This is a genomic window from Aestuariirhabdus litorea (assembly GCF_003864255.1).
GTDB lineage: Bacteria > Pseudomonadota > Gammaproteobacteria > Pseudomonadales > Aestuariirhabdaceae > Aestuariirhabdus > Aestuariirhabdus litorea.
In genome coordinates, this window is sequence record NZ_QWEZ01000001.1 from 168411 (window position 1) to 280803 (window position 112393).

A 112393-nucleotide genomic window follows, 5' to 3' on the forward strand; every position below is an offset into this window, starting at 1 on the left:
CTGCTACCGTTGCCTCTATCGCGAGGAGGGGACGGAAGAGCAGAGTTGCGCCCGTAACGGCGTGCTCGCTCCGGTGGTTGGGATGATCGGCACCATGCAGGCGCTGGAGGCAATCAAGGTGCTGGCGGGTATAGGTACCCCCCTGCAGGGGCGTTTGCTGATGCTGGATGCCGCAGCGGGGAGCTGGCGCGAACTCAAGCTGCGTCGTGACCCCGCCTGCCCCTGCTGTGGTTCTCGCTGAGGGCGTCTCCAGCGCCGGCGGAATAATCGATTAGATTTGACACTTATCCTATATTGACAGGATGATGTGTTAATTCTGTCAGAATCATAACGGTTGGCGAGGAATGCCGACCCGTGTTGGGCTGGGGCGACTCTAGGTTTGATCACATTAAGACTCTCGGCAATCCGAACCTTGCTGCTCGGCGGCATTTTGTTGCTGGCTGGCTGTGCGCAGTTGGCGGCGCTGGAGGGTAAGAATGCTGCTCCGCCGGAGGTGATTGACCGCAGTAAGGTGACCCCGCCCCCGGCAAGCCGCCCGGTTACTTCCGGTCGCACCGCCACCCGAGCGACCCGGCCCGCCCCCCAAAAGCCTCAGCCGGCCACACCGGTACACCGCCCACCGCCCGCAGTGGCGATTCTGGTGAGCGCCGATATCGACGCCATGAACGAAGTCGCTACCCGCGTGCAAAAACGGCTCGGAAGTCGTGCCAGCATCCACCCGCTGAAGGGCAATGCCCTGTTGGCGGCGGAGCTGGTTGACCGTCTTAGGGAGGGCCCCCCGATACAGGTTGTGGCCCTCGGACTGCTGGCGGCCCAGGCGAGCAAGTCGCTTCCCTATCCACAGGTGTTTGCTCAGGTGTTCAACTTTGCCGAGTATGGACTGCTGCGAGAGGGACGCCAGGGGGTAAGTATGTTGCCTCCCGCTGACCAGGTATTCCGTTTCTGGCGGGAGCTGAGCCCCGGTCTGCGCCAGGTCGCAGTGGCCACGGGGCCTAATCAGCAGCAGCTGGTAAAGGGGCTGGAGCAGGGGGCCAAAAAGGCCGGTGTCAGCCTGCAGCACATTGAGGTGCATTCCGATAAAGAGCTGATCTACGCGCTCAAGCAGGCCGAGGTGGTACAGGGGATCTGGCTGTTGCCCGACAACCGCGTACTGAGCCGGCGGGTGATTCGCGAGCTGATGGTGTTTGCGGTCAAAAACGGCAAGCAGCTGGCGGTTTTTTCCGAGCCCTTGCTTGAGGGTGGGGCGCTGCTCAGCTTTTCCGCTACGTCTGAGGATATCACCGAACGCATCCTGGATCGGCTCGAACTGCTGCGTCACGAAACCGGTCTGCCCAGCGAGTTGATTCCTCTCAAAGGCGCCGAGATCCGAATCAACCCCGTAGTGGCGTCGCGCCTGGGTGTTCGCATACCGGCATCGCTCAAGTCCCATACCCTGGTCCAGCCAGCCCATGAACCCTAAACACAAAAGCCGCAGGCCGGGGGGCTGGCGACGGGCGCTGCTCAGGCCCAGCCTGGTGGGGCGCATTCTGACGGTGCTGTTGGTGTGGGGCGGCCTGTTGTTCCTGCTCTCCATTGGTGTGGGGTGGTACACCGCACAGGAGGCGCTGCAGCACAATGCGCGCCAGCAAGCGCTGGGGGTGGTGAGCAAACTCGATGAGCTGGGCACTCCGCTATACGCGACGGCCGGGGCCTCGGGGCTGCTTTCGACGGAGTTCAGCGCCATGCCCAACCTGGTTTATGTTCGCTACTACAGCGCCTCGGGTAAGGAGCTGATGGCACAGTATCTGCGCCAGGGGACCGATGAACACCGTCTGCCCCCGCTGACCTATCAGCAGCAACTGCAGTTGGGGGATACCTCAGGCGATAAGCCCTACCTGTTTGCCCCCTACGAGGCCTCTTCGGCGGTGGTGCGCATGGTGGTACCGATCTGGATTCGCTCGCTCAGTGGGGATGGCCTGCTCGCCTTTGACATGGAGGAGGCCCGGGAGCGGGTGCAGTTGATCGGCTATATGGATTTTGCACTGGATTTTTCGCCCTACCAGCAGCAACTCTGGGAAAAGATCGGCAAGGGAGGGTTGCTACTGGGGTTGGGGTTCCTGTTGACGGTGCTGGCCGGGCGCTGGGTGATACAGTACACCCTGAGACCCTTGGCGCAGCTCAAGGAGCCTTTGCAGCGACTGGCTGATGGTGAGATCAACCAGCCCCTGCGCAGTGAGGAGTTGTTGGAGCTGCAACCGATTACCCGCGCCATGAACCATGCGATCGAAAGTTTGCAGGAGCGTGATATCGAGCTGAAACGTATCGCCTCCATCGACCCCCTGACCGGCCTCCTGAGTCGCAGTACCTTTGCGACGGAGATGGAGTCGCAGGTGGAACGGGTGGGGAACTGCGTACTGCTGTTTGTGGATCTCGACAAGTTCAAGGCGGTCAACGACCGCCTCGGCCATTCGGCCGGTGACCGCCTGTTGGTGGAGGTCGCCGCCCTGCTGACCCGCTGCGTACCGGTTGAGGCTCTGGTAGGTCGTTTTGGTGGTGATGAGTTCTGCGTTTTGTTGCCCAACACCGACCAGCCGGAGGGGGTGGATGTGGCGGAAGCCATTATCCGTGGGTTCAGGGAGTATGAGTTTTACTACGGCACCCAGAGCTTCAGTATTTATTGCAGTATCGGGGTCGCCGCCTGCCGTGGGCGGGGCGCCGAGCAGTTGTGGAACCTGGCGGATAAGGCCTGCTTCAAGGCCAAGTCCCTGGGGCGCAACCGCTACCATGTCAGCGATACCCTGGACGCCACCTCCCAGGAGCAGCTGCGTTGGGCGGAGATGTTGCGGACGGCGCTGGCCAACGACCAGTTCGAGATGTTGTTCCAGCCGGTGATGGATATCCGTAGCCAGGAGCTGGTGCAGTATGAACTGTTGCTACGCATGCGCCATGGCGACCAGCTCTACCCCCCCAACCTGTTCTTTCCGGTGGCCGAGCGCCTCGGAATGATGCTGGATATTGACCGTTGGGTGCTTGAGCGGGGGTTGCCCGGTGCAGCGGCCATGGCGAAGGAGCGCCCCGGGGTCAGCCTGAGGGTGAATCTTTCAGCCCACATCATTGAGGATGAGCTGATGGTGCCTCGCCTGCGGGAGACCCTGGAACACGTAGGCCTGGCGCCGGAACAGCTGGTGTTTGAGGTGGCCGAAACGGTGCTGATGCATAACCTCAGTGAAGTGGTCCCTGTTCTGGAAAAGCTGCGGGCGCTCGGGTGCCGGTTGTCGGTAGACAACTTCGCCATGGGGTTGCGCTCATTCCAGACCCTCAAGCAGCTGCCGGTCAGCTATCTCAAGCTGGCGGGGGATTTTGTCGATGGCTGGGCCCGGCTCGATGAAGTGGGCCGCACCATGGTGGGGGCTATCCTGCAGCTTGCCAACACCAGCGGGCAGCAGCTGATCGCCGACAACCTGACGAGCGAAGGGGACCTCAAACTGCTAAAGGAGCTGGGAGTGCCCTTCGCCCAAGGGCGCTTCGTGGGGGCGCCCGTCGGCTTGAGTACGGCCTGCCAGGCGCTAGGAGCCGGCCAGGAAGTCAAGCAGTGAGCGGTCACTGAACAGGCGATTGAGGGCAGTATTCACCACCTCGTTGATCAAGGCGCTGTTCTTCTCTTCATCGGGGGCAGAGACCACCCGGTTCTGGGATTGCGCCTCGTAGCGCCCCTGAAAGCGTTGGTTACCGCGCAGCAGCTCTGCCCGCACGGCGGCACTGAGATCGACCTGGGAGACATAGGTGCCCTCTGGGACCTGGTAGCTGAGGCGATCCAGGTAGAGGTTGAAGCGGATGAGGGGATTCTGGTCGTCGACCTCAAACCCCATCGACTGCAGGGTGCGCTCCACCTCCCGAGCCAGGGTGCGGGGAAAATCGTCTTTCAGGGTCAGGGTGCTTGATTTGGCGTAGGCGCCGCCCCGGGTACCGATCACCTTGTTGCTGCGCTCGTCAAACAGGGTCACTGAAACCGAACCGCGGGCGTAGGGGGCGCCGCTGGGGAGGTCAATTTTGGGGCTCAGGGCCACCTGCTGTGGGCTCAGGGCGCAGCCGGCCATCAACAGGCTCATCAGTAACAGTAGTAGGGGCATTCGCATGGGGGTTCTCCGGAAGCGTTACTGGGTTTTCTGCAGGGATTTCAGTTTTTGGGTAAAGCGTTCAGCGCGTTGAATATCCGCTTGCAGGGTGAGGTTGTCGGGGCTGAGGGGTTGCAGGGGTTTCCAGATCTTCAGGGACTGCTCAATCTGGCCGGCAGTGTAGGCGTTTGCCCCCAGCTGCATCTGCTGCGCGACGTACTGCTCGATCTCGGCCTCCAGCTCCAGGCGGGTGCTGAGCAGGTGGCTGCTATCGGGGTTGAGCTGTTCCTGCTGGTCGAGCAGTTCGCGTGCCTTAAGGTAGTCCTGTTGTGCCAGCGCCGCCTTGTAACGTTGCTCGAGGGCCGATAGCTGCTGCAGGTTACGCCGTTCACGGGCGCTTGCCGAGCGCTTGTCCAGCTGCTGGTAGCGTTGGCTGAGCTGGATCAGGGGTTTCTTGGGTAGCTGCTCTGGACGGATGCCCTGGGCCAGGTTGAGGCAGTGCTGGCCGTGGGTGAAGTTGGTGAACTCGAGGCCATCTTCGGCGCAGCGCACAAGGAATTGATAGAGCGACTGCTGTTGCTCGCGCAGGGTCTCGAGGGTTCTTTGATAGTCCCTGCGGTCCGGGTCGCTGCGTGCCAGCTCGCTGTAGAGCTGAAGCCTGCGCCGCAAGGTGGAGGCCTCCTCCAGGTTCAGTTGGTGCTGCAGTTTAGTGTTATAGATCTGGCGCTGGGCGACCAGGTTATCCAGCCCCTTCTGCAGCCTTGGCTGGCCGGGATTACCGTCGAGCGCCTGCTGATAAAGTTCAATGGCCGCTTGCCACTGGCGCTTGCGTGCCAGCGCGTTGGCCTGCTCATCGGTGTTGTTGATAAAGCGGCTCTGCTGGCGTTCCAATGCCTGGCGACGGCTTGTGTAGGCACCCAGGTTGGGATGGGAAGGGGGTAGCTGGTCAAGGGCGTCGATCGCTTTCTGGTACTGGTGGGCTTGCTCCCAGTTGTCGAGCTGGTTGTCCAGCTGACCAGTCTTGATGTAGTACTGGGCGCAGCCCGACAGCAGCAGCAGCAGGCTTCCAATCAGCAGGGGACGGTTAGTCATCGCGGCGGCCTCCGCCGGTCATCAGGTCGTCGATCAGGGCGCTGATCGCCTGGCGTTGTGAGCCGAGGATGCCGGTGACCAGGTAGGTGTCCACAGGGTCGGTTTTGCCGCGAATGCGGATCGATTTGTGGATTTGCGCCTGCACCCGATCGCGGGTGCTTTGGTGTTGGTAGATATCGGCGGGGATGACGATCTGGTCGGCACCGGCTTCACCGCAGAGGCGGGACGCCAGGTTAACCGAGTCCCCCACCACGGTGTATTCCATGCGCTCGCTGGTGCCCAGAAGCCCGGCCTGCATGGTTCCACAGTTGATGCCGATGCGGATATGGATGCTGGGTTTGTTACGGGCCTTGCGTTCGATATTGAGCTCCTCAATCAGCCGTTGCAGGCCGACGGCATAGGCGATGGCGTGAACACGGTGGTCGGGATCCTCATCGGGCACGCCGAAGATCACCATCGCGGCGTCGCCGATGAACTTATCGACGGTACCGTAATAGTACTTGCCGAGCTTATAGAAGTAGCCGTAGTACTCGTTGAGGAGTTCGGCCACCTGGGCAGGGTCCATCTGCTCCGACATACTGGTAAAACCGACGATGTCGGCGAACAGTACCGTGGCCTCCACCCGTTTGTTGGTCAGGGCTACAGCGTCCAGGCTTTCGATCATCTGAGCTGCAATGGTCGGGGAAACAAAGCGCGAGAATACCTGCTCTATCTGGGATTTTTCGACCATGGCCTGCCCCATCTCGTTCACATCCTCGATCAGGTAGGCGATCTCGTCCCCTTTCGGGCGCTCTTTGGAGCGTCGCCCCATGGCCTGGGCGGTGGCATCGATCAGGGTGTTGATGGGGCTGGTCAGGCGTTTTCCCATCACTACCGCCAGCAGGGTAGAGAGGGCTGACAGGATCAGGGCTACGACCAGGGTACTGGTCAGGGAGTTACGGATGATGCCGAACAGCTCGATGCGGTTAAAGGCGACCTCAACGTAGCCCCCGGTCACCCCCTTGAAGCGAATGGGAGCGATAAAGGCGGAGAGTTCGCTGTTCTGTTCGTTGAGCCAGTGAAAGCGGTAGAGTTGATCTTCCGGACCGGGTTGCGCCAGCGCCTGGCGCAGTTGTTCGGTCAGGCGGCCTCCGCTGGTTTGCCCCTCCTGCATCAGCAGGGAGCCTTTCTCGTCGTAGAGGGCAACTCCTTTAATGTCGTTCTGTTCGGTGAGGTTGGTGACGGTCAGGCGCAGGCTAAGGTGGTCGTCGGTAAACAGGGGCTCCTGGGCGGCGGCGGCCAGCTGGCGAACAATGGTACCGGCAAAGCTTTCGACCTGGCGGTTCAGGAGCTGGTACTGCTGGTTGGCGTTGATCGATACCAGCAGCGCCAGGGAGAGGAAGGTACACAGGGTGATGGCCGCTGCCATCCGGTAGGCAATCGGTAGTTGTATGCTGGAAGCAGTTGTCTGCGGCGTATCCAAAGCGGCGGTTCCGTCTGGGCTGGCCCCGTCACGGGTCAAAAATAGACTCCTAGAGTAGCGCCGAAGCGCTCATCAATAAAGGGGGGACCCCCTGCGGCCAGTCGTATTTGTGGCTAAATGAGAGGTGTTGAGTCTTTCCGGCAGCCTGTCAGGGCGCGCTGGCTGTGCGCACAGGTTGCCGGGAGTGACTCAGGCGTCGGCTCTGGCACCGGCATTAAGCAGGATTTCACGGTAGGGGACGGCCTGGTCGTGGCTGTCGAGCACGCTAAGGAAGCTCTGGCCGCGAGCGTCACGGGCGTTGATGTCGTGCCCTTCGGCACAATAAAACTGGATGAAACGCTCGAAATCCCCGGCCCGCAATGCACGGTAGGCACGGGTCAACAGATGAAAGTCATCGACAGCACCCTGTTCGTTGCGCAGTTCCAGCAGCCCCTTGATGCGCTCATCGGTCAGCTCCTCGCCGATCACTTTCTGTTTGTCTTTGTGCTGCATAGGCAGGCTCCTCTGGTGTAGGGGTCAGTGGCCCTTGAGGGCGAAGATACCGGGGGCGTTACGCCAGTAGCCCTTGTAATCGAGCCCGTAGCCGAAAATGAAACGGTCCTCGATCTCCAGGGCGGCGAAGTCGGGTTTCATGCCGGGGATCGCCTTGCGCTCGTGCAGCTTGTCGATCAACACCGCGGTCAAGACTTCGCTAGCGCCCAGGCTGCGGCAATGCTCAACCACTTCAACCAGGGTGTGCCCCTCGTCGAGGATGTCGTCCACCACCAGTACCGTCCGCCCCTCCATCGAATGGGTGGGACGAACCAGCCAGTCGAGTTTGCCGCCGGAGGTTTCATTACGGTAACGGGTGGCGTGCATATAACCGGCCTGGAGGGGGAATTCGAGGTGGGTCAGGAGCTTTCCGCCGGTCACCAGGCCGCCATTCATGATGGTGTAGATCAGCGGGTTGGCATCCCTGAGGCGATCGCTGATTTCCGTGGCCATCCGCTCGAGGGCGGTCTCCACCTGCGCATTGGTAAAGATGCAGTCCGCTTCGGCGTATACCTGCTTGATTTCGTCCAGATCAATCGACATAGGGACCCCGGCTGGTGACATAAAAAGGGTGGGGGAAATAAACGCGCAACCTTACCCCTCTTGCGGTTGAAGGGCAAGCTTGGCGGGATTTTTGATTGCCCCCGTCATGGCCGCCCCGATAGAATAGTGACCCGGGACGATCCCTCGGATACCCCTACCCGGTACCCCTTCCCATTTCGCGCTCCTGAATTGGCCAGATTGTTTGGCGGCCGCCCCCCTGGGGTGGGCCTGATCAGGGAGCCTTTGTTACCGATAGCTGCAGGAGTTAAACAGGTCAGATGAGCGTTCATGAGATCAATCACCCGCTGGTTAAGCACAAACTGGGCATCATGCGTAAAGAGGGGATCAGCACCAAGGCGTTCCGTAGCCTGGCAGGTGAGGTTGGGGCGCTGCTGACCTATGAGGCGACCAAGGACCTGCAGCTGGAAGAGGTGGAGATCGATGGCTGGTGTGGTCGCATGACCGTGCAGCAGGTGAAGGGCAAGAAGATCACCATTGTACCGATACTGCGCGCCGGGCTGGGGATGCTCGATGGGGTTTTTGAGCTGGTACCCAGCGCCAAGGTCAGTGTGGTAGGGCTCTATCGCGACGAAGAGACCCTGGAGCCGGTCGCCTATTTCGAAAAGCTGGTGGGCAAGATCGACCAGCGGATCGCCCTGGTGGTGGATCCGATGCTGGCCACCGGCGGCTCAATGATTGCCGCCATCGATATGCTGAAGAAGGCTGGCTGTCGTGACATTCGCTCACTGGTGCTGGTGGCGGCCCCGGAGGGGATCGCCAAGCTGCAGGCGGCGCACCCCGATGTTGAGCTGTTTACCGCTTCGGTTGACCAGGGGCTCAACGAGCACGGCTATATCATCCCGGGTCTGGGGGATGCGGGTGACAAGATCTTTGGTACCAAATAAGCAAGCAGGCACCCGCGAGGGAGTCGCGAACAGCAAATACAACAACAGGAGATATGGGGTATGACAAGCTCGACAGGGGGAGAACAGGGGGGAGCGCAGCTGGTGCTGTCCGGGGCACAGATGCTATTTGTGGCCTTCGGTGCCCTGGTACTGATGCCGCTGCTGACCGGTATGGATCCCAACGTGGCGCTCTTCACCGCCGGGGTGGGGACACTGATTTTTCAACTGGTCACCGGGCGTCAGGTGCCGGTTTTCCTGGCCTCCTCCTTTGCCTTTATCGCGCCGATTATCGTCTCCACCCAGAACTGGGGGCTACCCGCCACCCTGGGCGGCCTGGCGGCGGCGGGGGTGCTGTACATTGCCCTCAGCGCGGTGGTGAAGCTGCGCGGCAGCGGTTTCCTGCATCGTATCCTGCCGCCGGTGGTGGTGGGGCCGGTAATTATGGTGATCGGTCTCGGCCTGGCACCGGTGGCGGTCAATATGGCGCTGGGTAAAACCGGCGACGGGGCGATCCAGCTGGTGGCCAAGGATGTGGCTCTCACCATCTCCCTGGCCTCGCTGCTGGTAACCCTGCTGGTGGCTACCCTGGGACGCGGCATCTTCAGGCTGATCCCCATTATGGTCGGGGTTATATTCGGTTACCTGCTGTCGGTCTTCTTCGGCATCGTCGACTTTACCAAGGTGGGGGAAGCGGCCTGGTTTGCGCTGCCCAACTTTGTGGCGCCGGAGTGGAACTGGAGTGCGGTGCTGTTCATGATCCCGGTGGCCATCGCTCCGGCCATTGAGCATGTGGGGGACGTGCTGGCCATCAGCAATGTCACCGGCAAGGATTACCTTAAAAAACCGGGCCTGCACCGCACCCTGTTGGGGGATGGCCTGGCGACCACGGCCGCCTCCATGGTCGGCGGTCCGCCCAACACCACCTACTCCGAAGTGACCGGTGCGGTCATGCTGACCAAGGCATTTAACCCCAAGATCATGACCTGGGCGGCGGTGTTTGCGGTGGGGCTGGCCTTTATCGGCAAGGTGGGCGTGCTGCTGCAGACCATCCCGGTACCGGTGATGGGCGGTATCCTGATGCTGCTGTTCGGTTCCATAGCGGTGGTGGGGCTGAATACCCTCATCAAGGCGCAGGTGGACCTCTCCAAGGCGCGTAACCTGGCGATCGTCTCACTGGTGCTGGTCACCGGTATCGGGGGCATGAGCCTGGGAACCGAGGATTTCAGTATGCAGGGGGTGGGCCTCTGCGCACTGGTCGCCGTGGTGCTTAACCTGCTGCTTCCCCATGAGAAGGGGGAGGATCGCTACGAAGGGGTTGAGGTCACCCGGGGGGAGAAGTAATCCACTCCTCTCGCCCATAAAAAAACCCGCCTTGGCGGGTTTTTTTATGGGCAGTGTTAGCCGTTCAGCTTGCTGAGCAGCAGTTTGTTCACCTGTCCCGGGTTGGCGCTGCCCCGCGAGGCCTTCATGATCTGCCCCACAAAGAAACCGATCATCTTGCCGCGCTTGGCCTCGTCGCTGGCACGGTACTGCTCTACCTGCGCCGGGTTGGCCGCCATTACTTCGTCGATCATCGCCTCCAGGGCACCGCTGTCGGAGACCTGGCGCAGCCCCTTGCTTTCGATGATGGCATCGGCATGGCCCTCGCCGTTCCACATCGCCTCGAACACTGTTTTGGCGCCTTTGCCAGAGATGGTGTCATCCTTGATCCGCAGCAGCATCTCACCCAGGTGTTGGGCGTCGACCGGGCTATGGCTGATCTCCAGCCCTTCGCGGTTGAGGCGACTGGCCAGCTCCCCCATCACCCAGTTGGCGGCCAGCTTGGCATCGCTGCAGGTGTTGGCCACGGTCTCGAAGTAGGTGGCGGTGGCACGCTCGGGGGCCAGTACCGAGGCGTCGTATTCGGAGAGCTGGTAGCGGTTGATAAAACGCTCTACGCGGGCATCGGGAAGCTCGGGCAGCGCGTCGCGCGCCGACTCGATAAAGGCGTCGTCGATCTCCACCGGCAGCAGGTCCGGGCAGGGGAAGTAGCGGTAGTCGTTGGCCTCCTCCTTGGAACGCATGGAGCGGGCGGTGCGGGTGTCGCCGTTGTAGAGACGGGTCTCCTGTACCACCTTGCCGCCATCCTCGATCAGGTCGATCTGGCGCTCCACCTCGAGCTTGATCGCCTCCTCCATAAAGCGAAAGGAGTTGAGGTTCTTGGTTTCGGTGCGGGTGCCCAGGGTATCGCTGCCACGGGGGCGAACGGAGACGTTGACGTCAAAGCGCATGGAACCCTGGGACATCTCGCCGTCGCAGATCTCCAGCGAAGTGACGATGGAGTGCAGCTTTTTGGCGAAGGCCACCGCCTCGGCCGCTGAGCGCATATCGGGCTCGGTGACCACCTCGATCAAAGGGGTACCGGCACGGTTGAGGTCGATACCGCTCATGCCGTGGAAGTCCTCATGCAGGGACTTGCCCGCATCCTCCTCCAGGTGAGCGTGGTGGATGCGGACTCGCTTGTGGCTGCCATCCTCGAGCCGAATGTCCACAAAGCCAGCGCCCACAATAGGCTGCTCCAGCTGGGTGGTCTGGTAGCCCTTGGGCAGGTCGGGGTAGAAATAGTTCTTGCGCTCGAAGTAGGAGCGCTTGTTGATCTCGGCATTGATCGCCAGCCCAAACATCACCGCGTAACGGTAAGCCTGCTCGTTGACCACCGGCAGGATGCCGGGCATACCCAGGTCCACCAGGCAGGCCTGGGTGTTGGGCTCGGCGCCGTAGGCGGTGCTGGCGCCGGAGAAAATCTTGCTTTGGGTCGCCAGCTGGACATGAATCTCCAGCCCGATAACAACTTCCCAATCCATCGTATCAACCTCTCGTCGGGTTCGCCCGGGGCGAACGTCTCTGTTATGCGTCGGCGCTGGCCGGTGCCTGCTGGTGCCAGTCGGTCGCCTGCTGGAAGCGGTGGGCGATATTGAGCAGGCGTGCTTCGCTGAAATAGTTGCCGATCAGTTGCAGGCCGACGGGGCGTCCTGCGGATTGGCCGGCGGGGATGCTCATTCCGGGCAGTCCGGCCAGGTTGGTCGACAGGGTATAGATGTCGGACAGATACATGGCGACCGGATCGTCCGACTTCTCGCCCAGGTTAAAGGCGGGGGTAGGGGCGGTGGGGCCGACGATGACGTCCACCTGCCCAAAAGCAGAGACAAAATCATTTTTGATCAGGCGCCGGATCTTTTGCGCCTGGATGTAGTAGGCGTCGTAGTAACCGGCGGAGAGCGCGTAGCTACCCACCAGGATTCGACGCTTTACCTCGGCCCCGAAGCCTTCGCCGCGGGAGCGGGTGTAAAGGTCCTCGAGATCGGTGGGGTTGTCGCAGCGGTAGCCGTAGCGGACCCCGTCGAAGCGCGACAGGTTGGAGGAGGCTTCGGCCGGGGCGATCACGTAGTAGGCGGGCACCGACAGCTGCGAGTTGGGCAGGCTAATCTCGGTCACCCTGGCCCCCAGTTTTTCCAACTCGGCGATGGCGTCGCGGATGCACTGCTCTACGCCACTGTCGAGGCCGTCGGCGAAGAACTCGCGGGGAATACCGATGCGCAGCCCATCGAGAGAGTCGTTGAGGCGGGCGCTGTAATCCTCAACCGGCTGGTCGACGCTGGTGGAGTCCTTGGGGTCGAGGCCCGCCATCGCCTGCAGCAGCAGAGCAGCGTCCTCGGAGGTGCGGGCCATGGGGCCGGCCTGGTCGAGGCTGGAGGCGTAGGCGATCATGCCCCAGCGGGAGACCCTTCCGTAGGTGGGTTTGATACCGGTGATACCGCAGTGGGAGGCGGGCTGGCGGATGGAACCGCCGGTGTCGGTGCCGGTGGCCGCGGGCGTCAGGCGCGCCGCCACGGCAGCAGCGGAGCCACCGGAGGAGCCGCCGGCAATGGCCGCGGTATCCCAGGGGTTTTTCACCGCACCGTAGTAGCTGTTTTCATTGGAGGAGCCCATGGCGAACTCATCCATATTGGTCTTGCCCAGCAGCACGGTGCCGGCCGCTGCCAGGTTGGCAGTCACCGTTGACTCGTAGGGGGCGATGAAGTTGTCGAGCATGCGTGAGCCGGCACTGGTGCGGATCCCCTGGGTGCAGAAGATATCCTTGTGGGCGATCGGGATCCCGGTTAGGGGCGCCGCGTTTCCGCTCTGGATACGCTGGTCGGCAGCGGCCGCATCCGCCATGGCGCGCTCTTCGGTGACGCTGATGAAACTGTTGAACTGGTTGTCCAGCCGCTGGATACGATCCAGGTAGTGGCGGGTCAGCTCCTGGCTGCTGAACTCGCCGGCGGCCAGGGCGCGGGAGAGCTCTGCGATGGTCTTGTTGTGCATTGCGTTAAGGGTCCTGAAATCGGAGGGCTTCAAAGGGGTCAGTCGATCACCTTGGGAACCAGGTAGAGGCCGGCTTCGGTAGCCGGGGCGATCTGCTGGTAGGCGTCGCGTTGATCGGTTTCGGTGACCTGGTCGACACGCAGTCGTTGTACGGCGTCCAGCGGGTGCGCCAGGGGGGCTACCTGGGCGGTGTCGACCGCCTGCATCTGGTCGACCAGTTGCAGGATATCGCTCAGGGTGGTGGAGGTCTTTTCGATATCGCTCTCGTCGATCGAGAGTCGTGCAAGGTGTGCGATGCGCTTTACATCTTCACGGTCGAGGGCCATGGCGGTTCTCCGTCGTCGCAGCAACAGGCTGGGATCTGATAGGGGAAGGTAAAGGGCAGCATTGTACCCCGATTTTTCGTTGCTTGTCCCCTGTGTAGGGTGTTGGCGTATAAAAGCCGGGATCTACCATCGGCTTGCGTATAAGGCGGGAGAAAACAGGCGCTAATACACAAGATTATCGAGCAGTTGTTGCTCTATTACGCAGGCGTTGATAGAGTTTGCTGCACTCCGGAAATCTTTGTTCTTATTAGGATTATCAGCTGATGTTTAAAAAATTGCGGGGCCTGTTCTCCAGCGATCTTTCCATTGATCTGGGAACTGCCAATACCCTGATCTACGTTCGCGATAAAGGGATCGTGTTGAATGAGCCCTCGGTCGTCGCCATCCGACACCATGGTAACCAGAAAAGTGTGGCGGCGGTGGGTGCAGACGCCAAGCGCATGCTGGGTCGTACCCCTGGAAATATCTCTGCGATCCGTCCGATGAAGGACGGTGTCATCGCCGATTTCAATGTTACCGAGAAGATGTTGCAGCACTTTATTAACCGGGTTCACGAAGGCAGCTTTATGCAGCCCAGTCCGCGGGTGCTGGTGTGCGTGCCCTGCAAGTCGACCCAGGTAGAGCGTCGAGCGATTCGAGAGTCCGCCCTGGGGGCGGGTGCCCGTGAGGTCTATTTGATTGAGGAGCCCATGGCGGCGGCCATCGGTGCCGGACTGCCGGTTGAGGAGGCGCAAGGCTCCATGGTGGTGGATATCGGTGGTGGCACCACCGAGATCGCCATTATCTCCCTCAACGGGGTGGTTTACTCCGAGTCGGTTCGAGTGGGCGGAGACCGCTTCGATGAGGCGATTGTTACCTATGTGCGTCGTAACTACGGTAGCCTGATCGGTGACTCCACCGCGGAGCGGATCAAGCAGGAAGTGGGCTGTGCCTATCCGGGTGAAGAGGTTCGCGAGATCGATGTTCGGGGTCGTAACCTGGCCGAGGGAGTTCCGCGCAGCTTCACCCTCAACAGCAACGAAATTCTCGACGCCCTGCAGGAGTCCCTGGCGGCCATCGTTCAGGCGGTCAAGAGTGCCCTCGAGCAGTCCCCCCCTGAGCTGGCATCGGATATCGCCACCCGCGGTCTGGTACTGACCGGCGGCGGTGCCCTGCTGCGTGACCTCGATCGCCTGCTCAGCGAAGAGACCGGCCTGCCGGTGATCGTCGCGGAAGATCCGCTGACCTGTGTGGCCCGAGGAGGAGGTCGCGCCCTCGAGATCATGGATCAGCACGCTGCAGATCTGCTCTCCACGGAGTGATTCGGCCTGGGTGCTGTCCGGCGTCCAGCCCTTGGTTGGGCGCCGTTTCTGTTTTTCGAGGTAATATCATCTTCGCGTAATTTGTCGGGAGCTGGACATTAAACCCATCTTTACCAAGGGCCCCTCGGTCGCAACTCGTGTTGTGCTTCTGGCGATATTGTCGCTGGGGTTGATGGTAGTGGATCACCGTTACTCTTACCTGGAAACGACCCGTGCCTGGCTCAGCCTGCTGGTGACGCCGGTGCAGTGGATGGCCAATGTGCCTGCCAGCCTGTGGCAGGGCGTTAGCGATGCCATCAAAACCCGCGGCGACCTGGAGCAGGAGAACAGCAGCCTGCGCACCGAGAACATGGTGCTGGAGCGCCGCCTGCAGAAGCTGGCAGCGCTGACCGCCGAGAACGTTCGTTTGCGAGAGCTGCTCAACTCTTCAGCGCTGCTCGATGATCGTGTACTGGTTGCGGAGCTGATCGGGGTCGATCCGGATCCCTACCGCCATCAGGTGGTGGTCAACAAAGGCTCCCGTGACGGGGTCTTTGTGGGACAGCCGGTGCTTGATGCGGAGGGGTTGTTTGGCCAGGTGATTGAAGTGAGCCCCCTGATGAGCCGTGTGCTGCTGATCTCCGACAATAGCCACAGCCTGCCGGTCAAGGTGAACCGTAATGGCGTTCGCGCGATTGCCAGCGGCACCGGACAGCTGGATGAGTTGATCCTGCGCCATGTCCCCAACACCGCCGAGATTGTGGAAGGTGACCTCCTGATCAGCTCGGGACTGGGGCAGCGCTTTCCCAGCGGATACCCGGTGGGAACCGTGGTGTCGGTGGTCCATGATCCCGGTCGGCCTTTCGCCTTTGTCAAGGTTCGCCCCAGTGCCCGACTCAACCGCAGCAGTCACCTGCTGTTGGTGTTTACCGAGCGCCCTCATCCGGTAGTCAGTGGCACGCCACCCAAGGAGCCGGTTGATGAGTGAGCAGAGGCCCCGCGGCGGGATGGTTATCCTGTTGAGCTTTGTGGCCGCCCTGTTGCTGGCGGTCATCCCCCTCCCGGGATGGGGGGTGCTGGTGCGCCCGGAGTGGGTGGCGCTGGTGGCGATCTACTGGGTGCTGGCGCTCCCCGAGCGGATTGGCGTGGGCTGGGCCTGGAGTGCCGGCCTCATGCTGGATGTCATTCAGGGTACCCTGCTGGGCCAGAATGCGTTGGGCATGGTGGTGGTGGCCTACATCATGATGCGCCTGCACCGGCGCATGCGGATGTTCCCGTTGCCACAGCAGTCGCTGATCGTGTTTGTTGCCATAGGGCTCTACCAGATGGTGGCCCTATGGGTTCGCAGTGTCACGGGGGCGGTGGCCCCGGACCTCAGCTTCCTGTTGCCAGCGATCTCCAGTGCGGTTATCTGGCCCTGGTTATTCCTGATCCTGCGTGACCTGCGGCGTCGCTTTCGAATTAACTGAACCGCCTGTTCCTAACGGAGGGAAGCCATGACCTCAGCCTCGCTTTACCTGGCCTCCAATTCGCCACGTCGCCGCGAGCTGCTGCGCCAGATCGGCGTCAGCTTCGAGTCCCTGTCGGTTGAGATCGATGAGACCCCGCTGGCCGGCGAGGTGCCCGAAGATTACGTTGTGCGCATGGCGCAGGAGAAGGTAAGGGCAGCGCTATCTGAGCGTCCCCACGCCTCCCCGCTACCGGTCCTGTGCGCCGATACCACGGTCGTACTGGGCGACAGGATCCTGGGCAAGCCCGCTTGCCGGGAGGAGGCGGTCAGCATGCTGCTGGCCCTGTCGGGTCGGGAACACCGGGTGCTGACGGCGGTCGCGATCAGCGATGGGGGATCTGTGCAGACTCGCCTCATTGCCACCCGGGTCTGGTTCGGAGCGGTAACCGAATCCCTGGCGCAGCGCTATTGGGACAGTGGTGAGGCGGCCGATAAAGCCGGCAGCTACGGCATCCAGGGCAAAGGTGCCCTCTTTGTTCAGCGCATCGAGGGTAGCTACAGCGCTGTGGTGGGGTTGCCGTTGGCGGAAACCGCAGAGCTATTGGCGCAGTTTGGAGTGCCCTATTGGGTATACTAAAGGGATTAACAGTAATCGGGTGCTTCCATGAGTGAAGAGATACTGATGAACATCACGCCGATGGAATCGCGCGTGGCGGTGGTGGAAAATGGGGTGCTGCAGGAGGTCTACATAGAGCGACCCCAGAAGCGTGGCCTGGTGGGTAATATCTATAAGGGCAAGGTGGTCCGGGTGCTGCCGGGCATGCAGGCCGCCTTTGTGGATATTGGCCTGGAGCGGGCGGCCTTTATCCACGCCAGTGAGATTGGTCGCAAGGGCGAGGCAACGGAAGAACTCCCCATCAACCAGCTGGTCCACGATGGCCAATCCCTGGTTGTGCAGGTCACCAAGGACCCGCTGGGCACCAAGGGGGCCAGGCTCACCACCCATATTTCCATTCCGGCTCGCTATCTGGTGTTGATGCCCGATTCGAACCATGTCGGCATCTCCCTGCGCATTGAGCAGCCCGAGGAGCGGGACCGGCTTAAGGCCCTGGTGGAAAATGCCCTGGCAGGCCTCGGGGAGGGAACCGAGGCGGGTTTTATCCTGCGCACGGCGGCTGAGGGTGTGGGGGAGCCGGAGGTGGTGGCCGATATCCGCTACCTGCAGCGGTTGTGGAAGACGATCTCCGAGACCATCAAGTCGGGCAAGGCCCCCGCCAATGTCTATGAGGACCTGCCGCTGCATCTGCGTACCCTGCGGGACCTGGCGGAGCCCGATATCGAGAAGATCCGTATCGACTCCCGCGAAACCTTCCAGAAGGTGGAAAAGTTTGTCGACAAGCTGCTCCCCGAGGTGAAGGGGCGGGTGGAGTATTACCCGGGTGAGCGCCCCATTTTTGACCTCTACAGTGTGGAAGATGAGATCCAGAAGGCGTTGGGTCGTAAAGTACAGCTCAAGTCAGGGGGTTACCTGATCATCGACCAGACCGAGGCGATGACCACCATCGACGTCAACACGGGTGGCTTCGTGGGGCACCGTAACCTGGAGGAGACGATCTTCAAGACCAACCTCGAGGCCGCCACGGCCATTGCCCGCCAGCTGCGCTTGAGGAACCTCGGGGGCATTATCATCCTCGACTTTATCGATATGGATGACCCCGAGCACCAGCGCCAGGTGCTGCGCACCCTGGAAAAGGCGATGGAGAGGGATCACGCCAAAACCAACATCACCGGCGTTTCCGAGCTGGGGCTGGTGGAGATGACCCGCAAGCGGACCCGCGAAAGCCTGGAGAACGTGCTCTGCGAAAGCTGCCCCACCTGTGAAGGGCGGGGCACCCTGAAGACCGCCGATACCGTCTGCTACGAGGTGTTTCGCGAGATTCTGCGGGAGGCTCGGGCCTACGACAGTGAGTCCTACCTGGTGCGGGCGTCGCAGTCGGTAGTGGACCGGCTGCTGGATGAGGAGTCGGGCAATGTGGCGGACCTGGAGGAGTTCATCAACCGCCCCATCAAATTTCAGGTTGAGCCCATGTACTCCCAGGAGCAGTTTGATGTGGTGTTGCTATAGAATAATCGGCGGTGCCCCTGCCGCGCCGGGCATGCAATGATGAAACGATTTGCCCTCCATCTCTCACGCAGTACCTGGTTTGTCGCCCTGGCGCTGGCCCTGTTACTGGGTGCCTACCTTGTGGCTGGACGCCTGCTGTTACCCTTTCTGGAAAACTATCGGGGGGAGCTCGAAGCGGAGCTTTCCCGACAGCTGGGTGCCCAGGTGTCCATCGAGTCTCTGGAGGGGCAGTTCAGGGGGTTTAACCCGGCCCTGGTGGCCGGTCAGGTCACGATCGCTCCCAGAGCCTCAAAGGAGGGGGTGAGCGCGAACATTTTGCTGGCATCCTTGTCGGTGGAGCTGGACTTTTTTGGCTCGCTGCGGGCCCGCAGCCCTTCGGTGCGGGAGTTACTGATTGAGGGACTTGAGCTCTACCTGGCAGAGAACGAGGAGGGGCAGTGGTCCCTCGCGGGCTGGGAGCCGAGCGCGGAATCCGGTTCCGAACAGCCCCCCCTGACCGAATGGCTATCGGTCTTTGTCCAACAGGTGGAGCGGCAGGATCATATCCAGCTCATCGACAGTCGGGTTCAGTTGCAACCCTGGCAGGCAGCGGCTCGCACCATCGACCGGCTGCAACTGGACCTGGTGGACCTGCCGCAGGGGAAAATCCAGCTCGAGCTGCGTGGCCGGGTCGGTTTCCAGCAGCGGCTGCACCTGACGGCCACCCTTGAGGGCGATTACAGTGACCTCTCCCAGCTGCGGCTCAATGCCTATCTGGGGGGGGACATGCTGGCGCTGGGGCCCTTGGCCCGGGAGGTGCTGGATCCGCGGGTGCGCGCCCTCAGCCTCAAACCCTCATTGTGGTTGAGCTGGGATGGCCAGCGCTGGGTGGCTCGGGGGAATATGGATGTCGGGCGGCTGCAGTTTGAACTCGATGGTCGTGAACAGGTGCTGACTGACCTGGGGGTTGAGTTAGCCGCTGATTACCGACCCGGTGATCAGTGGCGCCTGTGGCTGCAAGAGATCCACTTTGCCATGGGAGGCTACCAGTGGCCGCGCACCGACCTGTACCTGGAGGGGGATACGGACGGAGCAGTCACCCTGGGTGTTCCCGAGCTCGATCTGGATCAAATAAAAGCGCTGCTGCTGGGTAATGCCCTGCTCAGCAAGCTCCCCCTCGATCTGCTCTCGACCCTCAACCCCTCGGGGACGCTCGAGCGGGTGCGCTTGCACTACCTGCCGCAGCAGGAGGATTTTGAGGTCAGCGCTCATCTGGTGGATGTGGCGGTGGATGCCTGGCGCAGCGCACCCTCTGGCAAGGGTATCAATGCCTTTGTTCGCGCCTCCCGCGAGTCAGGCTACATCAAACTGGATTCCAGCCAGTTTACCCTGGGCCTGACCAAGCTGTTTCGGGAGCCCTGGCACTACCGCAAAGCCCAAGGGTTCCTGTACTGGGAGATCGCCGATAACCAGTACTCACTGATGACCGAAAATATCCACCTTGAGGGTGATGAGGGGGAGGTGCACGGTCAGTTCCGTCTCGATATTCCTTTCGACGAGCGTCCGATCGCCATGGGCTTGCAGGCGGGGATTCGCAATGGCGACGCACGCTTTGCGGGCAAGTATCTACCGGTGGGGGACAGTGGGCTCAGCGAAGCTCTGGTGGCCTGGCTCGACCGCGGGCTGGTGGCGGGTTCGATTCGTGAGGGTGCTTTCATGATGAATGGCGTCCTCGAGGATGTGGATAACGATAATGACTTCAGTGTTGGCCTGTTTTTCGATGTGGAACAGGCGACCGTTGATTACGCCCCCGACTGGCCCGCCGCCGAGGAAGTTGATGCGCTGGTGGTGATTAACGACAGTGCCGTTCGAGTAGACAGCACCAGCGCCCGGATTTGGGGAGCACCGGTTGAGTCGTTGCAGGTGCGGGTTCCCCGCACCGTCCGGGGAGGCGTGCCTCTGCTGAGTGTTGAGGGCAAGGCCTCGAGCAGCAGTGCCACCGCATTGCGGTTGCTGCGTGAGACGCCGATCGCGACCCTGCTGGGCGGCGCTGCCGACGACTGGCGGCTTGAGGGGGATCTGGCGGTGGATCTCGACCTGAAGATCCCCCTGGGTGAGGGCGAGGACCGCTATCGGGTGGAGGTAGGGTTCGATAACAACCGCTTCGAGCTGGTGCCGCTGAAACTGGCGCTGGAGTCGCTGAAGGGCCGCTTGCGTTACGACACGGCTAGCGGCTTAACCAGTGACAACTTGAAACTGAAACTGCTGGGAGAGCCGGCAACCCTTAAGGCGGTGCCGACACAGCAGGACAACCAGTTCGCCCGCTTCAGCTTCTCGGGCACCCTGGTGCTCGAGCGACTGTACCAGTGGCTGGAGCAACTTCAGGGTCAGTCCTCGCTGATCCAGCTGGCCCGCGAGCAGATCACCGGGGTGACCCCTTATCGGGGGGGAGTGGTGATTGAGCGCAAGGGGGAGCGTGTCGTTTCGCGGACCGATATCCTGACCCAGCTGCAGGGGGTGGAGGTCCACCTTCCGGCACCACTGGGCAAACCCCCCTCGACCTCACAGCGACTGCAGGTGAGCGTCGAGGAGGCTGGCGAGATGCGAATCGGTTGGCGCTATGGATCCCTGTTGGCGGGCCGGGTGCTCAGTCGCGATGGGCGCGTGCCGGGTGGGGCCATCACTTTCGGAGAGGGTAACCCGGTACTGCCCCCCAACCCTGAAGCCTGGGTAGTGGGTGGTCGCATTGAGCAACTGGCACTGGAGGAGTGGCTGGAGTGGTCGGCCCCCCTGCAGCAGAGCGCTCCCGCCTCACCGGAGGTAGGGGTACCCCTGCGCATCGAAAAACTGCAGTTGGGTGTGTTGCAGGCCTTTGACCAGCAGTTTGAAGCGCTCGAGGTGGAGGGAGAGTTGTCGGCGGCTACCAAGTCGCTGAGCATTGAGTCGCCCAAACTCAGCGGGGAGCTGTCGATGACGACCCCGCAAGCCCCCCTCAGTGTCAGCCTGCAGCGTCTCTATCTTGGGGCGCAGGAGGTTGCGCCGGAGCCCCTCCCGGGTGAGGCTACGCCTGCGGCCGAGCCGGAAGTGGCGCCGGACCCCCTGCAAACACTCAACCCGGCTGAGTTACCGTCGCTCAACCTCTCCATTGCTGACCTGCGTTTCGGTGATGTGCCCTGGGGCAATATCGCCACCCAGGTTCGCCCCTTCGAACAGGGCGTTCGCTTCAACCAGGTCGCCGGCACCGTGCGGGGGATCAACCTGAAGGGGAGTCTGGAGTGGCAGTATGCGGATGGGGTCCACCGCACGCTGACAGAGGGCTCCCTGTTCTCCACCGATGTGGGTGGCGTGCTGGAAAGCTGGGGCGTGACCCGTTACGCAGAGGCGAGTAAGGGCGCTTATGACTTTGATATGCAGTGGCCCGGTAGTCCGGCGGCCTTCAAGGTGGCGCGCCTTGATGGCTGGGTTAAGGGGGGCATGGAGAAGGGCCGTTACCTGGGGGGTGGCCAGGCCGGTGCCCTGCGGGTATTTGGAGTGTTGAACGTCAACACCATTACCCGGCGCCTGCAGCTGGACTTTTCTGACCTGTTTTCATCAGGGGTTGCCTTTGACAAAACCCGTATCGACCTGGGCTTCGATGGGGGTCTGATTAGCACTCGCTCCCCTGCGCGGGTGGAGGGACCTGGCTCCAACTTCCGCTTAAACGGCAGCGTCGATTTGAACCAGGATCTGGTGGATGCCGAGCTGGTGGTCACCTTGCCCTTGACGGCCAACCTGCCCCTGCTGGGGCTACTGTTGGCCAATCCCGTGGTGGGAGGGGGGCTGTTTGTGTTCGATAAGCTGCTGGGGGACCAGGTACAACAATTTGCCAGCGTGAAGTACAGTATTGAAGGTAATGCCAATAACCCGAGCGTTAAAGTGGAACGACTTTTCGGTCGCCAGTAGAGACCGTTGAACCACTGGCCGAGAGGAGCCGTAGATGAAAGCGTGCCGAGTAGCCCTGCTGCAGATGAGCTCCGGGGTGGACCTGGAAACCAATATGGGGACGGTGGAGCAGGCCCTTAAGGAGGCGGCCGCCCAGGGCGCTGAGCTGGTGGTGTTGCCGGAGTGCGTGGCCAGCTTCGGTGGGGGCAAGGTGAGCCGGGCCGTAGAGCAGGTTCGCCAGGGGGCGGTTCGGCAACGCCTGGGGGCGCTTTGTGCGACCCACGCACTCTGGCTGGTGGCCGGCACCTTGCCCGTGGTTGATGCCGCCAGCGGGGATCCGCGCGCCTTCTCTCGCTGTTTCGTATTTGACAGCCGGGGGCAGGAGGTGAGTTACTATGACAAGATCCATCTGTTTGATGTGGATGTGGCCGATACCACAGGCCGCTACCGGGAGTCTTCGGACTACCAGCCCGGCCGGCACCTGACGCTGATCGATACCCCCTGGGGGCGTTTGGCGCCCCTGGTTTGTTACGATCTCCGCTTCCCCGAACTCTTCAGGGCGCTGGCGCTTCAGGGTGCCGAGATATTCAGCTTGCCCTCGGCCTTTACCGCAGTGACCGGGCAGGCGCACTGGGAACCCCTGATCCGTGCCAGGGCGATCGAAAATGGTGCCTATCTACTGGCGGCCAACCAGTGTGGCCAGCAGGGGGCAAGGGCTACCTGGGGCCACTCGATGGTGGTGGACCCCTGGGGCAAACTGTGTGGCAGTGCAGGGAGCACTCCCCAGCTGCTGGTGGTTGACCTGGAACCCGCCATCCTGCAGCAGGCTCGCCAGTCGATACCCAGCCTGCAACACCATCAACTGCCACCGGGGTGGTACCCATTGCCGACCCGACTCTGGACCCCCAACGGGTCCATCAACGACTAAGAGCTGTACTATGACCGATATTCTGGATACCGCTAAGGAGCGTTTGCTACTGCCGACCGGGCTGTCGGAGCACCACCTTCAAGGGGTGCTCGATAGCATGCTGGGCCGTAATCTGGATGCCGCCGATCTCTATTTCCAAAACTCGCGCCACGAGTCCTGGGTGCTGGATGACGGTATCGTACGCGAGGGTAGTTTTAACGTGGACGGCGGTGTCGGGGTGCGGGCGATTAGCGGGGAGAAGACCGGTTTCGCCTACTCCAACGAGATTGTGCTGCCTGCCCTGCAGCAGGCCGCCGGGGCGGCGCGCAGCATCGCGGCCCAGGGTCAGCAGCGGCAGGTATCGGTATGGCGTCGAAGCCAACCCCTGGACCTGTACGCGCCCGCCAACCCCCTTGATTCCATTGCCCAGCAGGACAAGGTGGATCTGCTGAAGCGTCTGGATGCGGAGGCCCGGGCGCTGGATCCGCGCATTAAAAAGGTGACCGTGGGGCTCTCCGGTTTGTTTGAAACCATCCTGGTGATGGCCAGTGACGGTACCCTGGCCGCCGATGTCCGCCCCCTGGTACGCCTCAACGTCAGTGTCATCGCCGAGCAGGAGGGGCGTCGGGAGCGAGGTTCGAGTGGTGGCGGTGGACGCTGCAGCTATGAGTATTTCCTGCAGGAAGGCAGAGCTTCGCAGTATGCCAGGGAGGCGGTACGCCAGGCGCTGGTGAACCTGGAAGCGGTCCCAGCACCGGCCGGTGCCATGCCGGTGGTGCTGGGGCCTGGTTGGTCCGGGGTGTTGCTTCATGAAGCGGTAGGACACGGCCTGGAGGGAGACTTCAATCGCAAGGGCAGCTCGGCCTACGCCGGGCGCATCGGCGAGCAGGTGGCCTCGTCGCTCTGTACCATCGTCGATGACGGTACCCTGGCCGGTCGCCGGGGCTCCCTGAATATGGACGATGAGGGGACCCCGACCGAGTGCACCATGCTGATCGAGAAGGGGATCCTCAAGGGCTATATGCAGGACAAGCTCAATGCCCGCCTCAGCGGTGGTGCCTCCACCGGCAATGGTCGGCGCGAGTCCTATTCACACCTGCCGATGCCGCGCATGACCAATACCTATATGCTGGCCGGGCAGAGCGATCCCGCAGAGATCATCGCCTCGGTCGAGCGCGGGATCTATACCGCCCACCTCGGGGGCGGCCAGGTCGACATCACCTCGGGCAAGTTTGTCTTCTCCACCAGTGAGGCCTACCTGATCGAAAAGGGACGCATCACGACGCCCATCAAGGGGGCCACCCTGATTGGCAATGGCCCTGAAGCGATGAATCGGGTCAGTATGGTCGGCAATGACCTGGAGCTGGATACCGGTATCGGCGTGTGCGGTAAGGAGGGTCAGTCGGTACCGGTGGGGGTCGGCCAGCCCACCCTGAAGATCGACGAGCTGACCGTCGGCGGGACCGGCTGATACGGGTTGCGGGGTTTTCTGGCCCGGGGGCTTCCCGGGCCGGTGCGCTCTACTCTGCCAACTCCGACTGCTCCCGCAGGTAGCGGAACAGCTTACGGCTGCTGGCGGGAGGCTTTTGTAACTCCAGCTCTTTACGGCTGTTACGGATCAGCTGTCGCAGATACTGAATATCGGCACTGGGGTAGGCCTGCAGATAGGCCTGCAACGCCTCATCACCCTCGCCGATCAGGCGTTCACGCCAGCGCTCGAGCTGGTGAAAAATACGGTTGTATTCGGCGCTGCTGCTGTCCTGGCGATCGACCGCCTTTTGCAGGGGCTCAATATCCTCATCCCGCATCAGTTTGCCAATGAACTGGCGGTGGCGCTTGAGGGCGTTGTTGCTCTTGATGCGGCGCGTCTCCTCCAGCGCCTTACGCAGGCGCTCGCTGATCGGGAGCGCGGCCATCACGTCCGCTTTCAGGTCGAGCAGGCGCATCCCCAGATCCTGCAGTGCATGCATCTCATTCTTGACCTGGGTTTTGCTTTTGTACTCTTCGTCGTCAAACTCAACGGCGTCGTTGTCGTGATCTGGGCGCATGGGAGAGGCTATCGGGGTTCCTGGTGGGTGGGTATCCATTGTAAACCGATCCTCGGAGAATGTCTGTTTTGGTCTAAGCACTTGTTCATGGATACCCGGCAGGTAGAATGGTTCGTTAACCCTTCCCATTTTCAATAGCGTAGCCATTATGACCTCAACCGCCGATACCGCCTCACTCGATCTCTGTCAGGAGCAGCAGCGCCTGCAGCAGCTGGTGGAGGATATTCTCCGTGAAGCGAGAAAAAAAGGGGCGTCCGGAGCCGAGGTGGGTGTCAGCCTGGACAGTGGGCTGACCGCCAGCGTGCGTCGGGGGGAGGTGGATACGGTCGAATTTAATCGCGACCAGGGGTTCGGCATTACCCTCTACTACGGGCAGCGCAAAGGGTCCGCCAGTACCTCGGACAGTAGCCCCCAGGCGATCATCGACACGGTCGAGGCGGCGAGCAATATTGCGCGCTACACCTCTGAAGACCCCTTTGCGGGGCTGGCGGATGCCGAGCTGATGGCCGCCGACCTGCCCGACCTTGACCTCTATCACCCCTGGGAGCTGGAGGTGGAGCAGGCGCTGGAGATCGCTACCCGCTGCGAACAGGCCGGCTTTGAGCGCTCCGACCGGATTACCAATTCGGAGGGTGCCAGCCTCTCTAATCACCAGAGTTGCCGCGTATACGGTAACAGTCATGGCTTTATCGGCAGCTATCTGGCCTCCCGCCAGAGCCTCAGCTGTGTGTTGATCGCCGGAGCCCAGGAGCGGATGCAGCGGGATTACTGGTACTCGGTAGCTCGCCGGGGAGCCGACCTGGAGTCCGCCGAACAGGTTGGTGTTCGTGCCGCCAACCGTACCCTGCAGCGCCTCGATCCCCGCAAGCTAAAAACCTGTCAGGTACCGGTACTTTTTTCATCGGATGTGGCCGGGGGGCTGCTTTCGCACCTGCTGGGCGCGATCAGCGGCTCCAGCCTCTACCGGGAAGCCAGCTTTCTGCTGGGGCAGCTGGATAAGCCCCTGTTTCCGGACTTCGTCACCATCTACGAACAGCCACGCCTGAAGGGAGGGTTGGCCAGTGCCTCTTTTGACAACGATGGCCTGGCCACCTACGACAAGGCGTTTGTGCGTGACGGGGTGCTCTGCAGCTACCTGCTGGGGGTCTACTCAGCGCGTAAACTGGGGATGACCAGCACGGCGAATGCCGGTGGAGTACATAACCTGCGTATCAGCGACAGTGGCCTCGACGAGTCGGCGTTGCTGGCTGAGATGGGTAGCGGTTTGCTGGTGACTGAGCTGCTGGGGCAGGGGGTTAACCTGGTGACCGGGGACTACTCTCGCGGCGCCAGCGGGTTCTGGGTTGAGCAGGGGGTGATCCAGTATCCGGTGTCGGAGATCACCATTGCCGGTAATCTGCGGGACATGTTTGCGAATCTGGTGGCCGTGGGTAACGATGTGGACCGCCGCGGCAATGTGCAAACCGGATCGATCCTGATTGACGGGATGATGGTGGGGGGTAATTAACGGGGCGCTACTCGCCCTCTCCAAAAAAGTCGTTGACCAGGTCGCTGATGGCCTGCAGGGCGCGCTCCTCATCGTCGCCACTGATGCGCAGGGTCAGTTCGGTGCCCTGACTGGCCGCCAGTAGCATGACCGACATGATGCTTTTGCCATCGACCAGACTGTCCCCCTTGCCAACCTCTACTTTGCTGCCAAAGGCGGCCGCAGTGGTGACAAACTTGGAGGCGGCGCGGGCGTGAAGCCCCAGTTTGTTGATGATGGTGATCTTGGTTTCAATCATGGTCGCTGTGTTTATTGTTCTTGTGCCGGGTGCAGTTCACGATGGCGAACCTGGACATTGCTAATTCGCTTGCTGAAACGCTGGGTTAGCTGCTCGCTGATGTACACCGAGCGGTGGTGTCCACCGGTGCAGCCAATCGCAACGGTCATATAGCTGCGGTTTCCCGCCTCGAAGGCCGGTAGCCAGCGCTCCACAAAATCCCCGATATCCACCATCATCTGCTGCACTTCGGGCTGTTCCGCGAGGAACTCCTGCACGGGACTGTCGAGTCCGCTGAAGCCCCTGAGATGAGGGACCCAATAGGGGTTAGGCAAACAGCGTACATCAAATACGTAATCGGCATCAATCGGGATACCGCGCTTGAAACCAAAGGACTGGAACAGCAGGGCCAGGCTGCCATCCTTGCGCCCGGCGACTCGGGTGCGGACCAGATCCCGTAGCTCATGCAACGACAGCGAGCTGGTGTCCAGCGTGAGCTTGGCCCGGTTTTTAAGCGGTGACAGCAACTCGCTTTCGGCGCGGATCGCCTCTTCAAGTGAGCATTTTTCGTTGGACAGGGGGTGACGTCGGCGCGTTTCGCTGAAGCGCTTGAGGAGGGTTGCGGGGTCCGCATCCAGGTAGATCACTTCGCACTGTACGCCGCTCTCTGTGAGCTGGGTAAGGATTTGGGGGAAGCGCTTGAGGTCGGCGTGCATATTGCGCGCGTCGATACTGACGGCGGCGTTCCTGAGCGCCTGCTCCCGGGAGATCTCTTCGGCCAGCGAGCCCAGCAGCCCGGCGGGCATGTTGTCGACACAATAAAAGCCCTGATCCTCCAGCACATGGAGGGCACTACTCTTACCGGATCCGGATCGTCCACTGATAATGACTAGTCGCATGTTGGCTACTTCGCTCGCTGCTCCCTGCATGATACCCCTGGAGTGGGGTAGGAATGTCAGGGGAGATTCTTCCTTAAGGGCTCTGCGCAGTCAGTATATCAGTTGTGTTGGGTACGGTCTGTGGTTTGAGGGTCAGTCGAGGGGGGCAATGGCCATCTGGTAGAGTTCGCTGCTGGTTTTCGCCGTGCGCAGGCGGTTCCGGTAGCTGGCGTTGTCGAGACGGCCAGCCAGTTCCTGCAAAATCGCCAGGTGCTCACTGGTGGCCTCATTGGGTACGACCAGCGCAAAGATGATATCCACCGGTTGGTCGTCCATGGCATCGAAGTCGACCCCGTCGGAAAGCTTGAGCAGTGCGGCAATCGCTTCGGTGCAGGACTCGAGACGACAATGGGGGATAGCGATCCCCTTACCGAACCCGGTACTGCCGAGGCGTTCCCGCTCAATCAGCCCGTTAAACAGCTCTCCCGCTGAAATCTCCTGTCCCGAGTGGGAAAGGGCTTCGGCGAGGGTTTCTAATACGCGTTTTTTGCTGCCGCCTTCCGCAGCACAGAGGCTGCGGTCGGGGCTAAGGAGGGATATGAGGTTCATGGCCAAGGGTTAGCGGGCTAGACTCTTTTCCTTATGTTTCATTAGCTGGCGGTCGAGCTTGTCGGCCAGCATATCAATGGCGGCATACATGTCTTGATGAACGGAAGTGGCATGAATGTCAGCGCCACGTACATGGAGGTTGGCTTCCGCCTTTTGGCCCTCTTTCTCGATGCTGAGGGTAACGTTGACGCTGGTGATGGTGTCAAAATGGCGCTCCAGGCGGTCAACTTTGGTTGCTACATATTCACGCAATGCCTCGGTTACATCAACATGATGTCCACTGATATTGATTTGCATGCGTCTTTCTCCTGATCTGTTTTACGTGATACTGAACCCATCGTGCGATGGACTCATGCGTTTGCCTCTGTTACCGATCATATCCGAGGCTCGATATCTCTATGTTGCCGTCAATCAATATAACCTATACCAGACGTTTTCTTTCGTTAGAAGGTGCGATTGAAAGGGATTCACGGTACTTGGCGATGGTGCGCCGTGCGACCTTGATCCCCTGCTCGGCGAGCAGGCCGGCTATTTTACTGTCACTCAATGGTTTTTTCGGGTTCTCTGCCGCCACCAGCTTTTTGATGATGGCCCGAATGGCGGTCGATGAGCACTCCCCACCACTGGCGGTGCTGACGTGGCTGGAGAAGAAATACTTAAGCTCAAAAATACCCCGCGGGGTGTGCATGTATTTTTGCGTCGTCACCCGTGAAATGGTCGATTCGTGCATGCTGACCGCTTCGGCGATGTCATGCAAGACCAGGGGCTTCATCGCCTCGTCGCCATATTCCAGGAACCCCCGTTGGTGCTCCACGATCTGGGTGGCCACCTTCATCAGGGTTTCGTTCCGGCTCTGCAGGCTTTTGAGAAACCAGCGCGCCTCCTGCAGGTGGTTTTTGAGGTAGGTGTTGTCTGCGCTGTTGTCGGCACGTTTCACCAGTGAGGCGTACCCGGAGTTGATTCGCACCCGAGGTACGGCGTCAGGGTTGAGCTCAACGGTCCAGCGGCCATTGACCTTCTTGACCGTGACATCGGGAATAACGTACTCCGGTTCACTACTCTGGATGCTGTCCCCGGGCTTGGGGTTCAGGGTCTGGATCAACTCAATGGCGGCCTTAAGGTCGGCCTCCTTGAGTCGGGATTTGCGCATCAGCTGGGCATAATCGTGGGTGCCCAGAAGATTGATGTACTTTTCCACCACCAGTCGCGCCGAACCCAGGTGGGGTGTGCTCTCGGGGAGTTGCGCAAGCTGGATCAGCAAACATTCGGTAAGGGAGCGTGCGGCCACCCCCACCGGGTCAAATTGCTGGATGCGGCGCAGTACGGCTTCCACCTCATCGAGCTCAATCTCCAGCTCCTCCTCGATCCCCTCCAGCAGCTCTTCGCAGCTGCAGCTGAGGTAACCATCTTCGGTGAGCGCGTCAATAATGGTGACGGCGATCGCCCGGTCCGTATCGGACATCGGGGTGAGGTTGAGTTGCCACTCCAGGTGCGATTGCAGTGACTCGGTGGTACTGGCACGTGCGGCCGGGTTGTAGTCGTCATTGTCCCCTCCACCGGAGCCGGAAGAGGGGGGCAGGCTGGACTGGTAAACGTCATCCCAGGCGGTGTCCACCGGGAGGTCCTCTGGGATGTTGTCCTGCCAGTCGTCGGACATCACCTCATTTTCGTTGTTGGCGCTGTCGACGCTCTGCTGCTCCTGCTTGCGCTGTTCACCCTCGCTCAGGGTGTTGTAATCGGTAGCGCTGTCAAACTCGTTATTGTCGCCACTTTGGTCGTGATCGGATGAGGATTCGCTGTCTGAGCCCTCTTCGGCTTCCAGCATGGGGTTGGACTCAAGGGCTTGCTGAACCTCCTGTTGCAGGTCCAGGGTAGACAGTTGAAGGAGCTTGATGGCTTGCTGCAGCTGAGGGGTCATGGTCAGCTGCTGGCCCATTTTCAGGACTAAGGATGGTTTCATAGATAAAAGAGTGTCCGGTCCATAATCTGCCTGTCTTCTTGAGGAGGGCCGCTCTGTTGGTCACGGCAAAATTCTTGCATGGCCCATTATAGGGCTGAACGGGGCCCAATGCCTATATGCGGAACTGATGTCCTAGGTAGACATCCTTGACCTTCTGGTTGTTCATCACGGTTTCGGGATCGCCCTCGGCAATGATCTTGCCCTCGCTGACGATATAAGCCAACTCACAGATGTCCAGGGTTTCGCGTACGTTGTGGTCAGTAATCAGGACCCCTATACCTATGTTGCGCAGGTGGCGAACCACCTCCTTGATGTCGTTGACCGAGATAGGGTCAACGCCGGCGAAGGGCTCATCCAGCAGGATAAAGGCGGGTTCCATGGCCAGTGCGCGGGCGATCTCGACCCGGCGCCGCTCACCACCGGAGAGGCTGATACCTGTGCTGTTGCGAATATGGGTGATATGGAACTCCTGCAGCAGCTCCTCCAGTTTCTCCAGTCGCTGTTTACGGTTGAGATCCTTGCGGGTCTCCAGGATGGCGAGGATGTTCTGGGTGACGCTGAGCTTGCGAAAGATGGAGGCTTCCTGGGTGAGATAGCCGATCCCCTTGCGGGCGCGCCCGTGCATGGGCAGGCGGGTGATGTCCTCGCCGTCGATCAGGATCTGGCCGTCATCCGCGTTAACCAGGCCGACGATCATGTAGAAGCTGGTGGTTTTGCCAGCCCCGTTGGGGCCCAGCAGCCCGACAATCTGGTTGCTGCTGATGCTGACCGAGATGTCCTCGACCACCTTTCTTCCGCGGTAGCTTTTCGCCAGATGGAGTGCTTTTAGGGTCGCCATGGGTCGCGTTACTGCTTGCTCTTGGGCTGGATAATCATCTCGACACGACCGCCGGTGTCAGCGCGGTCGCTGCTCTGGGCGCTCACCGTCTGGGTGACCGTATTGTAATGGATGGTGTCTCCGCTGAAGGAGTTGCCCTCCTGCAGCAGCTGTGCATTGTGTTGCAGGGTCACCTGCTCTCGAGCGATGGCGTAGTCGATGGTGTGGCCATAGGCCTTGATGATCTCTTTGTCGGCAGCGGGCTTTTCCCGGTAGTGGGCCGGACTCCCCTCGGCAACCATACGGGTAACGGTTCCATCCGTGGTGAATACGGTGATTTTGTCGCCGCTGATGTGAATGGAGCCCTGGTCCATGGTCACATTACCGCTGTATACCGCACGTCCCATGCCCTCGTTGATATCCGCAGAGTCGGCCTTGATGCGGATCGGCTGCCCGCGATCCTCTGGCAATGCCCAGGCGGATGCACTGAACAGCACGCTGGTGGCCAGGGTAAGGAGCAGGGAGCTATTGAACTTCATAGGTGCCTCTGACATTGGATAACAGCTGAACGCGATTCTGGTCAAGGTGGGCGTTTAACCCGACCGCTCGGGTGACGCTCTGGGGGGTGGTGATTATAACCGGACGGCTGGTTGATGCCAGTTCCTGACCAGAGTATAGAGTGATGAAATCAGTATCAAGGCGTCCCTGTTCACTGCCGTCCCTGGCTCGCGCCACTATCAGCACCTCGTCCCACAGCTCCAGGTCCTTACTGCCGGGCAGGAGCTTTCCATTACTGGCGCTGATGTGGCGCTCGCCCTGTTCCCGGTAGAGCACCATGCGGGGTTGCCGGATGATAGTGGTGTCATCAAGCGGGTAGTGGTTGACCTCTTGCGCGTGCATCCGGTGATCCAGCTCACCCTGCTGGTTGAAGCGAACCAGGCGGGCGTTGGTCAGGTAGAAGTCCGCCTCCTGGCGTTCGCTGGGGTCAGTATCCGGTGGGGTAAGTGCCTGTCGGAGAGGCGTGTTCTGGTAGAGGTAAAAGCCGCCGTAGGCCAGCAGGGCGCTAACCAGCAGGGAGATCAGGGCGGCTCTCACAAGGGGGTACTCACAGGTAGCTGTCCAGCGCTTCCTGCAGCTTCCCCTGGGCGTCCAGCAGGGCATCGCAGAACTCGCGGGCGGCGCCCTGGCCGCCGGGCTTCAGGGTAACAGCGCAGGCGTGCTGTTTGACGAAATCGTGGGCGTTGGCCACCGCCGCCCCTAACCCCACGCGGCGTATTGCAGCGAGGTCGGGGAGGTCGTCACCGAGGTAGGCAACCTCCTCAAGGGCCAGCCCCAGCTGGGGCAGCAGCTCCTGCAGGGCGACGAGTTTGTCCTCACGGCCCTGATAGAGGTGGGCGATCCCCAGGTTTTGAGCCCGCCGGGCCACCAGTTGCGATTCGCGCCCGGTGATGATGGCGGTCTCGATGCCGGCACGCTGCAGCATCTTGATGCCCTGGCCGTCGAGGGTGGAGAAGGCCTTCAGCTCCTCGCCGTTTTCGCTGAACAGTAGCTGGCCGTTGGTGAGCACGCCATCCACATCGAACACTGCCAGGCGAATGCGTTGTGCGCGCTCTTTCAGGTGGCTGAACATCAGACGACCCCCGCGCGCAGCAGGTCGTGCATATTGAGTGCGCCAACCGGTTTCTGCTCGGCATTGATGACGATCAGGCCATTGATTTTGGTCTCCTCCATGATATGCACCGCCTCGGCGGCCAGAACCCCCTGGGTGACGGTTTTGCAGCGGCGGGTCATCACCTCGTCGATGGCGGTGGTGGCCATGTTGAGCTCATGGTCCAGGGAGCGGCGCAGGTCGCCATCGGTGAAGACGCCGCTGAGGGTGCCGTCACTGGCAACGATGGCGGTCATCCCCAGCCCCTTGTGGGTCATCTCCAGCAGCGCATCGCGCAGCAGGGTGCCTTCGCTGACTATGGGGAGCCGTTCGCCGCTGTGCATCACATCATCCACCTTCAGTAGAAGGCGTCGGCCAAGGGCGCCGCCGGGGTGGGAGAAAGCAAAGTCTTCTGCACTGAAACCGCGTCGCTCCAGCAGGGCGATCGCCAGTGCATCGCCCATCACCAGGGAGACGGTGGTACTGGAGGTGGGGGCCAGGTTGAGGGGGCAGGCCTCCTGCTTGACGCCGGTATTGAGGTTGACATTGGCGGCTTGCGCGAGCGCGGAATCGGGGTTCCCTGTCATACTGATCATCGGCACGCCCAGGCGCTTGAGGAGGGGGATCAGGGTGATCATCTCGCCGGTGTTACCCGAGTTGGAGAGGGTGATGACCACATCGTCCACGGTGATCATGCCTAAGTCGCCGTGGCAGGCCTCACCCGGGTGGACAAAGAAGGCGGGGCTGCCGGTGCTGGCCAGGGTGGCGGCCATCTTGGTGCCAATGTGTCCGGACTTGCCCATGCCGACAACCACAATCCGGCCGCGGCAGTTCATCAGCAGCTCGCAGGCACGCTCGAAATCCTCGTCGATCCGCTGCAGAAGCTCACCGATCGCCTCCTGTTCCATGCGTACGGTACGCAGGCCCGATTCCTTGAAACTGATGGGGTGGCTCATATCGCTGTTACCAAAGCCCTATATAGTGAAGTACAAGGCGACATAATACGCGCTATAGCACGCAAATAGAATGCTGCCACTCAGGCGCCCGATTCCGCCTCGGCGCAGCGCCAGCCAAGCCATCGCGGCCAGCAGCAGGGTGAAACCGAGCATGCTGAGGTAGTCGCGCATCAAGATCTCGGGCCCGAAACTGGAGGGGGAGATCAATCCGGGCACCGCCAGTACCGTCAACAGGTTGAACAGGTTGGATCCGACCACGTTGCCCAGCGCAATCTCGTGATGCTTCTTGAGGGCGCTGGCAATGGAGGCCGCCAGTTCAGGCAGGCTGGTACCGACCGCGACAACGGTCAATCCGATGACCAGGTCGCTGACCCCAAACATCAGAGCCATCTCCGTAGCGCCCCACACCAGCGCACGGGAGCTGATTATCAGTACGACCAGGCCGATCAGCAGGATGCCCAGTGCGCGGGGCAGTGGCATTTCCGGAATCTCATCGGCCTCCGCCTGCGCCAGCTGCTGGTCGGCATTGGCCAGGGGGGGCTTTTGCCAGCGAAACAGCAGGTAGAGGGTGACCAGCATGGCCGACAGCAACAGCAGGCCGTCGCTGACGCCGAGGTGGAGGTCGAACAGGCAGGCACCGGCCAGCAGGGTGACAACCACCAGTAAGGGGATCTCCCGCAGGATCAGCGAGTTTTTGACCGGCAAGGGGGCGATCAGGGCGGTGATGGCCAGCACCAGGCCGATGTTGGCAATGTTGGAACCAATGGCGTTGCCAGCGGCCAGCCCTGTGTGATCATCGAGTGCTGCCATGACCGATACCAGGATTTCAGGGGCCGATGTACCGAGGGCAACCACCGTCAAGCCGATCAGCAACGGAGACATGCCGAGCTGCCGTGCGGTGGCGGCGGCCCCTTCGACAAAGCGGTCGGCGCTCCAGATCAGGGCGGCGAATCCCGCTGCGATGGAAAGCAGTGCCAGTAACATAAGGGTGTCCGTCAAAAAAGGGGGGGTAATTAAAGAGATTATGCCATGGGAATGCAAGCGTGGCCGGGGCAATGCACAGACAGCTATACATACAGCTATAAGGTATGGTGGCGACAGCGTCCATAAGTGATTAGAATGCGCTGAAGTCCCTGTATTGAGTCTGCTGTCCATCCCGGTCTGGATATAGCTTGAGTGTGTTGGATGCCAAGGAGTCGGCTGGCGCTATGAAGGTTTTTGATAACCCCTATGTGGAGATGTGCGGACTCAGCTTCCGGCGGGGAGAGCGTGTCATTTTTGACTCGATCGATATCAAGATCCCCCGGGGTAAAATCACCGGTATCATGGGGCCGAGCGGGACCGGCAAAACCACCCTGCTGAAACTGATCGGTGCCCAGCTCAGGCCCGACAAGGGCATTGTCAAGGTGGACGGACAGGACGTGACCACCATGGCCCGCGGTGACCTGTTCCGGGTGCGCAAAAAGATGGGAATGCTGTTCCAGAGCGGAGCGCTGTTCACAGACCTGAGCGTATTCGAAAACGTGGCCTTTCCCCTGCGGGTGCACACCCAGCTGAGCGAGTCCCTGATTCGGGACCTGGTGTTGATGAAACTGCAGGCCGTGGGTTTGCGCGGTGCAAGGGATCTGATGCCAAGTGAGTTGTCCGGGGGGATGGCGCGGCGGGTTGCCCTGGCCCGCGCGATTGTGCTGGATCCGCAGATGATGATGTACGATGAGCCCTTTGTGGGGCAGGACCCCATGGCAATGGGGGTGCTGGTGCAACTGATTCGAATGCTCAATGATGCCCTGCAGCTGACCAGCGTGATTGTCTCCCACGATGTACATGAAACCGCCAGCATCGCGGACTATATCTATGTGGTGGGGGATACCCATGTGCTGGGGTTCGGTACCCCCAAGGAGATGCTCAACTCCACCGACCCGCGCATTCGCCAGTTTATGCAGGGGCTGCCCGATGGCCCGGTGCCGTTCCACTACCCTGCCCAGGAGTACCTGAGGGATCTGATCGGTGAGCCCAATGCATAGCCTTCTTGCCAAGCTTCGCCTGTTGGGGCGCGCCGGTCTCGAGCGCCTGGAGGCGCTGGGACGCGCCTTTATCATGCTGCTTCGCGCGATCTTCGGTCGCTCGCTGTTTGGCTCCCGCTTTCAGCTGCTACTGGCGCAGATCTACTCTGTGGGGGTGCTGTCGCTGATTATTATCACGGTGTCGGGGCTCTTTATCGGCATGGTACTGGGGCTGCAGGGGTACAATATCCTGGTCAAGTATGGCTCTGAGCAGGCGGTTGGGCAGATGGTGGCCTTGACACTGGTTCGCGAGCTGGGTCCGGTGGTAACGGCTCTGCTGTTTGCCGGCCGGGCGGGCTCTGCCCTCACCGCCGAGATCGGTTTGATGAAAGCCACCGAACAGCTCTCCAGTATGGAGATGATCGGTGTGGACCCCCTTAAGCGGATCGTGGCCCCCCGCTTCTGGGCCGGCTTTATCTCCATGCCCCTGCTGGCGTTGATCTTCAGCTGCGTGGGGGTGATTGGCGGTGCCATGGTGGGGGTGAACTGGCTGGGCATCTACGAAGGCTCTTTCTGGGGAGTGATGCAAAACTCGGTGACCTTTGAGGGGGATGTGCTCAACGGTATTATCAAGAGCATTGTGTTTGGTTTTGTGGTGACCTGGATTGCGGTGTTTCAGGGATACGATTGTGTGCCCACCTCCGAGGGAATCAGCCGGGCGACAACCCGGACCGTGGTTTACTCCTCTCTGGCGGTGCTGGGGCTGGACTTTATTTTGACCGCAGTGATGTTTGGAGAACTGTAAGCATGCGCATGAGAACGGTGGAGATCAGTGTTGGCGCCTTTATTGTGGCAGGGATATTGGCACTGGTGATGGTGGCTCTGCGGGTGAGCGGTCTGACCATCTCGGCCGCCGATAACGACTATCGCCTGATCGCCCATTTCAGCAATGTGGGAGGGTTGGGCCTGAGGGCCAAGGTCTCCATGAGTGGCGTGGCCATTGGTAAGGTAGTGGCCATCGAGTACGACCGTGATGCCTACGATGCCAAGGTGACCATGGAGATCAGTGGCTACTACGACAACATTCCCTACGACAGTACGGCCTCCATTCTGACCTCTGGCCTGCTGGGCGAGCAGTATGTAGGGATCAGTGTGGGTGGTGATAGCGAATACCTGGCCGATGGCGACGAGTTTGAGGATACCCAGTCGGCAATGGTGCTGGAGGAGTTGATTGGAAAGTTCCTCTTGAATTCGGTTGAGTAGGATTAAGGGGTTGCGAGATAATGGGGGCTCTGCATAGGCGCAAAGAGGGTCGAAGTATGAAATGGCTATTATCAACCAGCCTGGTGTTGTGGCTGCTCTCCCCCCTTGCCATGGCGACCGAGTCGGGTCCCGAGCAGGTGGTGCGCGATATCACCGATCGTATGCTGGTGTTGCTCAAGGAGCAGCGCGCCCTTTATCACAGTGACCCGGAGACCCTCTACCGGGCGCTGGATGAGCTGCTTACGCCGGTGGTGGCCTTTGATGCCATCGCCAGCAGTGTGGTCAGCGCCAAATACAATCGTGATGCTACGCCGGAGCAGATGCAGCGCTTCGAAGGCGTTTTCAAGCGCAGCCTGGTGGAGTTCTACGGCAAAGCGATCAGCCAGTTTGACGACAGCCAGTTCAATATCACGATCGTGGTCAAGCCGGTGGATCCCGGTAAGTTGGACAAGCGCCGGGTGCCCGTCGATATGGATGTGACCACCGCTAATGGCACCCTGATCCCACTGACCTACACCATGTTTCAGGACGACAACGGAAACTGGAAGATGCGCAATGTGATCGTTAACGGAATCAATATCGGTAAGTTGTTCCGCACCCAGTTTGACCAGGCGATGCAGGATAACAACAAGAACCTGCAATACGTCATTGATAACTGGGGTGCCATCCTGTCCCAGAGCAACGAGCTCCAGTCCAGCTGATGCGTGCCCAGGCCTGGCTGTCGGGGCGGCAGGAGATCTCCCTTTCGGGTGAGATTGACTTCGACAGTGCCCCGGCTCTCGATGGGCTGGTCAAATCCCTTCTGGCGCAAGCGCCCGGCATCACCTGGACCCTCAATATGGACGGGGTGTTGCGGGTAAACAGCGTGGGGCTGGCTCTGCTGGTGGAGTGGAAGCGTTTTCTGGAGGGGCAGCAGGGCTCCATCCAGGTGCTGGAGATACCGGCCGAGCTGGTGGACCTGGCACGGGTCTGTGGCCTCGATGAGATCCTGCGCGTCCTGTGACCCCGGCCACTGTCCGCCCTTTCGCACTAGTGCGTATTCTTATATCATGAGCGCCCTTTTTTATACCGCACAGGATGAGGTGATCAATGGCGCCCGATGAGATCAAGCAGCTACTGGAATCCCGGCTCGATGGCGTAGAAGTCCAGGTGGAGGGCGAGGGGTGCGATTTTCGCCTCAACCTGATCGGTGATGAACTGGCCAGCCTGAGCCCCGTTAAGCGTCAGCAGCTGGTCTATCAGCACCTCAATGAACTGATCGCCAGTGGCGTGATCCACGCCGTCAATATGAAATTCTACAAGCGCGAGCAGTGGCAAGCTGGCCAGTAGTCGCTCTATCCGCCCTTAACAGGGGGGACCAGCTCCAGGAGTAATAATGGACAAATTGATTATCAGTGGCGGATTCCGTCTTGATGGCGAAATCCGTATTTCGGGCGCCAAGAACGCAGCGCTACCCATTCTCGCGGCTACCCTGCTGGCGGATGAGCCGGTTACCGTCTGCAACCTGCCACACCTGCACGATATCACCACCATGATCGAGCTCTTCGGTCGTATGGGGGTGGAGCTGGTGATTGATGAGCGCCTCAATGTGGAGGTTCATGCCAACAGCATCAAGAGCCTGAGTGCCCCCTACGAGCTGGTGAAAACCATGCGCGCCTCGATTCTGGTGCTGGGCCCCATGCTGGCTCACTTTGGCGAGGCGGAAGTGGCGCTACCGGGTGGTTGCGCCATCGGTAGCCGCCCGGTTGACTTGCACATTCGCGGCCTGCAGCAGATGGGGGCTGACATTGTAGTGGAGGATGGCTACATTCGCGCCAAGGTCAAGGATCGCCTCAAGGGCGCGCGTATTTTCTTCGACACCGTCACCGTTACCGGCACCGAGAACCTGCTGATGGCGGCCTGCCTGGCCGATGGGGTATCGGTTCTGGAAAACGCGGCCCGCGAGCCCGAAGTGGTGGATCTGGCCAACTGCCTGATTGCCATGGGGGCCAAAATCGAGGGGCACGGTACCGACATGATCACGGTTACCGGAGTTGAGCGCCTGCACGGCTGTACCTACCCGGTGCTGCCCGATCGCATTGAAACCGGTACCTACCTGGTGGCAGCGGCGGCAACCGGTGGTCGGGTCAAGCTCAAGGATACCCGGGCCGATATTCTCGACGCCGTTCTGGTCAAGCTTGAGGAAGCGGGGGCCAAGATCACCATCGGTGAGGACTGGATCGAACTGGACATGGAGGGGCGTCGCCCCAAGGCGATCAACCTCAGGACAGCGCCTTACCCCGCGTTTCCGACCGATATGCAGGCCCAGTTCACGGCTATGAACACCATTGCCGAAGGGGCCGGGCAGATCGTTGAAACCGTGTTTGAAAACCGCTTTATGCACGTCAATGAGATGATGCGTATGGGGGCCGATATCACCGTTGAGGGTAACTCCGCGGTAGTAAGAGGGGTCGAGCGCCTGAAGTCGGCACCGGTTATGGCGACCGACCTGCGGGCTTCCGCCAGCCTGGTGATTGCCGGCCTGGTCGCCTCCGGCGACACCGTTGTGGACCGCATCTACCACATTGATCGTGGTTATGAGTGCATCGAAGAGAAATTGCAGTTACTGGGCGCCAAAATACGCCGAGTGCCGGGCTAGGGGGAAGGGAGCCGGATGAGTCAATCACAGCACCTTACTATCGCGCTCTCCAAGGGGCGGATACTCGACGATACCCTGCCGCTTCTGAAAGAGGCGGGTATCGAGCCGCTGGAGGACCTGAACCGCAGTCGAAAACTGATCTTCGACACCACCCGTGAAGACGTCAAACTGGTGATTATCCGGGCCACCGATGTGCCGACCTATGTCCAGCACGGCGCGGCCGACCTCGGGGTGGCGGGCAAGGATGTGCTGATGGAACATGGCGGTAAGGGGCTCTATGAGCCGCTGGACCTGAACATTGCCCGCTGCAAGCTGATGACCGCAGGCCCCGTGAGCGGTGAGCCGGTCAATGGGCGGCTGCGGGTCGCCACCAAGTTCGTCAACGTGGCCCGGCGTTACTACGCCGAGCAGGGGCAGCAAGTGGATATCATCAAGCTGTACGGGTCCATGGAGCTGGCTCCCCTGGTAGGGCTGGCCGATCGCATCATCGATGTGGTGGATACCGGCAATACCCTGCGTGCCAACGGTCTCGAGCCGCAGGAGCTGATCGCCATGATCAGCTCACGACTGGTGGTCAACAAGGCGTCGATGAAGCTGAAGCATGCCAAGGTGCAGGCGTTGATTGAGCGTCTCGGTGAAGCGGTCAGCAGGGCCCGGGAGTCCTTGTCATAGTGGCTCCAAGGGGGCATCAATCGTCGTTTATGCGGATATGGGTCAATCGTTTTTGAATCGCGCCAAAGGGCCAAAGGAGAATATCCATGTCGAATACCCCCGTTGATATCACCCGCCTGGATGCCAGTGCGGAAGGGTTTCGTGAGCGGCTGGACAGCATGCTGGCCTGGGAAGGGGTGTCGGATGACGCCGTTGTCAGCATCGTCACCGAAGTGATCCGGGAGGTTCGTCGTCGTGGCGACGAGGCGTTGGTTGAGTACAGCAACCGGTTTGACCGTCTGGACGTGACCGACATGGAGCAGCTGAGTATCGGAGCCGACCGATTCAAGCAGGCCTATGAGGGCTTGCCGGAGGGGCAGCGGGAGGCGTTACGGGTCGCTGCACAGCGTATTCGGGATTATCACCAGCGCCAGCTGCAGGAGTCCTGGCAGTATCGGGAGAGCGATGGCACCCTGCTGGGCCAGCAGGTGACGGCGATGGACCGGGTCGGCATCTATGTGCCCGGCGGTAAGGCGGCTTATCCCTCCTCGGTACTGATGAACGCCTTGCCCGCCAAGGTGGCCGGTGTCGCCGAGATTATCATGGTGGTGCCGACCCCGGCCGGCGAGGTCAACGAACTGGTGCTGGCAGCGGCTTACCAGTCCGGGGTGGACCGGGTGTTTACCATCGGTGGGGCGCAGGCGGTTGCGGCCCTGGCCTACGGCACCCAGAGTGTTCCCCGCGTCGACAAGATCGTTGGCCCAGGCAATATCTATGTGGCCACCGCCAAGCGGATGGTGTTTGGCCAGGTGGGCATCGACATGATCGCCGGCCCCTCGGAGATCCTGGTGGTGTGCGATGGTCAGACCAACCCCGATTGGATTGCCATGGACCTCTTCTCCCAGGCCGAGCACGATGAGGACGCCCAGTCGATCCTGGTATCGACCGATGAGGAGTTTCTGGACCGGGTGCAGGCCAGTATCGAAAAGTTGTTGCCCACCATGGAGCGGGCGGAGATTATCCGCACCTCGCTGGAGTCAAGGGGCATGCTGATCAAGGTCTGCGATCGTGAACAGGCCCTGGAGGTGACCAACCGCATCGCTCCCGAGCACCTGGAGTTGTCGGTTGAGAATCCGGAGTCCTGGGCTCGGGAGGTTCGCCATGCCGGTGCCATCTTTATGGGGCGCTACACCGCTGAGGCGCTCGGCGATTATTGTGCCGGGCCTAATCACGTGCTGCCCACCTCATCCACCGCTCGCTTCTCCTCACCGCTGGGTGTCTATGACTTCCAGAAACGCTCCTCGCTGATCCAGTTCTCGGCTGAGGGCGCCTCGGAGATGGGCAAGGTGGCGTCGGTGCTCGCACGGGGGGAGGGGCTGACGGCCCATGCCCGCTCTGCGGAATACCGTATTCGCAAGTAGTTGACCGCGCTCGCGGCGGGTTCCCGTCCAGGGGCCGCCATCCGAGAGTTTCAGGGGGTGAGGATTCGGGGGCGTTCACCCACCACCGTGGTCAGGGTGTGCTCTTCGCTTTGGCGCAGCACCTTGATCACTACCTGCTCCCCGGGGCGCTGGCGAGCCACCTGATCCATGACGGTACGGCCATCACCGGCCTCAACGCCGTTGATGGCGATAATCACATCCCCCCGTTGCAGTCCGGCCTTCGAGGCTGGGCTGTTTTTATAGACCCCCGAGATCAGGATGCCATCGCGCAGGGAGATGCCGAACGATTCGGCCAGCTCCGGGGTCAGCGGCTGCGCTTCGATCCCCAGCCAGCCACGGATCACCCGCCCCTGCTTGATAATCGACAGCATCACGCTGCGCGCGAGATCGGTAGGGATCGCAAAGCCGATCCCCTGGGAGCCGCCGCTGCGGGAAAAAATGGCGGCATTGATGCCCAGCAGGTGGCCCTCGGCGTTGACCAGGGCACCACCGGAATTGCCGGGGTTGATCGCCGCATCGGTCTGGATGAAGTCTTCGTAGGTATTGATGTTGAGTTCGTTGCGCCCGGTGGCGCTGACGATCCCCATGGTGACCGTCTGGCCCACCCCGAAGGGGTTGCCGATCGCCAGCACTACATCGCCCACCCGGGCGCTACTGGAGTTGGCCAGGGTGATGGTCGGCAGGTTGTCGAGCTCAATCTTAAGCACGGCCAGGTCGGTCTCGGGGTCATCACCGATCACCCGCGCACGGGTATCACGACCGTCGCGTAGAGCCACTATGATCGTGGAAGCCTCCTTGATCACATGGCTGTTGGTGAGGATATAGCCCTCCGGGCTCATGATCACCCCCGAGCCCAGGCTCGACTGCATACGCCGGTTGCGGGGGATACCATCATAGCCCCGCAGCCCTTCCATTTCGTTCTGTGGTAAGAGTGGGTTGGTTTCGTCGGCGATCTTGGTGGTGTAAATGTTCACTACCGCTGGAGCTGCCGTCAAAACAGCACTGCTATAGGAGGACCTAAAGCCTTGCTCGGTGGTTTGGGGGGGGACGGTTTGCAGGGTAATGGCCGGCTGTGCAGGGCGTTGGCCTCCCACCAGCTGGGGAAACTGTTGAACCAGCAGCAGTGCGAGCAGAACGCCGCACACCACGGGCCAGCTGATATAGGAGAGCAGACGATTCAAGCGCAGATCCCTGTGCAATGATGGTGGCTGTGCAAAAGTAGGCAGGATTATACGCAGCCTTTGAGGGGCATTCCACGCTTTGCTATGCTGCGGCCACTCACCCGAACGCTCTGGAGTATTTCATGACCCCCTCTCTCACCCACCTGATTGACCGGCTCGATAGCGAACTGCAGGTTGCCCTGTTCTCGGACTACTGCCCCAACGGATTGCAGGTTGAGGGGAGGGATAGGGTAGCGACCCTGGTCACCGGGGTCAGCGCCAGCCAGGCCTTGATTGATGAAGCGATCGCCCTTAAGGCCGACCTGTTGTTGGTCCACCATGGCTTTTTCTGGAAAGGGGAGGCGCAGCCGATCACCGGCATCAAGCGCAAGCGTATCAAGGCCCTGATGGATCATGATATCAGCCTGGCGGCTTACCACCTGCCCCTCGATGCCCACCCCCAGCTGGGTAATAACGCCCAGCTGGCTCGCCTGCTGGGCGTTCAGGGAGCAACCCCCCTGGATCCCAACGACACCCGCTGCCTGGTCTGGCGTGGTGCGCTGAAGGAACCCTGCAGCGCCCAGGAACTGGTCCGCCTGCTGGCCGCCAAACTGGGGCGCTCACCCCAGCTGATTGAGGGAGGAGATCATCCCGTCAGACAGCTGGCCTGGTGTACCGGCGCCGCCCAGAGCTACATTGACCAGGCCGCCGCCGCCGGTGTTGACGCGTTCATCAGCGGAGAGATCTCCGAACCTACGGTACACAATGCCAGGGAGATGGGGATCCATTACTTTGGTGCCGGTCACCACGCCACCGAGCGTTACGGGGTCAAGGCGTTAGGGGAGTGGTTGGCAGAGGAGGAGGGGCTGGTCCACCATTTCGTAGATATCAATAACCCGGTATAGGCGAGGGAACCTCGCTGCAGGGTTAGCCCGCTTCGTCATATTAATAGTCTTTTTTATTCTTAATTTTGGTCTACTTATAATCAGCCCCGATTTGATATAGTAGCCTGCCATTTTAAGTATCGGCGCCCTCTCCCCGAGCGACTCATACCCGAGTACTCGATTGGCCCAGGTGCACAGTACGGAACACTCCATGTCGGACAGAAAACTAACCCATCTTAAGCAGCTCGAAGCGGAAAGTATCCACATCATCCGTGAGGTGGCTGCAGAATTCGATAACCCCGTGATGCTCTACTCCATCGGTAAGGATTCGGCGGTCATGCTGCACCTGACGATGAAGGCCTTCTATCCGGGCAAGCCCCCCTTCCCGCTGATGCACGTCGACACCACCTGGAAGTTCAAGGAGATGATCCAGTTCAGGGACCGGCTCGTTAAGGAGCTGGGGCTGGAGCTGATTGTCCACACCAATCAGGAGGGGGTGAAGCAGGGTATCGGGCCCTTCACCCACGGCAGTGCCAAGCATACTGACGTGATGAAGACCGAAGCCTTGAAGCAGGCCCTGGACAAGTACGGCTTCGATGCCGCCTTTGGCGGTGCCCGTCGGGACGAGGAGAAGTCGCGGGCCAAGGAGCGGGTCTACTCCTTCCGCGATAAAAATCACCGCTGGGACCCCAAGAACCAGCGCCCCGAGCTATGGAACATCTACAACGGCAAGGTCAACAAGGGGGAGAGTATTCGCGTCTTCCCGCTCTCCAACTGGACCGAGCTGGATATCTGGCAGTACATCCACCTGGAGGGGATCCCCATCGTACCGCTCTACTTTGCCAAGCCGCGACCGGTGGTGATGCGTGATGGCGTCAAGATCATGGTGGATGACGAGCGTATGCCCCTGGAGCCGGGTGAAGAGCCGGTGATGGAGATGGTGCGCTTCCGTACCCTGGGCTGTTACCCGCTCACCGGTGCGGTGGATTCCAACGCCACGACCCTGCCCGAGATCATCCAGGAGATGCTGCTGACCACCAGCTCCGAGCGCCAGGGTCGTGTAATCGACCATGACAGCGCCGGCTCCATGGAGAAGAAAAAGCAGGAAGGCTATTTCTAGCCCCTTTTGTTCGTGGGTCGCCGCGGCGGCCCGACTGTAACCACTAGCAGAAACCGCCATGTCTCACCAATCAGATCTGATCGCTACCGATATTAACGAATACCTGGCCCAGCATGAGCGCAAGGAGCTGTTGCACCTGCTCACCTGCGGCAGTGTGGATGATGGCAAGAGCACCCTTATAGGTCGCCTGCTGCACGACTCAAAAATGATCTATGAGGATCAGCTGGAGGCCGTCCGCGCTGATACGGTCAAGCACGGGACCACCGGAGGCAAGCTCGACCTGGCGCTGTTGGTTGACGGCCTGCAGGCCGAGCGGGAGCAGGGCATCACCATTGATGTGGCCTACCGCTACTTCTCCACCGCACGCCGCAAGTTCATCATCGCCGATACCCCCGGGCATGAGCAGTACACCCGCAATATGGCCACCGGGGCATCCACCTGCGAACTGGCCATCATCCTGATCGACGCCCGTCACGGTGTAATGACCCAGACCCGTCGCCACAGCTTTATCGCCTCCCTGCTGGGTATTCGGCACGTGGTGGTGGCGATCAACAAGATGGACCTGATGGATTTCAGCGAGCAGGTCTACAACGATATCCGTGAACAGTACCTGACGTTTGCCGACCAGCTCGGCATTGAGGATCTGCGCTTTATCCCCATCTCGGCCCTCGAGGGGGACAACGTGGTGAATCGCAGCGAGAAGAGCCCCTGGTACACCGGGCCCTCCCTGATGGAGATTCTTGAGACCGTAGAGCTGTCCGGTGATCGCAATATGGAAAATTTCCGCTTCCCGGTGCAGTACGTCAATCGACCCAACCTCAATTACCGTGGCTTCTGCGGTACCGTTGCGTCAGGGGTGGTAGCGCCTGGCGATGAGGTAGTCGCCCTGCCCTCGGGTAAGCGCAGCCGGGTAAAAACCATCGATACCTACGATGGGACACTACAGGAGGCGTTTGCGTCCCAGGCCGTGACCATCACCCTGGAGGATGAGATCGACGTCAGCCGTGGCGATATGCTGGTCAAGAGCGACGACCTGCCACTATCGGCCAACCATTTCGAGGCAACCCTGGTGTGGATGAGCGAGGGGGCCCTTAAGTGCGGGCGCCAGTACGACTTCAAGTTCTCCTCCAACCTGACCACAGGGGCGGTCACTGACATTCTCTACAACATCGACGTCAACACCCTGGAGCACAAGGGGGCAGAGCAGCTGCAGCTCAATGAAATTGCGCGCTGTCGTGTGAGTGTCAACAAGCACGTCGCCTTTGATCCCTACCACAAGAGTCGCACAACCGGCGCCTTTATCGTCATTGATCGCCTGACCAACGTCACGGTCGGTGCGGGGATGATCAATGGCATCGGCAGCGAGGAGCGTAACCATCAGCCGGTCAGCGCCAGCGAGCGCAGCTTGCGACTGGACCAGAAGCCGGCCCTGATCGAGTTGGTGGGTGAGCAGATTGAGGAGCGCCTGGTGACCCTTGAGCGCGGCCTCTTCGAGCGCGGCAAGACGGTTCTGCTGCTGCCCCAGGATGCCGAGCTTAACGCCGCCATGGTGAATGCCCTGGGCAACGCCGGGCTGGTGGTGTTGGCACCGGTCAGCACCCCGCGGACCGCCGATGCGCTGCTCAGCCGGGCGATCGACTCCGAGCGATCCGTAGATGAGGCGCTGGAAGAGATTCTTGCGCTGACTTCGCGCTAATCCGGCGTAGCGTGCCTGAATGAACGGCAGCCATCGGCTGCCGTTTTTTTTTTGCCAGTGAAAGGACCTGTCTGGCGCATTATTAAAATGGTGCGCATTGTTGGTGCGGGACGACCAGGGCGAGTCACCATTTTAAGCCGTTGAGTGCCCCGAAACTGGTCTATTGTTGGTGCAAGTGGTTTTTTTGGGTGCAAATTTTTTCCTGTGGCCCGCAAAAGGCCAGCAAAGCAACTCGGCAGCTCCCTTTCGATTGCACTGCTCTGGAAAACTTGTTTTAGTTGAGCCATAAGTACGAGGGGCCATGCGCTATCGTACTGAGTCTTGAGAGTGACCGGATCGACCGTTGCATGAAAAAGGGGCGGTCCTTGTTGCTTGCAATATCACGGAGTTTCGAAAGGGCCCCATCGGGTTGAGAAGCTTCGTTTGAAGATAAAAAAACGATCAGTAACCAATTAAGGATAGGATATGAAAAAGCTAGGAATCTTTGCAGCAGCGGCTGCCATGGGTCTTACTTTCGCCCAGAGTGCTCTTGCTGAGGACGTGACCCTCAAGGCCGTCAAAGAGCGTGGTTTTTTGCAGTGTGGTGTGAGTACGGGTCTGCCCGGTTTCTCCAACCCCGATGAGAAGGGTAACTGGACCGGTATGGACGTCGATGTCTGTCGTGCCGTTGCCGCAGCTACTCTGGGAGATGCCAGCAAGGTTAAGTACACCCCGCTGACCGCCAAGGAGCGCTTTACCGCCCTTCAGTCCGGCGAGATTGACGTGCTGTCCCGCAATACCACCTGGACCCAGACTCGGGATACTTCCCTCGGCCTCAACTTTGCCGGCGTCAACTACTACGATGGTCAGGGCTTCATGGTTTCCAAGTCTCTGGGCGTGAAGAGCGCGCTGGAGCTGGACGGTGCGGCTGTCTGTATCCAGGCGGGTACCACCACCGAACTGAACCTGGCTGACTACTTCCGCGAAAACAACATGAAGTACCAGCCGGTGGTATTTGATACCTCCGACCAGACTGTAAAGGGCTTTGAAGCGGGCCGTTGCGATATTCTCACCTCCGATGCCTCCCAGCTGTATGCCTTGCGCATCAAGCTGGCCAACCCCGACAGCGCCGTGGTACTGCCAGAGATCATCTCCAAGGAGCCCCTTGGCCCCGTGGTACGCCAGGGTGACGACCAGTGGTTCAATATCGTCAAGTGGAGCATGAACGCGCTGATCAACGCGGAAGAGCTGGGACTGACCTCCGCCAATATTGACGAGAAGAAGATGGGCGACAACCCTGGGGTGATGCGCTTTGTTGGTATCGATGGACCCAAGGGTAAGGGTATGGACCTGGCCGACGACTGGGCTTACCAGATCGTCAAGCAGGTGGGTAACTACGGTGAGGTCTTCGACCGCAACGTTGGTGCCGGCTCTGCGCTCAACATCGAACGTGGCGTGAACGCATTGTGGAGCAAAGGTGGGTTTATGTACGCACCGCCCATGCGCTAAGCCGCTTGTTTGGAACGGCTACAGCCACAAGCTGTGGCCGTTTCTTGTTGTTAACTCCTGACTATCCTGGGGAGTATATTGATGCCGGAAGAGACAAAATATTCGGCGAATTCCAAGCCAAAGTTCTGGAATGATCCCGAAAAGCGGGCCCTCCTGTTCCAGGTGCTGATGGTTGGAACCGTTATCCTGTTTATCCTTTATATCGTCAGCAACACCCTTTCAAACCTTGAGACCCGAGGCATTTCAACCGGTTTCGACTTCCTGAGTCAGACGGCGGGTTTTGATATTTTGCTGACGCTGATTCCCTACGACGCGACCTACAGCTTTGGGCGTACCTTCGTGGTGGGATTGATGAACACCATGCTGGTGTCATTTTTGGGTGTTGTTTTGGCGACCCTGCTGGGATTCATTGTAGGTATTGCCCGCTTGTCCCATAACTGGCTGATTGCCAAGATGGCCGCCATTTATGTAGAAGTGTTCCGCAATATCCCGCTCCTGCTGCAGATCTTTTTTTGGTACTTCGCTGTGCTGCAGGTGCTTCCATCTCCGCGCCAGAGTATTGAGCTGTTTGGTGGTGTTCAGCTCAACGTGAGGGGGTTGTACCTTCCCGAACCTGTTGCCGGCAATGGCTTTGGCTGGGTGGTGCTGGCTTTTGTAGCCGCCCTTATCCTCTCTTTTTTCCTGGTTCGCTGGGCCAAGAAACGGCAGGATCAAACCGGTCAATACTTTCCCGCCTACTGGGCTTCCATCGGTCTTGTTCTGGGTATGTCGGGCCTTACCTTCCTGTTGGCAGGCTCTCCCATCACCTGGGTCGACCCTGAACTGGTAGGATTTAACTTCAAAGGGGGGATTACCATTATCCCCGAACTCAGCGCCCTGCTGCTGGCACTGAGTATCTACACCGCTGCCTTTATCGCCGAGATCGTACGTTCGGGCATCGAGGCTGTTGACCATGGCCAGACCGAAGCCGCATCGGCCCTGGGGCTGCCCCGTTCGCGTGTTCTGCGGCTGGTGGTAATTCCGCAGGCGATGCGTGTTGTGATTCCACCCCTCACCAGTCAATACCTTAACCTGATCAAGAACTCGTCGCTGGCCACCGCCATCGGCTACCCCGATCTGGTCAGCGTATTTGCCGGTACCACACTCAACCAGACCGGCCAGGCAATAGAAGTGATTGCCATGACCATGGGGGTTTACCTCCTGTTGAGCCTTTTGGTATCGCTGTTCATGAACTGGTACAACAAGCGCGTGGCGCTGGTGGAGCGATAGTCGATGCTACATAACGATCATAAACTGCCTGACCTGCCAGCCCCGATCAGTAACCGCGGTCCTGTTGGCTGGTTACGGGAAAATCTGTTCAACAACTGGTTCAACTCCATTCTCACCGTCGTGGCGATTTATTTTATCGCCACCACCATCGGGCCCCTGTTGAACTGGGCTTTCCTGAGTGCCGACTTTACCGGCGACTCCAAGGACGCCTGTACCAGCGAAGGGGCGTGCTGGGTGTTTGTTACGGTGCGTATTAACCAGTTTATTTACGGTTTCTACCCGGAAGCCGAAATCTGGCGGATCAATTTACTGTTTGCGCTCTTTGCCCTGCTGATCGCCGCCCTGGTGATTGAGCGTACCCCTCGTCGGGGCTGGATTGCCCTCTTCACCTTAACGGTGTTTCCTGTCATTGCCTTCTTCCTCCTTTACGGTGATGCCTTTGGTCTAGAGAAGGTGGAAACCCACAAGTGGGGTGGGCTGATGCTGACCCTGGTTCTGGCGGTGGTAGGGATAGTGGCGGCGCTTCCCTTCGGCATCCTGCTGGCACTCGGCCGGCGCTCCCATATGCCGGTCGCGCGCAGCTTTTGTACGGTCTTTATCGAGGTATGGCGGGGGGTTCCGCTGATCTCGGTGCTCTTCATGGCCTCGGTGATGTTCCCGCTGTTTGTGCCGGAAGAGATCTCCTTCGACAAGCTGCTCAGGGCACTGATCGGGATTGTGATGTTCCAGTCGGCTTATATGGCTGAGGTGATCCGGGGGGGGCTGCAAGCGATTCCCAAGGGACAGTATGAAGCCGGTGAAGCGATGGGCCTCAGCTACTGGAAGCTGATGGGGCTGATCATTCTCCCCCAGGCCTTGAAGATTGTAATTCCCGGTATAGTGAACACCTTTATCGCCCTGTTTAAGGACACCTCGCTGGTGCTGATCATCGGCCTGTTCGATGTGCTGGCAACGGTGCAGGCGGCGATCACCGATCCGGCCTGGCCCAGGGTATCGACCGAAGGCTACGTGTTCGTTGCCTTTGTGTTCTGGGTTTTCTGTTTCAGCATGTCCCGCTACAGCCAGGCGCTGGAGCGCAAACTGAATACCGGACACCGCTAGGTGCGGTCCGAAAAAGAGTTGAGAGGAAATATCGATGTCAGACCAAACTAACGGGACCGCCCCGAAAGACCCAGGGGTTTCCAATGAGTTGATGATTGAGCTCAAAGGGGTCAACAAGTGGTACGGTGATTTTCATGTGCTCAAGGATATAAACCTGAAGGTTTACAAAGGGGAGCGTATCGTCGTGTGCGGCCCCTCCGGATCGGGTAAGTCCACCATGATTCGTTGCATTAACCATCTGGAGGAGCACCAGAAAGGGGATATCATCGTATCGGGTACCCCCCTTACCAATGATCTGAAAAACATTGAGGCGATCCGCAAAGAGGTGGGCATGTGCTTTCAGCACTTCAACCTCTTCCCCCACCTTACGGTGTTGGAAAATTGCTGCCTGGCGCCCATCTGGGTGCGGAAAATGTCACGCTCCGAGGCAGAAGCGGTAGCCATGAAGTACCTGGAACGGGTACAGATTGCCGAGCAGGCGCTCAAGTATCCGGGGCAGCTGTCCGGAGGGCAGCAGCAGCGGGTGGCGATTGCACGCAGCCTCTGCATGAGTCCGCAGATCATGCTGTTTGACGAGCCCACCTCAGCACTGGACCCCGAGATGGTTAAGGAGGTGCTGGATACCATGGTGGAACTGGCCGAGGATGGCATGACCATGATCTGCGTGACCCACGAGATGGGTTTTGCCAAGACCGTAGCCAACCGGGTGATCTTTATGGATGCCGGGCAGGTGATTGAGGAGAATGAACCCCATGAGTTCTTCGAAAATCCGCAGTCCGAGCGCACCAAGCTGTTCCTGAGCCAGATTCTGCAGCACTAGGCTTGCGGTCCGGTCTTATAAAAACGCCTCTTTTGAGGCGTTTTTTTTTGCAACCGGGGAAGAATTGCGCCCTTTCATATAGATATCACGGCGGTTGGCGATAGCTTTTCTATACTGAGAAAACTGTGGTTTCACCAATGAGGGTAAGAAGATGAGAGCGCTGTTGATACAGATGATGGGCGTTGTGCTGGTGTTGGTGAGCAGTTGGAGCCTGGCTGAAGAGGTTCCTCCAGCCGTGCTGGAGATTGCCCCAGAACTCCAGAAGATAGGTCTGGACCCGGTACTGGTGGCGGCGGTTAAAGCCCAAAATTCCAAAGGGAGAAGCCTGGATGCAATCAAGCAGGCCGATGCCAAGTGGCGGGGAACGGAAGGCATCGACAGCTTTATGCAATCGCTGATGGACAATGAGGCCGCGCAGGCCCTGCGCAAGATCGAAAAAAGCCAGAGCTACTATCTGGAACTGTTCCTGATGGATAACCAGGGGGCCAATGTCGCCATGACCGGCAAAACGTCCGACTACTGGCAGGGTGACGAGGCCAAGTGGACCGAGTCCTTCAAAGGGGGCGCCGGAGCGGTCCACGTCGGCGAGGTCGAATTCGATGAGAGCGCCCAGGCCTATCTGGTGCAGGTGTCAGTGCCGGTTATGGATGCGGGTGTTGCCATTGGCGCAGTCACCATTGGCATCAACCTGGATGAGTTGGAGTAGTCTCAAGCCCCTGAGTTGAGCGGGCGGGTGGCGTCCAAACCCTCAGGTGAGTGGCAAGGTATAGGAGTAAGGCGATGCAATGGATAAACAATTTAAGCTTCCGAATGAAGCTGGCAATTCCGGTTGCGCTGCTGGCGCTGCTCCTGATGGTCATTGCGATCATGGGAATCAACAATATCGGCCGCGTAACCGGCTCCACCGAAGGCCTTGCTCAGCGGCTGCTGCCCAAGATCAACCTGTTGTTGCAGGCGGACCGTGATCTTTACCAGGCTCAGGTCGCCGAGCGAAGTTTGATCTTCGTCAACGTAGGAACCGATGAATACAAGGCGCTGCAGAAAATGCACAGTGAAAATATTCAGCAGGTTGCTGAGCGGATGGCGAAGTTCGATGCCCTGGAAGATCATCCTGAAGATAAAAAAATGGTGCAGCAGTTTGGCGAACTCTTTGCCCAGTGGCGAATGACCACGGAGGAGATCAATAAGCAGCGGACCGAGGGTGAGCGGACGGGGCGTCGCATAGCGATCGATCTCAGCTTTGGTAAGGGGGCGGAGCAGTTTGACGCGGCGCGTGAGCTGATTGACAAGCTTACCGAGTCCGTCGAAGAGGAGATCGCCACCGAGGTGGCGGTGGCCGAAGAGGTGAGTGCAACCAGTCAAAGTGCGCAGATGATTTCCATGTTGGTGGGTTTGGTGGTGTGTGGGGCGGTGGGATTGTTTTTTCCCCTGTTGATCACCGGACCTCTTAACCAGCTGCTGACCCGGGTGCAGGATATCTCACACGGTGAGGGGGACCTGACCCAAAGGGTACCGGTCGCAGGGCGTGATGAGTTGGGGCGTCTTGCGAGTGCCTTCAATCTTTTTCTGGAAAAACTGCAAACCATCATGGGCCAGGTTTCCGGGTCGACCACCCAGTCGGCTACCGCGGCGGAAGAGCTTTCCAGTATCACGACCGATGCCCGAAAAAATGTGGATGAGCAGCACCGGGTGATTCAGGAGGTCGCGGCGGCGGTCAGTGAGATGGCCGCTACTGTACAGGAGGTTGCACGTAACGCCGCCGATGCCGCAAGTGCGGCCCGCGATGCTGACGAAAATGCTCGGGAGGGGCAGCAGGTGGTCCAACAGGCGATCAGCTCCATCGAACGACTGGCCAGCGATGTGAACAGCGCCGCCGAAGTCATACGAAAGGTCGAGCAGGATAGCAACACCATCGGAGGTGTACTTGATGTAATTCGAGGGATCGCCGAACAGACCAACTTGCTGGCCCTGAACGCTGCGATCGAGGCCGCCCGCGCCGGCGAGCAGGGGCGTGGGTTCGCGGTGGTTGCCGATGAGGTTCGTACACTGGCGAGCCGTACCCAGCAGTCTACCGAAGAGATACAGCAGATGATTGAAAAGCTGCAACAGGGTGCCGCCGAAGCGGTACGGGTCATGGAGGTGGGGCAGAATCGCGCCAACGAAAGCGTCGAGCGCGCCACGGGGGCAGGCGCCGCGCTGGGAGCTATTACCGATGCGGTGGCGGCGATCAGTGATATGAATACACAGATCGCCAGTGCGGCCGAAGAGCAAACCGCTGTGACGGAGGAGATCAACCGCAACATTACCAACCTCAGCGATTTCTCCGATCGCTCCAACGAGAGTGCCGGTCATGTTAATGAGGCCAGTTCTGAGTTGGCTCGCTTGGCTGCCGACCTGCAGGTAGAGGTCAGTAAGTTTAAGGTTTAATGGGGTTCCGCTATCGGTCCCAAACGGCCTGGTGTAGAGTGAGGAGTGCCAACCGCTAGCGGAATTTTATGAGTACCATTCATTTGGCTGAAGCCCACGACCAGTCTTCCGAGTCCCCCAGGATCCTGGTGTTGGGGGCCAGTGGCTACGTGGGGTCACATCTGGTCCCACGGCTGGTGGAGAGCGGTTATCAGGTGCGGGCCGCAGGGCGTAACAGTGCGGAGCTTAAAGCCCGCTTTGGGTCCACAGTGGAGCTGTGCACCCTGGATCTGCTTCAACCCGATACACTGGCAGGGCCGTTGGAGGGGGTAGAGGTTGTCTACTACCTGGTCCACTCGATGCTGAGCGGCGATGATTTTGCGGCCCGGGATCTGCGTGCGGCCCGTATCCTTGCTGCGGCCGCAGAGCAGGCGGAAGTCGGTCTGATTGTTTACCTGGGTGCTGCCTGCCCCGACAACACCCGCTCTGAGCACCTGATTTCACGGCGTGAGACCGGTGCGGCCCTGGCATCAGGTGCGGTACCGGTGGTCGAACTGAGGGCTCCGGTGGTGGTGGGTGCCGGCTCGGTGCCCTTCGAAGCCATTCGCGATATGGTCAACCATCTGCCGGCCATGGTGCTGCCGATGGCGGTGCGCCATACCAGCGCTCCTCTGGCGCTGGGCAACCTGCTCTACTACCTGGTGGCCCTGGCGGGCAAGCGCTCGATTAAGCCCGGCGTCTACCTGCTGGCGGGCCCCGAAAGGCTGAGCTACGAGGAGCAGATCCATCGTTATGCCAGGGTGGTTGGCAAACGCTTTTATACCCTGCGGATTCCCGGGTTATGGTTAGGCCTGGTGCGCCTGGCAATGCCGCTATTCAGCTCCGCCCCCTCGTCCATCGTGCGGGCTCTGTTGGGAGGGCTGAGTGACCACATGCCCTCCAACGCTGAGGCGATCCGCGAGTGCTTGCCCCAGCGGTTGCTGAGTTACGAGGAGGCGGTCAGTGAAGCGATAGAGGAGGAGAGCCGGCAGCCGGGTTCGCTCTATTGGTATCAGGGTAATCCCCGTTTTCGCGAGGGGTGGCCCAATGCGGCCTATTACGGAGACTGTTTAGTGATAGCGCGGGAAACGGCGTTGCCTGCCAGCGCCCTGTGGCGGGTATTGAGTCGTATCGGTGGCCGCCAGCGCTTTTTTACTATGAACGGAATCTGGGCCATACGGGAGTGGATCGACTTCTGTGTCGGCGGGCCGGGCCGACAACTCGGGCGGGATACCCCCGATCGCCTGGTGGTGGGAGAGCGGGTAGACTCCTGGCAGATTCTGGATGTGGTCGATGAACAGCGGGTTCTCCTTGGGTTTCGGATGAGGGGACCGGGTGCCGGTACCCTCGAGTTTCGCCTGCAGCCCCTGGCGGGGGGAGGCACCGAGATTCAGATGCTCGCCTATTGGCATCCAGCCGGACTCTGGGGGCAGCTTTACTGGTACACCATGATGCGCCCCCACAGTTTCCTGTTCCGGCGCATGTTGAAGGCGATCGAACGCATCGCTCGGGCGGAATTGAAGGGGACGCCAGCCCGCCCTTAATGGGTGCCCGGTGGATTGGTCTATAGTTCATTGACCAACCTCCACGGACTGGCCAACCAGGCTCATTCGGGCTGTTGATCCTATGTTGTATCGCTTTTCCAATATTCAGATCGATAGTGAGCGCTTTGAGTTGCTTCGCGATGGGGTGCCCGTTGCGGTAGAGCCGCGGGTGTTTGACCTGCTGCTTCACCTGGTGGCTCACCCGATGGTCCTCTTTAGCCACGATGAGCTGGTCGCTGCCGTCTGGGAGGGGCGCTGTGTTTCCGATGCCACGGTGGCCTCTGCGCTCAAAAACGCGCGCAAGGCCCTGGGGGACGATGGTCGCACCCAGCGCTACATTAAAACGGTTCACGGGCGAGGCGTGCGCTTCCAGCTGGCCCCCGATGAGGTGGCCTCTACCGATGGCTCCCCGCCATCGAAGACATCGGCGGAGGTCTCCGGTACCGCTACCCCCTCCCTGCTGGTCATGCCCTTCGCCCACGACACCCAGGTGTTGCCAATGACCCACTGCGCTCAGGGGCTACAGGCTGACCTGCAAGCGTTGTTGACCCGCATTCCCCTGCTCAGGATCCACACCCTGGGGCGAAGCGAGGTACCTGAAGCGAGCGCTCGGCAGTGGTGCCAGCGGCAGGGGGTGGACTTTTTGTTGGAGGGCAGTGCCCGCCAGACCCATGAAGGGGTCAGGGTCAACCTCTCGCTGACCGATGTAGCATCGGGTTGCCTGCTGTGGGCCGAGCCCTTCGAGGTGCGGCTCAGCGAGAGGGGGGTTCCGGAGAGGGAGTTGTCGAACTCGGTGCTGGCCAAGCTGGAACCTCAATTGGTGAAGGCGATGTTGTCCGCCACCTCTAGCGCGGGTGAGCTGAGCCCTACCGGGCTTTATATCAGGGCCAGCGGCGAGCTGGCCACCCGGGGCTGGCATCGCGACACCTTCGAGGAGGCAGCTGGTCTGCTGCGTCGCTGCCTGCAACAGCAGCCTGGGTTTACCCTCGCCAGAAGCTACCTGGCGCTGGTGTTGGCGCTGGGGGGGCGGTTTGGTCTCCTTGAGGACTCGGAGGCGCTCCGCCAGGAGGCGCTGGCCGCCGCAGAGCGCTCGATGGACGAGGAGAATAGCGACTCTACCGTGCTGGGGTTTGCCGGCTGTGCATTGGCGGACCTGGGGCATGTCGATCGGGCCAAGCGGATCTTGCACAATGCACTGGATATCTCCGCGGCCAATGCCCAGGCTTGGGCGGCTCTCGGCTCTGTGTTTTTAATGCAGCGTAACCCCTCCGAAGCGGTACGCTGCCTGCGCAAGAGTATCGAACTCAGCCCATTGGATAGCCGGCTGTCCCTGTGGGGCTCGGTGCTGGCCCTGGCCCTGTTTTTAAACAATGAGCCCCAGGCGGCAATGGAGCAGGCGGAGTGGGCCTGTCGGCGCGATGACCGCATCTACTTTCCCCATGTGGTGCTGGCGGCGGTGGCATCGTTCAGCGATGAGCTGCCGCGTATGCAGCGGGCGTTGAAGGAGGCTCGGCGCATCAAGCCGGACCTGAGTGCCCACGAGGTGAGCTGCTTGCTGGGGCGGCAGCTGGGGCAGGCGCTGCTGGCCGCCGAAGCTGCCTACTCGCGCTCGTCACCCGAGCTTCATTGAATCGCCATAAAACCTCCATGGAAAGCCCCGATAATGGCCAAGGTCGGGCGGCGGGAGTGAAGTAGCCTGTCTCCATGTTCTGGAGATAAGCATTTCAGCTTAATCCTTAGCAATATTTCTACAGAGCATTATCGCCAAACAGTATTAGTTTGATAGTTTTATAGTTTGACACTAATCGAAATGAGGTATAGTTTTATAGTTGTCGAAACATAAAATAGCAATCCACGGAGGATTCTATGAAAACCAAGCTCGCAATCAATATCTTCTACCTGGCCCTCTATGCCGGCTTTAACGGTCTGGTCTGGCTGCTGTTTCAACAGATTCCCTTCAGCGTGGCCGCACAGTTCCTGGCAGCACCGCTGGTCATCATGGTTGGGGCAGTGCTGATCTACCTGCCCTATGAGAGCGCGCTAAAAAAGCTGGAAGCGTCTTCGCAGCCGCTAGATGAAACGGCCACCGTCGTCACCCTAGCCGCTGCGCGCACCAGCAAAGTCCAGCGTCCTGCCGCAACCGTAGCCGGTGCAGCCCCTGCGTCGCTGGCCGCTCATTGAGCGAGGGTGGGAGATGACACTTAATCAAGGGGCGTTTACTATGCAAGTTGATCGGTCCGAGGAGATTGTTTTGAATACCCATCAGCTTGCCAAGGCATTTAAAGCCCTGTCCAATGAAAACCGCCTGGCTATCTATCTGGAGATCCTGCGCCACCGTGAGGGGCTGTTGAAGCCCGATGCCCCTCAGTGCGGTGGCGGTTGTATGTTGGCCGATATCATCAGCTCCCTCAATATTGGTGCCCCAACGGTGTCGCACCACATGAAGGAGTTGATTAATGCCGACCTGATAGAGGTTGAGAAACAGGGCAAGTTTCTACTCTGTCGTATCAATGCCGACACCCAGCTCGAGCTGGAGCAGTTTTTCTCCCTCTCCGGGCAGATTCAGCTGGAGTCGGAACTAACCCCGGCGCGCTAGTTTTCCTCTCCTGAAGTGCAGTGTTTTCCGCATCGGCAGCAGCACCCATGGGGCTTTTGATGAGTTGCTGAAGCGGGCGTGCGCTGGCCTTTCGGTGGCGATATCGTGAGAGCGACTTTCCACTTGCAGCTAATCCCAAAACGGTCTTGGCTGTTTATTGATCTGGATCAATGATCGGCGTAGTGTGATAACTCATCCAAGCCATTCGACCGCAGGGAGTTAAGCATGAAAAAGGATCTGTTAGTCGACATTATATTTTTGAGTTTGTTTACCGGCTTTGGTGCCCTGCTCTGGCTCCTGTATAAGCAGGTGCCGATGAGTTTTCCCCACCAGTTTATGACCGCGCCCCTGCTCCTGTTACTCGGGGCCAGCCTGCTCTATTACAGCAGTGTGCAGCTGGCAAACTCGCTGGGAGTCGTAGCCCAGGGGCTATCGGATGCGATCTATCGAGTGGGAGGTACCCTGCCCGGTGCCATGCTGCTCGATCGTCGCCATGAGAACCGGGGATTACCCACCGGGTCAGCCGGGCATCCCATCCAGGAGCGTCGTCACTCGATGATGACCTGAGCCTTTCCCGCAGCCTGAGGTCACCCTGGCTGCGGGACCACCCTACTCCGCGCTATCGCGGGTAAATACCCACTCATCGCCCCGACTGAGGTCGGGGTTGTACTCGTAGCCGGCGTAGTCGAATCCCTTGAGGGCGTTGGCGTTATCGATGCGCTGGTCGATGATAAAGCGGGCCATCAGTCCCCGAGCCTTCTTGGCATAGAAACTGATTATCTTGTATTGGCCGTTTTTCAGGTCTTTGAAGACCGGTGTAACGATACGGGCATTGATCTGGCGGGGTTGGACCGACTTGTAATACTCATTGGAGGCGAGGTTGATCAGTTCGCTCATCTCCTGTTCCCTGAATTCAAGGTTTAACTGCTCGGTCAGGGTGCTCCCCCAGAAGGCGTAAAGATCCTTACCGCCCGAGTTGGCGAAGCGGGTGCCCATCTCCAGCCGGTAAGGTTGCATCAGGTCCAGAGGCTTCAATAAGCCGTAGAGGCCTGAAAGAATCCTGATGTGCTTCTGTGCAAATCCCAGCCCCTCCTCGGACAGGGTCTCGGCGTCGAGGCCCGTGTAGACATCCCCCTGAAAGGCCAGCACCGCCTGCTTGGCGTTGTCGGGGGTAAAGGGCTGGTGCCAGCTGGCGAAGCGAGCGACGTTGAGGGCTGCCAGTTTGTCGCTGATCTTCATCAGCTGGCTCACCGCATCCGGAGTCAGGGATCGCAACTCATCAATCAACTGTTGCGATCGCTCCAGAAACAGGGGGGTGCTGTAGTGATCGGTAATGGACGGCGTATCGAAGTCCAGGGTTTTGGCGGGGGAGAGCAGAATCAGCACGGCGACAAACCTCGGCTTGGTGTGGCCCATCATGGTAATACGAACGGGCACCGGGAACAAAACCGAACAGTAGGGGGTGCACCCAAAGCGCTGGAGAGGGTCAAGAGCACCCCGACCGAGGGGCCGGTCGGGGCGGTAGAAGCCTGAGGGCTAGCTAGAGGTGGGACTCGGCAAACTCAGCCAGCAGTGAACGGGGTACCCCCTGCAGCTTGACGTTGCCTCCGTGGCTGAAGTCCTTGAAACGCTCGGTCATGTAGGTCAGCCCGGAGCTGGTTGCTCCCAGATAGGGGGTGTCGATCTGCGCCAGGTTGCCAAGGCAGATCACCTTACTGCCGTTCCCGGCCCGGGTAATGATGGTCTTGATCTGGTGCGGGGTCAGGTTCTGGGACTCGTCAATAAGGATCAGGCTGTGCTGGAAGCTGCGCCCACGGATGTAGTTGAGTGATTTGAAGTGCAAAGGCACCTTGTTGAGGATGTAATCCACACTGCCGTGGGTGTTTTCATCGTCGCAGTGGAGGGCTTCGAGGTTGTCGGTGATGGCCCCCAGCCAGGGCTCCATCTTCTCCGCCTCGGTGCCGGGCAGAAAGCCGATGTCCTCATCCAGCCCCTGGGTGCTGCGGGTCGCGATGATGCGTCGGTAGAGTTTGTTGGCTACGGTCATCTCTATGGCAGCCGCGAGCGCGAGGATGGTTTTACCGGAGCCTGCCGAACCGGTCAGGTTCACCAGGTGAACATCGGGGTCAAGTAAAAGGTGCAGCGCGATGGCCTGGTAAATATCCTGCGGGTGTAATCCCCAGGCCTCCTGGTGCATGAGTCCGTCATAACTCAGGTGGAGCAGAGTAACCTGGGATTCGCTTACCTCTATCGCGCGTCCGACAAAACCCTGTTCGTCGATAATAAAGGTGTTGGGATAGACATCCTTGAGAATGCCACAGCGCTGCAGGCGATGGTGGGTTTCGCCATCGAGCTGCGAGGTTTCAACGTTGTCGATCAGGTCCCAGAAGCTGCCTTCGACCTCAATGTAGCCCTTGTTCAGCAGTTCTACATCACTCACCAGTTTGTCGTTTTCGTAATCTTCGGCCTGCAGGCCACAGCCCCGGGCCTTGAGGCGCATATTGATGTCTTTGGTGACCAGCACCGCCTTCTCGTTGGGGTGTGAGGCCTGCCATTGACAGATGTCGTTGATGATCTTGTTGTCGTTAATATGGCTGGGCAGATAACTGAGGTTGCTGGCGGGGGTAGAGGTGAGGATCGACATACAGCCCATAAAGGCCTCTTTGTCCGCGCGGGGGATGGGAACCCCCTGGTCGATCTCTTCCGGCGTCGAGTTACCGACAATACTGTCGATCTGGCGAATCGCCTGCCGGCAGTCGGCTGCGATGGTGTGTTTTCCCGTCTTCAGCTTATCCAGCTCCTCCAGCACGATCATGGGGATCATGACGCGGTGCTCTTCAAAGTTGAAAATGGCGTTGGGGTCGTGGATCAGTACGTTGGTATCGAGGATATAGCAGATGTTTTCAGAGGGGATAAGGTCAAGCTTGATCGCATCGTCCATAGCAAAGAGCACCTCTTGTCGGTCCGGGCGGAGGGGCTGCCAGAGGTTGAAGGGCGGAGAGTTTCGCGTCCCTCAACAATCGCAGCCTTAACTCGATACTAGCGCTGCAGGGGGGGGAGACAAGCAGAAAATAGGGGTGATGGGCTTTTTTTGCACAATCGGAGTTGAGGGCTTTGACGCGGCCAAAAACTGTCTTATAGTGGAGGGCCACCCCTGCAGAAAATCTCCGTTTTTTATCCTCTTTTGGGCGTTAACTCGCGCTCCCTTAGCAACTGAACCGATAGCCCGGGCGTCTCTCGCTGGTAAGAATTTGGCGTAATTTTCAGTTTCTGGCGTATTTATCCGCCTGTGAAGGGGGACCGGGATGGCTGGATATAACCGCCACCCATCCCGGAACAGGGGCGGTGCGTCTAGCGGGCCAGCAGCTCCGCAGGAGGCGGGGTGCAGTTGAGCTTTTTGCCCAGCAGCGACTCCAGCTCCGGCAGCAGGAAGGAGTCCTCCTCGCCCGCCAGGGTGATGGCGATACCGCTGGCTCCAGCGCGACCGGTGCGGCCGATGCGGTGCACGTAGTCATCGCTCTCCTCAGGAAGGGTGTAGTTCACTACGTGGGAGACCCCGTCGATATGGATACCCCGACCCGCAACGTCGGTGGCGACCAGTACCTTGATCTTGCCCGAACGGAAATCCTCAAGGGTGCGCACCCGCTTTTTCTGGGGCACTTCGCCCGATAGCATGTCGACGCTGACACGATCCTTTTGCAAGCGCTCGGTCAGGCGACGCACCTGGTCCCGGCGGTTGGTAAATACCATCACCCGCTCCAGCGCATCGTCTCGCAGGAGGTTTCGCAGTACCCGGTATTTATCCCGGTCCGACACCAGGTACACCCGCTGCTCAACGGTTTCAGTGGCGACATTTTCCGGCTCGATCTCGACAGTGATGCAACGGTAGGTCCACTGCCGGGTCAGGTCGATCACCTCGGGGGTGAAGGTGGCGCTGAACAGGAGGGTCTGGCGATCACCGCGCCGGGGGGTGGCCCGGATGATGCGACGCACCTGGGGGATAAAGCCCATGTCGAGCATACGGTCGGCTTCGTCGATCACCATCACCTCAACCAGGTCGAGGAAGAGGTCGCGTTTTTCGTAAAAGTCGAGCAGCCGGCCCGGGGTTGCCACCAGGATATCCACGTAATCGGTGTGCAGGTGCTGCTGCTGCTTGGTGTAATCCATGCCGCCGACCACTTCGGTGACGTTGATGTTGCAGTACTTTGTGAGGGCGCGGGCATCCTTGGCGATCTGCAGCGCCAGCTCACGGGTCGGAGCTATCACCAGCGCGCGGGGTTCGCCCACATAGCGCTCGTCAGGAGCCGGGGTCTCCATCAACTGCTTGATGGTGGAGATCAAAAAGGCGGCGGTTTTACCGGTGCCGGTCTGGGCGCGGCCCAGGGCATCACGTCCGTTAAGAGTGGCTCCCAGCACCTCGGCCTGAATGGGAGTGCAGTACTCAAACCCCGATTCCTGAATGCCTCGCATCAGCGCATCGGGCAGTTCGAAGTCGTGAAAACGGACCTTCCCCGGCTGCTCCGGCACGCTGAACTGGCTGATATCCCAGGGTGGCGGTGCGGCCTGCCTGCGGCGCTTGTTTCCCTTCTGCTGGTGGTTTCGCGGAGTGGTGCTTTTGCTGTGCGGGGGCAGTTCCGGCTTGGGGGTTTCCTGCTTTTTCTTGAAGAATTTGCCTAGCAACTTATACCTTCTCGGTTACGGGTTGTTCAATCAGCGCTAATAGTAATCGCTTTGCCCCTGTAGTGGAACGGTTGCGGCGCAGTGGAACGGGTTGCGGAGCCTGGCGGGAGGGCAGACAACCCGCCCGAATCGCCGGCGATGCTGCCGCTGATGGGATTGTGATCAATTGTGGCAACCGCTTGTAGGATCGGGGGAGCCCCTCGATAATGGATGACTCAGAGTGAAGGCGATGGCGCCGGCGCGGAGCCGGCATCCAGTGTGAGTGTGAGGGTGAATTATGGGTCGCAGGGTGGCGCTGGTGGAGGATGATGCAGCGATTCGGGAAAACTACCGAGCGGTCCTGAGCCGGCAGGGCTATCGGGTTGAGATCTACGCCACCCGCTTTGATGCCCTGGCGGCGTTTCGCCAGCGGCTGCCGGAGCTGGCCGTGATCGATGTGGGGCTTGGCGATGAGGTGGAGGGGGGCTTCGACCTGTGTCGCGAGCTGCGCACCCTGGCACCGCAGTTGCCGATTATCTTTTTGACCGCTCGCGACGATGAGATTGATGCCATTACCGGGCTGCGCCTGGGCGCCGATGACTACCTCACCAAAGATATAAGTAGTGCTCATATAGTGGCTCGTATCGTGGCGCTGTTCCGGCGTGTGGATGCCTTGCGTCAGTTGCCAGAGCAGACAAGCCGTATTGAATGTGGTTCGCTGGAGCTGGATGGCGATTGCATGGAAGCGCGCTGGCAGGGTGTGGCGGTGAAACTGACCCTGACGGAGTTTTGGCTGGTCGACTGCCTAGCTCGCCATCCGGGCCACGTGAAGAACCGCCAGCAGTTGATGGACGCTGCCAATGTGGTGCTGGACGACAACACCATCACCTCCAACATCAAGCGCATCCGGCGTAAGTTCCAGCAGGTGGACGCCGGTTTTAACGCCATTGAAACGGTCTACGGTTTTGGTTACCGCTGGATCCCGGGCCTTTAACCAGCAACATAATCCGCAGCACGGGAGAGGGCCGGGATGAGGTTACGCTCACAATTGGCAGTATTGGCGCTGGTGACCCTGGCCCTGCCCTGGGCGGGTTGCCAGTACGTGCAGCAGATGGAGCAGGTGCTGCGCAAGGGGCAGGAGGCGACGGTACTGGCCAGTGCCCGGATGCTGGGGGAGAGCCTGGCCGAAACCCGCGCCTTCTATGCCGATGAGGCCTACCTTGAGCAGGGGGGGGCAGCTGACAGTTACGCCGCTTTGCTGAGAACCCCCATACTGATCGATGGTTACCAGGACGACTGGAGTGAGCGGATCGGTACCCGCCATTTTAGCGCGGCGGAGGGGGTGCCCTTCGCGGCGCAGGTCAAAATCGGCATCAAGCGGGATGCCGCTAGCGGCGACAACGGTCTCTATCTCTACCTCTCGGTGGAGGCGCCCGGCAGGCGGTACGCGGTGCCCAAGGTCATCTACAGCGACCCGGTGGCGGGGTTTTCCAATCTGCAGCGGGCCGCCCTGTTCGAGGCCGACACTCTCTGGTTACAGCTGGTCCAGGCCGATGGGACGCCGCTTCACCTGGTGGTGCAGACCGCCGCCCCCGGAGAGGTGAGCGCCCAGCGGCTCAGCTTCGCCAGAAATGACCCACCCCTTAGCCCCTATCCGGCTCTGCGCGGACACTGGCAGGATACCCCGCAGGGGTACAACCTGGAGCTGTTTATTCCCATTGACCGACTGGGGAAGCGCTTCGCCTACAGCCTGCTGCACCCTACCGCCGAGGGGGTGCAGGCGATCGGTACGGCGCTGGAGGGTCGATACTCTCCGCGCCAGCTGGTGGCGGAGATTGCCCGCCAGCAACAGCCGCCGGGTTACCTGGTTGAGCCCTCATTGCTGCTGCAGCAGCGCATCGCGGGGCTGGGGATGGCCGACAGTCGACTGCTATTAACGGACCCCTACCACTGGGTGTTGGCGCGTCAGGGTCGGCTTTCCGACCTGGTACTGCCCGGCTACGACAGTGCCGAGGGGATCATGGCGATCATCTACCGCTGGATTCTGGATGATACCAACCGCCTGCAGCTGATCGAACAGGATCCCGGTCGTCTCAAGGTACCGGAGGTGAGCCAAGCCCTGGCGGGGGAGGCGGCGGTGGGTTGGTACCGCTTTGCCGATAACCGCGCCGTAGTGTTGGCGGCCTATCCGGTGAGGGAGCAGGGGCGGGTTGTGGGGGCGGTGGTGGTGCAAAAAGGCACCGGGGATATTCTATTGCTGGCCAATGAGGCCTGGGGTGGGTTGGTGCGAATCAGCCTGCTGGTGGCGGCCCTGGTGCTGGTGGTGCTGGTGGGCTTTGCGGCACTGCTGGGTTGGCGGATTCGGCGCCTGAGCCGCCAGGCGGAGCAGGTGATCAGCGAGGGTGGTCGCCTGGCAGAGGCGTTTCGGGCATCGCGTTCAGCCGATGAGATCGGTGAGCTGTCCCGCAGTTTCGCTCGCCTGCACCGCCGGGCCAGCCAGTATACCCAGTACCTGCAGGGACTCTCGAGCAAGCTTGCCCACGAGCTGCGTACCCCCCTGGCGGTGATACGTACCTCGCTGGAAAACCTGCCCGCCGAAGGGGAAGGGGCGGAGCGGGAGGCTTACCGCCAGCGCGCGCTGTCGGGCGTCGACCGGCTGCGCTCGATCATCGATGCCATGAGCGAAGCGCGGCGGGTGGAGCAAAGCATCGCCAATGCAGAGCAGCTCTCCTTTACCCTGGATGAGCTGGTGGCGGGGATGGTGAGCGCTTACGCCGATGTCTATGGGAAGCACCGTTTCCAGTACCATCCCCCCGTCGCTCCCCTGCCGATGCGAGGGGATCCTGACCTGCTGGTACAGCTGCTCGACAAGCTGGTGGACAACGCTACCGGGTTTGCCCCGGCCGGTGCCACCATCCAGATCGGACTGCGCTCAGCGGGGGGCGAGTACGAGCTCTCGGTTACCAATCCGGGCCCCCTCTTGCCCGACACCATGCAACAGCAGCTGTTTGATTCCATGGTCTCCCTGCGACCCTCCAGCCCCGAGCGCCACCATCTGGGATTCGGTCTCTACATTGTGCGCCTTATTGCCGAGTCCTTTCGGGGGCGGGTTGAGGCACAGAACCTTGGCAGTGGCGACGGGGTGGTTTTCCGTGTATTTTTTGCGGCACCCTGATGTGTCCCCTGTATGAACCCTGGAGAAAACCATGTTGAAACCCCTGAGTGAATTGGTCGCTGACGCCCGTCGTCAATGTCGCACTGTCGACCCGGAGGAGGCCCGTGCGCTTCTGGCCGCTGACCCCGTGCCGCTGCTGATCGATGTGCGCGAGCCCGAAGAGGCCGTGCAACATGCGGTCGAGGGGGCGATCAACATTCCCCGCGGTGTGCTGGAGATGAAGTTGATGGCGATGTGTCACAACCCCATGCAGCCAATTCTGATCTACTGTGCCACCGGTGGCCGGGCTGCCCTGTCGGCGGTTGCGCTGCAGGCGGTGGGCTATCGCGATGTCAGGGTCATCCTGGGGGATTGTGAGTCGATCGCTTGCACCCTGAACCAGGGGGCGTGATATGAGTCAGCCGTTACCTATCTCATATTTCTCCGACACCCTCTGTGTCTGGGCTTACGTCTCCCAGATTCGGTTGGATGAGCTGCGTGCCAACCTGGGTGATCAAATTGAGCTCAGTTACCACTTTATTTCGCTTTTTGGCTGCACCCCCAAGCGGCTGGCCGAAGGGTGGAAGGATCGGGGCGGATATGCGGGGTTCAACGAGCATGTACTGGGGGTGGGGGCCCAGTTCGACCATGTCCGGATTCATCCCCAGGTTTGGAAAGAGTGCCGCCCCTACAGTTCCGCCATGAGTCACCTGTTCCTTAAAGCGGTCCAGCTGCTGGAGAGGGGAGGGGAGATCTCCGATGCCCCTCAGGAGGAGTTTAACGGTCGTACCCTGTTTGAGGAGACCGCCTGGCAGGTGCGGGTGGCTTTTTTCGAGCAGGCCAGGGACATCGGTCGCCGTGAGGTACTGCTGGGGGTGGCCGAACAGATGCAGCTTCCCCTCGCCTCCATCGAGCACTCCCTGAACAGTGGAGAGGCGATGGCGGAACTGTTCCGTGACCAGGAGATGAAGGAGAGCTTTCGTCTCGAAGGAAGCCCCACCTACCTGCTGGATAACGGTCGCCAGAAACTCTACGGCAACGTCGGCTATCGCATTATCGAAGCCAATGTGCAGGAGCTTTTGAAAAAGCCCCAGGGGCAGGCCAGCTGGTGCTGATGGCCAAGGCTAAAAGCGACATCTAGTCGCTTTTAGCGAGCAGTGCACGCCCGGCGCGGGAGCCATTTGGACGCCCCAGGGCCTGGGTAATGAAGTGGCCGGCCTCGGCCACTGCCTGCAGGTTGATGCCGTGCTCAATGCCCAGCCCGTCGAGCAGGTAGAGCACATCCTCGGTGGCTACATTGCCTGAAGCGCCGCGAGCGTAGGGGCAGCCGCCCAGGCCTGCCACCGAACTGTCAATCACCCGGACCCCCCTCAACAACGAGGCGTAGATGTTGGCGATCGCCTGCCCGTAGGTGTCGTGCAGGTGGACCGCCAGCAGGTCGATGGCCACCTCCTCGGCCACCGCATCGAGCATGCGGGTGATGGACGCGGGGGTGCCCACGCCGATGGTGTCGCCAAGAGAGATCTCGTAGCAGCCCAGGTCGAGCAGCTGGCGCGATACCTGCGCCACCACCTGCGGTTCAACCTCGCCTTGGTAGGGGCAGCCCACCACACAGGAGACATAGCCACGTACCGGAATGCCAGCCGTGTGCGCCAGCTCCATTACCGGCTTGAAGCGCACGAGACTCTGTTCGATGGAGCAGTTGATGTTCTTCTGGCTGAAGGCCTCTGAGGCGGCGGCAAAGATGGCCAGCTCCGAGGCGCCCGCTTCCAGAGCCCGCTGGGCACCCTGCAGGTTGGGGGTCAGCGCGGCGTACTGAACGCCGGGAGTGCGCCCCATCTGGCGAAACACCTCATCGCTGCCGGCCATCTGTGGCACCCATTTTGGATTCACAAAACTACCGGCTTCGATGGTGGCGATGCCGGCGTTGGCCAGTCGCTCGATCAGCTCCACCTTGAGGTCGGTACTGATCGGTTGCTGTTCGTTCTGCAGGCCGTCGCGAGGGCCGACCTCGACGATACGTACCCTGGTGGGCAATCGGTGGCTCATGGTGTCTCTCCCCGGGTCAGGCTTCATGGTCTTGCTCGAACTCTAGCAGCTCGCGGCCACCGTCCACCAGATCGCCGGCCTGGTAATAGAAGGAGACCACCCGTCCGTCGGCGGGGGCGCGTAGGCTGTGTTCCATCTTCATCGCCTCCATCACCAGCAGGGCATCGCCCTTGGCGACCTTGCTGCCGGGCTCCACCAGCAGGGCGACGACGGTGCCGTTCATGGGGGCGTTGAGGGCGCCGGCACTACCGGCATCCTGCTGCTCCCCCAGGTCGGGGCGCTGCAGGCGGAAGCTGAGGGCGCTGTCGGCAGTGTAGAGGCTGATGATGCCATCGTGCTCACTGACGGTGGCGTTGAGCTGGTAGCCATCGAGGTTGGCGCGCAGCTGGCTACCCTCCAGCCGCCCGCGGGCATCCTGGCAATAGACGGTACCCGCTCCCTCGATGCGGTAGCCGCAGGCGGCACCCGAGCGGCGCTCCTCGACCACCAGCGGATAGGCCTGCTCGTGCAGCAGCAGGCTGAAGTGGCGCTGGCTGGGGGCGTTGAGTCGCCAGCCCTGTGTCTGGTGCCAGGGGGAGAAGGGGTCCCGTGAGTGGCGGGCCGCCTGCTCGGCCTGCTGTTGTTGGCGCAGTACCAGGTAGAGCGCGGCCAGGGGCAGGTCGCGGGCTAGCCGCTCCTCCCCCTCGAGGAAGATCTCAGCGTGGTGTTTGTCGATAAAGCCGGTATCGAGCTCGGCCGCACGGAAGGCCGGGCAGTTGGCGAGGTTGTAGAGAAACTCGAGGTTAGTGGTCATGCCGCTGATGCGGTACTCGGCCAATGCCCGTGTCAGGCGCGTTAAAGCCCGCTCACGATCCTCATCCCAAACCACCAGCTTGGCGATCATGGGGTCGTAAAAAACGCTCACTTCGTCCCCCTGACGAACGCCGGTATCGACCCGCACATGGTGGCCGGTGGCGGGGGGCTGCAAGAAACGCAGGGTGCCGGTTACCGGCAGGAAGTCGTTGTCCGGGTCCTCGGCGTAGATGCGTGCTTCGAAGGCGTGCCCGCGGATCTCAAGCTGCTCCTGCGGGCAGGGCAGGTGCTCACCGCTGGCGACCCGCAGCTGCCATTCCACCAAGTCCTGGCCGGTGATCATTTCGGTCACCGGATGTTCCACCTGCAGGCGGGTGTTCATCTCCATAAAGTAGAAGGAACCATCGCTATCGAGCAGGAACTCGACGGTACCGGCTCCCTCGTAGTCGATCGCCTGGGCGGCGCGAATGGCAGCCTCACCCATCTGCTGGCGCAGGGCCTGGCTCATTCCCGGCGCCGGTGCCTCCTCGATTACCTTCTGGTGGCGGCGCTGCACCGAGCAGTCCCGCTCGAACAGGTAAACGGCTCTGCCCTGCTGGTCGCAGAACACCTGGATCTCTACGTGGCGGGGCTGGGTGAGGTATTTTTCCACCAGCATGCGCTCATCGCCAAAGGCGTTGAGGGCTTCGCGTTTGGCGGCGGCCAGGGCCTCGTCGAACTCCTCGGCGCGCCACACCTGGCGCATCCCCTTGCCGCCCCCTCCGGCAGTGGCTTTGAGCAGCACCGGGTAACCCATGGAATCGCTGGCCTGCCTGAGGACGGCAGGGTCCTGGTCATCGCCGTGGTAGCCGGGAACCAGCGGTACACCGGCCGCCTCCATAATCTGTTTAGCCGCTGACTTCGAACCCATCGCCTTGATCGCTTTAACCGGTGGTCCGATAAAGACGATATTTTCTCGCTTACAGGCGTTACAGAATTCTGCATTCTCCGACAGGAAGCCGTAGCCCGGATGGATCGCCTGGGCACCGGTGCGGCGGGCGGCCTCAATCACACGTTCGCCGAGCAGGTAAGACTCCCGTGAAGGGGAACCGCCAATGTGGATCGCTTCATCCGCCATGGTCACGTGCAGGGCGTTACGGTCGGCGTCGCTGTAGACTGCCACCGTGGCGATCCCCATCCGCCGCGCTGTACGGATCACCCGGCAGGCGATCTCTCCCCGGTTGGCAATCAGTATCTTATTGAACATGGTGATTTACTCCTTGATCCAGGGCGGCGATTGCTTGTCGAGAAACGCACCCAGTCCAGCCTGTCCCTCCTCGGATACACGAATGCTGGCAATGCGTTCGCAGGTGTCGGCGATCACCTCGTCGTCAATGGGGCGACCCGATACATCGAACAGCAGCTCCTTGGCGAGGGCAACAGCGCGGGGTCCATTGCCCAGTAGCTGCGTCAGCAGCCGCTCCAGCTCGGTGTCCAGCTCCTCCTCGTCCACCACCTCGCTGACCAGCCCCAGCGTCTGGGCGCGCTGTGCGCTGAAGCGTTCGGCGGTGGTGAAGTAGCGGCGTGCGGCGCGTTGGCCGATGGCGTTGATGACGTAGGGGGAGATGGTGGCCGGGACCAGCCCGATGCGCACCTCGCTGAGGCAGAAGCTGGCACGACTGGAGGCGACCGCCATGTCGCAGCAGCTGACCAGGCCGACAGCACCGCCAAAGGCGGCACCCTGTACCCGTGCGATGGTGGGCTTGGGCAGGGTGTTGAGCGTTTGCAGCATATTGGCCAGCGCATTGGCATCGCGCAGGTTCTCCTCAAAACTGTAGCTGGCCATGCGCTTCATCCAGTTGAGGTCGGCTCCGGCAGAGAAACTGCGGCCGCAGGAGGCCAGTACCACCACACGAACTCCGTTATCCTGTGCCAGTGTGTGGAAGTGGTCACTGAGGGCGGCGATCATGGCGTCGTCAAAGGCGTTGTGTTTGTCCGGGTTATTAAGGGTAACGGTGGCCACTCCCCGCTCATCGATGGAGCAGGTGACGGCGGTGCAGGAAGTCGGGTTGCTAGACATAATGGTTACTCATATTGTTCGCAGATAACTCCATGCAGGGTCACATGCGGAAAATGCCGAAGCGGGTCTCTTCGATGGTCTGGTTCATTGCCGCCGAGATCGACAAGCCCAGCACCATGCGGGTGTCTGCCGGATCGATTACGCCGTCGTCCCACAGTCGGGCCGAGGCAAAATAGGGGTGGCCCTGCTTCTCGTAGGTGTCGATGATCGGTTGCTTGAAGGCAGTCTCGGCCTCCTGGCTCCAGGATTCACCGGCCCCCTCCTTCTGGTCCCGTTTAACCTGCGCCAGCACCCCGGCAGCCTGCTCTCCGCCCATCACCGAGATTCGCGCGTTGGGCCACATGAACAGAAAGCGGGGATCGTAGGCGCGGCCACACATTCCGTAGTTGCCGGCGCCGAAGGAACCGCCGATCAGCACCGTAAACTTGGGTACCCGGGCGCTGGCCACTGCGGTCACCATCTTGGCGCCGTGCTTGGCGATACCGCCCTGTTCGTACTGGGAACCCACCATGAAGCCGGTGATGTTCTGCAAAAACAGCAGGGGAATCTTGCGCTGGGCACAGAGCTCAATAAAGTGAGCCCCCTTCTGGGCCGATTCGCTGAACAGGATGCCGTTGTTGGCAACGATGCCCACCGGGTAGCCAAAGATGCGGGCGAAGCCGCACACCAGTGTGGTGCCGAACAGCGCCTTGAACTCATCCAGCTCGGAGCCGTCCACCAGGCGGGCAATCACCTCGCGCACATCGTAGGGTTGGCGGGTATCCCTGGGGATGATGCCGTAGAGCTCGCTACTGTCGTAAAGGGGGTCGACCACCTCGGCGATATCCGCCTGCAGGGGTTTGACCCGGTTGAGGCGCGACACCGCCTGGCGCGCGAGGTGCAGGGCGTGGTGATCGTTCTGTGCGTAGTGGTCAGCCACCCCCGAGGTACGGCAGTGGACATCCGCCCCCCCGAGATCCTCGGCGCTCACCACCTCTCCGGTGGCCGCTTTCACCAGCGGTGGCCCGCCGAGGAAGATGGTGCCCTGCTCGCGCACGATGATCGACTCATCGGCCATCGCCGGCACGTAGGCACCACCGGCGGTACAGGAGCCCATGACCACCGCGATCTGGGGAATCGCCTGGGCGGACATATTGGCCTGGTTGAAGAAGATGCGCCCGAAATGTTCGCGGTCGGGGAATACCTCATCCTGCTGGGGCAGGTTGGCACCACCGGAGTCCACCAGGTAGATGCAGGGGAGGTTGTTCTCGCGGGCGATGGCCTGGGCACGCAGGTGCTTTTTCACGGTCAGGGGGTAGTAGGTGCCGCCTTTGACCGTGGCATCGTTGGCCACGATCATGCACTCCTGGCCGCTGACCCGGCCGATGCCGGTGATGATACCGGCCCCCGGCACCGGCTCGGGGTAGACCTCAAAGGCGGCCAGTTGCGACAGTTCAAGAAACGGGGTGCCTGGGTCGAGCAGGGCATTGACCCGCTCCCTAGGTAGCAGCTTGCCTCTTGCGAGGTGACGCTGCCTGGCTTTTTCCCCACCGCCGAGGGCGATCGCGTCGAGTTTCGCCTTGAGGTCATCCACCTGCGACTGCATATGCTCGCGGTTGTTGGCAAACGCTTCGCTGCGCGTGTTGATGCCGGATGTCAGTATCGTCATGGTAACGGCTCCCCGACTGGCTGTGTTACTTGGTTTCGTTAAAGAGTTCGCGGCCGATCAGCATGCGACGAATCTCGCTGGTGCCGGCGCCGATCTCGTAGAGTTTGGCATCGCGCAGCAGCCGGCCGGTAGGGAATTCATTGATGTAGCCGTTGCCCCCCAGGGCCTGGATCGCCTGCAGCGCCATCTGGGTGGCCCGCTCGGCGGTGTAGAGGATAACGGCGGCGGCGTCCTTGCGGGACTCCTGGCCGCGGTCGCAGGCCTTGGCCACCGCATAGAGGTAGGCCCGGGAGGCGCTCAGCTCGGTGTACATATCAGCCACCTTGCCCTGCATCAGCTGGAACTCCCCGATCGACTGGCCAAACTGCTTGCGGTCGTGGACGTAGGGAACCACCACATCGAGGCAGGCCTGCATGATCCCCACGGGACCACCGGAAAGCACGGTGCGCTCGTAGTCGAGGCCACTCATCAGCACCTTGACCCCCTCACCCTCCTTGCCGAGGATGTTCTCCACCGGCACCTTGCAATCCTGGAACACCAGCTCGCAGGTATTGGAGCCACGCATGCCGAGCTTGTCGAGCTTCTGGTGTCGACTGAAGCCGGGGAAGTCGCGCTCGACGATAAAGGCGGTCATCCCCCAGGCCCCCTTGCTGGTGTCGGTCTTGGCGTAGATGACGTAGGTGTTGGCGTCGGGCCCGTTGGTGATCCACATCTTGTTGCCATTAAGCAGGTAATGATCCCCCTGGCGTTCGGCGCGCAGCTTCATGCTCACCACGTCGCTACCGGCGTTGGGCTCGGACATCGCCAGCGCACCGATGTGTTCGCCGGAGCAGAGCTTGGGCAGGTACTTGCGCTTCTGCTCCTCGCTGCCGTTCTTGAAGATCTGGTTGACGCAGAGGTTGGAGTGGGCGCCGTAGGAGAGACCGACCGAGGCGGACGCGCGGGAGATCTCCTCCATTGCCACGGTGTGGGCCAGGTAACCCATGTTGCTGCCGCCGTACTCCTCCGAAACGGTGATCCCCAACAGCCCCATGTCGCCGAACTTGCGCCACATATCCATCGGAAACTCGTTGTCACGGTCGATCGCGTCAGCGCGGGGGGCCAGTTCGGCCTGGCTGAACTGGTAAACCGCATCGCGCAGCATGTCGATCTCTTCGCCCAGGTCGAAGTTGAGGGTGGGGTAGCCAACGTTCATGGTGGTGTCTCCTTGCGGGAGTCCGGAGACTCCGGTCTCCACAGTCGAGTGGTGTGTTTGGTTATTGTTTGTTTGGTTATGGTTTGTTGTGCCGGGTGGTTGCTTGGCGATGTTTCCGCCGGGGGCGCCTTGGCTGGCCCCCCCTTAGACCGTCTCAACCCCCAGCTCGCGCAGGGCATCCAGGCAGCGCTGCTCCGACTCCTGCAGGTCCAGCATCATCACCTCGATATCGTGCAGCTGCTGCTCAAGGGTCTCCTTGCGCCCGCGAATGCGCTCAACCAGGGTTTTGAGCTGCTGTTCGTTGCTCTGCCCGGGGCTGTACATTCCGATAATATCCCGGCTCTCCTCCAGGCTCAGGCCGAGCCGTTTACCCCGCAGGATCAGCTTCAGCTTGGTGCGGTCGGCGGGGGAGTAGATTCGGGTCTGCCCGCGTCGCTCGGGGCTCATCAGCCCCTTGTCCTCGTAGAAACGGATGGTACGGGTGGTAATATCGAACTCTTTGGCCAGCTCGGAGATGCTGTAGGTAGTGGGGCGCTTGGCTGTGGTCATTGGGGTCGCCTGCTAGGGAGATCAACCCATTCTAGGGCTGCTTTACGTTAACGTAAAGGTAAAAAAGGCGGGGCGGGTCACTGCTCGCCAAACCGGCGGCCTGTGGCACTCTCGAGTGTTGTTTTGATATTTATCAAATGGAGGCGTCGGTGAGCCGTTTGCGGTGTACACTAACAGCGAAGCCTTGAGGGAGCGAAGGCGTGCGGCGGATACTTTATGCATGGTGGTTACGGGGGAGCCTGATTGGCGCCCGCGGCCTCGCATCGCCCGCTCGGGAACGGGTGGTGGTGATCAACCAGTTTATGTTGCTGGTGCTGTTGGTGACCCTGGCGTATCAGATGCTCTACCTGTTGACCGATGCCGAGCGCATGCGCCCGGTGATGATGGTGCACGGCCTCAGTATTCTTGGTTTTCTGCTGGCCCTGCTGGCCAACTACCGCCGTCACTACCTCAGCGCGGCCCTGCTCTCCCTTGGGGTGCCGATGATGATCCAGGTGCCGGGGGTCACTTACATGATCAGTGCCGACTCGGGGATGCACCTGTTTCTGCTCAGTAGCGGTGTGCTCACCTTCCTGGTCTTTTCCAACCAGCTGCGCTGGCTGCGCTACCTGTTCCTGGTGGTGTCGACCCTTCTGTTCGTGCTGCTCGATAGTTTCTGTACCCCCGAGATCGCAGCGGTCACACTGCCCGCTGAGCAGCTGCGGGTGATGTTTCTGTTGAACCTGGTCAGTTTTGTGTTGCTGCTCTATGCCCTCTCCACCCTGTTCCATGGGCAGCTGATATTGCAAGGCGGTCGCATCGAGCGCCAGGCTCGGGACCTGGCCCATCTGGCCAATACCGACCTGTTAACCCAGCTGCCCAACCGGCGCCGCATTATTACCGAGGCGCAGCGCAGCGGGCTCTTTCAGGGGGTGGTGGCGATTGCCGACATCGACCACTTCAAGGCGGTCAACGACCGCTACGGTCATGCCTGCGGCGACGCCATCCTGCAGAAGGTAGCGCAGGTGCTGCAACACTCGATACGGGAGGTGGACCGGGTCGGGCGCTGGGGGGGAGAGGAGTTTATTTTCCTGCTCAGCTACAGCTCCGCGGAGGAGGCGTTGCGGGTGCTGGAGCGGGTGCGCGAGCAGGTGGAGGCGACCGAGGTCCAGTTTGAAGGGCATGCGTTTCGCGTCACCATCTCCATCGGCATGGCGGTGATGGATGCCGAACGCAGCTTCGATGAGGCGTTGCGCGAAGCCGACAACGCGCTTTATCGGGGTAAGCGCCAGGGACGTAACTGCGTGGTGACCGAAGCGATCGCTTACTGACCCTGAACGCCGGTCAAGCGACAGGCTTCTTGCTCTCCAGGGGTGACCTGACCGCCCGGGTACGTGGGGGTGTGGCGCGCCAGAGGCGGGCAATCAGGGCCATCACCAGTACGGCAAAGGCAAAGCGGGCCCAGAGGATGGCGTAGAGATCAGCCCCCAGCAGCAGCACCAGCAGGGTGTCTTCGATCAGGCTGTGGGCCAGCCCCAGAAAACAGATCGTTAGCACCATATCGCGTTTGCTGATCTGCCCGCTGCGGGCTTCCGCAACCAGCAGCCCCGCACCAAAGCTGAGCCCCAGGGTGATGCCAATAATGGTGACGTTGGTTGCCTCACGCCCCACCTGCAGCACCCTCAGTAACGGCGCCAGCAGCCAGTGCATCAGGCGTTCGATGCCCAGCCAGCGCAGCAGGCGCAGGAGACTCATGAGCGCGCTGATGACCAGCAGGATGGTGGCGAACAGCAGCAGCTGGTCGAGTATCCAGGCCGCTAACCCGGGATCGCTTGAGGCCGGGCGCCACAACATCTGGGCTGGCTGCTGCTGCCAGTCGCCGAGGCGGTAGAGCTGATGGACCAGTACCGCGAGCAGGAAGGCGCCCCCCAGGCGTAACACCAGTGTGATGCGCCAACGTACCCCCACCAGTTTAGCCACCGCTCCTTCGGTAGGCAGCGAGTGGGCCACCAGTATCAGGAGGCCCAGTACGCTCACCTGAGCCACGCTCAGGCTGTGGCCGGCGGACAGCTCATAGAACACCACCATGGCGGTATAGAGGTTGGTCAGAATGGCCGCCGCCCACACCAGACCCATCTCGGCGGGCAGGCCCACCAGTGACATCAAGGGGGAGAGCAGCTTGCCCAGCCACTGGGTAGCCCCCAGGCTGTCGAGCAGTTTAACCAGCACAACGGCGGGCAGCATCACCTTTACCAGCACCCAGTAAACCCGAAGAATCTCGAGGCAGTGGTCCCCTAGCTGTCGGGGCAGGCGTTTGAGGTCGATGCGGTTCACTGGGGGCCCTGCTGGCGAAAAAGGCGCCAGTATAGCGAGTATGCGGTTAATAGCGAGTCACGTGGGGGCGAAACAGGGTGCTATAGCTCAGTCTCGAGGCCGTCAGGGCTTGCGGTTGGGCGCGCGGTTGAGGGCCGCAAAGAGCCCGCCGGCCACCGCCCCCGCCAGGCACTGGCCAATAAATCCGCCTGCGCTGCGGGCGCCGGCGATCAGGGTGATCTCCAGGATCGGATGCATCAGCAGCAGCATGGCCGCAAAGGCGACCGCCCCCGCCAGCGGGTAGAGCAGGGCAGGGGTGCCCAGCCCGCGGCGCAGCAGCCAGGCGGTGAGGGCGAAGGCCAGCCCCAGCCCCAGGGTGATCACCACCCCGTAGCTGGGCAGCAGCCCCAGCAGGTCATCAAGGGAGACGAGTGCCCTCACATCGGCCGGGATCACCACCCCCAGGTTCGCCAGCCGGTTGAGCACAAACTGGCTGTGGCTGACGCTGGCCAGCACAATGGCGCACAGGGCAGCGGCTACAAAGGCAAGCAGGGATCGGCGGCGAGGTGTCACGGGTTGGCTCCATCGGGTGAGTTACTTCATTCAGCCACAGCGCCGGCGCGATGCCAAGTACTGCCCCTCGCGTCCGGCCCGGCCTGTGGGGGTAAAACGGTAGTCGAAGCGGGTGCGCTCTGGCATTATTGGCCTGTTAAGCGCCCCCCTATGCCCACCTTTAGCTTTCAGGAGACCTTTCATGTCCGCCACAGCAACCGCTTTGCGACACCTTGCCCTGTTAACAGGACTGGTCAGTAGCCTGCTGTGGGCTGCAGATGAGGTCAAGTATGAATTGCAGGTGGTGGCCGATGGGCTCGACCACCCCTGGTCCCTCTCCTTCCTTCCCGATGGGCGGATGCTGGTGACCGAACGGGCTGGCCGCCTTCGGATGATCAGTGCCAGCGGCATCATGGATTCGGCGCCCGTGCGGGGGGTGCCGCGGGTGTTTGACCGCAGCCAGGGCGGTCTCTTCGAAGCCGTTCCCCATCCCGATTTTGCCAACAACGGTCTCATCTACCTGAGCTACGCCTGGGGCGACGGTGACGCCAACGGCACCCGCCTGGCGCGGGCTCGCCTTGAAGGCAACGCCCTGCGTGACCTGGAGGTGCTCTTCACCGTGGAGCCGCTGAAAGACACACCGGTACACTACGGTGGCCGGCTCGCCTTTATGCCCGATGGTACCCTGCTGCTGACCACTGGCGATGGTTTCGACTACCGCGAGCAGGCGCAGAAGCTGGATAGCCTGCTGGGCAAGGTGGTGCGCCTCAACGATGACGGCTCCATTCCCGCCGATAACCCCTTTGTGGGGCAGGCGGATGCCCGTGGGGAGATCTATAGCTACGGTCACCGCAACCCCCAGGGGCTGCTCTACGATGAGGAGTCGGGCACCCTCTACCTGCACGAACACGGCCCCAAGGGGGGAGACGAGATCAATATCCTGGAGCCGGGCAACAACTACGGCTGGCCCGTGATCACCTACGGGCGAGATTACTCCGGCGCCACCATCAGCCCCTACACCGAGTACGAGGGGATGGAGCAGCCGCTGATCTACTGGACCCCCTCCATTGCCCCCTCCGGGGTGACCATCTACCGTGGCAACGAGTTCCCCCAGTGGCAGGGTGACCTGCTGGTGGGGGCCCTGGCCGGTCGGCAGGTGCGCCTGGTGGAGCTGGACCAGGGGCGCGTAGTGGGTCAGCAGCCGTTGTTTACCGAGCTGGGGGAGCGCATTCGCGATGTGCGCAGCGGGCCCGATGGCCGTCTTTACCTGATCAGTGACAGCAGCAACGGCACCCTCTATCGTGTGGTGCCCAAGCCCTGAACGGGCGGATCACCATGCCCCGCCCTCCGCATAAACCCAAGCCCGCCCGCTCGGCGGGTGGCGCAGGTCTGCATCCCCGCAATCTGCACCAGGGGCGCTACGACCTGGCGGTGCTGGTTAACCACAGTGGGGAACTGGCCGCCCATCTCACCCGCAACCCCCGTGGTGAGACCACCATCGATTTCTCCGATGCCGATGCGGTGCGCTGCCTCAACCAGGCGCTACTGGCCCACTATTACGGGATTCAGCATTGGCAACTGCCACCGGGCTATCTCTGTCCGCCGATCCCCGGGCGGGCGGACCTGGTGCATCATGCCGCCGACCTGCTGGCGCGCAGTTGCGATGGCACACCCCCCACAGGCCGGCGGATACGGGTGCTGGATATAGGTACCGGCGCCAACTGTATCTACCCCCTGCTCGCCAACCGCAGCTATGGCTGGCGGGTGACCGGCAGCGACATCGATCCGGTATCGATCGCGGCGGCGCAGGCGATTGTGGAGGCCAACCCCTTGGTGCGGGGTAATATCGAGCTGGTATTGCAGCGGGAGGGGGCGATTTTCGAGGGGCTGCTGGCGTCGGGTCAGCGCTTTCACCTGAGCCTGTGCAACCCTCCTTTTTATGCATCCGAGGCGCAGGCCCGCGCCGCCAACCAGCGCAAGCGCGACAACCTGGCCCGCCATCGGGGTGAGCGCGGGAGCCCGGCCCGGCGTAACTTCGGCGGGCAGCGAGCCGAACTCTGGTGCCCCGGTGGGGAGCGCCGATTCCTGCAGCAGATGATCACCGAAAGCCGGGCGTTCGGCGAACGGCTCTGCTGGTTTTCCAGCCTGGTCTCCAACGGCGACAACTTGCACCCCCTCAAGCGCCAGCTGCGGGCCGAGGGTGTCCGCCAGCTGGAGGTGATTCCCATGGGGCAGGGGCAGAAACAGAGTCGCCTGTTAGCCTGGAGTTTCCTGACCCCCGAGCAGCAGCGCGACTGGGTTCGGGAGTCGCTGCAGGCAAGCGGATAGCCCCTCCTGCAGGTGAATCGAGGCGCGTTGACTGCCCCTTTTGTCGAGTGGGACGAAGCCCGATAAACCTGCTACATTGCAGCCTTTCTTTCCTCGCTCTGAGCCACGCACCCGGCTGGCCAGGAGGGGGCGCTTAACCTCAACCCGGAGAGTGTTATCCCGTTATGGACAGTTTTTTTTCCGACCGCATCAGTGATGTGCCGCGCTCCTTTATCCGCGAAATTCTCAAGGTCGCGATCGACCCGACCATCATCTCCTTTGCCGGGGGGCTGCCGAATCGCCAGTTCTTCCCCGCAGAGGAGCTGCAGCGGGCGACCCAGCAAGTGTTCGAGCGCTACGGTCGGGATCTGTTTCAGTACAGCAACTCCGAGGGCTTCCTTCCCCTGCGCCAATGGATCGCTGAGCGCTACCGGAAGACCCAGGGGCTGGAGATCTCCCCCGAATCGATCCTGATCACCAGCGGCTCCCAGCAGGGGCTCGACCTGCTTGGTAAAGTGCTGCTCAACGAGGGTGAGGGGGTGCTGATGGAGGCGCCAGGCTATCTTGGAGCGATCCAGGCGTTCTCCATCTACCGGCCCGAGTTTATGAACGTGGCGGTGGATGAGCAGGGAATGGTGCTGGAGGAGCTGGACCACCAGCTGGCCCGAGGTAACCCCAAGCTGGCCTACAGCGTGCCCAACTTCCAGAATCCGGCGGGCATCAGTTACAGCGATGCCAATCGCGAGGCGGTGGCGCAGCGGTTGCGGGGCAAGAGATGTGTGCTGGTCGAGGATAACCCCTACGGCGACCTGCGCTTCTCGGGGACTCCGGCGCGCTCCTTCTATGAGCTGCTGCCCGGGCAGACGGTGCTGCTGGGCTCCTTCTCCAAATGCGTGATTCCCGGCTTCCGCCTGGGCTGGCTGGTGGCGCCGGAGGCGTTGATGCAGAAGCTGTTGGTGGCCAAGCAGGCGACGGACCTTCATACCAGCCACTTTACCCAGTGCATCGTCCATCAGTACCTGATGGATAATGATATCGACGCGCATATTGCCACCATCGTGGATGCCTACGGCGACCAGTGTCGCGCCATGATGGAGGCGATGGATCGTCATTTTCCCTCCTCGGTGCGTTATACCCGTCCCGATGGTGGGATGTTCCTGTGGGTGACCCTGCCGGGCAAACTGTCAGCGATGGCGCTATTTGAGGAGGCGGTAAAACAGCAGGTGGTGTTTGTGCCCGGAGATCCCTTTTACACCGACCAGCAAAGCCACTCGACCCTGCGCCTGAGCTTCTCCTGTGTGGATGCCGCCACCATAGAGGTGGGCATAGAACGGCTGGGGCTGGCCATCAAAAAAATGCTGGGAGAGGCCTCCTGAGAGCCTGCCGGGAGGGCGTTGGCTAAAAAAAGGCAAGGAGGCTGGGTTCACGCCTCCGTTGGGGGAGGGTTGCTGCGCGCGGCCCCCTGCATCGATTCGGAACGGATTACCACCGTTCCTTGAAAGGCCTGCTGTGACTGGCGGTGCATGGCTGCCGCCAGGTCCTCCACCGGCAGGGGGCGAAAGCGGCGCAACCCCGGCAGCCGGCACAACAGACGGACCAGAGGAAAGCTGAGGGTCTCGTTCAGTCGGGGTGGGTCGCGATGGGCGTGCAGCATGGAGGGGTGATAGATCGCCAGTGCCGGTAACGCAAGTGCCCGTAATGCCTGCTCCATCTCGCCTTTGGTGCGGCTGTAGTAGTTGGGGGAGCGGGCACGGCTGCCCAGCGAGCTGATGACGTGGAACTGCTCGACCTGCTGCTGTTGCGCCCAGCGACCCAGCGCAACGACGTAGTCCCTGTCCACCCGCACGAAGGCTGCGACCGACCCGGCCCGCTTGAGGGTGCTCCCCAGGCAGCAGAAGACTCGCTCGATGGTGCCTTCGATCTCCAGGTTTTCCAAGTCCTCCATGGCGAGCAGGTGCTCACTGACCTTGGGGTGGTCGGTGAAGCCGGTGGGGCGGTAGTGGATAAGGTGAAGCCGCTGGCAGTGGGGGTCCTCCAGCAGGCGCTGGACCAGCAATCGGCCGGTGGCGCCGGTGGCGCCCGCCACCAGGGCGCTATAGGGGGCGGTGTCCGTCATGGCGGGCTCCTAGCGAATATGGTCCAGCGGCAGTTCGGTCTTGTCGATCACCCGGCGCATCACGAAGCTTGAATGGACGCCACTGACCCCCTTGATGCGGGTCAGGGTGTTGAGCAGGAACTCCTGATAGTGGTCCATGTCAGCGACGATCGCCTTGACCAGGTAGTCGGCCGACTGGCCGGTGATCAGGCAGCATTCGAGGACTTCGGGGCATTTGGCGAGGGTGCTTTCAAACTGCTCAAAGCGGTCCGGCGTGTGCCGGTCCATGCTCACCTGTATGTAGGCGGTGAGCTTGAGCCCGAGGGCGGAGCGGTCGAGCAGGGTGACGTGCTTCTCGATGATGCCCGAGTCTTCCAGCTGCTTGACCCGGCGTGAGCAGGGGGAGGGGGAGAGGCCGATCTTCTCCGCCAGCTCGAGGTTGCTGATACGGCCGTTGCGCTGCATCTCCTGCAGGATGCGCCTGTCCATTCGGTCCAGTTTCATGGGGTCTCCGGGTTGGGGATAGTTTAGAATTATTATAGATTGCTTTTTATTGTTTTTGTTTAGATTTTTATTGCGCTATCAGAGGTTTTTAAGGGTGTTTTTGCAATCATTGATCGCTTTTAAATGGTTATACTAACCCCGTGGTAACGCACAAGGCCTGTGACACCGAAAGCGACCGGCCCCTTTACAAGAGGAACCGGGGCGCACAAGGGAGTTGTCCTTACCCGGACAGTCACAGGGAGCCCGTACCAGGGGTGGACCGGCAGGCCTGAAATTCAACACAGAGAACGTCCCCCGAGGGGCGTTTTTTTTTGCCCCCTGGCCGGTATCCGGCTTGAGTGCCGCGGGGCCTGTTCCCTCTCAACGGGGTCGGTTAGTATGACGACCTGAAGTCAGCGGCAGGGAGAGAACCGATGAGCCCACTCCGGCGGCCAGTCAATCGCCATGCGAGCTACCACGCCCACCTCTATTTCGATGCCCGCACCGAGGCCCTGGCCCGTGGGCTGGTCGAGCAGGCCCGCGAGCGGCCGGGCCTCAGTGTCGGTCGCCTGCACCGCCGCCTGGTGGGGCCCCACAGCGCCTGGAGTTGCCAGCTCAGCTTCGACCAGCAGCAGTTCGATGGGGTAATCTTCTGGCTGGAGGCTGAGCGAGACGGGCTCTCGGTGCTGGTGCATGGCGTGACCGGGGACGACCTCAGGGATCACACCGAGTTTGCCTACTGGCTGGGGGAGCCGTTGCCGTTGAAGTTGTCGATCTTCGGCGCCGAAGCGGACCCAGGATTGGATCAGCATAAAGAGTGAAGGAGTCGTTATGAAATGGTGGTTGGGTGTTATTTTTTCCCTGATGGCCGGTCTGGCCCAGGCGCTGGATGCCGGAGAGCCCCTGCAGCGTGCTTCCAAGGCCTATCTGGCCCAGGGCGCCGATGCCTTTATCCCGGCCCTGCTGGAGGGTTCTCCCATGGAGGGGGAAGCGGGGGTGCTGGCCCAGTCGCAGTCGCTGCACCAGGTGGAATCCTTTTATGGGGCCTACCAGGGGTTTGATGTCATCTACGAAAAGCCGCTGACGGCGCGGGTAAGGCTGGTCTACTACATCATGAACTACGAGAACTCGCCGCTGTTTGCCGTGGCCACCTACTACCGCCGCGCCAGCGGGGAGATCGTCACACATTTCAACTTCAATACCAAGATGTGGGATGTGTTGCCGAGCGATGTGGTGTTTCGCTAGGGACTTATCGAGAGCCCGCTAGCGGGGCGCAGCCCGGGATGACCGGCGCTCGGCGACTTCCATTGCGTGAAAACTAATTCCGAAATGCTTTGACTCGCCATGGGGGCTGCTGTATGGTGCACGCAGCTCGAAAGAAAGACTAATTTTTATCTACTCCCGTTCGTGATTCATCCCGTCCTGTAGTTTCTAAGTTTCAGCCTATTTTTCTGCTACACCCGCCTCTTGCAGGCACACCTCATTGATAAATTACAGGATATGACTATGTCTACTACTACCGGTACCGTTAAGTGGTTCAACGAATCTAAAGGCTTCGGCTTCATCGAGCAGGAGTCTGGTCCAGACGTGTTTGCTCACTTCAGCGCCATCTCCGGCTCTGGCTTCAAGACCCTGGTCGAAGGCCAGCGTGTTGAGTTCACCGTGACCCAGGGCCAGAAAGGTCCCCAGGCCGAGAACATCGTAGCGCTGTAAGCCACTGTGGGGCGGTAGCGATACGGCCCCCACTGCTTGATGCTATAGAGAAAGGCGACCCTAACCGGGTCGCCTTTTTTTATGTACAGGATGTACGGTATGCCGCGAGGCCAAGGATGGCCAGGAGCGGCGTTGCTCAGCGCACGGAGTGCCCGCATTGATCGAGCCGTTAGCGATCCCGGGGATGTAACGGGTCGTTTTTTGCTCCTGCAAAAACGACCCTCCTGACATCCCTGTCAGTCGTATGCCGCGGCCGTTTTTTGCTCCTGCGGCTATCTATCGTCAATACAGGCACTTCCCATCACCTTCCCCATAAACGCTACTGCAGTACCAGGTAGAAGCGCTGCCCCTTACGTTCGATATGAAACAGGATCGCTTTGGGGTTGAGGGCCAGCGCACGTTGCAGGCTCTCAAGGTCCTTCACCGCCTGGCGGTTGGCACCCACGATGCGATCGCCCGGGCGTAAGCCGCTGAAGGCGGCGGGTGTATCGGGGGCCACCTGGGTGACCACCAGGCCACGCCCATCGGGTGCATTCTCGAAGCCCACACCCTCCAGCAAGCGGTGCAGGGTTGGGCTGAGGCGGGAGAGGCTATCGGGTTTGCTCACCTTGACCCGGATTTCACGTTCACGGCGGTCGCGGATGATACCCAGCGTAAGGGTGTCGCCAATGCGGTGCATGCCCACCTGGCTGCGCAACTGGCCAGTGGAGAGGGTGGCTTCGCCATTGACCGAGACCACCACGTCACCCGGTTCAATACCCGCTTCATCAGCAGCTGACCCTTTGCTGACGCCACTGATCAGCACCCCCTGCTGGCCGTTGTCCAGGTTGAAGGCCTCGCGCAGGTCGGGGGTGATCTCCTGGATGCCGACCCCCAGTTGGCCACGCTCCACCTTGCCGCTGTCGAGGATCTGCTCGAGGCTGGCGCGGGCCATATTGATGGGGATGGCAAAGCCGATCCCCACGTTGCCTCCGGAGGGGGCGATGATGGCGGTGTTGATCCCCACCAGCTCGCCGCGCAGGTTGACGAGGGCGCCGCCGGAGTTGCCGGGGTTGATGGAGGCATCGGTCTGGATAAAGTTCTCATAGCCCTCGATTCCCAGCCCGGTTCGCCCCAGGGCGCTGACGATGCCGGTGGTCACGGTCTGGCCGAGGCCGAAGGGATTACCGATCGCTACCACAAAATCCCCCACCCGCAGGGAGCTGGAGTCGGCGAGAGGGATCTGGCTGAGCTGGTCCGCATCGACCTTGAGGATCGCCACATCCAGCTCGGGGTCGGATCCCAGTACTTTCGCCTTGAAGGCGCGGCCGTCGATCAGGGCGACCTCCACCTCGTCGGCACCCTTGATGACGTGGAAGTTGGTCATCACGATCCCCTCATCGGCATCCACGATGACACCGGAGCCGGCACTGTTCTGCTGCTTGCGGGGGGCACCGTACTCCTGCGGGGGCAGGTTGAAGAAACGGCGGAAAAAGGGGTCACTGAGCAGAGGGTTGGACTCGCGCCGCTGCGAATAGGTGGCGATGTTCACCACCGCGGGGTTGACCGATTCCAGCATGGGGGCCAGTGAGGGCAGCTCCACCCCCTGGGAATCCTTGAGAGGCCAGGCCCCCAGTGCGTGGTTCGAGGGCAGAGTGATAAACAGCGCCAGCAATAGAGGCAGTGCTCGCATCATCAGGATCTCTCCTTCAATCAAGGAAGGGGCGCACCCAGGATCCCCTCCGGTTAGAGTGCGTTAGAGTGCAGCCAGGTGATCGGTCGTCGCCGGACGCCGCTCGACGGGTGCAGGGGCTGCTCTTTAATGTGGGATTGAAGGCGCGGCTTTCAAGGGGGTATGTTCGCGCTTGCCGGCCCAGGTCGCGATAGCGGGCAGCAGGGGGGGGAGCTAGCTGAGCAGCGCCGTGGCGTAAGGCATCAAGCGCTCAAGCAGTTGTTCCAGCATGCTGATTCCCCGAGCCAGCTGTTGGGCTCCGTTGGGTGTGAGCAGCCAGCCCAGCGCTCCCAGGTTTGCGGCCACGGTCAGCCAGAAGGCGGCCTGGAAGGGGCGTTTGCGGGTTTTGTGGCGCAGCCGGTGTTGAGCGAGCACGGCGCCGGGCCAGCCGCCGAGCATCCCGGCCAGCCAGAGGGTGGTTTCCGGAGTGCGCCAGAGTCCATGGCGTGCGGCCTGCTTGTCCCGCCAGTAGAGCCCAAAGGTGAGCAGGCTGGCGGTGAGGTAGAGGGCAACCAGATGGGGAGGGATCAGTTGACGCTGAAACAGCAGCGTCAGCAGGAGGCCAAAGGTGGCGACAATCAGGAGGTCGACCAGGGTGCCCAACAGAGCTCCGAACCGGGTGCCGCCAGAGCGGGGTGGATGCCTGAGGGGCGCCACCTCTCCCTCGTAGAGCACCGCCTTCGCGCGAGACTGCCCGGCAAGGGGTCGACTGATCTCGAAGTGCAGGCGGTCGCCGGTAACCGGACGCCGGCGGATACCGGTGAACGCCTTGATATGCAGGAATAGCTGATCACCCGTCTGGTCGACTGCGATAAAGCCAAAGCCTCGCTCGTCGTCCCAGCGGGTCAGTGTGCCGGTGTATCTCATAGCAGCGATTGGCAGCAGTACCCTGGCCGGTTGTTATACCCTAGCGTCATGCCGCCTACTCCTCTTCCGGTTCATCGGGGAGGTTGAACAGGGTGGCAGAAGTGAGGGGTTGCTGGTACATCAGGCCACCGTGGGGACGGTTAATGTCAGCCGCGAAAAAGATAAATTCGAACAGCTCATCCGCCTCCTCTACAGAGACAATCACGTTGACGATCTCCTTTTCGGTGCTTTCGCCGACGCCGCGATGACGCAGCGGGGTAAGGCGGCCCACACCGCGGGCATAGGTGACGTTCACGCGGTTGATGCCGCGCTCGTGAACCAGCGTGTTGATAAGCGGGGCCGCACGGCCTTTGGGTAGGATCGCGGTGATCAGCTTGTGGGACTGGAACTCGGAGCGCAACATCTCAACTTCTCCGTCGTCTTTCGGGGCTACGGCGGTCCTGTTGGGCAAACTTCTCCAGGATATCGGGGGGCACGAAGGTGGCGGCCTTTTCGACCGGAGTGACCCACATAAAGCCCATGCCGGGGGTATCGAAATCACCGGCGAGGTAGATTTTTTCAAAGATACGGTCGGTCTGGTCGCGGGAGACAATGATGTTGATGACCTCCTTTTCAGCCTCCACCGCCAGGCCCAGAATCCCCAGGCGCTCCCGTACGCCGCGACCGTGGGAGTAATGAATGCTGGCGCCCTGGGCGCCGGCTTCCTGTGCGGCTTTGACAATGGCATCCGCCTTGCCCCGCTGAACGATGGCGGTAATCAGGGCGACATCGGTCAGGACTACAATCTCTTTTTTGGCCATGGTGCAGTGCTCCGGAGTCAGACAGCTTTACGGTTCAGGGTGGCTTTTCCCACCAGGGCTGTGGTGTTAAGGGAGGCATCGTAGCGCTGATGCTTGCGGGCAACCTTCCAGTTGATCCACAGGCCGACGATCATCACCGAAATGATCGGGCCGATGGACGCCATTGAAAGAATGCCGAATCCTTCGATCGCCTGCACGGCATCACCAAAGCCAAGCCCCATGGCCAGCACCAGGGGGACGGTGACCGGACCGGTGGTGACACCGGCGCTGTCCCAGGCGACATTGACGTACTCTTCACTGGAGAACCAGGTAAGTATCAGTGCCGCAAGATAGCCGGGTAGCAACAGGTAGACGATGGGGATGTTGAAGACAATCTTCAGCACCCCCAGTGCGATGCCGCAGCCAACCCCGAATGAAACGGCATACATCAACAGGGATTTGCGGAAGGCACCGTTGGTCAGGTTCTCGACCGTCAGGCCAAGGGCGTTGAGGGCAGGCTCGGCGAGGGTGGCGCCAAAGCCAAGCACCCAGGCAAAGGTGAGGGCGATGATAATGCCCACCCGGTAGTGGTAGAGCGGCGAGGACTCAACGTGTTCCAGGGTGGTGAAGGCGGCAGGAACCAGGCTGCCGGTCTGGTTGCCCAGCATGGACAGTCCGTAGCTGAGTCCGAGGTTAAATACGATCATGCCGATGACGCAGAGCAGGATACCGTAAGCAATATTGCGCGGCTGGGAGAGTTTTTCACGCAGCACAAAGTGCATCACCAGCATCAGAAACAGCACCAGGGGAACAATGGCGCGCAGCCCTCCAATCACCTCCGCCCAGGGGGTGCTCTCGTACCAGGCCAGCCCAGAGGTTGCGGCACTGAGGCTGTTGGCAGAGGCGATGATCTCGGCCGGAGTGACCGCTTGCTCAACGTAAACCGCCAGCCCCATGACACCGAGAATCGGAAACAGCGAAGCGAGGGTGACAATACCAAAACCGGACATGCTGCTCCCACCCTTACCGGCGGAAGCGGCGATACCGATGCCGAGACTGAGCACCAGCGGGACCGTTACCGGGCCGGTGGTGACGGCACCGCAGTCCCAGGCGAGCCCCAGCATCTTGCTTAGCTCCGGATGCTGGGCGATGTAGAAAGTCAGCGCCAGGGTAGGGATAACGGTCAAATAGATCAGGGGCTTGAGGCTCCAGGAGTATAGAAAACGCAGGGTTCCCAAAACCGCAGCGGCGCCGACGCCGATGCCCACGATCAGCACCATCACCTCCGCCCAGTCATTGAGGAGGCTGTAGAGGTAGGGGGCGTTTTCCACTTCAACAATCTGCCCGGCCGCCTTCAGGGCGCCGATAGCGGGCTCGGCGAAGGTGACTCCGATGCCCAGCAGGAAGGCGATGCAGAGCACCACCGGCAGCTTCGCCTTGGTCGGCAGGGAGGTACCCATCGCTTCGCCAAAGGGCATCAGGCCGACCCGCAGCCCCTCCATAAACAGCATCAAACCGAGAATCACGGCGATCAACCCGGCGGCGATCACCTCCGCGTCCACCACATCGGTGCGCAGTATCACGATCTCAAACAGCATCAGGTAGAGGGCGAGGGGAACCACTGCGCGCACTTGATCCTGCAGGCGGGTACCGATGTAGGGTTTGATAAGCCGGAACGCATCAATCGCACGAAGCTGGATGGGCGGCGCCTTGAGGGGGATCGGTTGACCCTCCGCATCCAGTTTCGGGGTCGAGGTGACGTGGTTGTAGCTCAGGTGCTCGTGCTGAGTGGTGATTTCACGAACAAAATCCCCGAAGCGGATCTCTTGTGGCATTCCTTCTCCCAAAAAGATAAGGGCAGCGGGGTCGGGCCCCGAACATTCAGATACTGCTATTACACCAAAGCTGAAGGGAAATGTCTGTTGTCAGGGATCAGAATTCATCGGCAGAGCTGATGTTGAGGCGGTTTCGAGGGTGCGGTGAAAAAAATCGCCCCGGGTTAACCCTTTTTGCAAACGGCTGCGTTTATAGGGGTATCCATCCATCGAAGGAGATTCCCATGAACACCCATCGTCTTGATATCAACGCCCCGAAACGCTCTCTGGGAGTGCCCACCCTGGCCCTGAGTGCGGTCGCGACCCTGCTGTTGTTGCAGGGGTGTGGCAGTGGCCAGCAGCCCCCCTCTCCAGCACAGAGCTCTCCCACTAGCGAAAAGCAGGTCAACGCCGTACCCGCTAAACCGGTGCAGCTGCCGACGCCGAGACCGGCCCAGCCGATCAACCTTGAGGGCGGTAGTGGGGGGGTAGATGCCATGGATCAGCCGGCCAGGGCGGATAAATCCCTCGAGCGTATGCCGGCACAGGCACCCTTGGCCGCCACCTCGGGGATAGCTGTGCAGACGCTGGCGGCTCCCCGGGGAGATCTGGCCGAACGGATCGCCATCGCACCGGCTTATGCGGGATCGCCGGTGGATCGTGAACAGTACGCGGCGCTGGAGACCAATGGCGTCAAACGGGTCGCGGACGAGCCGGTTTCCACGTTCAGCGTGGATGTGGACAGCGGCAGCTACAGTAATGTGCGGCGCATGCTGCGGGCCGGGCAGCTGCCGCCGGCCAATGCGGTGCGTATCGAGGAGATGCTCAACTACTTCGATTACGCCTATCCGCGACCGGCCTCCGGCGAGCAGCCCTTCAGCCTGACCACCGAGCTGGCCCCCGCTCCCTGGGACACCCGTCGGGTACTGTTGCGGGTCGGCCTGCAGGGCTACGAGGTGGAGGCCAGCCAGCGCCCCGCCAGCAACCTGGTGTTCCTGGTGGATGTGTCGGGCTCCATGCACAGTGCCGACAAACTGCCCCTGCTCAAGCGCTCCCTGCAGCTGTTGACCCGCCAGATGCGAGCCGAGGATCGCATCTCACTGGTGGTCTACGCCGGAGCCTCGGGGGTGGTGCTGCCCCCTACCGCCGGCAACCGCCAGGGGGAGATCACCCATGCCCTTCAGCAGTTGGAGGCGGGGGGCTCCACCAACGGCGCGGCGGGCATTGAACTGGCCTACCAGATGGCGCAGCAGGGCTTTATCGAGGGGGGGATCAATCGGGTGGTACTGGCCACCGACGGTGATTTTAACGTGGGAACGGTCAACCTGGAGAGCCTCAAAAACCTGATCGAGCGGCGCCGCGATTCGGGCATCAGCCTTACCACCCTGGGGTTTGGCCAGGGCAACTACAACGATGCACTGATGGAGCAGCTGGCGGATGTGGGCAACGGCAATCATGCCTATATCGACACCCTCAACGAGGCGCGCAAGGTGCTGGTGGACGAGCTGGGGTCGACTCTGCAGACCATCGCCAGCGACGTCAAGATCCAGATCGAGTTCAACCCCCATAAGGTCTCCGAGTATCGCCTGATCGGCTACGAGAATCGGCTGCTGGCTCGGGAGGACTTTGCCAACGACCGGGTTGATGCCGGTGAGATTGGTGCCGGTCATAACGTCACGGCCCTCTATGAACTCACCCTCGCGGGCAGTGGGGCCGAGCGGATAGAGCCCCTGCGTTACGTACGGGCGCCGGATCTTGCGCAGCCGTCCACCTCCAGCGAACTGGCCTACCTGCGCCTGCGTTACAAGTTGCCTGGCGAGGAGAGGAGCCGCCTGCTGGAGCAGCCCCTCAACGCCGCCCAGCTGCAAGGCTCGCTGGAAAGCAGCAGCGAGGGGATGCGCTTCGCCGCGGCGGTGGCCGGCTTTGGCCAGCTGCTGCGCGGGGATGACTACAGTGGCGAGTTTGGCTATAAGGAGGTGGCCGGGCTGGTGGCGGGGGCAAGGGGGCAGGACCCCTACGGCTACCGGGGCGAGTTCCTGCAGCTGGTGCACACCGCCAGGGCGCTGGCCCAGCCGCTCTCCACGGCCCCGAACACCGGCACCCGGCAGTAAACCCTGGGAGGGGGCTGCGCCTCGCCCCCCCTCAACCACTGGTGCTACCCTATGGCTATGCGAACCCTCGACCAACTGGATGACCACGAGCTGATGCAGCGCTACGGCGAAGGCGAGGTAGCGGCCTTCGAACAGCTCTACCAGCGCCACCGTCAGGGGCTCTATCGCTATTTTCTGCGCCAATGTGGCCAGCCGGCCCTGGCAGAGGATCTCTATCAGGAGGTGTGGAGTCGGGTGATCGGTGCGGCCCGCCGTTACCGTCCCGATGCCCGTTTCGACACCTGGCTTTACCGCATCGCCCACAACCGTCTGGTGGACCACTACCGGCGGCCTAGCCTGGTAGGATCTGAGCCTACTGAAACGGTGGAGGCGGTTGAGCCGGGGCCCGTGGAAGCGGCGGAGCAGCAGCAACAGGCCCAGCGCCTGCACCACTGCCTCGGCCAGCTGCCCGCCCTGCAGCTGGAGGCCTTTATGTTGAAGGAGGAGGTGGGGTTCAGTGCCGCAGCGGTGGCGGAGGTGGTGGGCGCCTCGCTGGAGGCCACCAAAAGTCGCCTGCGCTACGCCTACCAAAAATTGCGGGAGTGCGTGACCCAAACGGGAGAGGAGGTGAGAGATGAACGAGCCTGACGCCTCGCGCGACAAAGCCTTTGTGAGGGGACTGTACCGCCAGCTCAGGGAGCAGGAGCCCAGCCCTGAGCTCGATGCCCGCATACTGCAGGCGGCCCGCGAACAGGCTCGTTCGGCCCGGCCCGCCACCTCCCTGGCCCGCTGGCGACGATGGCAGTGGCCCACCTCGGTGGCTGCCACGGTGGCCCTCGGCAGCCTGATCTATCTCTACCAGACGCCTAACCCGATTCCTGGTCCAATGATGGATGACGCACCCTCGACCGAAGCCTTTAGCCCGGCAAAGCGGGTGTTTCAGCCTGAGCCCGCTGAGTCGGCGGTGCCGCGAGCCCTGAAGGCACCCGCCGTCGTTAGTGAGACTGTCGGCGAACAGGAGGGCCATGGAGGGACCGCCGATATGAGCGAGATAGCTCCGGCCTCAGCCTTGTCGCTGCCGATGAATCGGGAGGCTGCACCGGCCGCACCTGCGCCATCGCTTTCCCGGGAGGGCAAGGTAGGGGAGGCCCGCGTTGAGGCGCTTCCGGCCACGGGCACCAGCCTCGATGCCCAGGCCCAGGCAGAGAGTCCCGAGCAATGGCTGGCGCGTATCCAGCGGTTGCTGGAAGCGGGGGAGCAAGAGCAGGCCCGCCAGGCCTTTGCCCGCTTCCGCGACCACTATCCCGAGTATCCGGTTGAGACGGAGCTGTTGAAGGCGCTGATCGGGAACTGAGGGTTTCGCTATTGGCTATCGCCTCCTCGTCGCCCCGGGGCAGCCAGCCACTAGCGCTTCTGGGCCAGCAGGCGATCGAGGGTATTGGCAAATCGTTGACGGTCCTGCTGGTTGAATTTGGCGGGGCCACCCAGCTGCTCGCCGCTGCTGCGCAGCTCCTCCATCAGGTTGCGCATCGCCAGCCGCTGGCGGATGGTTTCGGGGGTGTAGAGTTCACCGCGGGGGTTGATGGCTACAGCCCCCCGCTCCACCACCTCGGCCGCCAACGGAATATCGGCGGTGACCACCAGGTCACCTCCGTTGAGCTGCTGGACAATGTAGCTGTCGGCCACATCGAAGCCAGCGGCGACCTGCACCGAGCGGATCAGGCTCCCGGCCGGGGTCGCCAGCGACTGGTTGGCGACCAGCACCAGGGGGGTCTGGGTACGCTGTGCGGCCCGGAACAGAATATCCTTGATCACCTTGGGGCAGGCGTCGGCGTCAACCCAGATCTGCATGCGCTCTCCTCGTCATAAATGCCAATTTTCACACAAAGATCGTCACCACCGAAAGTCTGCGGCTATAGTGGTACTGAGATTAGGGACGAACTCTGTGTAACTCCATAACAGCGAGCCCGCTACTTGCGAGCGATGGAGTCGCTAGTGGGAGAGCAGGCTTATGCTTCGAGAGATGCTGTTTGGGGTGGCGCTGTGCTGGCTGGTGCTGGTGCCGTCGGCCAGGGGAGATGCCTCGTCGCGCTGCCTGCTGGTGAACTCCTACAACAGCGACTATGCCTGGCAGCGTGCAGTGACCAAGTCGATCTGGCTGCAGCTCATGGACCAGTGCGAGATCCGCGAACTCAATATGAACGCCAAGCACTACCCACACCCGGAGCAGCTGCAGAGGGTAGGGCGCGAGGCGTGGCAGCTGATCCAGCAGTGGCACCCGAATGTGGTGATCGCCTGCGATGACGCTGCCTCCCGGTTCCTGGTGGAGCCCTACCTCAAAAACGGCGACACCCCGGTGGTCTTCTGCGGAGTCAACCTCAGCGGAGAGGCCTACGGCTACCCGTACAGCAACGCCACCGGCATGCTTGAAGTGGACTCGACCGAGCAGCTGTTCTCCACCGTCAAACAGATGCGACCGCAGGCCCAAAGGGGGGTTCTGGTCATGGTGGAGCGGATGACCGACAACATCATGGCACCCCACTACCGTCAGCTGGCCCGGCAGCAGGGGCTGGAGCTGGAGATACGGGTTGTGAAGAGCATGGATGGCCTGGAGCAGGCCTACGAGCGGGCGCAGGCTACCGATTTTCTCTACTTCTATAACAATGCCGGGATGGAGGACTGGGACGAGCGCCGGGCCCTGCAGATCGCGCAGACCCATGCCGGTGTGCTGACCCTGTCGGCCTACCGCTGGTTGGCCCCCTTTGTGATGCTGACCATCGCCCATGTGCCGGAAGAGATGGGCAGTTACGTCGGTCGCACCGCGCTGCGTATCCTGCAGGGAACCTCCCCAGCCGAGATCCCGATTACCCAGAATACGCAGGTGGATGTGATCGTTAACCAGCCGCTGCTCAACCGGCTCGGCCTCAAACTGCCCCCCGAGCTGGTGGAGCAGGCGATGGTGATTGAGTACTAGGGGCGTTTATTGCCGGGCAGCCGAGCTGCGTCAGGCCCGTTGCATTACCTTTCATCTTGGCCACTGGACCGCCCGGGGACGATGAAAAGCAGCGTTTCTATACCCCGTAGGCGCGCATAAAGGCGTCGATGCAGTTATCGATATAGCGCTGGTTCTCCTCCTCTGGAAGGGGGGGCACGTTGAGCTCGAGGCGCAGGCGTGATTCGCCGTGGACCATCATCAAAAACTGCACCGCAGCGAAACGCGGCTCCTCCACCCGCAGCAGACCGCGGGCGGAAAAGGACTCCAGCAGTCGGGCCACCTGCTCGAACATGCTATTGGGCCCCTCTTTGAAAAACAGGCTCGACAACTGCGGGTGGGTCTCCGACTGGGCGACACAGGTACGGTGAACATGGATCGCCTCCGGGCTGTGGAGCAGTTCGTGAAAGCGCAGGGCGATGGTGGCCAGTGCGCTGCGCGGGTCATTGAACTCACGAAAATCCGCCTCTGCCAGCTGGTGGCTGATGCATTTGCAGCGGATGGAGGCGCTGAACAGCTCCTCCTTATTGCCGAAGTGGCTATAGACCGTCTGCTTGGAGACCGAGGCCAGCTGGGCGATCTGGTCCATGCTGGTGGCGTCAAACCCCTGCTCGATAAACAGGGTAACGGCGGCCTCAAGGATCTGGTCGCGCTTCTCTTCGCTCTTGCTTCGGGTTCTAACCATAAACACCTGTCACCTGTCGGGTCGATTCCGGCCAGGGGGAATCGCAAAGGGAATAAAAGGGGGTGCGCTTCGATTTAAATCGAACTAGACAGTCTAGTTTAGTGTAATTAAACTGGACGCGTCAGTCTAGAATAATCCAGGACCTGCCGCCGGCCTCGCCGGGCGCACCTCACGATCGAAAGGACCTTGCTATGTTTCCCCTCCAGGCACCACTCAGCGGGCTGATGGCCCTCCTCCTCCCCTTGCTGCTGGCCGGATGTCTCGACCGGGCCAGCGAGGGAGCGGCTAAAGCGTCCGAGGAGTACAGCCATCGGGCGGTGGGAGAGACGCTGGTGGAGCTGCCTGGCTACGAGGCGCAGCGCCGCTTTATGGGGAGTGTCCAGGTGAAGGAGCAGGCCCAGCTGGGGTTCGAGCTGGCGGGTAAGGTGGCCAGCCTGTTCGTAGACGAAGGGGATCGGGTGGCGGCGGGGGACCCGCTGGCTCAGCTGGATACCCGACTTCTGGAAACCGATCAGCAGCGCCTTGAAGCACAACAGCAGGAGCTGGTCGCCGAACTGCAGCTGGTGGACTCCAACCTGAGCCGGATTCGTTCACTCAGCAGCAGCGGATTTGCCTCGCAGCAGAGCCTGGATGAGCTGGAGAGCCGGCGCCAGGCGCTGCAGGCCAAACAGTCCAGTACCCGCGCAGGGCTGGAGGCCAATCGGCTGCGCCGGGAAAAATCTTTGTTAAGGGCGCCCTTCGATGGAGTAGTGGACCAGCGCCTGATCGCGCCCGGTGAGGTGGTGGGCGCCGGCACTCCCGCCCTGTCGCTGCTGCTGCGGGGCGGCGCCGAGGTGAAAGTGGGGGTGCCGGTGCGTCTGCTGGCTCAGCTCCGTCCCCGTATGCCGGTGGAGATCGCCGGCCAGACGTTTGAAGCCAGCCTGATCGCCCGTGGTTACAACGTGGACCCGGTGACCCGCACCGTTCAGCTGCGGTTACAACTGCCCCCTGAGGCGGCGGTGGTGAACGGCGAGCTGGCTCAACTGCTGATCGATGAACATGTTGAAGCGAGCGGATTCTGGGTACCCCTGACCGCGCTCACCGACGGGGTGCGCGGCCTGTGGAATGTGTTTGTGCTGCAGCCCGAAGCCGACAGCGGACTCTACCGGCTGGAGGCGCGGGATGTGCGTATTCTTTACGCCAACCAGGAGCGGGCCTTTGTCAGCGGTAGTCTGGCCGACGGAGAACAGCTGCTCAGCGCGGGATTGCATCGACTGGTGCCCGGCCAGAGGGTCCGCCTGACCCCTGTCACCGCCGCCCTGGAGCCCTGATATGATCCGTAGCTTCGTTGCCAATGGTCGCCTGGTCTCCCTGGTGATCGCCATCCTGGTGGTGGCCGGACTGGGCGCCCTCAAGACCCTGCCCAGATCAGAAGACCCGCGCATCACCAGCCGGGTGGCCACCGTCATTACCGCGTTTCCCGGAACCAGTGCCGAGCGGGTAGAGGCGCTGGTGACCGAGCCCATCGAGAACCGCCTGCGCAAGCTGTCGGAGATCAAGCTGATTACCTCCACCAGTCGTCCCGGTATCTCATTGGTGCGGCTGGAGTTGAAAGATGAAGTAGTGGAGCCGGACCCGATCTGGTCCAAAGCCCGGGACCTGTTGGGGGAGGTGGAGCGGACCCTGCCCGCGGGGGCGGGCAAGCCCTCGCTGGATGATGATCGGGGCTACGCCTTTACCCGCATTATCGCCCTCAAGTGGCGCGGCCCCGGCGACCTCGACCTGGCTACTCTGGGCCGTTACGGCAAGGAGTTGCAGAGCCGGATGAGGGCCTTGTCGGGCACCGACTACGTCGAGGTCTACGGTGAACCCGTCGAGGAGGTGCTGGTCGAGATCGACCAGCACCTGGCCAGCACCATGGGGCTGACCCCCGAGACCGTCTCGGCCCGCATCGCCGCGGCCGATGCCAAGGTGACCGCGGGGCGGTTGGTGAACGACAATAACCAGTTGCAGGTGGAGTTGGAGGGGGCGCTGGACTCCCTCGAACGCATCCGCTCGATCCCGCTGCGCACCGATGCCCAGGGGTTTGTCTACCGGGTGGGCGACCTGGCGCGGGTGGAACGCTCGATCCAGTGGCCGCAGGAGGAGCTGGCCCTGGTGGAGGGCGACACCGCAGTCGTGGTGGCCGTGCGCATGGGGGGCGGGCAACGAATCGACCTCTGGGGGGCGCGAGTGGATCGTGAGCAGGAGCGTTTTGAGAGCCTGCTGCCGGGTAACGTCGAGCTGGAGGTACTGTTCGACCAGAGCGGCTACACCAACGCCCGCCTCGGCGGCCTGGTGGAAAATGTGCTGATCGGTTTTGCCATCATCTCGCTGGTGCTGCTGCTGACCCTGGGCTGGCGCTCAGCGATCATCGTCGCCAGCTCGTTGCCACTGACGGTGCTCTTTACCCTCGCCTGCATGAACTACTACGGGCTGCCGATTCACCAGATGTCGGTGACCGGACTGGTGGTGGCGCTGGGTATCATGGTGGATAACGCCATCGTGATGGTGGACAGCATCCAGTTCCTGCGCCAGAAGGGGCGCTCGGCCATCGATGCGGTGATGGAGTCGGTGCATCACCTTTGGCTGCCCCTGTTGGGCTCTACCCTCACCACCATCCTTGCCTTTATGCCGATCGTGCTGATGCCGGGTGGGGCGGGGGAGTTTGTCGGTGGCATCGCCCTCAGCGTGATCTTCTCGCTGGTGGGCTCCTATCTCATCTCCCACAGTCTGGTGGCGGGTCTGGCGGGGCGCTTTCTGAAAGCGGGCCATGCCGGCGAGCACTGGTACCATCGTGGCCTCACCCTGCCCTGGTTGTCCCGCGGGTTCCAGCGTTCGCTGGAGCTGGCGCTGCGCCGCCCCTGGCTGACCCTGCTGCTGGTCAGCCTGGTGCCCCTGGCGGGATTTCGGGCGGCGGGTGAACTGACCGAGCAGTTTTTCCCCGCCTCCGACCGGGATATGTTTCAGATCGAGCTCTTTCTGCCGTCCCAGACCAGCCTCAGCGCAACCCGGCGCATGACCGACGCCATCGGTGTCCACCTCAACCAGCAGGAGGAGATCGAGTCGGTGCAGTGGTTTGTGGGCAACAATGCTCCCAGCTTTTATTACAACCTGATACCGGCCCAGCAGGGGGCCCAGAACTACGCCCAGGCGATGGTGAAGGCAACCGATTTCAAGGCCGCCAACCGGGTGATACCGGCGCTGCAGCGGATGCTGGACGAGCGCTTCCCCGAGGCCCAGATCCTGGTGCGCAAGCTGGAGCAGGGGCCGCCCTTTGACGCGCCGGTGGAGGTGCGGATCTACGGCCCCAGCCTCGATACCCTCAAGCAGCTGGGGGATAAGGCGCGGGCCATCCTGGCGCAGACCGAATCGGTAGTGCATACGCGCGCCACCCTGCAACCGGGTACCCCCAAGGTGTGGCTCAGCGTCAACGAGGAGTCCAGCCTGCAGGGGGGAATGACCCTGACCGCCATTGCGGGGCAGTTGCGCAACGCCCTCGAGGGGAGCGTTCAGGGCTCGGTACTGGAGTCCACCGAATCGATCCCGGTACGGGTGCGGGTAGCCAACGAGCTGCGGCGCCAACCGGGACAGTTGGGGGACATCAGCATTACCCCGACCAGCGGTGCCAGTGTTCCTCTTTCGGCCCTGACCCAGGTGGAGATCGAGCCCAGCCGGGGGGCTATCCCCCGTCGTGACGGTGAGCGGGTCAACACCATCGCCGGTTATCTTCGCGCCGGTGTGCTGCCCGCCACGGCTCTAGCGGCCTACCAGCGGGAGCTGGAAGCCGCCGAGTTTACCCTGCCCACCGGCTATCGCCTGGAGATCGGTGGGGAATCCGCCAAGCGGGACGAGGCGGTGGGTAACCTGCTGGTGGATATCGGCGTGATCATCACCCTGCTGGTCACCGTGCTGGTGCTCTCGTTCAACAGCTTCCGCCTCAGCGCGCTCATTCTGGTGACCGCGATCCAGGCCGCCGGACTGGGGCTGCTGAGTCTCTACCTGTTTGATTTTGCGTTTGGATTCAACGTCATCATTGGCCTGCTGGGGTTGATGGGGCTGGCGATCAACGCCGCCATCGTGATTTTGGCGGAGCTGAAATCCAGCCCCGAGGCGGCGCGGGGAGAGCCCGCGGCCATTGTCCATGGGGTGGGGGTCTGTACCCGCCACATCACCTCAACCACCATCACCACCCTGGGGGGCTTTATGCCGTTGATTCTGGAGGGGGGCGGTTTCTGGCCTCCCTTTGCGGTGGCAGTGGCCGGCGGTACCCTGCTGACCACCCTGCTCTCCTTTTACTTCGTGCCGGCCGCATTTGTGTTGATGAGCCGCTACCGGCCCTTCGTGGCCACCGAGCCGGGTACGACCGCCGAAGTGGGTGCCTGAGGAGGGGGCCGTGCCCCCTTTTCACACTGCTGCAAAAGTAGTCAGCGCGCTGTGAAGCGGGCCACTTCAGCGCTTCGCCGGGTTATCCACAGCCTGGCCACAACTCTTTCCTGTGAAACTGTTGAAAACCGGTGGGACGTTGGCATTCCAGCCTCCGGCTATCCATAATGGGGTACACAGGGATCAGCAGCGAGTGGAGAGGGGCCATGAACCTGGGTGACTCAGCACAGATGACCAGCATTCTGCACCGGGGGGATACCCTGGAGAAGCTGTTACGGGACTGCTCCGACTATCGGGTTTCTACACTACCGGTGATGGACGCCGAGGGGCAGATCAGCGGCGCGGTCAGCCTCTACGACCTGCTGGCCAAGATGATGCTGCCCGACTACCTGGTCAAGGCGGCCCATGTGCTGGGCGACGAGGCGGTGGCGCTGCACGATATCGAACCCGACATGGCGCACTGGTGTCGCCTGCCTATCGATGAGCACATCACCCAGAAATACTATGTGGTTACCCCCGAATCGTCCCTCACCAAGGGGTTGGCGCTGATGGCCGATAAAGACAGCACCTGCCTGTTTGTGGTGGACAAAAGCGGCCAGTACCGAGGGATTGTAACCCGCATAACCATCGCCCAGCGGCTGCTGGATAAGCTCTAGAAACAACGCGGCCGGTCGCCGCGGCGGATAACGAAAAAGGAGCAGGGGGATATGGAGAGTCAAGCGGGTTTTACGGTTGCCATGGGCGCCGCGCTGATCACCATGGTGTTGGCCTATATCGTCATATTTACCGAAGTTATTCACCGTTCGAGTGCAGCGGTGGCGGGCGCCGTGGTGATGATCGGGGTGGGCAGCCTTATGGGGTTCTATTCCCAGTCTGAGGCGGTGATGGCGATCGATGCCAACACCATGTTCCTGCTGATCAGCATGATGATGATGGTGGTTATGCTGCGCCCGACCGGCGGCTTTGAGTACCTGGCGATCAAGATCGCCAAGGCCTCGGGGCGGGACCCAAAGCGCTTGCTGGTGTTCCTCTGCATGGCGGTGAGTGTCATCAGTATGTTCCTCGACAACGTCACCACGGTGTTGATCTTCGCCCCCCTGACGGTACTGATTACCCGCCTGCTCAACATCAACCCGCTCCCTTACCTGATGGCGGAAGCGATGCTCTCCAACATCGGTGGTGCCTCCACCCTCGTAGGGGATCCCCCCAACATCATGATCGGTAGTGCCGGAGGGATCGATTTTCTCAGCTTTATGCTGCACATGTTCCCGGTGATCAGCCTGGTCTGGTTCAGCACCGTGGGTCTGGTGCTCTACCAGTTTCGCGACTACCTCAGCCAGCCCATCACGGTGGACCTGGACCTCGACGAGAGCAAGGCGATCAAGCAACCGGCGGCGCTGAAAAAGACCCTTTTTGCTCTCAGCGTCACCATTGTGCTGTTTTTTATCCACCACCATTTCCACCTGTTTCCTTCCTACGTGGCCTTTATCGGCGCGGCCCTCGCGCTGGTGCTGGTGCGCCCTGACCCGGAGCCCCTCTATGGTGAAATGGAGTGGTCTGTGTTGGTGTTTTTTGCCGGTCTTTTTGTCATCGTCGGAGGTGTGGAGGCTTCGGGCTTACTGGGACTGGTGGGCGCCGAGCTGGCCGACTTTGCCCAGCAGGAGGGTCAGCTGCTGTTGGCCTGCCTGCTGCTGATGTGGGTGGCGGCGATCCTTAGCGCCATCGTCGATAACATCCCCTTTACGGTCACCATGATCCCCATTGTGCAGGGGTTGGAGGCCCAGGGGGTGCCGGTATTGCCCCTTTGGTGGGCCCTGGCGATTGGTGTCGGGGTGGGCGGAAACGGCTCCCATATTGGCGCCACCGCCAACGTTATCTGTGTGTCGGAGTCGGAGCGCTGCGGCCTGCCCGAGGCGCGCATTACGCCGCTATTGTGGCTGCGCAAAGGCTTGCCTATGATGGTGTTCAGTCTGGTGGTTGCCTCCCTTGCCTTTAGTGGAGGCTTTGAGTACCTGAAGTAACCCTTGCGGGTCACCGGGCTGCCGCCGTCTCAAGCTAATGGCCATAACCTGACAAAAGCAACCTGATGAACACCACCATGAGCAAGCGTTACCACTGCGATATCTGTGATTATGTTTACGACCCCGCCGAGGGCGGTCCGGAGGAGGGCACCCCGCCGGGAACCCCCTGGGAAGAGATCGCCGATGACTGGGTCTGCCCCGAATGTGGCGCTCCCAAAAACCTGTTCAGCGAAGTGATCGGTAGCGAGTAGCGGGCAGGTATGAGCGAAGAACAGCACAGCATCGTTTGCACCCCGGACCAGCTTTGCCTTGGCATGTATGTCAAACTCCCCAACAGCTGGCTGGACCACCCCTTTTTACGCAATGAGTTTTTGATCAAGAGCGAGTCGCAGCTCCACAAGCTGCGCCGCTGCAAGATCACGCGCTTCAATATTGACCTGGAAAAAAGCTCGCTGCCAGTGGGCTGGGCGGCTAGCGACAGCGAGGCCCTCGATGGGGCCCACCCCGGATCCTCCCCCCCCGAGGAGATGGAACCGCCGACGATCTGGACCCCCGACAACCTGGTTCCGGAGGCCCTCAAGGAGGCGCTGCACGACAAGAAGATGGGGCCTGAAAAGCGCTCCCAGGCGGTCTACCTGCACTCGCGGGAGCTGATGAGCCGGTTGCTGGAAAGCCCCACGGCGGACAACCTCAGGGCATCAAAGAAAGCGATCTTCCAGGTCACTGAGCTGATCCTGCACGACCCGGAAACCGCCTCCAATATGCTGCGTATCACCAGCCACGACTTCTACACCTACACCCATTCGGTGAACGTGGGGGTCACCAGCATCATGCTGGCCAAGGCACTGTTTGGGCAGTCGGACCGCCACGACATGCAGGAGCTGGGGGCCGGATTTTTCCTGCACGACCTGGGCAAGGTCAACATCCGTCCCGAGGTGATCAACAAGCCTGGCCGGCTGACCGACGAGGAGATGCGGCACATGCGCACCCACCCCTTCAAGGGCTTCAAGCTGATGGAGCAGAGTGGGGAGCTGACGGAGGAGAGCCGCATCATCGTGTTGCAGCACCACGAGCGCGCCGATGGCACCGGTTATCCCAAGCAGTTGCACAATGACCGCATCCATATCTACGGCAAGATCTGCTGCATCGCCGATGTGTTCGACGCTCTCACTGCCGAGCGCTCCTACAAGCAGGCGATGACCCCCTTCCAGGCGCTGGTGCTGATGCGCGACCAGATGTCGGACCACTTCGACAAAAAGCTCTTCACCGAGTTCGTCAACCTGATGCGCTGAGCTATCGCCAAAAAAAACGGCCCCAAGGGGCCGCTTTTTTTTTGGGGTAGTTTTTTTTCGGAGTAGTCTAGGCGGTCATGCCCCCATCGACCACCAGGCAGTGGCCGGTGGTGTAGCTGGAGGCGTCGGACACCAGGTAGAGTACCGCCCCGGCCATCTCCTTCGGCTCGGCGTGGCGGCCCATGGGGATGCTGCGAATCGCCTCCTTGTGGATCGCCTCGTTGGTGAACAGGGCGCCGGCGAACTTGGTTTTGGTCAGCCCCGGCAGCAGCGCGTTGACGCGGATGTTGAGGGGCGCGCACTCCTTGGCAAAGGCCTGGGTCATGTTGACCACCGCCGCCTTGGTGATGGAGTAGATCGCCTGCATGGGGCCTGGGTGCAGCGCGTTGATGGAGGCGGTATTGACGATAGCGCCACCACCGTTCTCCCGCATCAGCTTGCCCCCCTCGACGGACATGAAGAAGTAGCCGCGCACGTTCACATCCACGGTCTTCTGGTAGGCCGCGAGGTCGGTATCGAGCACGTGGCCGAAGTAGGGGTTAGCGGCGGCGTTGTTGATCAGGATATCCAGGCGGCCATGCTCGCGACGGATGTAGTCGAAAGTGTTGCCGATATCCTCCATGCTGCCGACGTGACAGGCCAGCGCCTCGGCGCTGTGGCCGTTGGCCTTGATGGAATCGGCTACCGTCTGGCAGTCGTCCACCTTGCGGCTGGACACAATTACATGGGCGCCCTGCTCGGCGAGCAGCCTGGCGATCTCCTCACCGATGCCGCGGCTGGCGCCGGTGACGAGGGCGATCTTTCCGGTTAAATCAAACAGCTGTGTTGCCACGGTACTCTCCTTCTATCGTTGTTCGTTTTGGGGTGGGGCGGTTAGGGGGTGAGAATCACCTTGCCCATCACCTGACGGTTCATCACTTTGTTGATCGCATCGACGGCGTTTTCCAGCGGGAAGCACTGGTCCACCACCACCTTGACCTTGCCCTGCAGGTACCACTGAATCAGCTCCATCATGTTGGCGATAAAATCCTTGGGTTGCTTCTGGGTGAAGGTACCCCAGAAAACGCCGAGCACGGCGTAGCCCTTCACCAGGGTGAGGTTGACCGGCAGCTCGGGGATGCGCCCGGAAGCAAAGCCGATCACCAGCAGGCGGCCGTTCCAGGCCATGCAGCGGCTGAGGGTGTCGAAGGTATCGCCCCCCACCACCTCGTAGGCCACATCCACTCCCTGGCCACCGGTGGCTTTCTTGATCTCCTCCTTGAGGTCCTGCTCGCTGGCGTTGATCAGTACATCGGCGCCGTTGGCCTGGGCCACAGCCAGCTTCTCGGCGCTGGAGCAGACTGCGATCACCCGCGCCCCCATCGCCTTGCCGATCTGTACGGCGGCCAGCCCGGTACCGCCGGCGGCGCCGGTCACCAGCAGGGTTTCACCGGCTTGCAGGTTGGCGCGCTGCTTGAGGGCGTGGTGGGCGGTGGCGTGGGCGGTGATCAGCCCCGCCGCCTCCTCGAAGGGGATGGCATCGGGCAGTGGCATTACGGTGCTGGCCGGCAGGGCCGCCTTCTCGGCATAGCCGCCGAGCATGGTCACCCCGACCACGCGATCCCCCGCCTTGAGGTGGTTAACCCCCTCACCGACGGCACTGATGGTGCCGGCGATCTCGGTGCCCGGTACAAAGGGGCAGGGGGGCTTCATCTGGTACAGCCCCTGCACCAGCAGGCCGTCGGGAAAGTTGACACCGGCGGCGGCGACATCGATCACCACTTCCCCTTTACGGGCGACGGGATCGGGGAGCTCTTTGTAGGTGAGCTGGTCGAGTGGCGCAAAGGCTTCGCACAGGATTGCTTTCATGATCACTCCAGGTTCCGGTTATTCGAAAGATTCGGTGGTTGTTATTGGGAGAGGAGACGGGGTGGGCCCTAGCGCCCCCCCTCCTGCTGGATCACGCCGAGGGCCAGCTCCGCCAGCGGTCCGACAAAGGCCCCCACCTTGGCGGCCTCGCGGTTGGAGGCGTTGCCATCGGCGGCGCGTTTGGCGACCCCCTGTACAATCGCCGCCAGGCGGAAGAAGCTGAAGGCCAGGTAGAAGGCCCAGTTATCGATCTTCTCGATCCCCATCCGCTGGCAGTAGCGGGCGATGTACTCCTGCTCGCTGGGGATACCCAGGGCCTTGAGGTCGACCCCCATCAGCCCCGACATGTTGCCGATCTTGCCGGGCATGCGCAGCTGCATGCACTGGTAGGCGAGGTCGGCGAAGGGGTGGCCGAGGGTGGAGAGTTCCCAGTCCAGCACCGCGATCACCCGCGGCTCGGTGGGGTGGAACATCAGGTTGTCGAGGCGGAAGTCGCCGTGGGAGAGGGCCACACGGCCATCGTCGGCCGGCATATTCTGCTCCAGCCAACCCATCAGCTGCTCCATGGCCTCGATCCGCTCCAGCTCCGAGGCACGGTACTGGGCGCTCCAGCGTCCCAGCTGGCGCTCGAAGTAGTTGCCCGGCTTGCCGTAGTCGCTGAGGCCGACGGCGTCGATATCGACGCTGTGCAGCGCCGCCAGTACCCGGTTCATCTCGTCGTACATGGCGCTGCGGGTGGCGGTGTCCACCTCCGGCAGGGCGGCGTCCCAGAAGATGCGGCCGTCGCAGAACTCCATCAGGTAGAACATGGAGCCGATCACCGAGGGATCCTCACACAGGTGATAGACCTGGGCCACCGGCACTTCGCTGTCGGCCAGCGCCTTGATCACACGGTATTCGCGATCCACCGCATGGGCCGATTTCAGCAGCTTGCCCGGCGGCTGGCGACGCAGCACGTAGGTGCCGGAGGCCGCCTCGATCTTGAAGGTGGGGTTGGACTGGCCGCCGGAAAACTTGGTGGCGGTCAGCGGTCCCTTGAAACCGGGCACCTGCTGCTCCAGATAGTCCGCCAGCAGGGTTTCGTTAAGGGTTTCGATCTGTTCACTCATCCTGTTCGCATCCTCGATGTTGAACTATTGCCCGTTCCAGCGGCGTGCCAGGTCGCGACCCAGCTGCATCATATGCACCTGGTCCGGGCCATCGGCCAGGCGCACGGTACGGGCGTACATGTAGAGCTCGGCGAGACGGAAGTCCTGGCTGAGGCCGGCGGCGCCGTGCAGCTGCATGGCGCGGTCGATCACCTGGCAGGCCATGCGCGGCGCCACCACCTTGATCATGGCGATCATCTCCCTGGCGGCCTTGTTGCCCTGGCGGTCCATCATGTCGGCGGCCTTGAGGGTCAGCAGGCGCGCCTGCTCGATCTCGCACACGGAGTTGGCGATATCCTCGCGCACCGATCCCTGTTTGATCAGTGGGCGGCCAAAGGCGATACGGTTCTCGGCGCGCACGCACATCATCTCCAGGGCGCGCTGGGCGGCACCAATCAGGCGCATGCAGTGGTGAATACGGCCCGGGCCCAGGCGGCCCTGGGCGATCTCGAAGCCGCGCCCCTCGCCCAGCAGGATGTTGCTGGCCGGCACACGCACGTTGTCGAAGCGGATCTCGGCGTGGCCCTCGGGGGCATCGTCGTTACCGAACACCTTCATCGGGCGCACGATGGTGACGCCGTCGGTGTCGATGGGCACCAGGATCTGCGACTGCTGGATATAACGGTTGGCGTTGTCCGGGTCGGTTTTGCCCATCACGATAAGAATCTTGCAGCGGGGATCGCAGGCGCCGGAGATGTACCATTTGCGACCATTGATCACGTACTCATCGCCGTCACGGGTGATGCGGGTCTCGATGTTGGTGGCGTCGCAAGACGCAACCTCCGGCTCGGTCATGGCGAAGGCCGAGCGGATCTCGCCGTTGAGCAGGGGCTTGAGCCAGCGCTCCTTCTGCTCCTCGTTACCGTAGCGGGCCAGCACCTCCATGTTACCGGTGTCGGGGGCGCTGCAGTTGAACACCTCACTGCCGAAGCGAGTGCGGCCCATTACCTCCGCCAGCGGTGCGTACTCGAGGTTGGTGAGACCGTAGCCGTAATCCTCGAACTCCGGCAGGAACAGGTTCCACAGTCCCGCCGCCTTGGCCTTGGCCTTGAGCGCCTCGATCTCGGGAGGAATGGCCCAGCGGTCGGGTTGGGTGTCGATGGTCTCAAGCAGCTGGGCCTCGATGGGATAGAGGTGCTGGTCGAGGAAGCCGTTTACCCGCGCCAGTAGGTCGTTCACTTTGTCGCTGTACTCAAAATTCATGGGGTGCTCCCTGGTCTCGTTCTTATTGTGTAGGTGTCGATGGTTAGCTGTAGGTGATCGCGTGGTGCCGTTCGCTGTCGTCGAGGTGGTACATTTCGTTAAAGCTGAACAGGTGGGCGCGATTGCGGCTGTTGCTGAGGCGGGTCACCCCGGTATTGCGCAGCTGCAGGTTGAGGCTGATCATGGCGCTGGGGGGGGCCTCCAGCACCAGGCTGGTGGCCAGTGAGATGGCGCCGCCGCTGCTCACCACCAGCACCTTGCTGCCGCGCGAGGTATCACGAACCGCCTCCAGGGCGTCCCGTACCCGGCTTTCAAACTGCTGCCAGCTCTCCGGTAGTTCACCCCTCAGGGTATCGTCCGCCCAGGCGTGCAGGGCGCGGATCAGCAGCCGGTAGAAAACGGTGCGGTCACGCTCACCCTCGGTCGGGCGCTGGTCCGGGAACTGTTGTAGGTAGAGCTGGAAAATGGCCTCGAAATCGTATTCGCTGAACCCCTCGATGCACTCCAGCGGTTGCGATGCGTTCATCCCCTCGCAGATCGACTCAGCGGTCTGGCGGTGGCGGGCCTGGCCGCCGATGACGATGCGGTCGAATTCGACCCCTCGGCGGGCAAAGTATTCGCCCAGCCAGCGGGACTGCTGGTAGCCCAACTCGGAGAGCTGGTCGTAGTTGGCGGTGCCGAAGGAAGCCTGGCCGTGTCGAACCAGATAGATGTCGCTCATGGGACTCGTCGCTGCGCTGATGGGGACAGGGACTCAGCATAGAGAGAATCCCCGGGGATGAGAAGGCAGGGGCGATTATGGCGGGGTATCAGCCATACGAATGGTAACGGTTTTCCCGCGCAATGGGCTTGGTTACACTAGGGTGATTTAACTTACGTGAGCCCTCTCCATGACCCCACAACGCAGCGTAATACTGGTTGGCATGCCCGGCGCCGGCAAGAGCACCATCGGTGTGCAGCTGGCCAAGGAGCTGGCGCTGGATTTTGTCGATACAGATCTGTTGATCCAGTTGCGTGAAGGCAAACCCCTGCAGGATATCCTGGACGAGAGCGGCTACCTGCAGCTGCGCTACATCGAGGAGCAGACCCTGCTCGAGTCCTTCCTGCCCAATCACGTCATCGCCACCGGCGGCAGCGCGGTCTATGGCCAGGAGGGGATGCGCCACCTGCGCGGCTTTGGCCCCATTGTCTTCCTCGACGCCTCCCTGGCCGAGCTCAAGCGCCGTATTCGCAACTACGAAACCCGCGGCATCGCCCGCCGCCCGGACCAGAGCTTCGAGGAGCTGTTTGCCGAGCGCCGCACCCTCTACCAGCAGGTGGCCGACATCACCATCGAGTGCGATGGCAAGGACCAGCAACAGATTCTGGATGAGGTCTGCGTCGCCCTGGCGGCTGTGTAGGGGGGCGTTCTTGAGCGCCGGTGGCTCCACCAGGCCGGCCTTCGGCTACGCGCTTCACTGCTTCTGCTATCGGGCGTCCATGGCCTCCGCGGCATTCGAACACCCTGTTCATCATCCCTTCCTTCGGGCCTCTTGCGATAGCGAAAGAAGCGCCTTACCGGCCTTGAGGGTGATGGGGGGTCACCTTATAAGGAGTGAACTGGGTGAGGTCAATTAATGAGCGAATAACAGGGTCTGCGCTAGAAATTAAACAACTGATCAAGCAATATCAATGGATTACGGGCGCTGGGGGGCTGGGTACTGCGCAGGGGGTTTACGGCTATGAATTGGTTTTTTTCAGTTAAAAAATAACAGCCGAAACCAATTAGCCCAGTACACTCCAGATTTTGATTTCATTGGGCGGTTCTTGACCATTTCCCGGTAAATCGGAGCCAGCTCATTTGTCAGGTTTGCTCTTGCGGTTATGCAGGCGCTATCCATAAAAACGAAGAACTATAAAAATGGAAACAACCACTACTGAATTAAACCTTCAACCCTCTTCTCAGGTGTTGGCATTGCTCTCAGCTTGCGGAGCCGGGGTTATTTGGGGGACAGGAGCGCTGGTGGTTAATATTCTGGTCGCGCAGTATGGTTTTTCTCCTGGGAATGTATCTTTCTGGCGTTTTGTCATTGGTGCTGTTGTTTTAGTTGGATTTTTTTGGAACAGGATTTTATGGAGCAGGATCGCACCATTGCTGCCACTTATAATTCTTGCTGGTGCCGCAATGGCAGGCTACGTGTTGTTATGGTTTCTTGGTATTGAGCAAATGGGGGCTGCAGTGCCAACGCTGATAGCCCTCTGTATGCCACCCGTCATAGTGACAGTTATTTCAATCATCCGTGGACAAGAAAGAGCAGATCTACAACTCTTTCTGGTGCTGCTGGGGGCGCTGTCGGGTACCGTACTAATCACCACTCGTAATGCCGATAGCGCTGAACACTTTGGTTCGGGGAGTATGGTGTTGGGTGTCACCTTTTCACTAGGGTCAGCATTTTTATACGCTGGATTTTCCATGGTTAATGGGCGTATCTCAAAAGCGCTTGGGGCCGGCCCGACAGCCGCCTGTTTGACCCTAGTGGCGGCCGTCATCATGAGCTTGAATTTTCTGTTCAGTCCATTCATATGGCCAACAGAAATTCCACCCCAAGCATGGTTTTTATATCTCGGCATTGTAACTGCGGCTCTGGCGCTACTGGCTTTCAGTTGGGGCGCTGTACGTTTAAGCCCTACGGCGCTTACTGTAGCGACTCTGTTAGAGCCGCTTACGGCGGTAATACTTTCAGCGCTTTTGCTTGGGCAGCACTTTGGCGGATTGCAGTGGGTAGGGAGTATTCTCCTTCTGTTTAGTATCTGGCTGCTCGGGCGTAGAGTCTCAGCAAACAATGAGCAAGGGGCCTTGGCTAAAGGTTGTAATGGCTAATGGCTTTTTGCCTGGAATGGGGGGGTGAAGTTCCGGCGTAGGGGAGCATCGTAGGAGCGCCTTTGGCGCGGGGGTTCTGCCTTGCGGCAGGGGGGGGTGTCGGGAAGCACCCCGACAGGTGCCTTAAGGGGGCGACCACCGCCCCCTTAAGAATCCCCGGCGGACCCCACCAATCCGGCCTTCGGCTGCGCGCGTCACTGCTTCCGCTATCGGCCGTTCCGAGCGGGCCTCCTGCCCGCACGGAACGGCTCGACATCCCTGTCTCGCCCCTTCGGGTCTGTTTCGATAGCGCAAGCAGCTCCTTGCCGGCTTGGAGGGTGATGGGGGAAGCCACCTTCCGGTATAGCCTCTGGGTTACTGCCTGACGGGAATGGCTGGGAGGCGATAACACACAACGCGCATGCACCCTTTATAAACTGTCTGCACAATAAGGCGTTGACTATCAGTGGGCTATAAATTATTCGGCAGAGATGTAGCGCTCAAGCAGCGGGGATACACTCACGGGTCGCTTTTCGCATAGCCAGTTCTGTGAAAAAGAACACTTTTCTCATATAAGTCAAAGAGGTACGCTGGTTCCAATCAATCCACTCCCCGGGGAAAAGTGCTCGGGTCGTTATACAAATGTTAGCATATTCAAACAATAGAAACTGATGTAGAGGTGATTTATGTCTGAAAATGAGAAAAAACAAGAAGTCGGCACCTATATTACCGGCGTGGCTATATTTGGTGGTATTGGCATATGGCTTGGGGGGTGGATTGGTTTTGCTATTGGTGCTGGAATAGCTATATGGGCTATTAGCTCCAATGCCGATAAAGAAGCTAAAAAGAAATCACTACCTTCAAAAACAACTAATAGTGATAATGCACACGAAAGTAGCTTAGCCCTTGATAAGGATCCTGTTACATCTATTGGGTTTAATTATTCCTTTTATTCTAAATTAGTACCAGAGCTATTGGCTGTGTGCATTGCCGCAGATGGAAGCGTCGAGGAAAATGAAGTAGAAACTGCCACATTGTTGATTGAAAATGATGAATATATAAAAGATAAACAAGGTGCTCTTGAATCGCTCAGTGTAAATATAGAAATGCTTTCAGCTGCCATTGAGAAATCGAAGGCTGTTTTCAAATTAAAGGTTTCACCCATAATCCATCAAGCAATAAACATCAGCGACTCATTAGAAAAAGACAGGATAAAAATTCTTCTTGATAGCTTAATTGAAGCTGTTCAAAGTGGCGACAAAGCACAAACATTGGAAATGGCAGAAAAAATAAAGGAAAAACTAAATGCTCAACCTGAAATCACAAAGCAAGATGCTGCAGAAGAGTATATTCGCAAAAGTGGCGACCAAGAAGCCATTAGCATGCTAAACAAGATAAAGAGCAATCCGAGACAGTACGGGGAAAATCTTAAGCAAGCAGCCAAGGGTAATTCTGTAATGAAAACTGCACTTGGTGTTTTTACTGGAATGATAGCTTCGAATTTGGTCATGGGAGCTATAAACCAATACCAAATTGAACAAGCTTTGGCTAACTTTAACGCAGAATTAGAAAATATTGGAGGAATCGATAATTTAGGCTTAGGCGAATATGATTCAACTCTTACTGACGCATCAGCGATTAATTTTTCAGAAGCAAGTCTTTCGGAAAATTACGAAGAAGAATATGCATCTACTGATGACGTAGATGAAGATGTTGATACTGATGAAGATATGGATATTGCTATGGACACAGATGATAGTGGCGACTTTTTTTCTGATTTGTTTTCATGAATATGTATAAGTTCGTTTCTGTGCCATATGGTCATGAGCATAATGCTAACAAGGCGCTTCACCTGACCGCTTTTCCGCTGCGCTTCAAAGCGGCCGGTGAGCTTGGTCGTTAGGTGTGCAATGGTTAGCATACAAAAACACAACCTAGAGTTATCAAAGCAAGCGTATGCGGCTGTCGCTCACAAGCTTAAAGAAGGTGCTCGCATAGAAATATACGGGTACATTTACAAATTCAATGAATGGGGACTTGGAGTCGAAGCGCTAGTCGATTTTTTGGTTGAGGAAGACGTTGAGCTATCCTCAACAGAAATGGAAGCTCTATCGAAAGCTGCTGAATCGATGCAAATAGATAGGGGTATTAAATCAATCAAGGTTTCCGGATGATGAAATAAAGTTACTTGCCTGATAAATCAGTTAAATCTATGTATGAGGAGTCTTTACTTTAGTTGAGGTTTTATAGATCACAAGTTTTCATGAAAAATATTTTTTTAATTACCTATATAATAGTTCTATCTGCTTCACTACCAGGTTGTGCAGCAACTAACCCTTACAATGTCGTGGATGACAACTATTCGCTTCTTCATAATTGGATGAAAGAAAAAGATGAAGGGTTGATATCACTTTTCTTTAATCATTCAGATGATAATTTTCTCAATTGGGGTTTGTTTAAAGCGAGAAAAGATGTTGTTTTCAAGGTTCCATCTGGTCATAGAGTTGTCATAGTTAATGTTATCTATGCCCCCAATGGGGTTTGGAGGATGGGTGGTCCATTTAACCTCCATGAAACTTTTGTTCGCATTAATTTTAATGCTGAAAAAGGCAAGAGTTATCAGCCTAATGCAACCATCCAAAATGGCATCGCAGAAGTTTGGGTCGAAGAGGTTGGCGGTAAAATAGTCAGTGATGTGGTCTCCGCTAAGATTATTCCTTATGTTGAAAAATACAAATGAAGGTTGCATAAATTATATTTATAATTAGTGCTTGCGCTGGTTGGTGAGGGATGAGTATTAAAAATCATCTATGATAAGCGCTGATCCCAGCGGGCAGGTCCAACCCATCTCTAAAATTTGATCTAAGCATCGGGCGCTGCCGGGAAAAAACCCCTGAGCGGGGTTTTGGTTGCAGGCCCTGGCGGCTCAGAACTGGGTGGGGGCAGGTGCACCCCGACGCCATCGAGTTCGGCGGTGATCTTGATCTGGCAGCTTTGGCGGCTATTGTTCTGAGCACACCATCTGATATCTACCCTACCCTAAGCTATCCAGACACAATGTGCGCTGGTAATGTTAATAAATATCATAGGGTTAACTGCGGAGGCTAACAGGATACTGCGCCAGATCCTCCCGCTATATGCCACGGCTCTTTTTTACCGGACAAATAAAGCCGATGATCGATAAAAACCAAATTAATTCAACCGGTTATCCGTCCATTGATTGTTGTCTGAAGAGGTCAAGACAAGCCGGGCCAGAATTAAGCTGCTATGGTTAAGAGGAGTCCATCCCATGCAGATACGCGAAGCTACTGAAGCAGATTACGAAAAGATCTGGCCCATCTTTCATGAGGTCGCTTCGGCCGGTGAAACATACGCCTATCCTCGCGAAGTAACAA

At 60.5% G+C, this 112393-nt stretch carries 110 protein-coding genes (2 of these 110 only partly in view); 64 read left to right on the forward strand and 46 right to left on the reverse strand.

Translation table 11 applies throughout. The features are described 5' to 3' along the window. From D0544_RS00805 to D0544_RS00815, 3 genes are all read left to right on the forward strand, one after another. Positions 1 to 241: the 3' end of a HesA/MoeB/ThiF family protein gene (locus D0544_RS00805; protein ID WP_125013902.1), read on the forward strand. 509 nt of this gene lie to the left of the window's left edge; the window shows 241 of its 750 coding nt (coding positions 510-750); the start codon falls outside the window, past its left edge; its stop codon occupies positions 239 to 241. 138 nt (positions 242 to 379) lie between these two features. Then, positions 380 to 1459: an ABC transporter substrate-binding protein gene (locus tag D0544_RS00810; protein ID WP_125013904.1), complete on the forward strand. Its 1080-nt coding sequence runs from the start codon at positions 380 to 382 to the stop codon at positions 1457 to 1459. Beyond that, positions 1449 to 3575 (forward strand): putative bifunctional diguanylate cyclase/phosphodiesterase, encoded by a 2127-nt coding sequence (locus D0544_RS00815; RefSeq protein WP_125013906.1) that lies wholly within the window; start codon positions 1449 to 1451, stop codon positions 3573 to 3575. Before D0544_RS00810 ends, D0544_RS00815 begins: the two co-directional genes overlap by 11 nt. Here the strand turns inward: D0544_RS00815 and D0544_RS00820 are convergent. From D0544_RS00820 to D0544_RS00840, 5 genes are all read right to left on the reverse strand, one after another. Continuing rightward, positions 3546 to 4115 carry a YajG family lipoprotein gene (locus D0544_RS00820; RefSeq protein ID WP_125013908.1) on the reverse strand — a complete coding sequence of 190 codons (570 nt, stop codon included), beginning with the start codon at positions 4113 to 4115 and terminating at the stop codon, positions 3546 to 3548. The two genes, D0544_RS00815 and D0544_RS00820, sit on opposite strands and share 30 nt — an antisense overlap. An 18-nt stretch (positions 4116 to 4133) precedes the next feature. Next, complete coding sequence (locus D0544_RS00825) at positions 4134 to 5186, reverse strand: tetratricopeptide repeat protein (RefSeq protein ID WP_125013910.1); 1053 nt, start codon at positions 5184 to 5186, stop codon at positions 4134 to 4136. Next, complete coding sequence (locus tag D0544_RS00830; protein WP_125013912.1) at positions 5179 to 6687, reverse strand: adenylate/guanylate cyclase domain-containing protein; 1509 nt, start codon at positions 6685 to 6687, stop codon at positions 5179 to 5181. The genes D0544_RS00825 and D0544_RS00830 overlap by 8 nt, the downstream gene beginning before the upstream one ends. A 150-nt stretch (positions 6688 to 6837) precedes the next feature. Further along, positions 6838 to 7140 (reverse strand): PA4642 family protein, encoded by a 303-nt coding sequence (locus tag D0544_RS00835; protein WP_125013914.1) that lies wholly within the window; start codon positions 7138 to 7140, stop codon positions 6838 to 6840. Positions 7141 to 7164: 24 nt separating this feature from the next. Then, the gene (locus D0544_RS00840) at positions 7165 to 7722 is read right to left on the reverse strand and encodes a hypoxanthine-guanine phosphoribosyltransferase (RefSeq protein ID WP_125013916.1); all 558 of its coding nucleotides are present in this window, start codon (positions 7720 to 7722) and stop codon (positions 7165 to 7167) included. 278 nt (positions 7723 to 8000) lie between these two features. Between D0544_RS00840 and upp the strand changes: the two genes are divergently transcribed. Both upp and D0544_RS00850 read left to right on the forward strand, forming a co-directional pair. Continuing rightward, the gene (gene upp / locus D0544_RS00845; RefSeq protein WP_125013918.1) at positions 8001 to 8627 is read left to right on the forward strand and encodes a uracil phosphoribosyltransferase; all 627 of its coding nucleotides are present in this window, start codon (positions 8001 to 8003) and stop codon (positions 8625 to 8627) included. Between the two features lie 60 nt (positions 8628 to 8687). Then, positions 8688 to 9968 (forward strand): uracil-xanthine permease family protein, encoded by a 1281-nt coding sequence (locus D0544_RS00850; protein ID WP_125013920.1) that lies wholly within the window; start codon positions 8688 to 8690, stop codon positions 9966 to 9968. A 56-nt stretch (positions 9969 to 10024) separates the two neighbouring features. Here D0544_RS00850 and gatB read toward each other — a convergent pair whose 3' ends face one another. From gatB to gatC, 3 genes are read right to left on the reverse strand one after another with little or no spacing between them, the layout of a single operon-like run. Beyond that, positions 10025 to 11470 (reverse strand): Asp-tRNA(Asn)/Glu-tRNA(Gln) amidotransferase subunit GatB, encoded by a 1446-nt coding sequence (gene gatB / locus D0544_RS00855; RefSeq protein WP_125013922.1) that lies wholly within the window; start codon positions 11468 to 11470, stop codon positions 10025 to 10027. 43 nt (positions 11471 to 11513) lie between these two features. After that, on the reverse strand, positions 11514 to 12971 hold the full coding sequence (gene gatA / locus D0544_RS00860; protein ID WP_125013924.1) for an Asp-tRNA(Asn)/Glu-tRNA(Gln) amidotransferase subunit GatA: 1458 nt from the start codon (positions 12969 to 12971) through the stop codon (positions 11514 to 11516). A gap of 38 nt (positions 12972 to 13009) precedes the next feature. Beyond that, on the reverse strand, positions 13010 to 13297 hold the full coding sequence (gene gatC, locus D0544_RS00865) for an Asp-tRNA(Asn)/Glu-tRNA(Gln) amidotransferase subunit GatC (protein ID WP_125013926.1): 288 nt from the start codon (positions 13295 to 13297) through the stop codon (positions 13010 to 13012). Positions 13298 to 13560: 263 nt separating this feature from the next. Here gatC and D0544_RS00870 point away from each other — a divergent pair, with 263 nt between their 5' ends. The 8 genes from D0544_RS00870 to tldD all read left to right on the forward strand — a co-directional run bounded on the left by D0544_RS00870 (position 13561) and on the right by tldD (position 24430). Next, positions 13561 to 14598 carry a rod shape-determining protein gene (locus D0544_RS00870; RefSeq protein WP_125013928.1) on the forward strand — a complete coding sequence of 346 codons (1038 nt, stop codon included), beginning with the start codon at positions 13561 to 13563 and terminating at the stop codon, positions 14596 to 14598. 106 nt (positions 14599 to 14704) lie between these two features. Continuing rightward, positions 14705 to 15565: a rod shape-determining protein MreC gene (gene mreC, locus D0544_RS00875; protein ID WP_207905822.1), complete on the forward strand. Its 861-nt coding sequence runs from the start codon at positions 14705 to 14707 to the stop codon at positions 15563 to 15565. Next, the gene (gene mreD / locus D0544_RS00880; protein WP_125013932.1) at positions 15558 to 16046 is read left to right on the forward strand and encodes a rod shape-determining protein MreD; all 489 of its coding nucleotides are present in this window, start codon (positions 15558 to 15560) and stop codon (positions 16044 to 16046) included. Before mreC ends, mreD begins: the two co-directional genes overlap by 8 nt. Positions 16047 to 16073: 27 nt before the next feature. After that, positions 16074 to 16664 carry a Maf family protein gene (locus D0544_RS00885; RefSeq protein WP_125013934.1) on the forward strand — a complete coding sequence of 197 codons (591 nt, stop codon included), beginning with the start codon at positions 16074 to 16076 and terminating at the stop codon, positions 16662 to 16664. Positions 16665 to 16691: 27 nt separating this feature from the next. Next, entirely contained in the window at positions 16692 to 18152 is a 1461-nt protein-coding gene (rng, locus tag D0544_RS00890) for a ribonuclease G (protein WP_125013936.1), read from the forward strand. 36 nt (positions 18153 to 18188) lie between these two features. Beyond that, complete coding sequence (locus D0544_RS00895; protein WP_125013938.1) at positions 18189 to 22073, forward strand: YhdP family protein; 3885 nt, start codon at positions 18189 to 18191, stop codon at positions 22071 to 22073. Between the two features lie 34 nt (positions 22074 to 22107). After that, on the forward strand, positions 22108 to 22980 hold the full coding sequence (locus D0544_RS00900) for a carbon-nitrogen hydrolase family protein (protein ID WP_125013940.1): 873 nt from the start codon (positions 22108 to 22110) through the stop codon (positions 22978 to 22980). A gap of 10 nt (positions 22981 to 22990) precedes the next feature. After that, a complete protein-coding gene (gene tldD / locus D0544_RS00905) occupies positions 22991 to 24430 on the forward strand; it encodes a metalloprotease TldD (RefSeq protein ID WP_125013942.1) in 1440 nt (479 codons plus the stop codon). 49 nt (positions 24431 to 24479) lie between these two features. On the opposite strand, the gene yjgA is transcribed toward tldD, so the two are convergent. After that, a complete protein-coding gene (gene yjgA / locus D0544_RS00910; RefSeq protein WP_125013944.1) occupies positions 24480 to 25007 on the reverse strand; it encodes a ribosome biogenesis factor YjgA in 528 nt (175 codons plus the stop codon). A 148-nt stretch (positions 25008 to 25155) separates the two neighbouring features. Here yjgA and pmbA point away from each other — a divergent pair, with 148 nt between their 5' ends. After that, positions 25156 to 26514, forward strand: coding sequence for a metalloprotease PmbA (gene pmbA / locus D0544_RS00915; RefSeq protein ID WP_125013946.1), 1359 nt, complete (start codon positions 25156 to 25158; stop codon positions 26512 to 26514). 7 nt (positions 26515 to 26521) lie between these two features. Here pmbA and D0544_RS00920 read toward each other — a convergent pair whose 3' ends face one another. From D0544_RS00920 to D0544_RS00970, 11 genes are all read right to left on the reverse strand, one after another. Beyond that, positions 26522 to 26791 carry an HPr family phosphocarrier protein gene (locus D0544_RS00920; RefSeq protein ID WP_125013948.1) on the reverse strand — a complete coding sequence of 90 codons (270 nt, stop codon included), beginning with the start codon at positions 26789 to 26791 and terminating at the stop codon, positions 26522 to 26524. Positions 26792 to 26802: 11 nt separating this feature from the next. Further along, on the reverse strand, positions 26803 to 27669 hold the full coding sequence (rapZ, locus tag D0544_RS00925) for an RNase adapter RapZ (protein WP_125013950.1): 867 nt from the start codon (positions 27667 to 27669) through the stop codon (positions 26803 to 26805). A gap of 132 nt (positions 27670 to 27801) precedes the next feature. Further along, complete coding sequence (ptsN, locus tag D0544_RS00930) at positions 27802 to 28257, reverse strand: PTS IIA-like nitrogen regulatory protein PtsN (protein WP_125013952.1); 456 nt, start codon at positions 28255 to 28257, stop codon at positions 27802 to 27804. 9 nt (positions 28258 to 28266) lie between these two features. Then, complete coding sequence (gene hpf, locus D0544_RS00935) at positions 28267 to 28554, reverse strand: ribosome hibernation-promoting factor, HPF/YfiA family (protein ID WP_125013954.1); 288 nt, start codon at positions 28552 to 28554, stop codon at positions 28267 to 28269. A gap of 124 nt (positions 28555 to 28678) precedes the next feature. Then, entirely contained in the window at positions 28679 to 30217 is a 1539-nt protein-coding gene (locus D0544_RS00940) for an RNA polymerase factor sigma-54 (RefSeq protein WP_125013956.1), read from the reverse strand. Between the two features lie 112 nt (positions 30218 to 30329). Continuing rightward, positions 30330 to 31055 (reverse strand): LPS export ABC transporter ATP-binding protein, encoded by a 726-nt coding sequence (lptB, locus tag D0544_RS00945; protein ID WP_125013958.1) that lies wholly within the window; start codon positions 31053 to 31055, stop codon positions 30330 to 30332. An 8-nt stretch (positions 31056 to 31063) separates the two neighbouring features. Next, positions 31064 to 31573: a lipopolysaccharide transport periplasmic protein LptA gene (gene lptA / locus D0544_RS00950; protein ID WP_125013960.1), complete on the reverse strand. Its 510-nt coding sequence runs from the start codon at positions 31571 to 31573 to the stop codon at positions 31064 to 31066. After that, positions 31560 to 32129, reverse strand: a complete 570-nt coding sequence (gene lptC, locus D0544_RS00955) for an LPS export ABC transporter periplasmic protein LptC (RefSeq protein WP_164880779.1) — start codon at positions 32127 to 32129, stop codon at positions 31560 to 31562. The genes lptA and lptC overlap by 14 nt, the downstream gene beginning before the upstream one ends. Positions 32130 to 32139: 10 nt before the next feature. Next, positions 32140 to 32664 (reverse strand): KdsC family phosphatase, encoded by a 525-nt coding sequence (locus D0544_RS00960; RefSeq protein WP_125013964.1) that lies wholly within the window; start codon positions 32662 to 32664, stop codon positions 32140 to 32142. Then, positions 32664 to 33638 (reverse strand): KpsF/GutQ family sugar-phosphate isomerase, encoded by a 975-nt coding sequence (locus D0544_RS00965; protein WP_125013966.1) that lies wholly within the window; start codon positions 33636 to 33638, stop codon positions 32664 to 32666. Before D0544_RS00965 ends, D0544_RS00960 begins: the two co-directional genes overlap by 1 nt. 18 nt (positions 33639 to 33656) lie before the next feature. Beyond that, a complete protein-coding gene (locus D0544_RS00970; protein WP_125013968.1) occupies positions 33657 to 34622 on the reverse strand; it encodes a calcium/sodium antiporter in 966 nt (321 codons plus the stop codon). A gap of 224 nt (positions 34623 to 34846) precedes the next feature. Between D0544_RS00970 and D0544_RS00975 the strand changes: the two genes are divergently transcribed. The 9 genes from D0544_RS00975 to hisD all read left to right on the forward strand — a co-directional run bounded on the left by D0544_RS00975 (position 34847) and on the right by hisD (position 41614). Further along, positions 34847 to 35662 carry an ATP-binding cassette domain-containing protein gene (locus tag D0544_RS00975; RefSeq protein WP_125013970.1) on the forward strand — a complete coding sequence of 272 codons (816 nt, stop codon included), beginning with the start codon at positions 34847 to 34849 and terminating at the stop codon, positions 35660 to 35662. Continuing rightward, complete coding sequence (gene mlaE, locus D0544_RS00980) at positions 35655 to 36446, forward strand: lipid asymmetry maintenance ABC transporter permease subunit MlaE (protein WP_125013972.1); 792 nt, start codon at positions 35655 to 35657, stop codon at positions 36444 to 36446. The genes D0544_RS00975 and mlaE overlap by 8 nt, the downstream gene beginning before the upstream one ends. Positions 36447 to 36448: 2 nt before the next feature. Then, positions 36449 to 36904 carry an outer membrane lipid asymmetry maintenance protein MlaD gene (mlaD, locus tag D0544_RS00985; protein ID WP_125013974.1) on the forward strand — a complete coding sequence of 152 codons (456 nt, stop codon included), beginning with the start codon at positions 36449 to 36451 and terminating at the stop codon, positions 36902 to 36904. A 56-nt stretch (positions 36905 to 36960) separates the two neighbouring features. Continuing rightward, on the forward strand, positions 36961 to 37605 hold the full coding sequence (locus tag D0544_RS00990) for an MlaC/ttg2D family ABC transporter substrate-binding protein (RefSeq protein WP_164880780.1): 645 nt from the start codon (positions 36961 to 36963) through the stop codon (positions 37603 to 37605). Further along, on the forward strand, positions 37605 to 37907 hold the full coding sequence (locus D0544_RS00995) for an STAS domain-containing protein (protein ID WP_125013978.1): 303 nt from the start codon (positions 37605 to 37607) through the stop codon (positions 37905 to 37907). Before D0544_RS00990 ends, D0544_RS00995 begins: the two co-directional genes overlap by 1 nt. Before the next feature lie 86 nt (positions 37908 to 37993). Next, the gene (locus D0544_RS01000) at positions 37994 to 38233 is read left to right on the forward strand and encodes a BolA family protein (RefSeq protein WP_125013980.1); all 240 of its coding nucleotides are present in this window, start codon (positions 37994 to 37996) and stop codon (positions 38231 to 38233) included. A gap of 46 nt (positions 38234 to 38279) precedes the next feature. After that, positions 38280 to 39542: a UDP-N-acetylglucosamine 1-carboxyvinyltransferase gene (gene murA / locus D0544_RS01005; protein ID WP_125013982.1), complete on the forward strand. Its 1263-nt coding sequence runs from the start codon at positions 38280 to 38282 to the stop codon at positions 39540 to 39542. A gap of 15 nt (positions 39543 to 39557) precedes the next feature. After that, positions 39558 to 40214: an ATP phosphoribosyltransferase gene (gene hisG / locus D0544_RS01010; RefSeq protein ID WP_125013984.1), complete on the forward strand. Its 657-nt coding sequence runs from the start codon at positions 39558 to 39560 to the stop codon at positions 40212 to 40214. Positions 40215 to 40300: 86 nt separating this feature from the next. Next, on the forward strand, positions 40301 to 41614 hold the full coding sequence (hisD, locus tag D0544_RS01015) for a histidinol dehydrogenase (protein ID WP_125013986.1): 1314 nt from the start codon (positions 40301 to 40303) through the stop codon (positions 41612 to 41614). Positions 41615 to 41664: 50 nt separating this feature from the next. On the opposite strand, the gene D0544_RS01020 is transcribed toward hisD, so the two are convergent. Further along, positions 41665 to 42816, reverse strand: coding sequence for a S1C family serine protease (locus tag D0544_RS01020; RefSeq protein WP_125013989.1), 1152 nt, complete (start codon positions 42814 to 42816; stop codon positions 41665 to 41667). Between the two features lie 122 nt (positions 42817 to 42938). On the opposite strand from D0544_RS01020, the gene D0544_RS01025 reads away from it, so the two are divergent. The 14 genes from D0544_RS01025 (at position 42939) to D0544_RS01090 (ending at position 58325) form a co-directional block, all read left to right on the forward strand. Continuing rightward, positions 42939 to 43700 carry a Nif3-like dinuclear metal center hexameric protein gene (locus D0544_RS01025; protein ID WP_125013992.1) on the forward strand — a complete coding sequence of 254 codons (762 nt, stop codon included), beginning with the start codon at positions 42939 to 42941 and terminating at the stop codon, positions 43698 to 43700. A gap of 190 nt (positions 43701 to 43890) precedes the next feature. Continuing rightward, on the forward strand, positions 43891 to 44799 hold the full coding sequence (gene cysD, locus D0544_RS01030; RefSeq protein WP_125013994.1) for a sulfate adenylyltransferase subunit CysD: 909 nt from the start codon (positions 43891 to 43893) through the stop codon (positions 44797 to 44799). A 58-nt stretch (positions 44800 to 44857) separates the two neighbouring features. After that, positions 44858 to 46495, forward strand: coding sequence for a sulfate adenylyltransferase subunit CysN (cysN, locus tag D0544_RS01035; protein ID WP_125013996.1), 1638 nt, complete (start codon positions 44858 to 44860; stop codon positions 46493 to 46495). Between the two features lie 465 nt (positions 46496 to 46960). After that, the gene (locus D0544_RS01040; protein WP_125013998.1) at positions 46961 to 47983 is read left to right on the forward strand and encodes an amino acid ABC transporter substrate-binding protein; all 1023 of its coding nucleotides are present in this window, start codon (positions 46961 to 46963) and stop codon (positions 47981 to 47983) included. Between the two features lie 81 nt (positions 47984 to 48064). Further along, a complete protein-coding gene (locus D0544_RS01045; protein ID WP_125014000.1) occupies positions 48065 to 49252 on the forward strand; it encodes an amino acid ABC transporter permease in 1188 nt (395 codons plus the stop codon). 3 nt (positions 49253 to 49255) lie between these two features. Further along, positions 49256 to 50353, forward strand: coding sequence for an amino acid ABC transporter permease (locus D0544_RS01050; protein WP_125014002.1), 1098 nt, complete (start codon positions 49256 to 49258; stop codon positions 50351 to 50353). Positions 50354 to 50444: 91 nt separating this feature from the next. Further along, the gene (locus D0544_RS01055; RefSeq protein ID WP_207905823.1) at positions 50445 to 51173 is read left to right on the forward strand and encodes an amino acid ABC transporter ATP-binding protein; all 729 of its coding nucleotides are present in this window, start codon (positions 50445 to 50447) and stop codon (positions 51171 to 51173) included. A gap of 151 nt (positions 51174 to 51324) precedes the next feature. Beyond that, a complete protein-coding gene (locus tag D0544_RS01060; protein WP_207905735.1) occupies positions 51325 to 51879 on the forward strand; it encodes a PDC sensor domain-containing protein in 555 nt (184 codons plus the stop codon). A 74-nt stretch (positions 51880 to 51953) separates the two neighbouring features. Beyond that, the gene (locus tag D0544_RS01065) at positions 51954 to 53600 is read left to right on the forward strand and encodes a methyl-accepting chemotaxis protein (RefSeq protein ID WP_125014005.1); all 1647 of its coding nucleotides are present in this window, start codon (positions 51954 to 51956) and stop codon (positions 53598 to 53600) included. 68 nt (positions 53601 to 53668) lie between these two features. Continuing rightward, on the forward strand, positions 53669 to 55162 hold the full coding sequence (locus D0544_RS01070; RefSeq protein WP_125014007.1) for a DUF2867 domain-containing protein: 1494 nt from the start codon (positions 53669 to 53671) through the stop codon (positions 55160 to 55162). 82 nt (positions 55163 to 55244) lie between these two features. Beyond that, positions 55245 to 56792, forward strand: a complete 1548-nt coding sequence (locus tag D0544_RS01075) for a winged helix-turn-helix domain-containing tetratricopeptide repeat protein (protein WP_125014009.1) — start codon at positions 55245 to 55247, stop codon at positions 56790 to 56792. 236 nt (positions 56793 to 57028) lie between these two features. After that, positions 57029 to 57343: a hypothetical protein gene (locus tag D0544_RS01080; RefSeq protein ID WP_125014011.1), complete on the forward strand. Its 315-nt coding sequence runs from the start codon at positions 57029 to 57031 to the stop codon at positions 57341 to 57343. 40 nt (positions 57344 to 57383) lie between these two features. Continuing rightward, positions 57384 to 57758, forward strand: coding sequence for an ArsR/SmtB family transcription factor (locus D0544_RS01085; protein WP_207905736.1), 375 nt, complete (start codon positions 57384 to 57386; stop codon positions 57756 to 57758). A 225-nt stretch (positions 57759 to 57983) separates the two neighbouring features. After that, complete coding sequence (locus D0544_RS01090) at positions 57984 to 58325, forward strand: hypothetical protein (RefSeq protein WP_125014013.1); 342 nt, start codon at positions 57984 to 57986, stop codon at positions 58323 to 58325. 42 nt (positions 58326 to 58367) lie between these two features. Here D0544_RS01090 and yaaA read toward each other — a convergent pair whose 3' ends face one another. The 3 genes from yaaA to rhlB form a co-directional block, all read right to left on the reverse strand. Next, a complete protein-coding gene (gene yaaA / locus D0544_RS01095; protein WP_125015825.1) occupies positions 58368 to 59144 on the reverse strand; it encodes a peroxide stress protein YaaA in 777 nt (258 codons plus the stop codon). Between the two features lie 154 nt (positions 59145 to 59298). After that, positions 59299 to 60699 carry a PhoH family protein gene (locus D0544_RS01100; RefSeq protein ID WP_125014015.1) on the reverse strand — a complete coding sequence of 467 codons (1401 nt, stop codon included), beginning with the start codon at positions 60697 to 60699 and terminating at the stop codon, positions 59299 to 59301. Positions 60700 to 61109: 410 nt separating this feature from the next. Next, positions 61110 to 62438 carry an ATP-dependent RNA helicase RhlB gene (rhlB, locus tag D0544_RS01105; RefSeq protein WP_125014017.1) on the reverse strand — a complete coding sequence of 443 codons (1329 nt, stop codon included), beginning with the start codon at positions 62436 to 62438 and terminating at the stop codon, positions 61110 to 61112. Positions 62439 to 62715: 277 nt separating this feature from the next. Between rhlB and pdsR the strand changes: the two genes are divergently transcribed. The 4 genes from pdsR to D0544_RS01125 are packed head-to-tail and all read left to right on the forward strand — an operon-like array spanning position 62716 to position 66686. Then, positions 62716 to 63411, forward strand: coding sequence for a proteobacterial dedicated sortase system response regulator (gene pdsR / locus D0544_RS01110; protein WP_125014019.1), 696 nt, complete (start codon positions 62716 to 62718; stop codon positions 63409 to 63411). A 36-nt stretch (positions 63412 to 63447) separates the two neighbouring features. Beyond that, positions 63448 to 65592, forward strand: coding sequence for an ATP-binding protein (locus D0544_RS01115; RefSeq protein ID WP_125014021.1), 2145 nt, complete (start codon positions 63448 to 63450; stop codon positions 65590 to 65592). A gap of 31 nt (positions 65593 to 65623) precedes the next feature. After that, complete coding sequence (locus D0544_RS01120; protein ID WP_125014023.1) at positions 65624 to 65983, forward strand: rhodanese-like domain-containing protein; 360 nt, start codon at positions 65624 to 65626, stop codon at positions 65981 to 65983. A 1-nt stretch (position 65984) separates the two neighbouring features. Then, positions 65985 to 66686 carry a DsbA family oxidoreductase gene (locus D0544_RS01125; protein ID WP_125014025.1) on the forward strand — a complete coding sequence of 234 codons (702 nt, stop codon included), beginning with the start codon at positions 65985 to 65987 and terminating at the stop codon, positions 66684 to 66686. 22 nt (positions 66687 to 66708) lie between these two features. Here D0544_RS01125 and D0544_RS01130 read toward each other — a convergent pair whose 3' ends face one another. The 6 genes from D0544_RS01130 to D0544_RS01155 form a co-directional block, all read right to left on the reverse strand. Beyond that, positions 66709 to 67620 carry a hydroxymethylglutaryl-CoA lyase gene (locus D0544_RS01130; protein WP_125014027.1) on the reverse strand — a complete coding sequence of 304 codons (912 nt, stop codon included), beginning with the start codon at positions 67618 to 67620 and terminating at the stop codon, positions 66709 to 66711. 16 nt (positions 67621 to 67636) lie between these two features. Beyond that, positions 67637 to 69658: an acetyl/propionyl/methylcrotonyl-CoA carboxylase subunit alpha gene (locus D0544_RS01135; protein ID WP_125014029.1), complete on the reverse strand. Its 2022-nt coding sequence runs from the start codon at positions 69656 to 69658 to the stop codon at positions 67637 to 67639. A 6-nt stretch (positions 69659 to 69664) separates the two neighbouring features. Further along, positions 69665 to 70471, reverse strand: coding sequence for an enoyl-CoA hydratase/isomerase family protein (locus D0544_RS01140; protein WP_125014031.1), 807 nt, complete (start codon positions 70469 to 70471; stop codon positions 69665 to 69667). Positions 70472 to 70511: 40 nt separating this feature from the next. Further along, positions 70512 to 72119 carry a carboxyl transferase domain-containing protein gene (locus D0544_RS01145; RefSeq protein WP_125014033.1) on the reverse strand — a complete coding sequence of 536 codons (1608 nt, stop codon included), beginning with the start codon at positions 72117 to 72119 and terminating at the stop codon, positions 70512 to 70514. 25 nt (positions 72120 to 72144) lie between these two features. Further along, positions 72145 to 73314 carry an isovaleryl-CoA dehydrogenase gene (locus tag D0544_RS01150; protein WP_125014035.1) on the reverse strand — a complete coding sequence of 390 codons (1170 nt, stop codon included), beginning with the start codon at positions 73312 to 73314 and terminating at the stop codon, positions 72145 to 72147. 144 nt (positions 73315 to 73458) lie between these two features. Continuing rightward, positions 73459 to 73863, reverse strand: a complete 405-nt coding sequence (locus D0544_RS01155) for a MerR family transcriptional regulator (protein WP_125014037.1) — start codon at positions 73861 to 73863, stop codon at positions 73459 to 73461. Between the two features lie 200 nt (positions 73864 to 74063). Here D0544_RS01155 and D0544_RS01160 point away from each other — a divergent pair, with 200 nt between their 5' ends. Then, complete coding sequence (locus D0544_RS01160) at positions 74064 to 75173, forward strand: GGDEF domain-containing protein (RefSeq protein ID WP_125014039.1); 1110 nt, start codon at positions 74064 to 74066, stop codon at positions 75171 to 75173. A 13-nt stretch (positions 75174 to 75186) separates the two neighbouring features. Here the strand turns inward: D0544_RS01160 and D0544_RS01165 are convergent, their stop codons facing one another. Both D0544_RS01165 and D0544_RS01170 read right to left on the reverse strand, forming a co-directional pair. Beyond that, a complete protein-coding gene (locus tag D0544_RS01165; protein ID WP_243647217.1) occupies positions 75187 to 76176 on the reverse strand; it encodes a nucleoside recognition domain-containing protein in 990 nt (329 codons plus the stop codon). A 102-nt stretch (positions 76177 to 76278) separates the two neighbouring features. Continuing rightward, positions 76279 to 76728: a hypothetical protein gene (locus tag D0544_RS01170; RefSeq protein ID WP_125014041.1), complete on the reverse strand. Its 450-nt coding sequence runs from the start codon at positions 76726 to 76728 to the stop codon at positions 76279 to 76281. A 181-nt stretch (positions 76729 to 76909) separates the two neighbouring features. Between D0544_RS01170 and D0544_RS01175 the strand changes: the two genes are divergently transcribed. The 3 genes from D0544_RS01175 (at position 76910) to D0544_RS01185 (ending at position 80390) form a co-directional block, all read left to right on the forward strand. Further along, complete coding sequence (locus D0544_RS01175; RefSeq protein ID WP_125014043.1) at positions 76910 to 78028, forward strand: PQQ-dependent sugar dehydrogenase; 1119 nt, start codon at positions 76910 to 76912, stop codon at positions 78026 to 78028. A gap of 14 nt (positions 78029 to 78042) precedes the next feature. Continuing rightward, on the forward strand, positions 78043 to 79035 hold the full coding sequence (gene rlmF / locus D0544_RS01180; protein ID WP_125014045.1) for a 23S rRNA (adenine(1618)-N(6))-methyltransferase RlmF: 993 nt from the start codon (positions 78043 to 78045) through the stop codon (positions 79033 to 79035). Between the two features lie 164 nt (positions 79036 to 79199). Further along, a complete protein-coding gene (locus tag D0544_RS01185) occupies positions 79200 to 80390 on the forward strand; it encodes an aminotransferase-like domain-containing protein (protein WP_125014047.1) in 1191 nt (396 codons plus the stop codon). A gap of 47 nt (positions 80391 to 80437) precedes the next feature. Here the strand turns inward: D0544_RS01185 and D0544_RS01190 are convergent, their stop codons facing one another. After that, positions 80438 to 81130 carry a Rossmann-fold NAD(P)-binding domain-containing protein gene (locus tag D0544_RS01190; protein ID WP_125014049.1) on the reverse strand — a complete coding sequence of 231 codons (693 nt, stop codon included), beginning with the start codon at positions 81128 to 81130 and terminating at the stop codon, positions 80438 to 80440. 9 nt (positions 81131 to 81139) lie between these two features. After that, a complete protein-coding gene (locus D0544_RS01195) occupies positions 81140 to 81613 on the reverse strand; it encodes an Lrp/AsnC family transcriptional regulator (RefSeq protein ID WP_125014051.1) in 474 nt (157 codons plus the stop codon). Positions 81614 to 82026: 413 nt separating this feature from the next. Here D0544_RS01195 and D0544_RS01200 point away from each other — a divergent pair, with 413 nt between their 5' ends. The 3 genes from D0544_RS01200 (at position 82027) to D0544_RS01210 (ending at position 83305) form a co-directional block, all read left to right on the forward strand. Continuing rightward, entirely contained in the window at positions 82027 to 82413 is a 387-nt protein-coding gene (locus tag D0544_RS01200; RefSeq protein WP_125014052.1) for a DOPA 4,5-dioxygenase family protein, read from the forward strand. A gap of 10 nt (positions 82414 to 82423) precedes the next feature. Continuing rightward, entirely contained in the window at positions 82424 to 82837 is a 414-nt protein-coding gene (locus D0544_RS01205; RefSeq protein ID WP_125014054.1) for a hypothetical protein, read from the forward strand. Positions 82838 to 83098: 261 nt separating this feature from the next. Then, positions 83099 to 83305, forward strand: coding sequence for a cold-shock protein (locus tag D0544_RS01210; RefSeq protein ID WP_125014056.1), 207 nt, complete (start codon positions 83099 to 83101; stop codon positions 83303 to 83305). A 319-nt stretch (positions 83306 to 83624) separates the two neighbouring features. Here the strand turns inward: D0544_RS01210 and D0544_RS01215 are convergent, their stop codons facing one another. The 5 genes from D0544_RS01215 to D0544_RS01235 all read right to left on the reverse strand — a co-directional run bounded on the left by D0544_RS01215 (position 83625) and on the right by D0544_RS01235 (position 88497). After that, positions 83625 to 84980 carry a DegQ family serine endoprotease gene (locus D0544_RS01215; RefSeq protein ID WP_125014058.1) on the reverse strand — a complete coding sequence of 452 codons (1356 nt, stop codon included), beginning with the start codon at positions 84978 to 84980 and terminating at the stop codon, positions 83625 to 83627. Positions 84981 to 85190: 210 nt separating this feature from the next. After that, positions 85191 to 85883 (reverse strand): DUF1294 domain-containing protein, encoded by a 693-nt coding sequence (locus D0544_RS01220; RefSeq protein ID WP_125014060.1) that lies wholly within the window; start codon positions 85881 to 85883, stop codon positions 85191 to 85193. Between the two features lie 55 nt (positions 85884 to 85938). Beyond that, entirely contained in the window at positions 85939 to 86286 is a 348-nt protein-coding gene (locus tag D0544_RS01225) for a hypothetical protein (protein ID WP_125014062.1), read from the reverse strand. A gap of 1 nt (position 86287) precedes the next feature. Continuing rightward, positions 86288 to 86683 carry a P-II family nitrogen regulator gene (locus tag D0544_RS01230; protein WP_125014064.1) on the reverse strand — a complete coding sequence of 132 codons (396 nt, stop codon included), beginning with the start codon at positions 86681 to 86683 and terminating at the stop codon, positions 86288 to 86290. Between the two features lie 17 nt (positions 86684 to 86700). Then, positions 86701 to 88497, reverse strand: a complete 1797-nt coding sequence (locus D0544_RS01235) for a DUF1538 domain-containing protein (protein ID WP_125014066.1) — start codon at positions 88495 to 88497, stop codon at positions 86701 to 86703. A 224-nt stretch (positions 88498 to 88721) separates the two neighbouring features. On the opposite strand from D0544_RS01235, the gene D0544_RS01240 reads away from it, so the two are divergent. From D0544_RS01240 to D0544_RS01250, 3 genes are read left to right on the forward strand one after another with little or no spacing between them, the layout of a single operon-like run. Further along, a complete protein-coding gene (locus tag D0544_RS01240; protein WP_125014068.1) occupies positions 88722 to 90587 on the forward strand; it encodes a vWA domain-containing protein in 1866 nt (621 codons plus the stop codon). Between the two features lie 51 nt (positions 90588 to 90638). Further along, positions 90639 to 91214 (forward strand): sigma-70 family RNA polymerase sigma factor, encoded by a 576-nt coding sequence (locus tag D0544_RS01245; protein ID WP_125014070.1) that lies wholly within the window; start codon positions 90639 to 90641, stop codon positions 91212 to 91214. After that, positions 91201 to 91920, forward strand: coding sequence for a hypothetical protein (locus D0544_RS01250; protein WP_125014072.1), 720 nt, complete (start codon positions 91201 to 91203; stop codon positions 91918 to 91920). The genes D0544_RS01245 and D0544_RS01250 overlap by 14 nt, the downstream gene beginning before the upstream one ends. Before the next feature lie 50 nt (positions 91921 to 91970). Here D0544_RS01250 and D0544_RS01255 read toward each other — a convergent pair whose 3' ends face one another. Continuing rightward, complete coding sequence (locus tag D0544_RS01255; RefSeq protein WP_125014074.1) at positions 91971 to 92417, reverse strand: YaiI/YqxD family protein; 447 nt, start codon at positions 92415 to 92417, stop codon at positions 91971 to 91973. Positions 92418 to 92577: 160 nt separating this feature from the next. Between D0544_RS01255 and D0544_RS01260 the strand changes: the two genes are divergently transcribed. Then, positions 92578 to 93540, forward strand: a complete 963-nt coding sequence (locus D0544_RS01260) for an ABC transporter substrate-binding protein (RefSeq protein WP_125014076.1) — start codon at positions 92578 to 92580, stop codon at positions 93538 to 93540. A 97-nt stretch (positions 93541 to 93637) separates the two neighbouring features. Here D0544_RS01260 and D0544_RS01265 read toward each other — a convergent pair whose 3' ends face one another. After that, positions 93638 to 94243, reverse strand: coding sequence for a TetR/AcrR family transcriptional regulator (locus tag D0544_RS01265; RefSeq protein ID WP_125014078.1), 606 nt, complete (start codon positions 94241 to 94243; stop codon positions 93638 to 93640). 191 nt (positions 94244 to 94434) lie between these two features. On the opposite strand from D0544_RS01265, the gene D0544_RS01270 reads away from it, so the two are divergent. From D0544_RS01270 to D0544_RS01295, 6 genes are all read left to right on the forward strand, one after another. Then, complete coding sequence (locus D0544_RS01270; protein ID WP_125014080.1) at positions 94435 to 95553, forward strand: efflux RND transporter periplasmic adaptor subunit; 1119 nt, start codon at positions 94435 to 94437, stop codon at positions 95551 to 95553. Position 95554: 1 nt separating this feature from the next. Further along, positions 95555 to 98647: an efflux RND transporter permease subunit gene (locus D0544_RS01275; protein WP_125014082.1), complete on the forward strand. Its 3093-nt coding sequence runs from the start codon at positions 95555 to 95557 to the stop codon at positions 98645 to 98647. A gap of 206 nt (positions 98648 to 98853) precedes the next feature. Then, a complete protein-coding gene (locus tag D0544_RS01280) occupies positions 98854 to 99303 on the forward strand; it encodes a CBS domain-containing protein (RefSeq protein WP_164880781.1) in 450 nt (149 codons plus the stop codon). Positions 99304 to 99354: 51 nt separating this feature from the next. Beyond that, complete coding sequence (locus D0544_RS01285) at positions 99355 to 100668, forward strand: ArsB/NhaD family transporter (protein ID WP_125014086.1); 1314 nt, start codon at positions 99355 to 99357, stop codon at positions 100666 to 100668. 65 nt (positions 100669 to 100733) lie between these two features. Then, positions 100734 to 100919: a rubredoxin gene (locus tag D0544_RS01290; protein WP_279387260.1), complete on the forward strand. Its 186-nt coding sequence runs from the start codon at positions 100734 to 100736 to the stop codon at positions 100917 to 100919. Positions 100920 to 100928: 9 nt separating this feature from the next. Then, complete coding sequence (locus D0544_RS01295; protein WP_125014088.1) at positions 100929 to 101960, forward strand: cyclic di-GMP phosphodiesterase; 1032 nt, start codon at positions 100929 to 100931, stop codon at positions 101958 to 101960. Between the two features lie 67 nt (positions 101961 to 102027). Here D0544_RS01295 and D0544_RS01300 read toward each other — a convergent pair whose 3' ends face one another. The 5 genes from D0544_RS01300 to D0544_RS01320 form a co-directional block, all read right to left on the reverse strand. Next, entirely contained in the window at positions 102028 to 102792 is a 765-nt protein-coding gene (locus tag D0544_RS01300; protein WP_125014090.1) for an SDR family oxidoreductase, read from the reverse strand. 41 nt (positions 102793 to 102833) lie between these two features. Further along, positions 102834 to 103808 carry an NADPH:quinone oxidoreductase family protein gene (locus D0544_RS01305; protein ID WP_125014092.1) on the reverse strand — a complete coding sequence of 325 codons (975 nt, stop codon included), beginning with the start codon at positions 103806 to 103808 and terminating at the stop codon, positions 102834 to 102836. Positions 103809 to 103876: 68 nt separating this feature from the next. Further along, the gene (locus tag D0544_RS01310) at positions 103877 to 104917 is read right to left on the reverse strand and encodes a phosphotransferase (RefSeq protein ID WP_125014094.1); all 1041 of its coding nucleotides are present in this window, start codon (positions 104915 to 104917) and stop codon (positions 103877 to 103879) included. A 24-nt stretch (positions 104918 to 104941) separates the two neighbouring features. Then, on the reverse strand, positions 104942 to 106159 hold the full coding sequence (locus D0544_RS01315; RefSeq protein ID WP_125014096.1) for an acyl-CoA dehydrogenase family protein: 1218 nt from the start codon (positions 106157 to 106159) through the stop codon (positions 104942 to 104944). A 43-nt stretch (positions 106160 to 106202) separates the two neighbouring features. Beyond that, positions 106203 to 106880 (reverse strand): histidine phosphatase family protein, encoded by a 678-nt coding sequence (locus D0544_RS01320; protein WP_125014098.1) that lies wholly within the window; start codon positions 106878 to 106880, stop codon positions 106203 to 106205. A 169-nt stretch (positions 106881 to 107049) separates the two neighbouring features. Here D0544_RS01320 and D0544_RS01325 point away from each other — a divergent pair, with 169 nt between their 5' ends. The 6 genes from D0544_RS01325 to D0544_RS01350 all read left to right on the forward strand — a co-directional run. After that, a complete protein-coding gene (locus tag D0544_RS01325) occupies positions 107050 to 107559 on the forward strand; it encodes a shikimate kinase (protein WP_125014100.1) in 510 nt (169 codons plus the stop codon). Between the two features lie 500 nt (positions 107560 to 108059). Next, positions 108060 to 109019 (forward strand): DMT family transporter, encoded by a 960-nt coding sequence (locus tag D0544_RS01330; protein ID WP_125014102.1) that lies wholly within the window; start codon positions 108060 to 108062, stop codon positions 109017 to 109019. A gap of 665 nt (positions 109020 to 109684) precedes the next feature. Continuing rightward, a complete protein-coding gene (locus D0544_RS01335) occupies positions 109685 to 110788 on the forward strand; it encodes a hypothetical protein (protein ID WP_125014104.1) in 1104 nt (367 codons plus the stop codon). A gap of 120 nt (positions 110789 to 110908) precedes the next feature. Further along, positions 110909 to 111172 carry a MafI family immunity protein gene (locus tag D0544_RS01340; protein ID WP_125014106.1) on the forward strand — a complete coding sequence of 88 codons (264 nt, stop codon included), beginning with the start codon at positions 110909 to 110911 and terminating at the stop codon, positions 111170 to 111172. A gap of 89 nt (positions 111173 to 111261) precedes the next feature. Continuing rightward, positions 111262 to 111738, forward strand: a complete 477-nt coding sequence (locus tag D0544_RS01345; RefSeq protein WP_125014108.1) for a hypothetical protein — start codon at positions 111262 to 111264, stop codon at positions 111736 to 111738. Between the two features lie 549 nt (positions 111739 to 112287). After that, positions 112288 to 112393 carry the 5' portion of a GNAT family N-acetyltransferase gene (locus D0544_RS01350; RefSeq protein ID WP_125014110.1) on the forward strand. It continues 383 nt past the right edge of the window, so 106 of the gene's 489 nt are visible here — the first part of the coding sequence; the start codon lies at positions 112288 to 112290; its stop codon lies off the right edge, out of view.

Bases quoted from the DNA above. Each gene is read 5' to 3' on its own strand.
- gatB (WP_125013922.1), bottom strand. From the start codon at position 11,470: ATGGATTGGGAAGTTGTTATCGGGCTGGAGATTCATGTCCAGCTGGCG.
- D0544_RS01340 (WP_125014106.1), top strand. From the start codon at position 110,909: ATGGTTAGCATACAAAAACACAACCTAGAGTTATCAAAGCAAGCGTAT.
- D0544_RS01195 (WP_125014051.1), bottom strand. From the start codon at position 81,613: ATGAAACTGGACCGAATGGACAGGCGCATCCTGCAGGAGATGCAGCGC.
- D0544_RS01055 (WP_207905823.1), top strand. From the start codon at position 50,445: ATGATTGAGCTCAAAGGGGTCAACAAGTGGTACGGTGATTTTCATGTG.
- D0544_RS00960 (WP_125013964.1), bottom strand. From the start codon at position 32,664: ATGTTCAGCCACCTGAAAGAGCGCGCACAACGCATTCGCCTGGCAGTG.
- D0544_RS01320 (WP_125014098.1), bottom strand. From the start codon at position 106,880: ATGAGCGACATCTATCTGGTTCGACACGGCCAGGCTTCCTTCGGCACC.
- D0544_RS01225 (WP_125014062.1), bottom strand. From the start codon at position 86,286: ATGTTGCGCTCCGAGTTCCAGTCCCACAAGCTGATCACCGCGATCCTA.
- D0544_RS00995 (WP_125013978.1), top strand. From the start codon at position 37,605: ATGCGTGCCCAGGCCTGGCTGTCGGGGCGGCAGGAGATCTCCCTTTCG.
- D0544_RS01305 (WP_125014092.1), bottom strand. From the start codon at position 103,808: ATGAAAGCAATCCTGTGCGAAGCCTTTGCGCCACTCGACCAGCTCACC.
- D0544_RS00900 (WP_125013940.1), top strand. From the start codon at position 22,108: ATGAAAGCGTGCCGAGTAGCCCTGCTGCAGATGAGCTCCGGGGTGGAC.
- D0544_RS00815 (WP_125013906.1), top strand. From the start codon at position 1,449: ATGAACCCTAAACACAAAAGCCGCAGGCCGGGGGGCTGGCGACGGGCG.
- D0544_RS01325 (WP_125014100.1), top strand. From the start codon at position 107,050: ATGACCCCACAACGCAGCGTAATACTGGTTGGCATGCCCGGCGCCGGC.
- D0544_RS01260 (WP_125014076.1), top strand. From the start codon at position 92,578: ATGCTTCGAGAGATGCTGTTTGGGGTGGCGCTGTGCTGGCTGGTGCTG.
- D0544_RS01310 (WP_125014094.1), bottom strand. From the start codon at position 104,917: ATGAGTGAACAGATCGAAACCCTTAACGAAACCCTGCTGGCGGACTAT.
- pmbA (WP_125013946.1), top strand. From the start codon at position 25,156: ATGACCTCAACCGCCGATACCGCCTCACTCGATCTCTGTCAGGAGCAG.
- hpf (WP_125013954.1), bottom strand. From the start codon at position 28,554: ATGCAAATCAATATCAGTGGACATCATGTTGATGTAACCGAGGCATTG.
- mlaE (WP_125013972.1), top strand. From the start codon at position 35,655: ATGCATAGCCTTCTTGCCAAGCTTCGCCTGTTGGGGCGCGCCGGTCTC.
- D0544_RS01345 (WP_125014108.1), top strand. From the start codon at position 111,262: ATGAAAAATATTTTTTTAATTACCTATATAATAGTTCTATCTGCTTCA.
- D0544_RS01175 (WP_125014043.1), top strand. From the start codon at position 76,910: ATGTCCGCCACAGCAACCGCTTTGCGACACCTTGCCCTGTTAACAGGA.
- D0544_RS01050 (WP_125014002.1), top strand. From the start codon at position 49,256: ATGCTACATAACGATCATAAACTGCCTGACCTGCCAGCCCCGATCAGT.
- D0544_RS01100 (WP_125014015.1), bottom strand. From the start codon at position 60,699: ATGGACGATGCGATCAAGCTTGACCTTATCCCCTCTGAAAACATCTGC.
- D0544_RS01125 (WP_125014025.1), top strand. From the start codon at position 65,985: ATGAGTCAGCCGTTACCTATCTCATATTTCTCCGACACCCTCTGTGTC.
- gatC (WP_125013926.1), bottom strand. From the start codon at position 13,297: ATGGCCCTCGACCGTGAAGATGTAAAGCGCATCGCACACCTTGCACGA.
- D0544_RS00835 (WP_125013914.1), bottom strand. From the start codon at position 7,140: ATGCAGCACAAAGACAAACAGAAAGTGATCGGCGAGGAGCTGACCGAT.
- D0544_RS01075 (WP_125014009.1), top strand. From the start codon at position 55,245: ATGTTGTATCGCTTTTCCAATATTCAGATCGATAGTGAGCGCTTTGAG.
- ptsN (WP_125013952.1), bottom strand. From the start codon at position 28,257: ATGAACCTCATATCCCTCCTTAGCCCCGACCGCAGCCTCTGTGCTGCG.
- lptB (WP_125013958.1), bottom strand. From the start codon at position 31,055: ATGGCGACCCTAAAAGCACTCCATCTGGCGAAAAGCTACCGCGGAAGA.
- D0544_RS01290 (WP_279387260.1), top strand. From the start codon at position 100,734: ATGAACACCACCATGAGCAAGCGTTACCACTGCGATATCTGTGATTAT.
- D0544_RS01295 (WP_125014088.1), top strand. From the start codon at position 100,929: ATGAGCGAAGAACAGCACAGCATCGTTTGCACCCCGGACCAGCTTTGC.
- D0544_RS01045 (WP_125014000.1), top strand. From the start codon at position 48,065: ATGCCGGAAGAGACAAAATATTCGGCGAATTCCAAGCCAAAGTTCTGG.
- D0544_RS01235 (WP_125014066.1), bottom strand. From the start codon at position 88,497: ATGCCACAAGAGATCCGCTTCGGGGATTTTGTTCGTGAAATCACCACT.
- murA (WP_125013982.1), top strand. From the start codon at position 38,280: ATGGACAAATTGATTATCAGTGGCGGATTCCGTCTTGATGGCGAAATC.
- D0544_RS01140 (WP_125014031.1), bottom strand. From the start codon at position 70,471: ATGTCTAGCAACCCGACTTCCTGCACCGCCGTCACCTGCTCCATCGAT.
- mreD (WP_125013932.1), top strand. From the start codon at position 15,558: ATGAGTGAGCAGAGGCCCCGCGGCGGGATGGTTATCCTGTTGAGCTTT.
- D0544_RS01255 (WP_125014074.1), bottom strand. From the start codon at position 92,417: ATGCAGATCTGGGTTGACGCCGACGCCTGCCCCAAGGTGATCAAGGAT.
- mlaD (WP_125013974.1), top strand. From the start codon at position 36,449: ATGCGCATGAGAACGGTGGAGATCAGTGTTGGCGCCTTTATTGTGGCA.
- D0544_RS00965 (WP_125013966.1), bottom strand. From the start codon at position 33,638: ATGAGCCACCCCATCAGTTTCAAGGAATCGGGCCTGCGTACCGTACGC.
- D0544_RS01270 (WP_125014080.1), top strand. From the start codon at position 94,435: ATGTTTCCCCTCCAGGCACCACTCAGCGGGCTGATGGCCCTCCTCCTC.
- pdsR (WP_125014019.1), top strand. From the start codon at position 62,716: ATGGGTCGCAGGGTGGCGCTGGTGGAGGATGATGCAGCGATTCGGGAA.
- D0544_RS01115 (WP_125014021.1), top strand. From the start codon at position 63,448: ATGAGGTTACGCTCACAATTGGCAGTATTGGCGCTGGTGACCCTGGCC.
- D0544_RS00840 (WP_125013916.1), bottom strand. From the start codon at position 7,722: ATGTCGATTGATCTGGACGAAATCAAGCAGGTATACGCCGAAGCGGAC.
- D0544_RS01200 (WP_125014052.1), top strand. From the start codon at position 82,027: ATGAGCCCACTCCGGCGGCCAGTCAATCGCCATGCGAGCTACCACGCC.
- D0544_RS01070 (WP_125014007.1), top strand. From the start codon at position 53,669: ATGAGTACCATTCATTTGGCTGAAGCCCACGACCAGTCTTCCGAGTCC.
- D0544_RS01315 (WP_125014096.1), bottom strand. From the start codon at position 106,159: ATGAATTTTGAGTACAGCGACAAAGTGAACGACCTACTGGCGCGGGTA.
- D0544_RS00975 (WP_125013970.1), top strand. From the start codon at position 34,847: ATGAAGGTTTTTGATAACCCCTATGTGGAGATGTGCGGACTCAGCTTC.
- gatA (WP_125013924.1), bottom strand. From the start codon at position 12,971: ATGCACAACAAGACCATCGCAGAGCTCTCCCGCGCCCTGGCCGCCGGC.
- tldD (WP_125013942.1), top strand. From the start codon at position 22,991: ATGACCGATATTCTGGATACCGCTAAGGAGCGTTTGCTACTGCCGACC.
- D0544_RS01210 (WP_125014056.1), top strand. From the start codon at position 83,099: ATGTCTACTACTACCGGTACCGTTAAGTGGTTCAACGAATCTAAAGGC.
- D0544_RS01120 (WP_125014023.1), top strand. From the start codon at position 65,624: ATGTTGAAACCCCTGAGTGAATTGGTCGCTGACGCCCGTCGTCAATGT.
- D0544_RS01240 (WP_125014068.1), top strand. From the start codon at position 88,722: ATGAACACCCATCGTCTTGATATCAACGCCCCGAAACGCTCTCTGGGA.
- D0544_RS01250 (WP_125014072.1), top strand. From the start codon at position 91,201: ATGAACGAGCCTGACGCCTCGCGCGACAAAGCCTTTGTGAGGGGACTG.
- rng (WP_125013936.1), top strand. From the start codon at position 16,692: ATGAGTGAAGAGATACTGATGAACATCACGCCGATGGAATCGCGCGTG.
- D0544_RS01090 (WP_125014013.1), top strand. From the start codon at position 57,984: ATGAAAAAGGATCTGTTAGTCGACATTATATTTTTGAGTTTGTTTACC.
- D0544_RS01130 (WP_125014027.1), bottom strand. From the start codon at position 67,620: ATGAGCCACCGATTGCCCACCAGGGTACGTATCGTCGAGGTCGGCCCT.
- yjgA (WP_125013944.1), bottom strand. From the start codon at position 25,007: ATGCGCCCAGATCACGACAACGACGCCGTTGAGTTTGACGACGAAGAG.
- D0544_RS00870 (WP_125013928.1), top strand. From the start codon at position 13,561: ATGTTTAAAAAATTGCGGGGCCTGTTCTCCAGCGATCTTTCCATTGAT.
- hisD (WP_125013986.1), top strand. From the start codon at position 40,301: ATGTCGAATACCCCCGTTGATATCACCCGCCTGGATGCCAGTGCGGAA.
- D0544_RS01215 (WP_125014058.1), bottom strand. From the start codon at position 84,980: ATGATGCGAGCACTGCCTCTATTGCTGGCGCTGTTTATCACTCTGCCC.
- D0544_RS01025 (WP_125013992.1), top strand. From the start codon at position 42,939: ATGACCCCCTCTCTCACCCACCTGATTGACCGGCTCGATAGCGAACTG.
- D0544_RS00970 (WP_125013968.1), bottom strand. From the start codon at position 34,622: ATGTTACTGGCACTGCTTTCCATCGCAGCGGGATTCGCCGCCCTGATC.
- lptA (WP_125013960.1), bottom strand. From the start codon at position 31,573: ATGAAGTTCAATAGCTCCCTGCTCCTTACCCTGGCCACCAGCGTGCTG.
- D0544_RS00850 (WP_125013920.1), top strand. From the start codon at position 8,688: ATGACAAGCTCGACAGGGGGAGAACAGGGGGGAGCGCAGCTGGTGCTG.
- D0544_RS01230 (WP_125014064.1), bottom strand. From the start codon at position 86,683: ATGGCCAAAAAAGAGATTGTAGTCCTGACCGATGTCGCCCTGATTACC.
- D0544_RS01060 (WP_207905735.1), top strand. From the start codon at position 51,325: ATGAGAGCGCTGTTGATACAGATGATGGGCGTTGTGCTGGTGTTGGTG.
- D0544_RS00825 (WP_125013910.1), bottom strand. From the start codon at position 5,186: ATGACTAACCGTCCCCTGCTGATTGGAAGCCTGCTGCTGCTGCTGTCG.
- D0544_RS01145 (WP_125014033.1), bottom strand. From the start codon at position 72,119: ATGACGATACTGACATCCGGCATCAACACGCGCAGCGAAGCGTTTGCC.
- cysD (WP_125013994.1), top strand. From the start codon at position 43,891: ATGTCGGACAGAAAACTAACCCATCTTAAGCAGCTCGAAGCGGAAAGT.
- D0544_RS01275 (WP_125014082.1), top strand. From the start codon at position 95,555: ATGATCCGTAGCTTCGTTGCCAATGGTCGCCTGGTCTCCCTGGTGATC.
- D0544_RS01330 (WP_125014102.1), top strand. From the start codon at position 108,060: ATGGAAACAACCACTACTGAATTAAACCTTCAACCCTCTTCTCAGGTG.
- D0544_RS01080 (WP_125014011.1), top strand. From the start codon at position 57,029: ATGAAAACCAAGCTCGCAATCAATATCTTCTACCTGGCCCTCTATGCC.
- D0544_RS01285 (WP_125014086.1), top strand. From the start codon at position 99,355: ATGGAGAGTCAAGCGGGTTTTACGGTTGCCATGGGCGCCGCGCTGATC.
- D0544_RS00885 (WP_125013934.1), top strand. From the start codon at position 16,074: ATGACCTCAGCCTCGCTTTACCTGGCCTCCAATTCGCCACGTCGCCGC.
- D0544_RS00990 (WP_164880780.1), top strand. From the start codon at position 36,961: ATGAAATGGCTATTATCAACCAGCCTGGTGTTGTGGCTGCTCTCCCCC.
- cysN (WP_125013996.1), top strand. From the start codon at position 44,858: ATGTCTCACCAATCAGATCTGATCGCTACCGATATTAACGAATACCTG.
- D0544_RS01205 (WP_125014054.1), top strand. From the start codon at position 82,424: ATGAAATGGTGGTTGGGTGTTATTTTTTCCCTGATGGCCGGTCTGGCC.
- rapZ (WP_125013950.1), bottom strand. From the start codon at position 27,669: ATGCGACTAGTCATTATCAGTGGACGATCCGGATCCGGTAAGAGTAGT.
- D0544_RS01265 (WP_125014078.1), bottom strand. From the start codon at position 94,243: ATGGTTAGAACCCGAAGCAAGAGCGAAGAGAAGCGCGACCAGATCCTT.
- rlmF (WP_125014045.1), top strand. From the start codon at position 78,043: ATGCCCCGCCCTCCGCATAAACCCAAGCCCGCCCGCTCGGCGGGTGGC.
- D0544_RS01185 (WP_125014047.1), top strand. From the start codon at position 79,200: ATGGACAGTTTTTTTTCCGACCGCATCAGTGATGTGCCGCGCTCCTTT.
- D0544_RS01000 (WP_125013980.1), top strand. From the start codon at position 37,994: ATGGCGCCCGATGAGATCAAGCAGCTACTGGAATCCCGGCTCGATGGC.
- D0544_RS01245 (WP_125014070.1), top strand. From the start codon at position 90,639: ATGGCTATGCGAACCCTCGACCAACTGGATGACCACGAGCTGATGCAG.
- D0544_RS00820 (WP_125013908.1), bottom strand. From the start codon at position 4,115: ATGCGAATGCCCCTACTACTGTTACTGATGAGCCTGTTGATGGCCGGC.
- D0544_RS00940 (WP_125013956.1), bottom strand. From the start codon at position 30,217: ATGAAACCATCCTTAGTCCTGAAAATGGGCCAGCAGCTGACCATGACC.
- hisG (WP_125013984.1), top strand. From the start codon at position 39,558: ATGAGTCAATCACAGCACCTTACTATCGCGCTCTCCAAGGGGCGGATA.
- D0544_RS01335 (WP_125014104.1), top strand. From the start codon at position 109,685: ATGTCTGAAAATGAGAAAAAACAAGAAGTCGGCACCTATATTACCGGC.
- D0544_RS01135 (WP_125014029.1), bottom strand. From the start codon at position 69,658: ATGTTCAATAAGATACTGATTGCCAACCGGGGAGAGATCGCCTGCCGG.
- D0544_RS01150 (WP_125014035.1), bottom strand. From the start codon at position 73,314: ATGAACGTTGGCTACCCCACCCTCAACTTCGACCTGGGCGAAGAGATC.
- D0544_RS01065 (WP_125014005.1), top strand. From the start codon at position 51,954: ATGCAATGGATAAACAATTTAAGCTTCCGAATGAAGCTGGCAATTCCG.
- D0544_RS01280 (WP_164880781.1), top strand. From the start codon at position 98,854: ATGAACCTGGGTGACTCAGCACAGATGACCAGCATTCTGCACCGGGGG.
- D0544_RS01085 (WP_207905736.1), top strand. From the start codon at position 57,384: ATGCAAGTTGATCGGTCCGAGGAGATTGTTTTGAATACCCATCAGCTT.
- D0544_RS01155 (WP_125014037.1), bottom strand. From the start codon at position 73,863: ATGACCACAGCCAAGCGCCCCACTACCTACAGCATCTCCGAGCTGGCC.
- D0544_RS01220 (WP_125014060.1), bottom strand. From the start codon at position 85,883: ATGAGATACACCGGCACACTGACCCGCTGGGACGACGAGCGAGGCTTT.
- D0544_RS01190 (WP_125014049.1), bottom strand. From the start codon at position 81,130: ATGACGGACACCGCCCCCTATAGCGCCCTGGTGGCGGGCGCCACCGGC.
- D0544_RS00895 (WP_125013938.1), top strand. From the start codon at position 18,189: ATGATGAAACGATTTGCCCTCCATCTCTCACGCAGTACCTGGTTTGTC.
- D0544_RS00920 (WP_125013948.1), bottom strand. From the start codon at position 26,791: ATGATTGAAACCAAGATCACCATCATCAACAAACTGGGGCTTCACGCC.
- upp (WP_125013918.1), top strand. From the start codon at position 8,001: ATGAGCGTTCATGAGATCAATCACCCGCTGGTTAAGCACAAACTGGGC.
- D0544_RS01040 (WP_125013998.1), top strand. From the start codon at position 46,961: ATGAAAAAGCTAGGAATCTTTGCAGCAGCGGCTGCCATGGGTCTTACT.